This is a genomic window from Phytopseudomonas daroniae (assembly GCF_004327275.1).
GTDB lineage: Bacteria > Pseudomonadota > Gammaproteobacteria > Pseudomonadales > Pseudomonadaceae > Aquipseudomonas > Aquipseudomonas daroniae.
This window is the reverse complement of sequence record NZ_QJUJ01000001.1, coordinates 165,598-278,566: the sequence shown is the minus strand read 5'-3', so window position 1 is coordinate 278,566 and position 112,969 is coordinate 165,598. Positions and strand designations below refer to the sequence as shown.

Below are 112,969 nucleotides of genomic sequence, written 5' to 3'. Positions count from 1 at the left end.
AGCAGCATTTCCCGTGGGCAGATCGTGGCGATTCACGACGACGAGGCGCGGCGCATGCCTGGCGTCGTCGAGGTGCTGCACCACGGTAATTTCCCCCGCCTGCACCGCACCCCCAGCGGGGCCGTGAACCTGATCAAGAATATCCTCACTGCCAGCAAGGTGGACGAGCACCGTCTGCCCTTCGAGGATGATCGCGTCTACTACCCGGGACAGTTCGTTGCCCTGGTAGTGGCCGAAAGCTTCGAGCAGGCGAGGGCGGCCGCGTACCGGGTTCGCGTCGATTATCGGCAGGAAGAGTCGATCAACAGCCTGCAGGATGCGCTGCGCACCCGCGGTGCGCGTTCCGGTAATGGCGGCCATGAGCGTGGCGAGCCCGAGGCGGCGTATCAGCAGGCCGCGCACCGCATCGACGTGACCTACACCACGCCGGTGGAAACCCACAATCCCATGGAAATGCATGCCACCACCGCCCATTGGCGTGACGGTCGTTTGTACGTCTACGAAAGTAGCCAGGGCGTGGTCAATCATCGCAACGTGCTGGCCAATGTCTTCGACCTGTCCGCGGATCAGGTCGAAGTGCTCGCGCCCTATATCGGCTCCGGTTTCGGCGCCAAACTCTGGCCCTGGCCGCACTCGATTGCCGCCTGTGCCGCTGCCAAGGTCACCAGGCGCCCGGTGCAACTGGTGGTGCCAAGGGAGCAGATGTTCACCACCGTTGGCCATCGTCCGGAAACCCGCCAGCGTTTGCGCCTGGCCACCGATGGCGAGGGCAAGCTGCTGTCCATCCGCCACGAGTCCTACAACAGCACGTCGACCCTGGACAATTACACCGAGAATTGCGGTGGGGTCACCAAGAGTCTGTATTCCTGCCCGAACGTGCTGGTCAGCAACCAGGTCAGCCTGCTCAATCGTGGCACGCCGACGTCCATGCGCGCGCCCGGCGCGGCACCGGGGTTGTTCGCCCTGGAATCGGCAATCGACGAAATCGCCCTGGCCAGCGGGGTGGATCCTCTGGTGTTCCGGCAGATGAACCTCGCCACGAAAGACGAAAGCATGGATCTGCCGTGGTCCAGCAACCATTTGCCTGAAGCGATAGAAAAGGCCGCCGAGCGCTTCGGCTGGTATCGGCGCAACCCGGCCGTGGGTGCCATGCGTGACGGCGACGAACTGATCGGTTACGGCGTGGGTGCCTGCAACTGGGAGGCCTTCCAGGTGGCGACCGACGCCCGCGTGATTCTGCGTGCCGATGGTCGCGCGCTGGTGCAATGCGGCCTGCAGGATATCGGCACCGGCACCTATACCATCATCGCGCAGACGGTCAGCGAACTGACTGGCCTGCCCATGGAGCGCATCGAGGTGCAACTGGGTAACTCGTCGTTCCCGCCCGGCGCCTTGTCCGGCGGTTCCTGGGTGACCGCCAGCCTGATGCCCGCCGTCGCAGGGGCGACCCGGCAGGCGCTGGAGAAATTACGCGAGTACGCGGTGATGGATAACGGCCCATTCGCCGGCCAGGATCCGCGGAGCCTTGAACTGGGCGAAAGCGGACAACTGAGCAAAGACGGTGTGCGTGCCAGCTTCGCCGATGTGCTGACTCGTCAGCGCCTGTCACGGGCCGAAGCGACCTACCACAGCGGCGCATCGGATAACGACAAGTACTCCTTCCGCTCGTTTGGCGTGCATTTCGTCGAGGTGCGCTGGGATCCGGGCATCTCCCGCCTGCGGGTTTCGCGGGTGGTCAGCGCCATCGACGTCGGCAAGGTGGTCAACCCGCTGGCGGCGCGCAATCAGGTCGAGGGCGCGATCGTCATGGGCATCGGCATGGCGCTGTTCGAGGCGGCCGAGTACGACCCGCGCAATGGCTTGCCGGCGAACAACAATTTCGCCGAGTACGTGGTGCCCGTTCACGGCGATCAGCCGGACATCGACGTGCTGCTGCTCGACTATCCCGACTACCAGCTCGGTGAGTTCGGCGCACGGGGCATTGGTGAGATCGGCGTGACGGGGCTGGCGGCCGCCGTCGCCAACGCCGTTTACCATGCCACGGGTCAGCGCGTGCGCAGCCTGCCCATCACCAAGGAAAAACTGATGGCCGTTCGATAGGCCTGTGATCATGCGGCGTCTGCCTGCTCGGTAGCCTCCGTTGCCTGGGTTGATGTGGCGAGGTGGTTTTGATGAAGCAACTTGACCTGCAGGTCGTTCAGCAGGCTCGTGTATGGCTGGAAGAGGGACGACCGGTCTGGTTGTGCACCGTGCTGTCGACATTCGGCTCGGCACCGCGGGCGCCTGGCGCGATGCTGGTGGCGCTGCCCACGGGGGCGTTCTGTGGGTCGCTGTCCGGCGGCTGCGTGGAGGAGGATTTTCTCGAGCGGGTGGCGACGGGGTCGTTTGCCGAGCGCAATCAGGTGGTGCGTTATGGCGCGGGCGGTCTGGCGCCTACCCGGGCGTTGCCCTGTGGCGGTGTGCTGGATGTATTGATCGAATACATCCCGCCAGGCGATGGCGCCGAAGAGATGTTGCGCCAGGTCGAGCATGCCCTCGGTGGTGGCGAACTGTTGATCCGTGACGTGCCGCTTGGCAATGGCGCCAGTGAATGCCGTCCAGGCAGCATGGGCGACGCGAAGATCCAGCGTGGTGATGAGCGTGTGTCGATCAGGGTTGGCGCCGTGCTGCGGGTGATTCTGGCGGGCTGGTCGCCTGTCGCCGAGTTCTGTGCCGGCTTCGCGACGTCGCTCGGTTACGAGGTGATCCTTTGCGATCCGCGCCCCGAGGTCATCGCCGAGGTGACGGTGCCAGGCGTACAGGTTCTCGAGTTGCTGCCGGCGCGTTTCATCGCCGAACAGGGCGCCCATCGCGCCACCGCGATTCTTGCTCTGACCCATGATCCGCGCATGGACGACCTGACGCTTATCGAGGCCGTGCGTACCGAGGCTTTCTATATCGGTGCAATGGGCTCGCAGCGTACCAGCGGCAAACGCCTGGAGCGGCTGGCGCGTTTAGGCGGCTTGAAGCGAGATGAGATGGCGCAGATTCATGCGCCGATCGGCTTGCAACTGGGCAGCAAGTCGCCGGCGGAAATCGCCCTGGCAACCATGGCCGATGTGCTGAGGGTCGCCAACGGCATCGACCGAGGCGAGGTGTAGCCGTGGTGCCGAACAGCCTTGTGGTTATCGTGCTGGCCGCCGGGTGCGGCTCGCGCTTTCGCGCCTCGGGCGGCACCACGAGCAAGCTGCAGGCCGATCTGCACGGCAAGCCGATTCTCGAGCATGTGCTGGCGGCGGTCGAACGCTCCGGACTCGGTGTGCATGTGGTGCACAGCGCCCGCGGTGACGGCATGGCCGACTCGATTGCCGAAGGTGTACGCGCAACGGCAAGCGCTTCAGGCTGGCTGGTGCTGCCGGGCGATCTGCCGTTGGTGACGGCCCAGAGCATTCGCAGTGTGGCGGCGGCCTTGGTGGACAATCTGGTAGTGGTGCCGGTCTCGGGCGGTGAAAAAGGCCACCCGGTCGGGTTCGGACGTGAATGCTTCGATGAGCTGGTCGCACTCAGCGGCGAGGCGGGCGGTGCGTCGATCGTGCGGCGGTATCGCGCCGAGGGTCGCGTTCTGCAGCTCGAAGTCAATGATCCCGGCATCCTGACGGATATCGATACGCTCGAGGATCTGCAGCGGGTGCGCGGTCTGCTCGAAGCCTCCGTTCAGTTCAGGGGCTCTGGCGAGCAGGTGTGAGCTAGTGTAGCGTCACACATCAAATGTCGTATCCGAGCGATTGGGCTGAGTGGTCGCTCAAAGGCGGTAGCGGACGTAGGGTGGATGACGCTCTTTTCATCCACCATTGCGATCACAGAGCGGTGGACGGGTCGGGCCGCGTAGGTGAAGCGTTGTCCACCCTACGACAGGCCGCTTGCGCCACATGGCTGCCATCCCACATTACGATACCCCGTTCGCCGCCTCGGGCACATCGACCACCCTGGCCGACATATGACCGTTGTCGCGACACCAGGGTGATAAGCGCAAAAGAAGCGACGACCTGATGGTCGTCGCTTGTGCATTGTCCACGGCAATCCGTTCAGGCAATCGCCGTGGCCGCCTCGGCTCTCCTTACAGAATGCTGAGCGGGTATTCGACGAAGGCACGGATCTCGTTGAGATCGGGGCCTACCGCATTGCTGGAGCGGTAGATGGAGTTGCGAAGCCGCAGGGAAAGATCTTTGGCCGCACCGTTCTGCACGGTGTAGCTGACCTGATTGAACAGCTCGCGCTCCTTGCCTTCCTTGTCCGCACCCGTGTCGATGTTATCGCCGCGCACATAGGCGAACTTGTAGCGCAGGCCTGGTACTCCGTAGCCGGAGAAGTCCAGCTCGTAGCTGGCTTGCCAGGAGCGCTCGTCTTTCAGGTTGAAGTCCGAGTAGTAGGAGTTGGCGAGGTAAACGCTGCTGCCGCCGTCGCCGTAGTCGTAGGCATAACCGGCGTCGCCGGTATTTCGCTGGTGGGCGATGATGAAGGCGTGGTAGCCGACGCTGTATTTCGCCACCAGGCTCCAGATGTTGTTGCGGTCATTACGCCCGTCGCCGCCAAAATCCAGAGCGGCGACGGAGTTGTTGTCGTAGTCGGTTCGGTACAGGTTGAAGTCGAAGTTGAGTGCCTGGCTTTCGCTCAGCGTCGCGGTGTAATTGAGGTTCGCATAGTACTTCTCGTAAACGTCTTCCACGTCCGAGTGATACAGCGCGGCGCTCAGGTTGTCGGTGAAGGCGTAGCTGCCGCCCACCACGTCGATTTTCTTCAGGCGGTTGGCGTCGCGTGCCGGGTCGCCCATCGGGCTGTCCGCCGTGAAGCGGCCCACGTTCAACTCGAGGCCTTGCACTTCGTTACTGGTAACCAGTGTACCGGTGAACGATTGCGGGAGCAGGCGGCTGTCGTCATGGGCGAGCACGGGTAGCGACGGGAACTGGTTGCCGTATCTGACCACTGTGTTGGAAAAACGGAGCTTGACCGCCGCACCTGCCTGGGACAGATCGTCGACCGGACGGCCGTCGCTGTCGGTATCGAAGAAGGCGCTGTAATTGCGGCCCCGACCGCTATCGAGCTTGACCCCCAGCAACCCGAAGGCATCGACACCCACGCCGACGGTGCCTTGGGTAAAGCCGGACTCGAAGGTGGTGATGAAGCCTTGGCCCCACACCTTGGCGTCGGCGGCGTTGTTCTTGAAGTCACGGTTGAAGTACGCATTGCGCAGCAGGAGTTTCAGGCTGCTGTCTGCAATGAATCCGTTGGACTCGGATTGCTCACTGGCATGTGCCAGTGGAATGCCTGCCGCTAAGCAGGCACAGGCGAGTGCGAGTTTCTTGTGCTTGAACATGGATGCTCCTAGTCAGTTGGCAGGTGTTGAATTGTTGATTCACCAGTTCCAGAACCTAATTATTATTTGCCTCGATATACCAAGACAGTGCGATAGTTATCATCGCGCTGGCGCACGGGCCAACCACAGGAGTCGATTATTACTATCGATGCAAATGATGCTTCGACGTGGCAGGTTATCTATACCATTCGGGGTGATGAACTCATGGTCATTGGCTTTCGAGAGAAGCCGGTGGTCTCTCCAGTTCATCATCCTTTGGTTTCCGCCTCTATATGAGGCGGTTTTTTTTGGCTGTAGGAAAGTTGATGAAGTTCAGGCGTGAATTTTGCTTCGTGCCGTTTTTAGCGGAATGAGCGATATATCCTGTGTGTACTCATGTCCGTGCGCGCTCTTTCAATTGCCGACGTTTTTATTGATGACTTCTGCTCATGGGTGTATGCGGAAGTTGGACTTTATTTAGGCGTTTTTTATCTTTATAGATTGTCTGTTTACTTGGCGGCATGCGTAAGTGCTGTCGATGTTCCTGTCGCAAAGTCTTACAGGAAAAAGCGCCAGCCTGGTGCTTGCCGGCATCACCGATCCGGCCGCCAGCCGTTTCGGTCAACCGCTGCCTGATATTGCGGCGGCACTGACCGGTGTGCCTCAGGAGGCGGTGGTGATCCTGCTCAGCCATCGGCCGTTGGCGGCTTCGGGCAATGCCATAGCCGGTGCCGACCTGCAGTTGTCCGGCCACACCCATGGTGGTCAGGTGTGGGGCATGCACTGGGTCACCCAGGCGTTCAACGAGGGCTATGTGTCCGGTGAATATGCGGTAGGCGACATGCGCCTGTACGTGAGCAATGGTGCGGGGCTGTGGAGCGGCTTTCCGCTGCGGTTGGGCAAACCCTCGGAGATCACCCGAATCACTCTGCGCGCGGTTGAAGGGTAGGCGATCCGGGTGAAGAGCGAAGCGTCGGGAATGGCGGTTCGCTCGGATCTTTCACTGCCCCGAGGAGGCTTGTGCCGGGGCCGCGTACTGCTCGTCCGAGACCTTTTCCATCCAGTCAGCGACCTTGCCGTCCAGCTGTTCGGCAATGGCGATATGGCTCATGGCCGTGGTTGCTGTCGCGCCATGCCAGTGTTTGACTCCCGGCGCGATCCACACCGTATCGCCTGGGCGGATTTCCCGCCGCGGGCCATTCCAGTTCTGCACATAGCCCACGCCACTGACCACGATCAGCGTCTGCCCGAGCGGGTGGCTGTGCCACGCGGTGCGTGCACCAGGCTCGAAGGTGACGGTTCCGCCACTGACCCGTGCAGCACCGCTGCCCTTGAAGGGCGCATCCAGGCGCACGTTGCCGGTGAAGTATTCGGCAGGCACCTGTACGGATGGCTGCTCGCCGGCCCGTTCGATACGGATATCCGTGGTGTCTTCCGCTTGCGCGGTGAAGCTGTTCAGTGACAGGGCTGCGGCAGCCGTTACAAGTGCTTTGGCACGACACACGTTCATGTTCGCTTCTCCTGAGTGGGTGAGTCGGCGTCAGCCGCTGATCTTGGCGTCTTCGAGCCAGCGGTTTACCCGCTCCATGGTGCGGCGTTCCTGATCGGCTTCCAGGGTGAAGCCTTCAAGCACCCGGGCTCCTTTCGCATGGCTGACGAGAACCGATCTGCTGTCGCCCAGGCCATAGCCGCCATGGGTGACGAACGGGATCAGGGTTTTGCCCGAGAGATCGTGGGCGGACAGAAAGGAACGGATCACTGGCGGTGTGCTGCCGCCGCAGATCGGAAAGCCGAGCAGCAATGTGTCGTACGGAGCGAGATCCACCGCACCGGAGGCAAGCGCTGGCCGGTAGCCGGCGTCTCGTTCCTTGCGGGCTTGCTCGACGGTTTGCAGGTAATCATCGGGGTAGGGCACGGCCGGCTGGATTTCCAGCAGATCGGTATCCAGTGCACGCTGGATCAGGCCCGCGATCACACGGGTATTGCCGGTGCGCGAGAAGTACGCCACCAGCAGGCGTGAACCCTGCCGCTGCACGTCAGTGCCTTGTGCGCCCGCATTGGAAGCACCGAGAAATGGCGCACTGGCGAGTGCCGCGATCAACGCACGGCGCAAGGGGTCGTGAGTATTGCTCATGTGGCCGAGACTTCCAGGCCGCTGTTGCCGAGTTGGCGTTTTTGCATTTGCACTTCTCCCGTTTTCCTCGACTGGCTGCCCTGTGTATCGAGCACAGCCGGATTAGAATGAGTCTGACTACACCTTAATCAGGGGAGGGGGCAGAGCACTAGGCAGCAAAGCCGGCATAGCGCTATGAACAATATTCATGAATGACCAGGATGCTTTCATGAGTTTGGCTCACAGCCTCATGCGTGATCCTGAGCAGGCCGTCCCATGACATCCCGTGTATCTCTGGCTTTCACACGGCTCTGTGCCAAGTGGCTGTTCGGTTATCTGTGGGAGCGTGAAGCTGAGGCTCAGCGCTCGTAGCGCAGCGCGTCGATGACCACGCCGAGGGCGCGGGAGTATTGGCGACGGTTCGGGTAGTACAGGTGGTAGCCGGCAAACGGCTCGCACCAGTCTTCCAGCACGCGCAGCAGGGTGCCGTCTGCCAACTGTTCCTGCACCATATCGTCGGGCAGGAAAGCCAGCCCGCAGCCGGCCAGCGCCGCACGCAGCACCGGGCCGCTGCTGTTGAACGTCCACTGGCCCTCTACGCGAGCCTTCATCTCCTGGCCGTCCTTCTCGAAATCCCATTGCAGCAAACCGCCATAGGTCGGCAGGCGCAGGTTGATGCAACAGTGCCGGGCCAGGTCGGCCGGAGTGATCGGCACTTCGTAGCGAGTGAAGTAATCCGGCGAAGCGACCACCGCCATACGCAGGGTCGGGCCGATCGGCACGGCGATCATGTCCTTGGCGACCTGATCGCCGAGGCGCACACCAGCGTCGTAGCGCTGCGCCACGATATCGGTGAGGGCGTAGTCGACGGTGATCTCGACCTTGATATCGGGGTAGTCGCAAAGAACCTTGTGCAGCTTGGGCCAGAGGATATTGTTGGCGGCATGCTCGGAGGTGGTAATGCGCAGCGTGCCAACCGGCTTGTCGCGAAACTCGCTGACGGCGCTCATCTCCGCCTCGATTTCCTCAAGGCGCGGCGCCACCGTGGCGTACAGTCGTTCCCCCGCTTCGGTCAGCGCCAGGCTGCGTGTCGTACGGGTCAGCAGGCGCACGCCAAGGCGTGCCTCCAGGCCGCGGATGGAGTGGCTGAGGGCCGACTGCGAAACCCCGAGCTGCGCTGCGCCGCGGGTAAAACTGCCTTCCCGCGCAATGACGACGAAAGCCTGCAGGTCGTTGAAGTTTTCTCTGGGCATCTGCGATTCGGGCTCGGTAAGCGGGCGTTGAGCGCAGCATCATAAGCACGCTGCGAGCGTCTCGTTTAACGGTAATTTTCTCTTTTGATTTCAGCCGCAGTATCAGGCAAGCAGCGCTGCTGGCACGGGCCTTCCAGGGCTGGCGAAGCGCCTATGAATGGGCTGCTGTGCTCGAGCGCACGACCAGTTCGAAAGGCAGGATCAGGTGATGCTCGGAAATGCTTTTGCCATCGAGCAGCGCCAGCAACATGGCGACCGCATGCTGCCCGAAGGCTTCGGCCGGTTGTGCGATGGTGGTCAGTGGTGGATCGCAAAAGGCAGCGAAGGAGATATCGTCGAAGCCGGCGACCGAAATGTCCTCGGGAACCCGCAGACCGGCCTGGCGGATGCACTGGATGCTGCCCATGGCCATCTCGTCGTTCTCGCAGAAGATCGCCGTCGGACGGGCTTCGTTGCGCAGCAGGTACGCCGCTGCGGCATGCCCGGACTGGCAGGTGTAATCACCATCCTGCAGCAGTGCCGGGTCGAGTTCGAGACCCGCTGCGTCGAGGGCTTCCCGGTAACCGGCGAAACGCTCGCGGGTCAGCGGGCTGTCCGGTGGCCCCTGGATCAGCCCGATACGGCGGTGACCGAGTGCTAGCAGGTGCTCGGTCATGGTACGGGCGGCGCCGCGGTTGTCCAGGCTGACCGTGGGCCAGGGGGCGTTGTCGACGATCTCGCAGATGTTCACCAGCGGCGGATGATCCTCGCGTGCGAACGGGTCGAAGGCGCGCAGTTGAATGACCCCGTCGGCCTGCTTGGCATCCACCAGTTCGGCGAACTGCCGTTCAGTGTCCGGGTTGCCAAGGGTGTTGCACAGCAAGACCCGATAATCGAACGCGCTGGCCGCTTCCTGGATGCCGCGGATGACCTGAGCGAAGAAGGTATTGGCGATATCCGGTACCAGCACCACCAGATTGCGGGTGCGCTGGGAGCGAAACTGGATGGCCATCAGGTTGGGTTTGTAGCCAGCCTGCTCGACGGCCTCGAGCACCTTTTCACGGGTTTCCGGCGAGACCTGGGCGGGGCTTTTCAGGGTGCGGGAAACCGTGGCGACAGAGACGCCGGCCAGTGCGGCCACCTTGCGGATATTTGTCATGCAACCTCTGTTTTCTGGCCGTTGCTGGGCTCCGATTTGCCGCTAGGTTACCGCAACCCGACCGTCGTGGCGCGCTTGACCTGTGTAGCAGCTAGGTCTATATATCTTTCAATGTAACCGGTTACATTGAAGTAAAGTACCAATAAAAAGAGCGTAAAACGGAGTTGTTCAATGCCTGCTTCAAGCGTAAGGCTGGGAATGATCGGCGGCGGTTCTGGCGCGTTCATCGGCAAGGTGCACCGTCAGGCCGCTGCGTTGGCGGGTGGCATCGAACTGGTGGCCGGAGCCTTCAGCCGCGATCCGGCCAACAATGCCGAAACGGGTCGCGAGGCTGGTTTGCAAACGCAGCGTGTATATGCCAGTTGGCAGGCGCTGCTGGACGGCGAAGCCCGTCTCGATCCAGGCATGCGCATCAACCTGCTGGCGATCGTCACGCCCAACCATCTGCATGCCCCCATCGCCGCCGCCGCCATTCGTGCCGGTATCCATGTATTTTGCGAAAAGCCCGCCGCGCTGAGCAGCACAGAGACCCACGACCTGGCGCATCTTCTGGTGCAGAGCGATGTCCTGTATGGCCTAGCCCACACCTACCAGGGTTACCCGATGATCTGGCAGGCCCGGCATATGGTGCAGGCCGGCGAGATAGGCCGCGTGCGCAAGCTCTATGTCGAATATCCCCAGGGCTGGCTGAGCGATGATCTGGCCGGTCAGGGCAACAAGCAGGCGGCCTGGCGTGGCGATCCGCAATTGGCGGGGCAGGGCGGCTGCATCGGCGATATCGGCACCCATGCCTTCAGCCTGGCCGAGTTCGTCAGTGGGCAGCGTATCGAGTGCATCTGCGCGCACCTCGGCACCCATGTGCCTGGCCGCACGCTGGACGACGATTGCGCCATGCTGTTTCTGACCGAGCAGGACGCCAGCGGTGTGCTGCTCGCCAGCCAGGTCTGCGCGGGCGAAGAGAACGCCCTGAAGATTCGCATCTACGGCGACAAGGGCGGTCTGGAGTGGCGCCAGGAAGAGCCCAACAGCCTGATCCATCGCTCGCTCGATCAACCGATGCGCGTGCTGCGTGCCGGCGCCAACCACAGTTGGCTGTGCGCTGAAGCACTGCATCGAATTCGTCTGCCAGCGGGCCATCCGGAGGGTTATCTGGAGGCCATGGCCAATCTCTACAGCGACTTCGCCCAAGCGATTGGCGGTTCCAGCGGTGCCGCTGCCGCACTACCCGGTATCGAGACCGGCAAACGTGGCATGGCCTTTATCGAGGCGGCGCTGGCTAGCCACGCTAGTGAGGCGAAATGGACGGCATTGTCACCGACTGAAGGAGCACGCTGATGACTTCCGTGACCCAGGGCATCCGCGGCCCAGGCATTTTTCTCGCGCAGTTCCTGTCCGCCGAGGCCCCGTTCGACAACCTGGCGAATCTCGCTCGCTGGGCGGCTTCGCTCGGATACAAGGGCATCCAGTTGCCGACCCTGGGGCCGCATTGCCTGGATCTGCAGCGCGCTGCCGAGAGCCAGACCTACTGCGACGAACTCAAGGGTATCTGTGCCGAGGCGGGCGTCGAGATCAGCGAACTGTCCACTCACCTGCAGGGCCAGTTGGTGGCCGTGCATCCGGCGTTCGACGATCTGTTCGATGACTTCTCCCCGGTGCAACTGAGGGGCCGCCCGCACGAGCGTACCGACTGGGCCGTCGCTCAATTGAAGCTGGCGGCTCAGGCCAGCCAGCGACTGGGTTTGTCAGCCCACGCGACTTTCTCCGGCGCGCTGCTGTGGCCATATCTCTACCCCTGGCCGCAGCGGCCGGCTGGATTGGTGGAAGAGGGGTTCGCTGAGCTCGCACGGCGCTGGCTGCCGATCCTGCAGGCCTTCGACAAGGCGGGTGTCGACCTCTGCTACGAGCTGCACCCCAGTGAGGATCTGCACGATGGCGCCACCTTCGAGCGCTTTCTGGCGGCCGTCGACAATCACCCGCGCGCGCACATCCTCTACGACCCCAGCCACATGCTGTTGCAGCAGATGGACTACCTGGGTTTCATCGACCGCTACCACGAGCGCATCCGCATGTTTCACGTCAAGGATGCGGAGTTCCGCCCCGATGCCCGCTCCGGTGTGTATGGCGGTTATCAGTCCTGGGTGGATCGCCCCGGTCGTTTCCGTTCGCTGGGCGATGGCCAGATCGACTTCAAGGCGATCTTCAGCAAGCTCACTCAATATGGCTATCAGGGTTGGGCAGTGCTGGAGTGGGAATGCTGCCTGAAGGACTCGGCCCAGGGCGCTGCCGAAGGCGCGGATTTCATCGAGCGCCACCTGATCACTCGCGCCGAACGCGCATTCGACGACTTCGCCGGGGTCGCGACCAGCGCCTCGCGCAACCGGAGGTTACTCGGCCTGGAGTAGCACCCTTAACGCTGTCTCGTGAACAACAAGAAGGATAAGAACATGAGCACTTTGAATGTCAGGTTGAGTTTCATGATGTTTCTCCAGTTCTTCATCTGGGGAGGCTGGTTCGTCACGCTGGGCACTTTCCTCGGACGAACCCTGGAGGCCAGCGGCGGGCAGATCGGCATGGCCTACGCGACCCAGTCCTGGGGAGCGATTCTGGCGCCCTTCGTGGTCGGTCTGATCGCCGATCGCTTCTTCAACGCCGAACGTCTTCTGGCGGTGTTGCACCTGGGCGGCGCCGTGCTGCTGTACCTGCTGTACCGGGCCGAAGATTTCGCCACCTTCTATCCGCTGGTGCTGTGCTACATGGTGGTGTACATGCCGACCCTGGGGCTTGTGAATGCGGTGGCGTTTCGGCAGTTGAGTGATCCGGCACAGCAGTTCTCCAAGGTGCGTGTGTGGGGCACCATCGGTTGGATCGTCGCGGGGCTGGTAATCAGTTTCGTATTCGCCTGGGACGCCCAGCAGGCCATCGCCGACGGCGCGCTGCGCAACACCTTCCTGCTCTGCGCCGGTGCCTCGCTGCTGCTCGGGCTTTACAGCTTCAGCCTGCCGGCCACGCCACCAGTGCCTGGCCAGCAGACCGGCATCAAGCGCCTGCTGGGTCTGGATGCCTTGCAGATGCTCAAGGATCGCGGCTTCGCCACCTTCTTTCTGGCATCGATCCTGATCTGCATTCCGTTGGCCTTCTACTACCAGAACGCCAACCTGTTTCTCACCGAAATCGGCGTTGCCAACCCGACCGGCATGATGACCCTCGGCCAGGTTTCCGAAGTGCTGTTCATGCTGTTGTTGCCGCTGTTCATCCAGCGCTTCGGGATCAAGGCGACGCTGCTGGTGGGCATGGCGGCATGGGCGCTGCGCTATGTGCTGTTCGCCTACGGCAACAGCGGCGAGCTGGTGGCATTCCTGGTCGCCGGTATCGTCCTGCATGGCGTGTGCTACGACTTCTTCTTCGTCTCCGGGCAGATCTACACCGACGGCAAGGCCGGCGAGAGCACCAAGAGTTCGGCCCAGGGCCTGATCACCCTGGCCACCTATGGTGTCGGCATGCTGATCGGTTTCTGGGTGGCCGGCATGGTGTCCGATCACTACTCCAGCCAGGGTGCCCACGACTGGCGCAGCATCTGGTTGTTCCCGGCGGTGTTCTCGGTTGCCGTGCTGCTGGCGTTCCTGCTGACCTTCCGCGAGCGTGCCGCGATCAAGCCGGTTGACGCTTCACGGACTCGTTGACGGTAAGCGCCGCGGATGGTGCAAGCCATCTGCGGTGCGGATCATCCCTCGCAGCGGACCTCTGGCTGTTTGAGCAACATGCTCAGTTGCTGCGGGGGATGATGGATCAAGCCGTTTGGCGTTTCGCAGACGCGCTGGATGAAGTTGTCGGTGAACAGCAGTTTGCCGTGCACGAAATGCTCGTTGGGGCGCAGGTTGGGGTTGTCGATGCGCGTACCGAGACGCGCGGCCAGCCATTTTCCGGCCTCGTAGTGGCTGATCCAGCGCTTCGCTGACAGGCTTGCTAGGGTTTCCGGCTGCGCCTCGCGACCGATGACGATCACCGGTACGTCGCTGACTTCCGGCACCAGATCATTGTGTCCCCAATGGCCACCTTCTCCCAGACGCTGGCCGTGATCGCCAGTGATGATCAGGTAGCGCTCGCCTTCCAGGCGGTCGAAGTCGGCGATGACTTCGGCCAGTAGGCTGTCGAGGTAATGCACCGAATTGTCATAGGCATTGCTCTGACCGTTCGGGCCCTGATCCGTCCAAGGTGCTGGCTTCGCCTCGTGACGATAGTTCTGTGCATAGGGAAGGTGGGCGGTACGCAGGTTGAGCACCACGAAGTTGCGTTCACCCCATCGTTGCCCGTCGAGGACGTCCAACAGGGCACGATCCTGCTGTTTCAGGAAACGTACTGGATGGTCTTCACGGGTGATCGACACGTCCAGATAACGGCTACCCAGGTTGGCCAGCAGCTTGGATTCCTGGGACGAAATCCAGTGGGTGCGAAAGCCCGCCTGCTTGGCGAAGCGGAACAGGTTGATGTCGCCGGTGCGCAGCATCGAGTCCTGGCCCGGCTCACGAATCGGGTTGATCAGGTAAGGCAGGCTGACATCGGTAGCCACCCCCGCGGCGATGCCGGGGCGTACGAAGGCACTGGGGTGATCGCGCAGGTAGCTGGCCAGTTGCGGCGTGGTGTCGCGGCTGTAGCCGAACACGCCGAGGCGATCACTGCGCAGCGAATCGGCTACCACCAGCCAGACGTGTCGCGCTTCGCTGAGGCTGGGGCTGAGCCCGTATGGCGAGAAGGGAGCAAGTGGCAGTTCGACCTCCGGCTCGAAAGCCAGACGTACGGCCCAGGCGGAGAATACGTTGAGGTTGTTGTGCAGTGCGCTGCGGCTGGGGCTGGCGGCGAACGAGTCGAGATTGCGATAGGTGGCGCGATAGGGTTTCGAGAGCAGCACCATGGCGATCAACACCAGTGCCCAGCGACTCTCCGGCAGTTCGATCCTGCTCGGCAGGCGCAGGTGCAGGGCGAGCAGCAGGGCATAGGGAATAGCCACGCAGGGCAGAACCGGCCAATGCTGAGCGAGGCTGTGCGTCGCCGTTTCGCGAACCTCGCCAGGGTCGTTGAGCAGCGACTGGATATCGATGGCGGTCAGCGGCTCGCCGAAGAAGCTGATATTGGCCAGCTGTATCAGTTGCATCGCCGCGAACAGCCCCAGGATGCTCGCGCTGAGCCAGCGCAGGTTGCACAGCCACAGCCCCGCACTGAACAGCCAGAGCACGGCGACATAGCCGAATTCCAGTTCGGCGCGGTTGTTGGGGGTGAATAACTGCTGCAGGAAATCATCGGCGAGCAGCAACAGGCAACTGAGGGTGGCCAGGGCCACGAGCGACAACCAGGAGCGCAACGCCCCAGAGCGATGACGGGCACGAACGGGCAGCATGGGTTTTCCTGAGTATCAGCGGTCTTCGGAATGTGCGCGGCGCTTGCCGGTGATCATCGACAGCGGCAGGTTTTCGCGCAGGTGAACACTTTCGATGAGCGCGGCGGCTATATGGATGACCACCAGAGCAGCCAGGCCATCAGCAATCCAGCCATGCAGTGTGAGCGGCCAGTCGACGCCCCACAGTGCATCCACTTCCTGCATCAGGAAGCCGCTGATACCGAGCATGGCGATGGCCGCCATCATCAGCAGCATGACCAGGGCGCCCAGTGGCGAATGGCCGAGGCGGCGATAGGCACGGCCTTTCAGCACCTGGCTGAGATGCTTGGTCAGGCCCGCGCGAGTCGGCCAGAAATCCTGCCAGCGCGCGCTGCGCGTGCCGACGAACCCCCATACCAGCCTAACTGCCAGCCAGGCGCAGGCGTAGTAGCCGAGCCAGGTATGCCAGTCGTCACCTTCCTCGGTGAGGAAATAGTTGGCGACGAAGACCCCGGCTACCGACACATGGAACAGCCGGATCAGCGGATCCCAGAGTCGTATCGTCGCCGCGGGCATCAGTCTTCGATCTCGGTCTTGATGGCCTTGCCGGATACCGGGTCGTGGTAGATCTCGACCTTGCGCTTGTCCTTGTCGAAGCCGTAGATCTCGTAGCAGTTGCCTTTGGTGACCTTGAACTTGCTGATCTGGTAACCCTGCTCCTTCAACTGAGTCTGGAATTTCTCTGGATCCTGCCAGGTCGGGCGGTCGGCGGTGGTGCATTCGGTGCTGGCCAGGGCCAGCGGGCTGCCGAGCAGCAGCGCCAGAAGGACGAAATAACGCATGGTGGGACTCTCCTGTGAGGGGGAGACTCACCTTGCGACGCGAAGCTTAGGAAAGTCTTAATGGGCAAATCTCGGTAACATCTGTCCGTGCAAATCGGGCCGTAGGCGGCGCATCATGGCGGCCACCATTTCTGACGAGGTGCGTCGCGTGCGTGTCCTGCTGGTTGAAGATGATCGCGCCCTAGCGCGCGGAATTCGCGTCGCCATGCGCGGCGAAGGGTATACGCTGGACTGGCTGGAGGACGGTGTCGAAGCCGCCCATGCCTTGCGTAGCGAGCAGTTCGACCTGGTGCTGCTCGACCTCGGCCTGCCGCGCCTGGATGGCATGACGCTGCTGCGCCAGTTGCGCGCGCGCAGCGAGAATGCCGTACCGGTTCTGGTGCTCACCGCCCGCGATGTCATGGAGGATCGCATCCTCGGGCTGGATGCCGGCGCCGACGACTACCTGGTCAAGCCGTTCGATCCCGAGGAGTTGAAGGCACGCATCCGCGCCTTGCTGCGCCGCAGCCAGGGCCGGGCTCAGCCGGTGCTGGAGTTCGCTGGCGTGAGCCTCGACCCGGCCACCCAGGAAGTGCGCTACCAGGGCAGCAGCGTGCCGATGACGCCCATGGAATATCAGCTGTTGCATCAGTTGCTGATCCGCCCCGGTGTGGTGGTCACCCGCGAGCGGCTCGGCAATGCCCTCTATGGTTGGCAGGAAAGCGGGCCGGGCAACACCCTGGAAGTGCTGATTCACAACTTGCGCCGCAAATTGTCCAGCGACCTCATCCGCACGGTACGCGGGGTCGGTTACCTGGTGGAGCGAACGCCATGATTTCCATCCGCACGCGCATCCTCGCGCCGACCATCGCCCTGGTACTCGCCGGCAGCCTGGCGCTGGTTCTGCTCGCCCTGCGTGACAGTCATCGGCAGACCGAAGCGGTCTACGATGCGCAACTGGTACAGGCGGCTCGGCTGTTGCAGGGGCTGCTGCAGCAGCCGGATGGGCAGCAGATCGACTGGTCGTTCGTCAGGCAGGCACTGGACGGCGCTATGGATCGTTCCGCCGAGGGTATCTTCTCGCATCCCTACGAAATCAACCTGGCCTTTCAAGTGTGGGCCGAGGACGGCACTCTGCTGGTGCGTTCCGAAGAAGCCCCGCCGCTGGCGTCGCCGCCCGCGCCCGGCATTCATGAATTTTTTCTCGATGATCAGGAGTGGTGCGGCGTGCTGCTGGAAGACGCCGGTCAGGGCCTGCGTATCTGGGTCGGCGAGCGTGAAGATCTGCGCCAGGATCTGATTCAGCAGATTCTCCAGCACACCCTGATGCCGACCCTGGTCTGCCTGCCGCTACTGGCGGCATTCATCTGGCTGCTGCTGGGTTGGGGATTACGACCCCTGCAGCGCCTGGCCCAGCAACTGCGTGAACGCCCCGAACACAGCCTCGCCCCCCTGCCAGCCGGCCCTCTGCCGCCAGAGCTGGAGCCGATGCGCCTGGCTCTGGATGACGTATTGAGCCAGCTGCGCGCGCTGCTCGAACGTGAACGCCGCTTCATCGCCGATGCCGCCCATGAGCTGCGCACGCCGCTGGCAATCCTTGATATCCACGTGCGCAACGCGTTGCAGGCCGGCAGTGTGCAGGAACGTGACGAAGCCCTGTCATTCCTGCAGCAGGGCGTGCATCGCGCCACCCGCATCGCCAGCCAACTGCTGACCATGGCACGCTTGGAAACCCCCTCGCAAAGCCTGCAACCGCTCGATCTGACTACCGTGGTGCGCGAGGAGCTGGCGGATCTGGCGCCGCTGGCACTGAACCGTCGCATCGATCTGGCGCTGGAGGCCGACGAGGCTGTGGTGATTCAGGGTGACCGCGGTTTGATCGTCATCCTGTTGCAGAACCTGGTCAGCAACGCGCTGACCTTCTCGTCACCCGGCAGCGAGGTGAGCGTGCGCGTTTGCCGTGAAGACGAAGGTGTGCGTCTGCAGGTCGTCGATCAGGGGCCGGGTATCGAGGAAGCCCGGTTACCGCGCCTGGGCGAACGTTTCCACAGTGCGGGCAATCCTCAGGGGGCAGGATTGGGGCTGGCCATTGTCGGGATGATCGCCCGGCACCTGGGCGGCTCCATCGGCTTCAGTAACGCGAGTCCCAAGGGCTTCCGCGCCGTGGTCAGTTTTCCCTACTCGGCGCTTTGATCATGCCTCGTGTATCGGGGGTACCGATCATCGCACGGTACTTTGGCCAAAGGCCCCTGGCTGATGCATTAGACTGATCATGGGCGGTAACCTGGGTACCGACGCAGGGCGTGGGGCTGGTTCAGCGATACACGTGACCAATTCGATCGCTACAACTGCAGCCCGCCGCTGGCTTTGTGCAGTTTGCGCAGGTGCTCGCCGAGCAGCTTCAGGTTGGCCTCGTTGGCTTCCAGTTCGGCCAGGCGCTGAGGTTCCAGCAGGCGGCGCACTTCTTCGTCGAGGTCGGCACTGAGCAGGCTGAGTTGTTGCTGGCGGTTGCGGGTTTCGCTTTCCAGGCGCTGCCATTCGCCCTGTTGCGGCAGGCCGTAGCCGCCTTCGAGCAGTTCGGCGGGGCGGCTGAGGAAGCCGGTGCCGGCGAGGATCTGTTCCAGCGCGTCGCCGGCCTTGTCCAGGTTCGGATCCTTGGCGGCGCGGCCGGTCAGGTAACGCTGCTTGAGTTCGTCCTGTGACAGCAGCAACTGACGGCGCATCGCCGCCTGCTCGAGCAGCAGCATGGCGGCGCTGGCGCGCAGATCGGCCTGCTCGAACCATTGGCGGCGTTCACTGGACGGCTGCTCCAGCCAGTCTTCGACCTGTTGTTGACGGATCGGCAGACGTTGCTGCAGCACCTTGAACATGGCCTGGTAGCGGTCACGGAAAGAATCGAACCGGTAGCCCAGGCGCAGCGCTTCACGGGAATCGTCGAGCATGCTGCTATCGGCCAGGCCGCGGGCCTCGAGCACTTCCAGCAGGCCGATGGGGGTGATGCTGTCGAGATCCTGCAGGCGCGCAAGGTCGGTGCCGCTGCGCAGCAGCTTGAGGGTTTCCACCGCACAGTTGTTGGAGACGAAGAAGTAGTCGCCGTCGTAACTCCAGTGCTGTTCCACGGCGCGGGCAACCAGTTGCTCGAGGCGTTCGCGGGGCAGCGTCAGCGGCACCGAGGCCAGGCTGCGCAGCTCGACCTTGGTGTATTCCTCGATCACCTGGGCCAGGGGCAGCACGAACAGTCGCGACGGGTAGGCACCGGTGAGGCCGTCCCAGCTCGACAGCTGGACGTCACCGACGAAGGCCCGGTAGGACAGTACCAGATGCTGGTCGAGATCCAGCCGGCAATCCGGCCCCCGTGGACGGCCCGGTGCGCAGATCACCAGTCGCAGCATGCTGTGGCCCCAGCGGCTTGCCATGTTCTGGTTGGCTTCGGCGAGCAGGTAGTCGACTTCATAAACGCGCTCGGGGTCGAGATTGGCCAGTGCCTGCTTGTCGAAATCGCGTCCCGCATTGAGGTAGGCGTAGCCTGTGCCGCAGGGAGCGCCATTCGCCGGCGACCAGCCGAAATGTTCGCTGAAGAAGCGCGCCAGGGAAGGACGGCGGCAGGCATATTCGGGATCGAGGAGAAAGTACTCCATATTCACCGCGACGAATTCGCGGGGGTTGCTCAGTTCATAGCTGTCCGGGCTGCGCGCTACCTGGCCGTTGTGCTGGTCGCGTTGGCCGCGGGTGCCGACGCGCTGTGGCCAACCGGCCAGATCGAGCAGGCGTGGATCGTCGCTGAGGGTGAAGCGGCGCTCGGTCTGGCCGCGGCATTCGGCAGGCAGGCCGACCGCGCCCAGGTTGCTGTTCTGGCGCTGGCAGCGGCGCAGCAGGAGGCGCTGTTCGCTGCCCCAGTAAGTGCCACGATCATAGAGGTGTGCCACTTCATGGAGCACGGTTGCCAGCAACTCGCGGCGCACGGTGCCATGGGGGCGCCCGTTGACGGTATGCGCTGCACTGCCGTCGGTAAGACCGGACAACAGGCCGGCATTCAGTTCGACACCGCTGAGGCGGCCAGCACGTCCATAGATCTGTTCGGGCAGTGGTACCCAACGCACGGTGACGGTTCGATCCAGCGCTTCACGCAACTGTGGAGGCATGGCCTCCAGGGCTTCGTCGAGCAGCGCCTGGCTGGCCTGGCGCTCGGCGCTGTTCAACAGGCTTTCATCCAGCGTCAGCTTGAGCTGGGCGTTACTGGTCGTGCTGACCAGCAAGGTCAGCAGCAGAAACCAGCCGCGGGGGGGCATCACAGAGCGAGAATGGCTTCGGCCAGCACCTGATCGGAGGCGTTCTGCGCTTCGGGAAGCTGGCTGCGCAGGGCGCCGAAGGCGGCTTCCAACTGGGCACCGCGGATATCGCCCTGGCTGGCGACGAAGCTGGCGGCGTCGTCACGGGCCTCGATCACCACTTTCATGTCGCGGATCGACGTGGTGGTGTCCGAGGTGAAGTTGATGGTGCGGTCGAGGGCGCGGACGATGATGTTGCTGGTGGCCACCAGGGTCTGGGCCTGAACGGCGCCGGCGAACAGGGCAAGGGATGCCACGGCGGCGAACAACGGACGCTTCATGAACGGTCTCCGAATGGGATTGGAATGGCTGGTTGGACGAGGAACACCCGCCGCAGTTCCGGCAATGACAGGTGTTTAAAGCGCCAGGATGGCCTGTGCCAACTGTCCATCATCGGCTTGCAGCGTCGGCAGGCGGCCGCGGATGTGTTGCAGTGCGGCTTCCAGGTGCGCGCCACGCAGCGTGCCCTGACTGGCGACGAAGCTGGCAGCGTCATCCTTGGCGGCCAGTACGACCTTGTTGTCGACTACCGAGGAAGTCGCATCGGATGTGCCTTCGATACTGGCTGCAAGCGCATTGACCAGGGTGTCTGTGGTCACCAGAAAGCTGCTGGCAGAGGCGCCAGCGGCCAGACTGAACAGGCTGAAGAACGCAAGGGTACGGGCGATTGGCATGGTCTGGACTCTACGGCTCTGAAAACCAGCATTCTAACCGCTCTGCGGAGGGCGGAAGAAAAAGACCTGCACAGTTTGTGTAAAGGTGTGTGCGGCCTGCGAGTTGCTCAAATAATGGCAGGCCCAGAACGACAAAACCCCGCTGGCGCTGCATGCCGACGGGGTTTTGCGGGAGAAGCTCAATGGTCGCTATTAGCGCCAGAACGGTTTGCTCAGTTCGGCGTAACGCTGGCTTTCGCTGATACCGGCATCTGCCAGCAGGCGAGTGTCGAGACGCGCCAACTGGCGGCGGCTGACGATGCGACGCTGCCACAGGAGCAGAGTAGCGAGGAGATTCAGTGGCAGGCTGGCTGCAGATTTGGACGAGTTGTCGGCAAGCAGATCGGAACTGAGGGTACGTTCCATGGTGTGCATCCTTCCGCTTTTGGCGGGGTTGGTAAGTTCTGGAGCCTATTTTCGTCCTCGCGTGGGGTTAGCAGTAGTCACAGCTGAAGTAAATAAGCTGCATACTAGATAGGTTGCTTTGTAACTGTTTCGCTTATTTAGAATGTAACTGTACCGGTGTTTGTGGATTTGCCGTGACTTACGACGTTAGGCAGTGTTTTTACCTGTAAATCTGTTTATTTTAAGTGATTAGCAACAGGTACAGTTTCAATTGTTTGACTTCGTTGCTTAGCTCATTATTTTTATTTTTGCCGTGTCGAGCGGGGAATGCTCAGGGCTGTGCTTGTTGGCAGAGCCTGTGCAAGGAATTGCGGTTCGGCAGAAAAAAGAGGCGAGGGGTGTTCCCTCGCCTCTTTCTCGTCAACCGATCACTCGACGCTTACTCGACCGCCTTGAGCATCTCTTCGATGACCTTCTTGGCGTCACCGAACACCATCATGGTCTTGTCCAGATAGAACAGTTCGTTGTCCAGGCCGGCATAGCCGCTGGCCATCGAGCGCTTGTTGACGATGATGGTCTTGGCCTTGAAGGCTTCGAGAATCGGCATGCCGGCGATGGGTGATTTGGGGTCGTTCTTCGCCGCCGGGTTGACCACATCGTTGGCGCCGAGCACGAGTACCACGTCGGCCTGGCCGAATTCGGCGTTGATGTCTTCCATTTCGAACACCTGGTCGTACGGCACTTCGGCTTCGGCCAGCAATACGTTCATGTGCCCTGGCATGCGTCCAGCCACCGGATGGATGGCGTATTTGACGGTCACGCCCTTGTGCGCCAGCTTCTCGGTCAGTTCCTTCAACGCATGCTGCGCGCGAGCCACGGCCAGGCCGTAGCCGGGAACGATGATCACGCTGTCGGCATTGCCAAGCAGGAAGGCGGCATCGTCGGCCGAGCCGGACTTGACCGGCCGTTGTTCGCCGCTGCACGCGGCAGGGCCGGCATCCGTGGCGCCGCCGAAGCCGCCGAGAATGACGTTGAAGAACGAGCGGTTCATCGCCTTGCACATGATGTAGGAAAGGATCGCGCCACTCGAACCGACCAGACTGCCTGCGATGATCAGCATCGAGTTGTTCAGCGAGAAGCCGATACCAGCCGCTGCCCAGCCCGAGTAGCTGTTGAGCATCGACACCACCACCGGCATGTCGGCCCCGCCAATGGGGATGATGATCAGCACACCGATGATGAAGGCCAGGGCCACCAGCGCGGCGAACGCGGTCAGGTTGCCGGTGAAGGTGAACATCAGGCCCAGGCCGACGATCGCCAGGCCGACCGCCAGGTTGATCAGGTGTTGGCCGGCGAACTGTACCGGCGCGCCCTGGAACAGGCGAAACTTCCGCCCAAATACGAGCCGGCCAGACAGTTTTCCGAAGGCGATCACCGAGCCGGAGAAGGTGATGGCGCCAATCGCCGCGCCGAGGAACAGTTCCAGGCGATTGCCGTGGGGGATCGGGTCGCTGATCGTCGCGACGATGCCCAGTGACTGCGGCTCGACCACGGCGGCGATGGCGATGAACACCGCGGCCAGGCCGATCATGCTGTGCATGAAGGCGACCAGTTCCGGCATCTTGGTCATCTCCACGCGCTTGGCCATGATCGAGCCAGCGGTACCGCCGACCAGCAGGCCGACGATCACGTAACCGATGCCCTGCACGGCCAGTTCGCTACCGAGTTTGTAGATCAGACCGAGGGTGGTCAGTACGGCGATGCTCATGCCGATCATGCCGAAAGCATTGCCGCGCCGCGACGTGGTTGGGTGGGACAGGCCCTTGAGCGCCTGGATGAAGCACACCGAGGCCACGAGATAGAGGAGGGTGATCAGGTTCATGCTCATCTCAGTGGCTCTCTTCCTTGGTGACAGCCACCTGGGCTTTCGGGGCTTTTTTCTTGAACATTTCCAGCATGCGGCGGGTGACCAGGAAGCCACCGAAGACGTTGACCGCCGCCAGGGCCACGGCCAGGGTGCCCATGGTCTTGCCCAGCGGTGTGACGGTCAGCGCGGCGGCGAGCATGGCGCCGACGATGACGATGGCGGAAATCGCATTGGTCACCGCCATCAGTGGGGTGTGCAGAGCCGGGGTGACGTTCCACACCACGTGGTAGCCGACATAGATGGCCAGCACGAAGATGATCAGGTTGTAGATGCCGTCGGAAATCAGATCCATCGGGGTGATCCTTTTGGTAGTGATTGGCCCTCTCCATAAAGAGAGAGGGAGGCCATCATTTGTTGATGCGTTTGACCTCGCCGTCTTTGCACATCAGGCAGGCGGCGACGATGTCGTCTTCCAGATTGAGGTGGAAGGCGCCGTTCTCGTCGATCACCAGCTTGAGAAAATCGAGCAGGTTGCGCGCATACAGGGCCGAGGCATCGGCGGCTACCAGCGCCGGCAGATTGCCGTGGCCGACCAGGGTCACGCCGTGCTTGACCACGACCTTGTCCAGTTCGGTCAGCGGGCAGTTGCCGCCCTGGATCGCAGCCAGGTCGATGACTACGGAGCCAGGCTTCATCTCGGCGACGGTGGCCTCGTGCAGCAGCGTCGGTGCCTTGCGACCGGGAATCAGTGCGGTGGTGATGACGATGTCGGCCTGTTTGGCGCGCTCATGCACGGCTTTGGCCTGGCGCTCCATCCATGAAGCGGGCATGGGGCGCGCGTAACCACCGACGCCTTCCGCACATTCGCGTTCTTCATCGGTCTCGAACGGCACGTCGACGAACTTGGCGCCGAGGGACTCGATCTGCTCCTTCACTGCCGGGCGCACGTCGGACGCCTCGATCACCGCGCCCAGGCGCTTGGCCGTGGCGATGGCCTGCAGGCCGGCGACGCCGGCACCGAGGATCAGTACGCGGGCGGCTTTCACCGTGCCGGCAGCGGTCATCAGCATCGGCATGAAGCGCGGGTAATGGTTGGCTGCCAGCATCACCGCCTTGTAGCCGGCGATGTTGGCCTGGGACGACAGCACGTCCAGGCTCTGGGCGCGCGAGGTGCGCGGCGCGGCCTCCAGGGCGAAGGCGGTGATACCACGAGCGTTCATGCGCTCTATGGTTTCGACGCTGAATGGGTTGAGCATGCCAACCAGCACCGTGCCGGGCTGCATAAGTGCCAGCTCGGCGTCGTCTGGCGCCACCACCTTGAGCACCAGCACGGCGCCGAATGTGGCGCCGACATCGCCAATGGTGGCGCCCGCAGCTTCATAAGCGCTGTCCGGAATACTGGCGTCGATGCCGGCACCGCTTTGAACGGTGACCTGATGGCCTTGGCCAATCAGCTTCTTGATGGTTTCCGGCGTCGCGGCAACCCGCGTCTCGCCTGCCTGGGTTTCGAGGGGAACACCAATGTGCACGCTTGCATCTCCTGCGATCGTTGCAGATTCACCCGAGGGTGGCGGAGGTACGTTATCGACTAAAGTCGATATCCCGGCATTCTGCAAAGGAAGCGGATCAGTAAGCAATATTCATGGAGCGTTTATTTCGCATGACTACAAGTTATTGGAGATATTGTTATTTTTCATGCGGAATTATCTAGATAAATAAGCGAATTTTGGCGTTAAAATTCGATAAATCGCACCGATCATGAATAAATGTCTGTGAATATGATAGCTTGCTATCGAGAGGCCTGCGGCGCCTTGTCGCACTGTTCAATATCGTTTACAGGTCGTTGAACAGCTGTTTGGTAGGGTTTTTGGTGCTTTTGTAGCGATATTTATTTATCGCTACAGATTGTTGGAGTGGGATTTTGTCGGCACTTTGGCGCCAAGGTAAGGATGGAGGCAGGTCGATAGCTACTTATGAGGCGTGCAGCTGAATGGCACGCCTGCGTTTTTGATCACTCGACCCGTACCCAGGTGAGCGAGAAAATACCGGGAGAAACCGCGTGGCCGCTCAGCCGGTGCGCCAGGTGATTTCCTGCACACCGTCGGCGCTGATGCGCAGCCACTGGTCGGCCTGCTCATCGCTTTCCTCTTCCTCCCAACTGCCAGGTGCACAGCGGACTTCCACGTTCAGTGCGGCATAGGCGGCCTTGGCGCAGGCCAGGTCGTCTTCCCAGGGCGTGGTATCGCTCTCCAGGTAAAGGCTGTGCCATTTGCCAACGGCCTTGGGCAGCCAGGTCACCGGGGTATCGCCGGCGCGGCACTGAAAGGTCTGGCCTTTCTGCTGCCAGCCGGAGCAGGGGCCCAGGGCCTGAGTCAGCCAGGCGGCGATGGCCTGGTGATCGGCATCCTTCAGGTATATCTCGATATCCGGTTGGCGCATGTTCATCCTCATCTGGTCGGGGCGCTCAAGACGCATCACGCTCGATCCAATCGTAGCGGATGGCGACGGTCACTTCGAAGCTTTCGGCGATCACCGCAGCGCGGCGTTCGGCACTGGCGCGCCAGCCATGGGGCGTCATCGCCAGCAGGTCGGCGCGTGCTTGCGGTGTGTCGAGCAACAGCGGGAAACTCAGGGTTTCGCTGTGCGCCAGACGCATGCCTGGCGGGATCAGCTCAAGGTGTTTCTGGTCGTCGTAGTCGCGCACGTCGTCGTAGAGCTTCTGGCGCAGCTCCATCAGGTGGTCACGGGTCGGCCCCATGCGCAGCAGGCCGCCGCCGGGGGCAAGCAGGCGCCTGGCCTCCTGCCAGTCCAGCGGGCTGAACACGCTGGCCAGCAATTGACAGCTGGCGTCCGCCAGGGGCACACGGGCCATGCTGGCGATCAACCAGCTGAGTTGCGGGGCACGCTTGCAGGCGCGTTTCACCGCTTCGCGGGAAATATCCAGGGCGTAACCATCGGCATCCGGCAGCGCCTCGGCGATCTGTGCGGTGTAATAACCCTCGCCGCAACCGATATCCAGCCAGCGCTGCGGCCTGTAGCCAGCCGCCAGTTCCGCCAACCGGGCAGCCAGGGGCGCGTAGTGGCCGCCATCGAGAAAGCGCCGACGCGCCTCGACCATGGCGGCGTTGTCGCCAGGGTCACGGCTGTTCTTGTGCTGCACCGGCAGCAGGTTGAGGTAGCCCTGACGTGCGCGGTCGAAACGGTGGTTGGCCGGGCAGGCGACGCCATTGTCGACGGCCTGCAGCGGCGCCTGGCAGATCGGGCAACTGAGCATCAGGCGAGCAGCTTGACCAGGGTCTGGTAGTAGATCTCGGTGAGTACCTCGAGATCGCTGGCCAGCACACGTTCATTGACCTGGTGGATGGTCGCGTTGACCGGGCCGAGCTCGACCACCTGAGTACCGAGGGTGGCGATGAAGCGACCATCGGAGGTGCCGCCGCTGGTGCTTGGCGTGGTTTCGCGGCCGGTGACGGCACGGATGCTGGCGCTGACCGCATCGAGCAGGGCGCCCGGCTCGGTGAGGAACGGCAGACCCGACAGCGCCCACTCGATGTGATAGTCCAGGCCGTGCTTGTCGAAGATGGCGTTGACCCGCTGCTGCAGGCCTTCGACCGTCGATTCGGTGGAGAAGCGGAAGTTGAACACCGCTTTCAGCTCGCCAGGAATCACGTTGGTCGCACCGGTACCGGCGTTCAGGTTGGAGACCTGGAAGCTGGTCGGCGGGAAGAACGCATTGCCGTCGTCCCAGTGTTCGGCGGCCAGTTCGGCGAGGGCTGGGGCGGCCAGGTGAATCGGGTTCTTCGCCAGGTGCGGGTAGGCCACGTGGCCCTGAATGCCGCGCACGGTCAGGGTCGCGCCAAGCGAGCCGCGGCGACCGTTCTTCACCACGTCGCCGACCAGCGACGTGCTAGACGGTTCGCCGACGATGCACCAGTCCAGTCGCTCGTTACGCGCGGCCAGGCGTTCGACCACGGCCTTGGTGCCGTGGTGGGCCGGGCCTTCTTCGTCGCTGGTGATCAGAAAGGTGATGCGTCCCTTGTGGTTCGGGTATTCGGCGACGAAACGCTCCACGGCGATGATCATCGACGCCAGGCTGCCTTTCATATCGGCGGCACCGCGACCGCAGAGCATGCCCTGTTCGTCGATCAAGGCTTCGAACGGGCCGTGCTGCCAGGCCTGCACCGGGCCGGTGGGCACCACGTCGGTATGACCGGCGAAGCACAGCACCGGGCCTTCCTGATCGCCATGGCTGGCCCAGAAGTTGTCCACGTCCTCGATACGCATCGCTTCGATGGCGAAACCCAGAGCCGCGAGCCGGCGCATCATCAGTTCCTGACAGCCTTCATCCAGTGGCGTGACGGATGGTCGGCGGATCAGGTCGCAGGCGAGCTCGAGGGTGGGGGACAGGGCCGTCATGGGAACTCCGGTAAAGCGTTTCGGGGCGGGAAAGGGCCGACATCTTAAAGCAAAACGGCGGCCAGTTGGCCGCCGTGGTTGCGCAGCAGGCGGGGATCAGGCGTTCTCCGTTTCGATCTGCACCACCGGAATTTCCAGCGGCTTGGGCTGCGACGACAGCAGCGCCATGATCAGCGAGGCGAGGTACGGCAGCGATTGCACCAGCAGCATGATCACCCAGAACTTCACGTCGTAGCTGGGCAGGCCCTGAACGATGCCGATACCCAGGGCACTGCCCCACAGCAGGAGCATGATGAAGACTTCTTCGCGGGCTTCGGCCAGAGCCACCATCAGGCCGTGGCTGGAACGCATCTTCGGGGTGCGGAAGAACGGGATGCTCTTGGTGAAGGCGCCGTACAGCACCGCCTTGGCGATGGTGTGCGACAACGCCAGCCCGGCGACCGCCGCGCAGAACGCATCCTTCAGGTTGACCCCCACCGCCCGTTGATACAGGAAGATGATCTTGCCGACCTTGAACAGGAACAGCGTCAGCGGCGGGATCGCGAAGATCAGCAGCGGCGGGTCGACCCGTTGCGGCACGATGATCATCGCCGCCGACCAGAGCAGGGCGCCCGCGGTGAAGAAGATATTCAGGCCATCGGCTACCCACGGCAGCCAACCGGCGATGAAGTGATAACGCTGGCCGCGCTTGAGTTCGCTGCCCTGGCCGGCAAGCAGCTCGCGAGTGTGGCCCTTCATGATCTGAATGGCGCCGTAGGCCCAGCGGAAGCGTTGTTTCTTGTAATCGATAAAGGTGTCCGGCATCAGCCCCTTACCGAAGCTGTCATGGGCGTAGGCGGCCGAATAGCCCTTCTCGAACACGCGCAGACCCAGCTCGGCGTCTTCGCAGATGGTCCAGTCGGCCCACTTCAGTTCGTCCATCACGGTACGGCGGATCATGGTCATGGTGCCGTGCTGGATGATCGCGTTGCGGTCATTGCGGGTCACCATGCCGATATGGAAGAAGCCCTTGTACTCGGCGTAGCAGAGCCTCTTGAAGGTGCTTTCCTCACCGTCGCGATAGTCCTGGGGCGATTGCACCACGGCGATCGACGGGTCGGCGAAGTGCGGCACCATGTGCTTGAGCCAGTTGCGGTCAACGCAGTAGTCGGAGTCGATTACTGCCACCACTTCGGCATCCGCTGCGGTATGCGGCAGGATGTAATTCAGCGCGCCACCCTTGAAACCATGCAGCGGTGCCACGTGGAAGAAACGGAAACGCGGGCCGAGTTCTTCGCAGTAGTCGCGCACCGGCTCCCACACCGCGGGATCCTTGGTGTTGTTGTCGATGATCAGGACTTCGAAGTCCGGATAGTCGAGATTGGCCAGGGCGTCCAGGGTCTGTTTGACCATCTCCGGCGGCTCGTTGTAGCACGGTACGTGTATCGACACCTTGGGCCGGTAGTCGCTATCGCCAATCACTGGCGTGAACGGGCGCCGCCGTTGCGTCCACACCGTTTCGGCCAGTTCATGGGCCTCGGTGAGCAGTACGATGAATACGCCGATGGCGCCAACGCCGAGCAATACGCCGACCAGCATGCTGAACCAGGTGCTGTACTGCTGGCTGTAGTCGTAGCCGATCCACACCAGGGCCGAGCCGCCCGCGAAGGCGACGAAGGTCAGGAAGGTGCGGCCGCGTTGGCGCAAGGCACTGCCGTCGATCAGCATCAGCGCCAGGGACAGCAGCGCCATGACCACCGAGGCGACCGCCAGCAAGCGCCATTGCGGGATGGCCACGACCGGGCCTTCGAAATTGAATTTCGCCTGGCGATCGAGGTCGTACACGCCCCAGTAGGCACCCACCGAACCTTCGTCACCTGATTTCCACGGCTGGTCGAAGGCTTCGATGACGAAGTAGTTGTACCCCTGGGCGTTCAGCGTGGTGACCAGCGTACGCAGGTAGATGGCCTGATCCGCCTGAGTCGCCTCGGCGCCACCGCGTACGCGGCCGTTGCTGGGCCAGCCGACTTCGGAGAGCAGCAGCGGTTTTTTCGGGAACAGCTTTTTCAGGTCGCGGGCACGGTCGAGGGTGAATTGGGTGGAATCCTTCATCGGAATGAATTCCCAGTACGGCAGTACGTGAGCCGCGATCAGATCCGCATGATCGGCCAGCTCCGGGTATTCCTGCCAGATGTGCCATTGTTCGGACGTGGTGACCGGCACCTTGACCGCCGAGCGCACCCGATCCATGTAGCCGATCAACTGCTTGGTGGTGACCTCTCGGCGGAACAGCGCCTCGTTACCGACCACCACGCGCACCACGCTGCGCGAATCGTTGGCTAGCTGGATGGCCTTGGCGACTTCGCGCTCGTTGCGCTCCTCGTCGGTGCCGATCCACACACCGAGGGTCACGCGCAGGCCGAACTCTTCGGCGAGCAGCGGAATCTTGTCCAGGGCGCCGTCTACCGAATAGGTGCGGATGCTGTCGGTCTGCTGCGACAGTAACTCGAGATCCTCGCGCATTTCCTCGTCACTGGGATAGACGCCCGTTTGCGGGCTCTGCCCCTGACGGAACGGCGAGAAGGAATAACCGGAGACCTGCTCGGGCCAGTCCGGGGCCGTGACCGGACGGTTGTAAAGCGCCCAGATGCCGGTGAACAAGGCGGCGATAGCCAGGAAAACAATCAGATTGAGGCCGAACTTGCGCGAAAGCATGCTGTGTCAGGTTCCGAGAGTTGGAACGGGGAGAGGGCCGGCGAACGCCGGTTGGCGCGCATGCTACTCCGTCGTTGAAGGACTGTATAGCACGGCTCGGAACGCCTGTTTGAGCATGCGCAGCGTCGTTTTTACGCGCGCTGAACGCTTGTACGGAAAGCCGGCCCGATGGTGCTTGGGATGATCGACCAGGCTTCCTATAATGTGCGCCCACCAAGAGGAGCCCGCATGTCGTTCGATGAGCAACGTTTCGCCGGAATCGCCCGGTTGTATGGCCGTGAAGGCGCGCAGCGGCTGGCGGCTGCCCACGTGGCAGTGGTCGGTATCGGCGGTGTCGGCTCCTGGGTGGCCGAGGCGCTGGCGCGCTCCGGGGTGGGCGAGATTTCCCTGTTCGATCTGGACGACGTCTGTGTCAGCAACACCAACCGCCAGGCCCATGCCCTGCAAGGCCAGGTCGGTCGCGCCAAGGTCGAAGTAATGGGCGAACGGCTGCGGGCGATCAACCCGGCCTGCGTGGTGCATGAGGTGGCTGACTTCGTGACCCGCGATACCATGGCCGACTACATCACCGTCGAGCTCGACGCGGTGGTCGACTGCATCGATAGCGTGGCGGCCAAGGCGGCGCTGATCTCCTGGTGCAAGCGGCGCAAGATCGCCATCATCACCACTGGCGGTGCGGGTGGGCAGATCGATCCGAGTCAGGTGCAGGTGGGGGATCTGAACAAGACCTTCAACGACCCGCTGGCTGCCAAAGTGCGCTCCACACTGCGCCGCGATTATGGGTTCTCCCGTACACCGGGGCGCAACTACAGCGTGCCCTGCGTGTTCTCCACCGAGCAGCTGCGTTACCCGACGCCCGATGGCAGCGTGTGCCAGAGCAAGGCTTTCGTGGGCGAAGGGGTGAAACTCGATTGTGCCGGCGGCTTCGGCGCGGTGATGATGGTCACCGCGACCTTCGGCATGGTCGCCGCCGCGCGTATCGTCGACAAGCTGGTGGCGGGTGCGCGGCGACCGGCAGAGCGCGAGCCAGGGTAATGTGGGTGCCGCACGCTCGTTGCTGACGTTCGTATCAGGTGCGCCGCACCCTGTTTCGTCGCCACCATAACCCTATGCCGGTAATGCCCAGAAGCGTGAGTGCCAGCCCACCAGCGGCCATGACAGCCTCCAGCCATGTGCCTCCCAGCGCACCCGTGTGAAGCGGATAGATCACCGCGACAGCCCGTGCGCCGGGGTCGAGTTCGTTCCAGCGATGGATGGCAAGTACCTCTCCAGACCATGGGTGCAGCCAGACTGATGTCAGCCCGTTGGGCGCAGTGACCTGCCCAGCCCGGTAATCTGGTATTCCACACGCGGCGGTACCTCGGCATATACCGTGCGTTGAACGAGCTTGCGGCGTTCGAACAGGCGCAGTGGCCGGGTCAGTTCTTGTTGCGTGAGGTCAGGTCTGTTCGGTCAGCCGACGCATCTGCTGCACGACGGCATTGAGACCATTGCTGCGTGACGGCGAAAGCTGGCGCGACAGGCCCAACTGCTCAAACCAGCCGGCGACATCCACGCTTGTCAGTGTCTGTGCATCCAGGCCATCAATGCGTACCAGCAGCAGAGCGAGCAGGCCGCGTAGCAGGCGTGCATCGCTGGATGCACGAAATACCCAGCGCCCGCCCAGTTGTTCGCCGACCAGCCAGACCTGGCTTTCGCAGCCGTTCACGCGATTCGCTTCGCTGCGCTCGGCTTCGTCGAGTGGCTCCAGGCGCTCGCCCCACTGCATCAGCAGTCGCGCTCGCTGTTCCCAGCCGGAGCAGGCAGCGAACGCATCGAGTGCTTCGCGGGCGCCGTCGGGGAGGTTCATCGCAGCAGCTCCAGGGCGTTGTCCAGTGCAGCGAAGAAACGCTGCAGGTCGCTTTCGTCGTTGTAGAGCCCCAGCGACACGCGAATGGCGCCGTTCACGCCCAGTCGTTGCAGCAACGGCATCGCGCAATGATGGCCGACCCGTACGGCGATGCCTTGCTCGGTGAGCAGGTGGGCGAGGTCGCCGCTGTGTATGCCGTCGATGGTAAAGCAGGCCAGTGCTGTTTGCGGTTCGCCGAGCAGGCGCACATCCTCGTAGCGTTGCAGGCCGGCCAGCAACATCTGGTGCAACGCGGCTTCGTGGGCGCTGACGGCATCGGCGTCGAGACTGTCGAGATAATCCAGGGTCGCGCCAAGGGCGATCACACCGGACACCGGTGGCGTGCCAGCCTCCAGACCAAGGGGGGCATGGCGGAAAGTGGCGGCGTGATAATTCGCCTGTTGCACCATTTCCCCACCGAACTGCCAGTGTTGCAGGCACTGCAGCGCACTACGCCGACCGTAGAGCAGGCCAACGCCATCCGGGCCATACAGCTTGTGGCTGGAGCAGACGTAGAAGTCGCAGCCCAGCGCCTGCATGTCCTGGCGACCATGCACGATGGCCTGGGCGCCATCCACGACCGTCAGTGCGCCCTGGTCGCGCGCCAGTTGTATCAGCGACTCCAGTGGCTGCCAGCGTCCCAATACATTGGACAGTTGGCTGACCGCGAGCAGCCGGGTTCTTGCGCCAATAAGCGTGGTGGCCTGTGGCAGGTCGATATCGCCGGCAGTCGTCAGCGGCAGTACCACCAGCCTGAGGGCCTTGCGCGCGGCCAGTTGCTGCCAGGGCAGCAGATTGGCGTGGTGTTCGGCGGAGCTGATGACGATTTCGTCGCCCGCGCTGAACAGGTGCTCCAGCCCATAGGCGAGCAGGTTCAGGGATTCGGTGGCGCCACGGGTGAAGACGATTTCTTCGGCGCTGGCGGCGTTCAGCCAGCGAGCCGCCTTGTCGCGGGTGTCTTCGAAGGCACGGGTGGCGCGTTCGCCGGGCAGATGCTGGGCACGGTGCACATTGGCTGCGCCGCCCGCGTAGTAGGCCAGCAGGGCATCCAGTACCGCTTGCGGTTTTTGCGCCGTGGCGGCGCTGTCGAGGTAGGTCTGGCTTTCGCTATCGAGAGCCAGCATGCCGGGAAAATCGGCGCGCCAAGGGGAAGTGAGAGCCATGAGCTTCAAGCTGCAAGCTGCAAGTCAGGGCTGCGGCTTGCAGCTTGTGGCTTGCAGCTTGGCGTTGCCTCTTAGTTATGAGCGTGCAGAGCTTCGTTCAGCTCGATGGCCGACTTGTTGGTCTTGCACTCTACCGCGCCGCTCTGCGAGTTGCGACGGAACAGCAGATCAGCCTGACCCGCCAGGTCACGACCCTTGACCACCTTGACCAGGTTGTTCTGGTCATCGAACAGGGCGATCTTGGTACCAGCGGTCACGTACAGGCCGGCTTCGACGATGTTGCGGTCGCCCAGCGGAATGCCGATGCCGGCGTTGGCGCCGATCAGGCAGCCTTCGCCCACGGAGATGACGATGTTGCCACCACCGGACAGGGTGCCCATGGTCGAACAGCCGCCGCCCAGATCCGAACCCTTGCCAACGAATACGCCCGCCGAGACGCGGCCTTCGATCATGCCCGGGCCAGCGGTGCCGGCGTTGAAGTTGACGAAACCTTCATGCATCACGGTGGTGCCTTCACCGATGTAGGCGCCCAGGCGGATACGTGCGCTGTCAGCGATACGTACGCCGGTCGGTACCACGTAGTCGGTCATTTTCGGGAACTTGTCCACCGAGAAGACTTCCAGCAGGTCGCCTTTCAGGCGTGCTTCCAGCTGGCGTTCGGTCAGTTCGGCCAAATCGACAGCGCCCTGGCTGGTCCAGGCGACGTTGGGCAGCAGCGGGAAGATGCCGGTCAGGTTCAGGCCGTGGGGCTTGACCAGACGATGCGACAGCAGGTGCAGCTTGAGGTAGGCCTCTGGGGTGCTGGTCAGGGTGGCGTCTTCGGCCAGCAGGGTGACGACCAGTGGCTTGGCGCTTTCCGCCAGACGGGTGAGCAGGGCGCTTTGAACGGCATCGATACCTTTCAGAGCACTGGCCAGCTCACCCGCTTGCTGGTTGGTGATTGCAATGGCCTGATTGCCGCCGCTGTAACCGAGCTTCTCGGCGACCTTGGCTACCAGTTCGGCGTTCGGGTTGAGCAGGGGCTGTGCGTAGAACACTTCCAGCCAGGTGCTTTGACGATTTTGAGTGCCGACCCCGAAGGCCAGGCTGAACAGCGTATTGGACATGGATTTTTCCTTGCAGCGAATTCGATTGAGGTGACGGTATCAGGCCAGTTCGGCGGCATAGCGCTCGGGTTTGAAGCCGACCAGCGTACGTGCGCCCAGATCCAGTACGGGACGCTTGATCATCGACGGTTGGGCCAGCATCAGTTCGATGGCTTTGGCCTGATCGAGATCGCTTTTCCGGGCGTCGTCGAGCTTGCGGAATGTGGTGCCGGCACGATTGAGGATGATTTCCCAGCCGTGCTCGTCACACCATTTCTGCAGGTTGCCGCGGTCGATACCGTCGGCCTTGTAATCGTGAAAGCGGTAAGCGATACCCTGCTCGTCGAGCCAGGTACGGGCCTTCTTCATGGTGTCGCAGGCCTTGATCCCATAAAGGACATTACTCATTGATTTTCCTCGGAAGGATTCCACTCGTCGAATCCTCCTCAATACCTTGTTAATACCGAGCGGTGGATTATGCCACGTCGACTCGGCTTGCGGCGCTGCTGTTGGGGGCGATCAAGTGATCGCGCCATGCAGGTGCAGAGTTGCATGCACTGTTTCGCAAGCAGGCTACGGGTTCCGCATGACATGCTCATAGCACCGGTTCGTCACATTAGCGGATTCCTACAATGACAAGCAGCCGTTGAGGCGCAGAGATGTCTTGCCGGGCTGCATATAGGGTGGCAGCTTGTACTCGGTCGCTTCTGCGGCAAGGCTTACGCCCTATTTACTGGGAGTGACAGATGAAAGGATTCTCCGGCCTGAGCGATCAAGCTCGCAGGTTGTGGGCAAAAAGTGGTGAGGGCTTCGGTCATGGTGTGCTGGCTCACCTTCTGGATGTCGCGGCGGTTGCCGGGCGCATGCTGGCCCATGAGCCAGGCAGTAGCCTCGATTGGGCAGCGCAGGCGCTGGGCGTTGAGCGAATGCATGTGGCGCGCTGGGTGGCCTGCCTGGTTGGTTTGCATGATTTTGGCAAAGCTATTCCCGGCTTTCAGGACAAGTGGTTCGAAGGGTGACAGGCTGATGAGGCGCTGGGCTTGCCGTTCCCGCCGCGTTCGCTGAGTGTCGCCGATCATGCCTGCGCCAGTGCAGCGCTGCTGTGGGAGCATCTGCCGCATCAGGACATTAGTCATCTGTTGTGGATACGGCACGCTTTGCAGGCCATCAGTGCTCATCATGGTTACAACTTCAACCAGACAGAGTTCAATCGCGCCATACCGTCGTTCGAGCCGCCAGCCTGGAGCGAGGCGCGTAAGGAAATCTTTGCCGCCTACTGGGCGGTGCCCGAGCCGTCAGGCACTCCGCAGCTCGAAGCCCTGTCGCAACCGGCGGTGCAGTGGCTGGCCGGGGAGCGGTGTGAGTCGCTGACCGAACATTATGCCGATGCGGGTGCGCGCGCCGACCGAGGGTCGCAAGCAATTGGCTGGAGGCCGCCGGGTAGAGGCAATCGCGTTCCGCCGTGTACCCGCTCAAGTTCTCGGAGGTGCTGCCGACACTCTGGGTAGGGGTACACTGTCGTGAGAGGAGGGAAGTGCGATGGAGAACGCTGGAATGTCCACCACGCTGTTGGCGTGGCAAGCCAAGGTCGCGTCCGCTGGGCAGGCGGCACAGCAGGGGCAATCGCCTCTGGTTCGCCACGACGCGCCGGCACCCGAGGCTTCGGTGATCTACCATCTGAGCTCGGAAGACCCTGTCGATCGCGGCGATTTCGACGTGTATCAGAAGACGGGACGTCCCGCGTCCAACTATGCGACCCGCGCCGAACCGGTCGTATTGGCCGAACTCGGAGCCGTCCAAACTTCCTTGGCATCAGCCTACACGGACTTTCAGAAGGCACTGGCTGCGACTGACCCTGACCTTGCCGAGAAGAGCTTTGGTTTCAGTGTCGGTCAGGATGGTCGTCTGGTTGCCGTCAATGCGGGTTCATTGAGTCAAGATCAGATCCAGCGCCTGGAAACGGCGCTGAATGCTTCTTCTAGGCTTGTGAAAGCCGCCAACAGCTTTGCAAGGCTGAGCATGGAGTTCGTGGCCGCCAGCGCGGTATATGAGTACGGCAAGTTCCATCTGGATCTGGACAACTACGCCAGTACGATCGACCTTGGCCGGGTACTTGGCGTTGGCGCTCAGTCCGGACAGGATCGTTTCAACGGTCAGTGGGACATCCAGTTGTGGCGCAACGGTGAGAAGCGCTACGACGGTTGGGAAAAGCTCGTGGATGGGCAGTGGGTCGATGCACCCGAGTATCAGCCCCAGTCCGTCGTTGCTTACAGATGAAGGCAGTGCCGGCTTGATGCCGGCACTGCGGGTGTCCTGAGGCTCAGGAGGGGGTGCTGCTGATCAGCGATTAGCTGCATAGGTGGCCGAACGTGACGTAGTGTTCCCCGCGCCAGCGGGGACGAATCGATAGTAAGTCTCCAGATAGTGCGACCCTGGCTCGTCAGCCATATCTCTCTATGCTTGGTGCGTTAGAATGCATCGCTACCTACAAGTCATGCGGTCATGTTCGTAAAGGATTCCTTCCGTCATGCAGCTTCTCTACACCATTCTGATCATGTTGCTGGTGGTCAGTGGCACCCGTATCAGCGCCCAGTTCATTCCCTTGCCGCTACCGATCCTGCAGATTCTGATCGGTGCGCTCTTGGCGATTCCGGTGCTGGGGCTGCATGTGCGGCTCGACCCCGAGCTGTTCCTCCTGTTGTTCATCCCGCCACTGCTGTTCGTCGATGGCTGGCGCATGCCCAAGGGGCAGTTTCGCAAGTTGCGTACGCCGATCCTGTTTCTCGCCTTCGCCCTGGTGTTCTTCACCATTCTCGGTGCTGGTTATTTCATTCATTGGTTGCTGCCCCAGGTGCCGTTGGCAGCCTGCTTCGCGCTGGCGGCGGTGCTGTCGCCGACCGATGCGGTGGCGGTTTCGGCCATCGCCCATGGGCGCCTGCCCAGCACGCTGAACAATCTGCTGCAGGGCGAGGCACTGATGAACGATGCCTCGGGCCTGGTGGCCTTCAAGTTCGCCGTGGCGGCGACGCTGACGGGTGTGTTTTCCCTCGGCGATGCCAGTGTGCAGTTCGTCCTGGTGGCCATCGGCGGGCTGCTGATCGGCATGGCACTGAGTTATCTGTTGGGCCACTTGCGGGCCTGGATGATCGCCCGTGGCTGGGAAGAACCGGCGCCCCATGTACTGCTGATGCTGTTGCTGCCTTTCGCTGCTTACGTGGCGGCCGAACACCTGGGGTTGTCGGGCATTCTCTCGGCGGTGGCGGCGGGGATGATGCAGAGCCGCCTCGACCTGCTGCCGCGGCAGACCACTACGCGACTGCTCAACCGCGGCGTGTGGGCCATGCTGGAGTTCACCTTCAATGGCCTGATATTTCTGCTGCTGGGCCTGCAGCTACCGGATATCCTCAAGGCCGCCGTCGGCGATCACGCCGATTCCTGGCAATTCCTGCTGCCGGCGCTGGGTTATGTGCTGGCGGTGTACGTCGTGTTGATGACGCTGCGCTTCGTGTGGGTCTACAGCTACTGGCGAACGTCCGGAATGTTGCGCCGCTGGCGGGGTAAGCCGACGCGTTTCGCCGGGCAATCCCGTCTTGCTCTGACTGCGGTGCTGACGCTCGGTGGCGTGCGCGGCGCAGTGACCCTCGCCGGTGTAATGTCGCTGCCGCTGCTGCTCAACAATGGTCAGGATTTTCCCGAGCGCGATCTGCTGATCCTTATCGCCGCCGGAGTGATTCTGCTATCGCTGCTGATTGCCAGTGTCGCCTTGCCGAGGATTCTGCCGCTGTTGCCTCAGGACAACGTGGCGCGTCAGGAAAGCGAACTCAATCGTCACCGCGCGCAGGTGCTGCAGGCCGCCATTCTCAGCCTGGAAGCCGACGACGAAAAGGCGGCGAATGCCGAAGGCGTGATCGCCATTGCCGAGATCAGGGCCAAGCTGATGAGCGAATACCGCGACCTGCTCGAACGCACCCGCACGCGCGGTGCGGAAGAGTCGCGCGAGTATCAGCGCCAGGCCGACCAGCTGGAATACCGCATGCGACTCCAGGCGCTGCGCACTCAGCGCCTGGAGCTGTACCGGATGCGCAAGGAGAACCAATTGGACGATGACATGCTGGCGGAAATCCTCCGCGACCTGGACAACGCCGAGGCGCGCCTGCTCAAGGGCTGATCGCTCGTTTCCTGCTAGAGCGCATAGTGCTTCAGCTCACGGGCGATCACCAGGCGCTGGATCTCGCTGCTACCTTCATAGATCTGGGTAATGCGTGCATCCCGGTAATAGCGCTGCACCGGGAAGTCCTCAAGATAACCGTAACCGCCGTGAACCTGCAGTGCCTTGGAACAAACACGCTCGGCCATTTCCGAGGCGAACAGTTTGGCCTGGGAGGCTTCCGACAGGCACGGCTGGCCAGCACTGCGCAGGCGTGCGGCGTGCAGGGTCAGCAGGCGTGCGGCGTTGATCTGGGTGTGCATGTCGGCGAGCAGATTGGCGATGCTCTGATGCTCGCCGATGGGCTTGTCGAACTGCACCCGCTCGCGGGAGTAGAGCAGGGCCGCTTCGAAGGCGGCACGGGCGATGCCGACGGCCTGGGCGGCAATGCCGATGCGTCCGCCTTCGAGGTTGGAGAGGGCTATGCCCAGGCCTTTGCCGCGCTCGCCGAGCAGGTTCTGCGCAGGGATGCTGCAGTCTTCCAGGGTGATGGCACAGGTATCCGAAGCGCGAATACCCATCTTGTGTTCGCTGCGTTCGATGCGGAAACCGGGGGTATTGGTCGGTACCAGAAAGGCGGAGATGCCCTGTTTTCCAAACGCGGCATCGGTGACGGCGAAGACGATGGCCAGGCCGGCGCGTCGGCCATTGCTGACGAACTGCTTGGCGCCATTGAGTACCCAGCGGTCGTCGTGCAGCTCGGCGCGGGTGCGCAGGTTATGGGCTTCGGAGCCGGCCTGTGGCTCGGTCAGGCAGAAACAGCCGATCACTTCACCGCTGGCCAGGCGCGGCAGCCAATCGTTCTTCTGTGCATCACTGCCATAGTTGAGCAGGGGGCCACAGCCCACCGAGTTGTGCACGCTCATCAGGGTGCCGGTGGCGGCATCGGCGGCGGAGACTTCCTCCACGGCCAGGGCATAGGCCACATAGTCGAGGTAACTGCCGCCCCAGGTGTCCGGTACTATCATCCCCAGCAGGCCCATGTCGCCCATCTGGGCGACTACCGCATCATCGATCCAGCAGGCCTTTTCCCATTCCTGAGCGTGCGGAGCGATGGCACGCCGGGCGAACTGCCGGGTGCAGTCGCGGATCATGCGTTGTTCTTCGTCTAGTTCGATGTCGTGCATAGCGACCTCTCTGTTGTCATTGGCCCGAGCCGGATCACGGCAGGTGGGCAGGTGCGGCTACCACGGATCGCGTGGCAGGCTGACTACAGAGTCGCCCAGGAACGGGCTAATCGCAAACGCAAGAACGCGCGCGGTGACGGTCGTCACCGCGCTGGAGGGGATCAGTTCTGCTGGCGCAACTGCTCGAGCAGGTTGCTGTCCGGATACCCATCGGCCGGCCAGCCCAGGTGCAGCTGGAAGGCGCGAATCGCCTTGCGCGTGTTGGCGCCGATGATGCCATCCGCGTGGCCGGAGTCGAAGCCTCGGGCGCTCAAGCGCTCCTGCAGTTCGACGCGTTCGCTGCGGCCCAACTGCCGATCACCTTCCGGCCAGGTGCCTTGAATGCCATTGCCACCACGCAGGCTGTCGGACAGCAGGCCTATCGCCAGCGCATAGGACGTGGAGTTGTTGTAGCGCAGGATGCTGCGGAAGTTGCCGAGCAGCAGGAAGGCCGGCCCGCGATGCCCGGCGGGCAGCAGCAGGGTAGCGCTGGCATCGTCACGCGGGGTTCTCAGCGGCTGGCCTACGGGGTGAATGCCAAGGGCGCGCCATTCGCTCAGGCTACGGCGCACCTCCGGGTCGGCCAGGGCGTAATCGAAGCCTTGCGGTAGCTGCACTTCGAAACCCCAGGGCTGGCGTAGTTGCCAGTTGGAGCCTTGTAGGTAGTGGGCCGCCGAGGCCAGCGCGTCGGCAGAGGATGTCCACACGTCGCGCTTGCCATCGCCGTCGAAGTCCACGGCGTGTTCGTTATAGGTGGTGGGCATGAACTGGGTCTGGCCCATGGCGCCGGCCCAGGAACCGACCAGGCTTTCCGGAGCGATATCACCGTGCTGGAGAATCTGCAGGACGGCCAGCAACTGGCTGCGCCAGAAAGCCTGGCGACGACCTTCGTAGGCCAGGGTCGCCAGGGAGCGCACCACGTTGTGGCTGCCGATGTTGCTGCCGAAGTTGCTTTCCAGGCCCCAGATGGCGACCAGCGTTTCCGCGTCGACGCCATAGCGCTGTTCGATCTGGTTGAGCATGGCGCGGTTCTGCGTCAGCAGGATGCGGCCACGGGCGACGCGGCTGGGGGAAACGGCCCCTTTCAGGTATTCCCATACCGGGCGGCTGAACTCTGGCTGGCTGCTGTCGGCCTTGACCACATCGGGGTTCGGGACGACGCCCGCGAAAGCGCGGTCGAACAGGGTCGGGCTGATACCGGCGGCCATCGCGTCGCTGCGCAGCAGGTCACGCCATTGTTCGAAGCTCAGTTGCTCCTGAACGGGTTGGGTGAACGCGGTATTGATCGAGGTATTGCTCTGCGGGGTGCTCGGGGCCGCCAGGGGCTGGGCAGGGGCATCGGCACAGGCCGTGAGCAGGAGCAGGAAGCTGGCCGCAGCTGTGGCTGGCAGGCCGCGAATGAACAGGTTGGGCATGGTCATCTCAACACGTTTTGCAGGCGAACACCTTAGCACGGATGAGCAGGAATGCGGGCTGGGCGAGGTTTTCAAGCCACCATAAATGAAGAAGCCTCCCAGTTTTGCTGGGAGGCTTGGCGACGGTAGCTGCCTTTTCCTTTGCCGGGACGTTCCTGGCGTGAGCGGAACAGTGGCTGGGCGACGATGGATTTGGCCTTGTTCGGGCGTGCTTTCTTGCTCATGGCATGTCCTCGATCAGTGCTCGCGCCGGTGCGAGCGGTAGAAATCATGCGCCGCTCGGGTGGCGATGTCCACATTTGATGCAGGCTTAGGAACCGAGCTTCAGGCGCTGGCCGGCCATCATCAACACCAGGCGCGACAGGCTGGCCCAGGGATCGCCGGCTGCCTGGCCTTTGACCTGGGCATCGATCTGCTGGGCATCCATCAACAACGCATTCCAGCGCGCCGACGAGTGGCGCTGCAGAGCTTTGCTGACCAGCGGACGGCGCTTGTCCCAGACGGGTGGCCGCGCCGAGGCGAAGGCCTTGTCCAGCGGTACGCCCTGGCTGAACTGGTAGGAAAGATTGGCCAGTTGGCGCAGCTCGCGAGCCAGCATGACCACGATGAACAGCGACTCCTGACCCTCGCCGCGCAAACCATCGAGCATGCGCAAGGCATGGGCGGCTTCGCCGTTGAGGATGGCGTCGATCAGACCGAAAACGTCATAACGGGCGCTGTCGGCAACCGCCGCCTGCACCGTGCCGGCATCGATCTGCTGGCCGTCGGCGAGTAGCTTGAGCTTCTCGATCTCCTGGGCGGCGGCCAGCAGGTTGCCTTCTACCCGGGCGGCGATCAGATCCACCGCGTCGGCGGTGGCGTTCATGCCGCCCTGTGCCAGGCGCTGGCGAATCCACTGCGGCAGCTGATTGGCGTCCACCGGCCAGATTTGCACGAACTGGCAATGCGGGCCGTCGATCAGGGCCTTGGCCCACTTGGTTTTCTGCGCGCTGCCGTCGAGTTTGGGCAGGCTGATCAGTAACAAGGTGTCTTCCGGCGGTCGGCCGAGGTATTCGATGATCGCTGCAGCACCTTTGTCGCCGGGCTTGCCGTTTGGAATACGCAGCTCGATGACACGTTTCTCGGCGAACAGCGACATGCTGGCGCCGGCTTCATAAAGCATGCCCCAGTCGAAGTTGGCTTCGGCGTGAAACACCTCGCGCTCGCTGAAGCCTTGGGTGCGGCTGGCGTTGCGAATGGCGTCGGCGGCTTCCTGGCACAGCAGCGCTTCGTCGCCGCAGACCACGTAGACGGGAGCCAGGGATCCCTGAAGATGTTTGCCGAGTTGGGCGGGGGCGAGTTTCATGAGTTTCTAACCTGAGGGCCGAAGGAGCGACCCCATCCGTCTTAGAGCCTGTTCACGATTTTTCGACGAGCCTTCACGTGCAGTGGCAGCAAAGTGGCGGAAGCAGCCTGTCGTAGGGTGGACGACGCTTCACCCGTCCACCGCTCTGCAATCGCAATGGTGGATGAAAAGAGCGTCATCCACCCTACGGGGTGAGCGTCCGCTTCCGCCTTATTGCCGTCGATCCATAGGGATACGGGTTCTCTTTGCCAAGTACACCAAGATCGTGAACCGGTTCTTATTGAACCGGCAGTTCGATGGGGGACTGCTGCGGCTGGGCGGCTTCACGCTGACGTGCGGCCTCCAGGGCGTCTGCTTCTGCCTTGGCCTTGGCTTCGGCGGTTTGTTGCAGGGCGTCGAGTTGATCCGGGGTGATCTGCTGCAGGCGCTGGGCCAGTTGCTGCACCAGGTCGCGGCGCATTTCCGTACGCAACTGAGCCGACTCCTGATCATTGCTGATCAGGTTGTTGGAGTCCTGCACGTAGTAGCTCTGCACTTCCAGTTGGTTGCTCATCAGCAGCAGGTCTTTGCTGCCGCGGATTTCGTAATCCAGGGTCAGGGTACGCTCGTATTCAACGCTGCGAGCAGAGCTGGTGTAGCTGGCGGAGCGCTGTTTTTCCTGCTCGTTGGCCAGGTACAGCTTGTAGGCGGCGCCCGGGAATACGCGCACGCCGTTGTTTTCCAGTACTTCACGAACGTCACGTACGGTTTCGCCGTAGCTGTCGCGGGCGCTGACCTCGAGTTCGTCGAGGGCGAACTGCACGTCACCGGTGCCGCGCAGCTGGAAGCCACATGCGCCGAGCAGGCCTGCCAGGCCGATTACCAACAGATTGCGCTTGATCATCTCGTTATCCCCTTGTCCTGCCGGCTCCGCTGGCCGGCATGGGCAGGCACGGGTGCCTGCGTTACCGATACGTTGACCCGGTGTCGGCAGCACGCCGACACCTCACTTGTCGCCTCAGTTGGCGACGATGTTGACCAGCTTGCCAGGCACCACGATGACCTTGCGGATCGTCAGCCCTTCGGTGAAGCGTTGTACGTTTTCGTTGCTGCGGGCAGCCGCTTCGACCGCTTCGCGGCTGGCGTCGGCCGGCACGTCGATCTGACCGCGCAGCTTGCCGTTGACCTGAATCACCAGTTGCAGGCTGTCCTGCACCAGGGCCGATTCGTCCACGACGGGCCAGGCGGCGTCGATGATCGCTTCCTCGTGACCCAGTTCCTGCCACAGCTCATGGCTGATATGCGGGGTGATCGGGGCGAGCAGCAGGGCGACGGTTTCCAGACCTTCCTGGAGCAGGGCGCGCTGTTGATCGTTGTCCTGAGGGGCCTTTTCCAGCACGTTCATCAGGGCCATCACCTGGGCGATGGCGGTGTTGAACTTGTGGTGCTGGCCGACATCCTGAGTGGCCTGCTTGATCGCCAGGTGGATGGCGCGGCGAACACCCTTGCCGGCGTCGTCCAGTTTGGCGATATCCAGCACCCCCGGCAGGCCCTGGCTGACGTGGCCGTGGGCCAGACGCCAGACGCGGCGCAGGAAGCGGCTGGCGCCTTCGACGCCGGAGTCCGACCACTCCAGGCTCATGTCAGGCGGCGAAGCGAACATCATGAACAGGCGGCAGGTGTCAGCGCCGTACTGATCGATCATGGTCTGCGGGTCGATGCCGTTTTTCTTCGACTTCGACATCTTCTCGGTACCGCCGATTTCGACTGGCAGGCCGTCGCTGGTCAGCGTGGCGGCGATGACCTTGGCCTTGGCGTCGCGCTCCAGGGTTACGTCGGCAGGGTTGATCCAGGTCTTCTTGCCGTTGGCTTCCATGCGGAAGTAGGTCTCGGCGTTGACCATGCCCTGGGTCAGCAGATTCTTGAACGGCTCGTTGGAGGTCACCAGACCTTCGTCGCGCATCAGCTTGTGGAAGAAGCGCGCGTAGAGCAGGTGCAGAATCGCGTGTTCGATACCACCGATATATTGATCCACCGGCAGCCAGTGGTTGGCCGCGTTTGGCTCGACAAGGCCGCCCTCGTAATGCGGGGAGGCGTAGCGGGCGTAATACCAGGACGATTCGACGAACGTGTCCATGGTGTCGGTTTCACGTTTGGCTGGCGCGCCACACTTCGGACAACTGCAAGCGTAGAACTCCGGCATGCGTGCCAGGGGCGAGCCGGCGCCATCGGGCACCACGTCTTCGGGCAGTACCACCGGCAGTTGATCTTCCGGCACCGGCACGTCACCGCAGCTATCGCAGTGGATGATCGGGATCGGGCAGCCCCAGTAGCGTTGGCGGCTGATGCCCCAGTCGCGCAGGCGGAACTGGGTGCGCGAGGCGCCGAGTTTCTTCTTCAGCAGAGCGACTTCGATGGCGTCGAACGCGCCGGCGAAATCCAGGCCGTCGAATTCGCCGGAGTTGATCAGTTGGCCATGTTCGTTGTATGCGGCCTGCCAGGGTGCAGGCGTTTCGTCGCCGGCACTGGTGCGAACCACGGCCTTGATCGGCAACCCGTACTTGGTGGCGAACTCGAAGTCGCGCTCGTCGTGGGCGGGTACGGCCATGACCGCGCCATCGCCGTAGTGCATCAGCACGTAGTTGGCGACCCACACCGGCAGCTTCTCGCCGGTCAGCGGGTGCTCGACGAACAGCGGCGTCGGCATGCCGTGTTTTTCCTGGGTGGCAACGTCGGCCTCGGCCACGCTGCCGCTCTTGCATTCATCGATGAAGGCTTGCAACTCGGCATTGCCCTGCGCTGCGAGGGTAGCCAGAGGATGCTCGGCGGCCACCGCGACATAGGTCGCGCCCATCAGAGTGTCGGGGCGGGTGGTGAACACTTTCAGAGTGCCGGCTTCGCCGATCGATGTCTGATCGTAGGGGAACTGCACTTCCATGCCGCGGGATTTGCCGATCCAGTTGCGCTGCATGGTCTTGACCTGTTCCGGCCAGCCATCCAGTTCATCCAGGCTGCTCAAGAGCTCATCCGCGTAGGCGGTGATCTTGAAGTAGTACATGGGGATCTCGCGCTTCTCGATCAGCGCGCCCGAGCGCCAGCCGCGACCGTCGATGACCTGCTCGTTGGCCAGTACGGTCTGGTCGACCGGATCCCAGTTCACGGTGCCGTTCTTGCGGTAGATCACGCCTTTTTCGAACAGGCGGGTGAACAGCCACTGCTCCCAGCGGTAGTAGTCCGGCTTGCAGGTGGTGATTTCACGCGACCAGTCGATGGCCAGGCCCAGGCTCTTGAGCTGGGTCTTCATGTAGTCGATGTTTTCGTACGTCCACTTGGCCGGTGCGACGTTGTTGTCGATGGCAGCGTTTTCCGCCGGCATGCCGAAGGCGTCCCAGCCCAACGGCTGCAGCACGTTCTTGCCCAGCATGCGCTGGTAACGGGAAATCACGTCACCGATGGTGTAGTTGCGCACGTGCCCCATGTGTAGCTTGCCGCTCGGGTAGGGGAACATCGACAGGCAATAGAACGTGTCCTTGCCGGGCTGTTCGCTGACTACAAAGGAGTTCTGCGAATCCCAGTGGGATTGCGCGGCGGCTTCGATTTCGCGTGGCTGATACTGTTCGTGCATGGCTACTTGCGCTAGGGAAAGGGGCTTTCGGGAAACGCCGTAGCATACATGACCCCCCTTGACGGAGGGAAACGCTGATTGCTCTGCCGGGCGTGGGCGTCGCCGTTTGTCGCGGTACCCGGCTCGTCCCGGGCTGAGCGCTAAGCTCATTTGTAGGGCGTCCTACCCGGAGGTGTGCGATGGAGCATTTAGCAAGTATCGATGACGAGACGGATCCCTACGGGCGTTTACTGCGCCGGCTGACTTGCGCCCTTGATGAAGCCAGCAGCCTTGCGCGTCTGTCCGACGAGCCTCCCGGTGAAATGGAGGTGCGCGGTTTGTCCGCTGCCGAGCTGGCATTGATCGCGGCCTATCTGGCCAACGATCACGATTGGCTGAAGGGCTGGCATGCCACGGCTGCGCAGCAGTATTGGTCAGGTGTGGTGCCTTCGGAGCCTGTGCAGCCACCGTTCGAACGCCATTCGATCCTCTCTGCTGGGCAGTGGTGGCACTCATCTGCTTCGGTTCTTCCCGAAATATGACGTGCGGGGCAGCGCGGAGAGATGGCGAGCAGGTTTGGTCTTCTAACTCAAAAGCGGCTCGGCTTGTGCTGCAGCCGCAACAGACCCTAGGCTTCGACCCTTTCCCGGAGGTGCTCGATGCCGCTTCGCTACATGCTCAAGCAATTCTTCATGCCGCCCGGCATTCTTCTGCTTCTGCTGGTGCTTGCCTGGTTCCTGCGGCGGCGCTTTCCGCGGCTGGCGGCAGGCTGTTTCGCGATTGGACTAGGTGGCCTGTGGTTGATGAGCCTGCCGGTGGCGGTGGAATGGATGGCGCGGCTGATCGAACGTGAGCCGGCACTGGCCCAGGAACAATGGGCCGAGTTGGCTCAGCGTGCTGATGTCATCATCGTCCTGGGCGGCGGGCGGGATTCCGCAGATCCGGCCTGGGGCGGTGACCAACCCAGTGCGATGGCGCTGGAACGTACCCGCTATGCGGCGCGTCTGGCCAAGGCTTCCGGCCTGCCGGTACTGACCACGGGCGGACTGCATTTCGGTCGGCCGCCGAGTGAGGCGGCGCTGATGGCCGAGGTGATGAGCGAGGACATGGGTGTCGAGGTGCGCTGGCAGGAAGAACGCAGCCGCACCACTTGGGAAAACGCAGTGGAAACCGCTGCCATGCTGCAGCCTGAAGGCATTCGCCGCGTGGTGCTGGTGACCCAGGCCTGGCACATGCCTCGCTCGCGCTGGAGTTTCGAGCAGGCCGGCTTCGAGGTGGTGGCGGCTCCGGTGGGCTTTATCGGTGTACCCAACGAACGTCCGTTAGGCGGCTGGCTGCCGGAGGGCAAAGCCTTCTGGCAGAGCACCTTGCTGCTCAATGAAGTGATTGGCGCACTGGCGTATCCGCTGGCGTATGGGCGTTAAGCCGATATTGGCGCAGATAAGGCGTAAGCAGACGTAGGGTGGACAACGCTCTTTTTGTCCACCATTGCGATTGTAGAGCGGTGGACGGGTGAAGCGTCGTCCACCCTACGAGAGGCCGCTTACGCCTTCTGGCCGCCGTTCAGCCGTTACGCCACGCCCTTGCGGCGTCGGGCCAAGGCCCAGCCCAGCAGCAGGGTGCACAGGATGATCAGCGGCCAGGAGCGCCACTGCAGGAACGGTGTCAGGTGCTGCATCGGCTGCACTTCCCCGTAGAGCGTGCCCTGTTCGAACTGCGGCAGGCGTTCGGTGATCTGGCCGAATGGGTCGATCAGCACGGTCACGCCGTTGTTGGTGGCACGGATCATCCAGCGGCCGGCTTCCAGGGCGCGCATCTGCGCCATCTGCAGGTGCTGCAGCGGGCCGATCGAGGTGCCGAACCAGGTGTCGTTGCTCACCGTCAGCAGCAGGGCGCTCTGCGCGGCGAGATTGGCGGCGAATTCCGGGTAGACCACTTCGTAGCAGATGAAGGTGGCAATCCGGTGCCCCTTGGCCTCCAGCAGCGGCTGATCATGCTCGCCGCGAGCGAAGTCGGACATCGGCAGGTCGAAGAAGGCGATCAGGCCGCGCAACACTTCCTGCAGGGGCACGTATTCACCGAAGGGCACCAGCCGTTGCTTGAGATAATCGCCGCTGCCCTGGCCGACCACGCTGACACCATTGTAGTAACGCAGCTCGCCGCGTTCGTTGGGCTGACGAATCGGCACGCCGGTGATCAGTGCGCTCTGGCGGTCGCTGGCGAAGCGATCCATCACGCTGAGGTAGCCGCTGGCCTGTTCCTTGAGCACCGGCACCGCGGTTTCCGGCCAGATCAGCAAGTCCGTCGGTTTGCTGCTGAAACTCATGTCGCGGTACAGCGCCAGTTGCGCGTTGAGCTGCGCCGGATCCCACTTGAGGTTCTGCTCCACGTTACCCTGAATCGCGGCGACGCTCAGTGGCTCGCCAGCGGGTGCCGTCCAGGCATGGCCTTTGAGCAGCGCACCGGCAAGCCAGGGCGCGATCAGCACCACGAGGGCTATGCCCAGTTGTGGCTTGTGTCGGTACAGGCGTGGCAGGTTGGCCAGCAGCGCGGCGCTCAGCGCCAGGGAGAAAGACAGCAGCCAGACTCCGCCCACGGGTGCCAGGCCGGCCAACGGGCCGTCAAGCTGGCTGTAGCCGGCGTAGAGCCAGGGAAACCCGGTGAGGAACCAGCCACGAAACGCTTCCTGGGCGACCCATAGAGCGGCGAATGCCAGAGCGTCGCTTGCCGGAGCTGCATCACGACGTAGAAATAGCGTCCACAGCCAGGCCGTCAGTGCGAAGAACAGGCCGAGTCCGGCGACGAAACCCAGGGTCAGAAACGCAGCCAGGGGCGGCGAAGCGGCGCCGTAATCGTGAATGCTCACGTACACCCAGCTGGTGCCAGAGGCGAACAGGCCGAAGCCGTACCACCAGCCGCGCCACGCTGCCTGGCGTGCTGTCAGGTCGCACAGGCCGCGGTAGAGCAGGGCGATCGACAGCAGCGCCAGCGGCCAGATGCCGTACGGTGCCAGGGCCAGGGTGGTCAGCGCGCCTGCCAGGAGGGCGATCAGGTTGCCGGGCCAGCCGGGGCGGAACAGTCGATTCATCAGGATGCTCGCGAGAGAGGAGGAGGCAGGCGCCCCACCAACGGCAGGGCGCTACAACACGTCAGCGGGCCAGTGGCGTCAGGCGCAGCAGGTGCACGCGGCGGCTGTCGGCGTTCAGCACGCGGAAACGGAACTCGCCGATCACCGTCACTTCGTTGCGCTTGGGCAGGTGGCCGAAGGCGCTCATCACCAGGCCGCCAACGGTGTCGAACTCGTCGTCGGAGAAGTCGGTGGTGAAGGCTTCGTTGAAGTGGTCGATGGGGGTCAGCGCCTTGACCAGGAAGTCGCCGCTGGGCAGCGGTTTGACGTAGCTGTCTTCCTCGACGTCGTGCTCGTCCTCGATGTCGCCGACGATCTGTTCGAGCACGTCTTCGATGGTCACCAGGCCGGCAACGCCGCCGTACTCGTCGATCACCACGGCCATGTGGTTGTGGTTGGCGCGGAACTCGCGCAGCAGCACGTTGAGGCGCTTGGACTCGGGCACGAAGGTGGCCGGGCGCAGCATGTCGCGGATGTTGAAGTCGGGTTGGTCGCCCAGCAGCAGCGGCAGCAGATCCTTGGCCAGGAGGATGCCGAGCACGTCATCGAGGGTCTCGCCGATCACTGGGTAGCGCGAGTGCGCCGCGTCGATGATCACCGGAAGGAATTCTTTCGGGGACTGGGTGGCCTTGATGGTGACCACCTGGGAGCGCGGCACCATGATGTCGCGAACCTGCAGGTCGGCGACCTGGATGGCGCCTTCGACGATGGCCAGGGCCTCGCTGTCGAGCAGTTTGTTCTGATGCGCATCGCGCAGGACTTCCAGCAGTTCCTGGCGGTTCTTCGGCTCATGAGCAAAAGCCTGGGTCAGCTTGTTCAGCCAGGACTTTTGCTCGTTGCTCGATCGGTCTTCGCTCATGGGGTTTTACTCGGGATCCTTGCTTCTATTCGTCGCCGGCATACGGGTCGGGATGACCCAGCTCGGCGAGCAATAATCGTTCCAGCGCTTCCATCTCCTCGGCTTCCTCATCATCGATGTGGTCGTAGCCGAGCAGGTGCAGGCAGCCGTGTATCACCAGATGCGCCCAGTGCGCCTCCAGTGTCTTGCCCTGTTCGATGGCTTCGCGCTCGACCACCGGTACGCAGATCACCAGGTCGCCAAGCAACGGGATATCCAGCAAATCATCAGGTACGTCAGCGGGAAAGGACAATACGTTGGTGGCGTAGTCCTTGTGTCGCCAGGTGTGGTTGAGTTCGCGGCCTTCGGCCTCGTCGACCAGGCGGATGGTCAGTTCCGAGTCTGCCGTGCGCTGACGCAGGGCCAGCTCACACCAGGCTTGAAAGGCGCCTGTCGCAGGCAGGTGGTCGCCAGTGCTGGCGACCTGCAGATCCAGCTCGATCATTTGTCGGCCCTGGCACCCGGGTCGTTGTCCGCCGGCCGGCGGTCGAAGGGCTGACGTTCGGCATCGAAGCGCTCGTAGGCCTCGACGATCCGCTGCACCAGCGGGTGGCGCACCACGTCCTTGGGCTTGAAGTGGGTGAAGCTGATGCCCGGTACGCCCTTGAGCACCTCGATCACATGAGTCAGGCCGCTCTTGGTGCCGCGCGGCAGGTCGACCTGAGTGATGTCGCCAGTGATCACCGCGGTGGAGCCAAAACCGATCCGGGTCAGGAACATCTTCATCTGCTCCATCGTGGTGTTCTGGCTCTCGTCGAGAATGATGAAGCTGTTGTTCAGGGTGCGGCCGCGCATGTAGGCCAGCGGTGCGACCTCGATCACCTGCTTCTCTATCAGCTTGGCGACCTGCTCGAAACCGAGCATTTCGTAGAGTGCGTCGTACAGCGGGCGCAGGTAGGGGTCGATCTTCTGCGACAGGTCGCCGGGCAGGAAACCGAGCTTCTCGCCAGCCTCGACTGCCGGACGCACCAGCAGGATGCGACGGATCTGCTCGCGCTCCAGGGCATCGACGGCGCAGGCCACGGCCAGGTAGGTCTTGCCGGTACCGGCCGGGCCGATGCCGAAGTTGATGTCGTGGTCGAGGATCGCCTTGACATAGAGCTGCTGGTTGGCGCCTCGCGGACGGATCATGCCCTTGCGGGTGCGCAGGGCGATGTTGCTATGGGCGCTGGGGTTGTTCAGTTCCTCGATACCCGACTCCTGCAGGAACAGGTGCACCATATCCGGCGACAGCTCGGTGTTGTCGGCTTCGCGATACAGGCGGCGCAGCAGGTTTTCGGCAGAGGTGGTCTGTTCTGGCTCGCCGAGCAGTTCGAACTGGTTACCGCGGTTGCGGATCTCGATACCCAGGCGTGATTCGATCAGGCGCAGATGTTCGTCGAATTGCCCACTGAGGTTGGCGAAGCGCTTGGCTTCAAAGGGTTCGAGGGTGAAGCGATGAGGTTCTATGGAAGTATTCAAAGTCGTATTTTGGCCGCCAGTCGGCTGAGTTGAAGGCAGAGAATAGCGCTAGCCGTCGCTGGGGGAAAGCGCAGCCGATGACCGCGCTGCGCTTGCTCTGGAGTGACCCTCGCTTCGCGGAAGGTTCAGTGGCGTTCGATCAGGGTGCCGCGCAAGGAATGCGGCATCGCTTCGTCGATGTGCACGTCGACGAACTGGCCGATCAGTCGTGGGTTGTCACACGGGAAGTTGACGTAGCGATTGTTCTCGGTGCGGCCCTGCAGCTTGCCCGGATCCTTTTTCGAGAAGTCGCTGACCAGGATGCGCTGCACGCTGCCAACCATGCGCCGGCTGTTTTCGAAGCCCTGCTGGTTGAGGCGGTTCTGCAGGATCTGCAGGCGCTGCTTCTTCACGTCGTCCGGGGTGTCGTCGACCAGGTCGGCCGCCGGGGTACCTGGGCGCGAGCTGTAGACGAAGGAGTAGGAGAAGTCGAAGCCGACGTCCTGCACCAGCTTCATGGTCTGCTCGAAGTCTTTCTCGGTTTCGCCGGGGAAGCCGATGATGAAGTCCGAACTGATGACGATGTCCGGCACTGCGGCCTTGAGCTTGCGGATGCGCGACTTGTATTCCAGTGCGGTGTGGTTGCGCTTCATCGCTGCGAGAATGCGGTCGGAGCCCGATTGCACCGGCAGATGGAGGAATTTCACCAGCTCCGGAATCTCGGCGTGGGCGCGGATCAGCGCATCGGAGAATTCCAGCGGGTGGCTGGTGGTGTAGCGGATACGGTCGATGCCATCGATGGCGGCCACCAGGTACAGCAGCTCGGCGAAATCGGCGATGCCGCCCTCACGGGTCGCACCGCGATAGCCGTTGACGTTCTGGCCAAGCAGGGTCACTTCACGCACGCCGTTTTCGGCCAGGTGGATGATCTCGCCCAGCACGTCGTCCAGCGGTCGGCTGACTTCTTCGCCGCGGGTGTAGGGCACCACGCAGAAGGTGCAGTACTTGCTGCAGCCTTCCATCACCGAGACGAAGGCGCTGGGGCCGTCGACCCGTGGCTCGGGCAGGCGGTCGAACTTCTCGATCTCGGGGAAGGAGATATCCACCTGGGCGATCTTGGTGCTGCGTGCGGCGTCGATCATCTCCGGCAGACGATGCAGGGTCTGCGGGCCGAACACCACGTCGACGTACGGGGCGCGGTCGCGAATTGCCGCGCCTTCCTGGCTGGCCACGCAGCCGCCGACACCGATCACCAGATCCGGGTTCTCCAGCTTCAGCTCACGCCAGCGGCCGAGTTGGGAGAATACTTTGTCTTGGGCTTTTTCGCGGATAGAGCAGGTATTGAGCAGGATGACGTCGGCGTCTTCCGGGCGATCGGTCACCTCCAGGGCCTGATGCTCGCCCAGCAGGTCGACCATGCGCGAGCTGTCGTACTCGTTCATCTGGCAACCGTGGGTTTCGATATAGAGCTTCTTGGTCATGGCGCTGCCTGGAATGATTGAAAAGTAGCGAAAGAAATTTTTAACGTCGCGTCAGCGACGGCCCGAAGGATGGCCGTTGATGGCTGGCCATAAAAATGACCGCGTATTATAGGGGGCTTGGCCGACCGAGGCCACAAGCTATGGACGGAGGGGCGACGCCGTAGCGGATAGCCGTGCTAAGATTCGCCCCCTTTTTTGTTATCTGCCAGCCAATCGTTACCCATGAGCAAGCGTGAACCGATCTACAAGGTGATTTTCCTCAACCAGGGCCAGGTGTACGAGATGTACGCCAAACAGATCTTCCAGAGCGATCTGTGGGGCTTTCTGGAAATAGAGGAATTCGTCTTTGGCGAACGCACCCAGGTCGTCGTCGACCCCAGCGAGGAAAAGCTCAAGGCTCAGTTCGATGGCGTGGTGCGCAGCTTCGTCCCCATGCATTCGATCGTGCGCATCGACGAGGTCGAGCGTCTGGGCACGCCGAAGATCAGCGAGGCCAAGGGCGGTGGCAACATCATGCCGTTCCCCATGCCGATGCCGGACAAGTGAGCGGCAAGCCTCAAGCTGCAAGCTGAGCGCTGTTGCCAAGGGCTAAAGTGATCGCCTTGCTGGATGGTTGTAGAGCCTGTAGAGAAGAATCACGGATGCTTTGCCTTGAAGCTTCTATTTCAGCGGTGCGAAGGGGGAGAGGCCGTCGGCGGCCTGCAGTTCCTGCAGGTAGTTGCGGAAGATCTGTCCCAGCACCTGGGTGGCCACTTCCAGCTCCGCTCTTGGCATTTGCAGTGACACTTCGTCAGCGCTGTCCATGGCCTCGTCCGAACCGTTGACCGCCGCCATCTTCAGCACGATATAGGCCTGCACGTTATTGGCGGCCACACCCTCGCCACGAAAGAACATCATGCCCAGGTGATATTGCGCTTGCGGGTGGCCCTGCAGCGATGCGCGCTCGAACCAGCTCAGTGCCTGAGGGAGATCGCGTTCGGTGGCTCTACCTTCGTAATAGAACTCGCCAAGCTCGTACTGCGCCTGGGAATTGCCGCCTTCGGCGCTTTGCTGGCAGGCCTGCAATGCATCGGGCAGGTCTTCAGGGGCGACGTTCAGCGAGCAACTGCCGGTCGCCGGGATCAGCAATGAGTTTCCGTCCGCCAGTGCAAGCAAGGGCAGCAGGAGCAACAGGCAGCCCAGAGACAGGGTGCGGCCGGTGCGCTTCATGAAGATCCGAATACCTCGAGGTGCTGACAGGGTGGATTCCTGGCGGAACAAATGCGTCCGCCATCACATTATGAAATAAGCCGCACCGTTCTTACAAAGTGTTTACCGGCTTTTCTGCCCCATTGTGGCGCGGCCGCGTCGCTGCTATCTGCAAATTACGCCCGATAGGGCTCAAATCGGCAGCTGACATACCCTATAGACGATCAATCGTGGTACTACAGGTTCCCCATTATGCGCGGCAATAAGCGCCTGCCGCGCATAATTGGCCGATTCTTACGCCTGCTTGAGGATGGCGAAAGCGCGCTCGGCGGCGTCCAGGGTCAGCTTCAGCTCGGCCTCGCCATGGGCGATGGAGGTGAAACCCGCCTCGAACGCACTCGGCGCCAGGTACACGCCGCCTTCCAGCATCAGGTGGAAGAAGCGCTTGAAGCGCTCGGCATCGCTGGCCATCACGTCGTCGAAGGTAACGATGTCGTCGGCGCCGCTGAAATACAGCCCGAACATGCCACCCGCCTGGGTGGTGACGAACGGGATGCCGGCAGCATCGGCGCGCTCTTGCAGCCCCTGCAGCAGCTTGCTGGTGTAGTCGCTCAGTTCGGCATGGAAGCCCGGGCGGCTGATCAGCTTCAGGGTGGTCAGGCCGGCAGCCATGGCCAGCGGGTTACCGGACAGCGTACCGGCCTGGTAGACCGGGCCGAGCGGAGCGATACATTCCATGATCGCGCGCTTGCCGCCAAAGCAGCCGACCGGCATGCCGCCACCGATGATCTTGCCGAAGGTCGACAGATCCGGCGTCACGCCGTAATGCGCCTGGGCGCCGCCGAGGGAAACGCGGAAACCGGTCATCACTTCGTCGAAGATCAGCACCACGCCGTGCTGGTCGCAGAGGCTGCGCAGGCCTTCGAGGAAGCCAGGTGCTGGCGGTACGCAGTTCATGTTGCCGGCGACCGGTTCGACGATGATGCAGGCGACCTCGCTGCCGACCTTGCCGAGCATCTCGGCGACTGCGTTGATATCGTTGAACGGCAGGGTCAGGGTGTGTTTGGCGAAGGCCGCCGGCACACCTGCGGAGTTCGGCACGCCCTGGGTCAGGGCGCCGGAACCGGCCTTGACCAGCAGGCTGTCGGAATGACCGTGGTAGCAGCCTTCGAATTTGATGATGCTGTCGCGGCCGGTGTAGCCACGGGCCAGGCGGATGGCGCTCATGGTCGCCTCGGTGCCAGAGCTGACCATGCGCACCATTTCCATGGATGGCACCAGCGCGCAGACCAGATCGGCCATCTCGGTTTCCATGACGGTCGGGGCGCCGTAGGACAGGCCGTGGTCGAGCTGGCGGCGTACCGCGTCGATCACCTCGGGGTGGCTGTGGCCGAGGATCATCGGGCCCCAGGAACCGACATAGTCGACATAGCGCTTGTCGTCCTCGTCCGTCACGTAGGCGCCGATGGCGTGCTTGAAGAACAGCGGCGTGCCGCCCACGCTCTTGAAGGCGCGCACCGGCGAGTTGACGCCGCCAGGAATGTGTTTCTGGGCGTTGGCGAAGAGGATTTCGGAGCGGGACATGATGGGCTCTCTCTTAAAAATTAAATCAGACCTATTCGAACAGAGCGCTGAAGGCGCGAGCACGGCGTTCGACTTCGGCAGCGGAATCGGCGGCGAACAGGGCGTGGATCACGGCGATCATGCTGGCGCCTGTTTCGATCAAGGGTGCGGCGTTGTGCAGGTCGATGCCACCGATGGCGACGATCGGCAACTGCACGCGTGCTTTGGCGGTCGCCAGCAGCTCGGGCGTGGCCGCTGGCGCGCCGGGTTTGGTATGGGAATTGAAGAAACGACCGAAGGCCACGTAGCTGGCACCTTCCCGGGCGGCCTGTTCGGCCAGCTCCAGGCGTGCGTGGCAGGTGCCGCCGATGATCGCCTTGCGCCCTAGCAGGGTGCGGGCCACGGCCAGCGAGCCATCTTCCTGGCCCAGGTGCAGGCCGACGCCCAGGCGTGCGGCGAGTTCGGCGTCGTCGTTGATGATCAACGCAGCGCCATAGCGTTCGCACAGGCTGCGCAACGCTTCGGCTTCGCGCAGACGACGAGCCTCATCGGTGGATTTGTCGCGGTATTGCAGCAGGCGCGCGCCACCGGCGAGGGCCGCTTCGACATAAGGCAGCAGTTTGCCGTCGGCGAGTAACTGGCTATCGGTGATGGCGTACAGGCCACGCAGTTTCATCGGACTTCCCTCAGGCGAAATCGAGGGGCAGGCGACGCGGTACGAACTGACCGCGACCCGGTTGTTCGGCATCGCGCAGGGTGCGCCAAGTGTAGTCCAGCGCGGTTTGTACCGCGCTGATCAGATCCTGTCCCAGGGCTATACGGCCGGCGAGGGTGCTGGCCAGGGTGCAGCCGGAGCCGTGATAGCTGCCGGGTAGCCGCGGGCAGGTAAAGGTGTGCTGGCTGCCATCGCGCAGGTACAGGCGGTTATGCACGACATCGCTTTCGTCGCCATGGCCGCCGGTGATCAGCAGGTGACGGATATGCGGCAGCAGCTTGTCCGCGCATTCATCCGGCGTGCCGTCTGGCAGTTCGGCGAGGATGCGCGCTTCCGGCAGGTTGGGCGTGGCGATGGTGGAAGCGGCGAACAGCCGCTCGCGCATGGCGAAACCGACTTCGTCCTTGCCCAGGGCGCCGCCACCACCAGCGCGCAGCACCGGGTCGCAGACCAGCGGCACGCCCGGCAGCTTGTCCATGATCATCAGAACCGTCTCGACCATTTCCACCGAACCGAGCATGCCCAGCTTGACCGCGGCCACCGGCATATCGGCGATCACCGCGTGGGCCTGGGCGAGTACCCAGTCGCGGTCGAGCACACGGAAGTCGCTGACGTCGACCGTGTCCTGCACAGTCAGCGCGGTGACTGTCGGGGCAGCGTGGCAACCCTGGGCCAGCAGCGCTTCGATATCGGCCTGCAGGCCGGCGCCACCGCTTGGGTCGTGGCCGGACAGGCACAGTACCACCGGGCGAGAAGGGGCGAGGCGGGCGGTGCTGCGCTCGTAATCAGGGAGGCCGAAATCGATCATCTGTGTCACGGGTTCCGGTTGACGGGTACGGCGGCAACCGCAGTACCTGGTTGATCGGGGCTCGCACCAGCGGGTGGCCGGCGGCATTTTCGTGGGGCGCGAGCTTAACATTTAATGCGCCACCATGAGCCTTGGATGACAGGTGTGAATGCCGCATATGGTTTCCGCCATTCGGCATCGCGGTTCGCTTTTCCGCTGCTGCCCATGCATCATTCAGCGCCCAGTCCGTCGCTGTTGCCGAACCATGAATCTGCGTTTCTATTTGATTGCCATGACCGCCCTGGCCGTGGTCACCGACAACCTGATCATTCCTTTCTATCCGCAGTATTTCGCCGAGCGTTTCGACAACCCGCCGCCCGAGCATGTCGGTCTTTATCTCGCGGCGATCAGCCTGACGGTGATGGCCGTCTTTCCTGTGTGGGCGCGGCTGGCCAAGCGTGTGCATCCGGTGCGCATCCTGATCGGCGCGCAGTTCATGGCCGGTGCCCTGACCGCGGCGCTGACCTTTATCGATTCGCTGCCGCTGTTCTGGGTGGTGTCGCTGGTGATGATCGTATTCAAGGGCAGCTATCTGCTCATGTACCCCTACGTGATGAGCCTGCAGCAACAGGACAGCCATACCCAGACCATCGGTACGCTGTCGGTGGTGGTGCATTTCGGCGCGATTCTCGGCGCAGCGGCGGGCGGACTGGTGTTGCAGGTGCTGGCCATCGGTGATGTGTTTCTGATCATGGCGGCGGGCGACTTCATCCAGATGGCCATCTGCATGCATCTGATCCGCGGTCATCTGCCGCGCAGTGGCGAGCCCGCCGAGGCAGCGACGGAGGGAGAGACTGTCGCTGCCACCGGTACACGCAGCCTGTTGGCGATCTATCGGCTTTGTGTGGTGATGCTGCTGTTCTATTTCGTCGCCTATGTCACCCGGCCGTTCTTCGCCGTGTACTGGCAGCAGGTGGCAACCTGGAACAGCGAACTGATGGCCGGCTTCGTCTATTCCCTGCCGGGCGCCGTGGCGGTATTCGCGCTGTGGTGGAGCAGGCGCTCGGCGGCCAAGGGGGCGACCCGTGATGGCATCTTCGCCGGCCTGCTGCTGGGCGCCGCGGCGACCTTCATCCAGGGCTTCGATAACCAGTGGTTGATTCTGCTTGGGCGGGTGTTGTTCGGCTGGGCGCTGTATCAGGTCACGGTGCGCCTGGATGCCCTGTTGTTCGAATTGAGTACGCCAGAGAACTACGGCGTGGACTTCAGCAAGATCAATATCTTCCAGTGCCTGGGCACCATGGGGGCTTCCTATGGCGCTGGTCTGCTGGTCAGCCACTACGGCCAGCACATGCCGTTCTGGGTCGGTGCGGTGGGTCTGGTGATCACCGCGGCAGTCTTCCCGCTGCTGATTCGCAAACCGTCGGAAATCGCCGTTGCGCGCGAATGATAATTTGATGCGTTCGCAAATGCCGTGGTTAAATCCGTGATCCGCTGCGCAGGCCTCAGGCTGGCGCAGCGCGACCGTCACGCATTTTCTTCGGGGCCGATTCACGATGTACCAGGCCAACAGCGACCTAGCGCAACTACTTGATGTCACCGCACGTACTCTGCCGGGCATTCCCGCGCGAGTGGGCGTCAGCGCTGATGACGAACTTGCCTGCGGCGCGGCCGGCAACCAGGCGCGAATCGCCGCCCTTTATGGATACCTGCAGTCGAGCTTTCCCGAGGCAGGGGCGCATTACTGGACGGTGCGCACCTGGACGCTGCTGATCTGGCAACCCATCTACCTGAGTCTGTTCGGTGTGCACCTCGCCGAGCGTGCGCCGTGCCTCGACGGCATGGGGCAGACCGTGTGCAATGGCATGGTCTATGGCTTCTGCCTGCCCGAACATTGCCCGCGCCGCGCAGCCCAAGATGGGCTTATCGATTTCGCCGCCGAGCAATTGCAGCAACTGGTCGAGCGCCAGTGGCAGGAGTTCGACGCGGTGGCCGGCATTCAGCGCAAGCTGGCTCGGCGCCTGCAGGCCGATTGCGTGTTGGGCGCGCTGCTGATGATCCAGCGACAACAGTCCCTGGCCAACGAGCGGCTGCAGCAACTGGAAGGGCGCTGGCTGGATGCGCTCGATCTGCGCGGCAACAGCTCGTTGATCGAAGTGCGCCTGGACGATGGCCGCGAGCGCCTGGCGCTGGGGCGCAAGGTCTGTTGCCAGCACTTTCGCCGCGCCGACGGCCAGCTCTGCAGCACCTGCCCGAAACTCAAGCAGGAAGAGCGGCTGACGCGCCTGCGCCAGGAGCTAAGCCTCGAATGCTGAAACTGAACGATATCCAGGTACGTCGCGACGGTCGCCTGACCCTGGCACTGGACGAACTGCAACTGGCAGGCGACCAATTCACCGTGATTCTCGGCCATAACGGCTCGGGCAAATCGACGCTGATGAACCTGATCGCCCGGCAGTTGCAGCCGGACACCGGTACTCTGCAGCTCGACGGCAAGCCACTGAGCAGTTTCAGCCAGCGCGAATTCGCCCGCCGCGTGGCGTTTCTACCCCAGCGCCTGCCGGATGTCGCCGGGCTCACCGTGCGCGAGCTGGTGCGCCTCGGACGCTTTCCCTGGCGTGGCTTGCTTGGCAGTTGGCAAGCCGAGGATCGGCAGATGATCGAACAGGCCATGGCGCAGACCGATGTCGAGCAGTACGCCGATCACCTGGCCGATACCCTCTCTGGGGGCGAGCGTCAGCGGGCCTGGATCGCCATGTTGCTGGCCCAGCAGTCGCCGCTGATCCTGCTCGATGAGCCGACCTCGGCGCTGGATCTGGCTCACCAGTACGAACTGATGACGCTGCTGCGCGAACTCAATCTGGCGACCGGCCGGGGTATCGTCGCCATCCTCCACGACATCAACCTCACCGCCCGCTATGCCGACCGCATCGTCGCGCTCAAGCAGGGACGGGTGTTCTTCGACGGCACGCCGGACGAACTGCTGCACAGCCCACTGCTCAGCGGGCTCTACGACATCGATATCGAACTGATCGAGCAGCCTGGCAGCGCCCGCAAGATCGCCGTGGTGGCCTGAAGATGGGTTTCAGCGAAGCGCGTCAGGGCGCGGTCGCCAGCGAGTTCGGTGGGCAAGTGCTGCGCTATGGCCTGACCTTCGGCCTGCTGCTGGTGCTGATGGTTGTGCACCTGCAACTGAGCACCGCGCTACCCCTGGCTCAGCAGTGGGCGGTACTCGGCGGTGCCGTGCAGGAGGATTTCGATGCCCTGCAATTCAATCTGTCGGCCCTGCCTCGGCTGGTCATCGCCTTGCTGGTCGGTGCGGCGCTGGGACTATCGGGCAGCGTGCTGCAGCAACTGACGCAGAACCGCCTGGTCTCGCCGATGACCATCGGAGCTTCGTCCGGTGCCTGGCTTGGGCTGGTCTGCGCGACCTTGCTGGTGCCGACGTTCGCCGCCAATCACGGGCACTGGGCGGCGCTGGCCGGTGCGCTGCTGTCGGTCGGCCTGGTGCTGGTGATCGCCGGGCGCAACGGCATCGCCGGCTTGCCGGTGGTACTGGCGGGCATGGCCATGAACCTGCTCCTCGGTGCTTTGGCCGCGGGCCTGGTACTGCTCAACAACCAGTACACCAGTGGGCTGTTCGTCTGGGGGGCTGGAGATCTTGCACAGATCGACTGGCACTGGGTCGGCTGGCTGTGGCCCAAGCTGTTGATCGGCCTGCTGGTCATTTTCCTCGCGCCGCGCCCGCTGACCCTGCTGCAACTGGGCAGCGACGGCGCCCAGGCTCGTGGCTTGAACCTGTGGCCGGTGATGCTGGCGCTGTTCATGGTATCGATCTGGATGACGGCCGTATCGATCACTGCGGTGGGCCTGATCGGCTTTATCGGCCTGTTGACGCCCAACCTGGCGCGCCTGTTCGGCGCCCGTCGCTCCCGGGATGAGTTGCTCTACAGCGTGTTGCTCGGTGCCGTGCTGCTGCTCGCCACCGATGCCCTGGCACTGCTGGCCAATCGCTGGACGGCGGATCTGGTACCCAGCGGCGCGGCGGCGGCACTGATCGGCGCGCCGGCGTTGTTATGGCTGTCGCGCCGCCAGTTGTCCGCCGATGACGCCCGCGGTCTGGAGTTGCCGGAAGGGCCGGAGCGGGTGCGCCGCCGCTATGGGCTTCTGGTGCTGGCGCTGACTATTGCTGTGGTACTGCTGAGCATCTGCCTGGGCCGCAGCAGCGTGGGCTGGCAGTTCGAGTGGCCATCGTCGCTGATCTGGGCGTTACGTTGGCCGCGAGTACTTACCGCTGCTGCGGCGGGCTGTGGCCTGGCCATCGCCGGGGTGCTGTTGCAGCGCCTGCTGCGCAATCCGCTGGCCAGCCCGGACATTCTCGGCCTCTCGGCGGGGGCGACCCTGGCGGTGATGCTGGCCCTGATGATTTTCGGTGGCTCGCTGCTGGGATTCACGGCGCCGATCGCCGCCTTTATCGGCAGTCTCGCGGTGCTCGCCGTGCTGTTGCTGCTGGGGCGTCGTCACCAGTATTCGCCGGCGCTGATGGCGCTGGTCGGTATTTCCCTCACTGCGCTGCTCAACGCGGCGTTGCAGTTTGGCCTGGCCAAGGGAACGGCCGATTCCTTCGCGTTGCTCGGCTGGCTGGCCGGCTCGACCTACCGGGTCTCGGCGGCGCAATCCTTGTGGTTGGCCATGGGCGTGCTATTACTGGGCGTGCTCAGCCTGCTGTGCCATCGCGCGCTCACACTGATCTCCATCGGTGATGGCGTGGCCCTGAGTCGCGGCCTGGATGTGCGTACGGCTCGCCTGGCACTGTTGGTGCTGGTGTCGCTACTCTGTGCACTGGTTACCAGCCTGATGGGGCCGGTGGCCTTTCTTGGCTTGCTGGCGCCGCACATGGCTGCGATTCTGGGGGCACGCCGGGTGGTGTCGCAGTTATTGCTGGCGGCGGCACTGGGCGGTTTGCTGATGTTGCTGGCGGACTGGTTCGGTCGCGTGCTGATCTTCCCGCTGCAATTGCCGGTCGGCATCGTCGCCTCGGTGGTGTGCGGCAGCTATTTCGTTTACCTGTTGGTCAAGAGGCGCCTGGCATGAAGGATCTGTTGCGCGCTGTCTCGTTGCTGTTATGCCTGGTTGCGGGCTTTGCCGGGGCGCAGCCGCGGGTGGTGGCGCTGAGCTGGGAAGCGGCCGAGCACCTGCTGAAACTGGATATCACCCCCATCGCCGTGGCCGATGCCGGGGATTACCGCACCTGGGTGGTACGCCCGCGCCTGCCGGACGAGGTGCCAAGTGCTGGCTCACGTACCGAGCCGAACCTGGAGCTGCTGGCGCAACTGAAGCCGGAGCTGATCGTCATTCCACCGCTGCTGGAAGACATTCGCGGCAAACTCGAGCGCATCGCGCCAGTGGCCGCCTACAGCAGCTTCAGCCAGCAGCACGACAATTACCTCGCCGCTCGCGACAACTACCTGGCCCTGGCCCAGCGCTTCGGTCGCGAGGAGCAGGCACTGCGCGAGTTGGCGGCGATGCAGGCACGGGTCGATGAGCTGCACCGGCGCCTGGTCGAGCATTTCCGCGGATCTTTGCCCAAGGTCGCGGTGATTCGCTTTTCCTCGCCCACGGCAGTGTTCATCAACGGCGCCAACTCCATGGCCGACCACGCCATGCAGTTGCTGCACCTGCAGCCGGCCTATCCGCTGCCACGCAGCCCCTGGGGCATCGTGCAATCGCCAGTGACCACCCTGGGGCGCATCGACGAGGGCGTGATCCTGCATATCGAGCCTTTCGCCCAGCAGGATCAACTGTTCAACACGCCGCTCTGGCAAGCCATGCCGTTCGTGCGCGAAGGGCGCTTCGCTGCCATGCGTTCGACCTGGACTTATGGCGGAGTGTTTTCCATCGAATACCTGGCCGAGGCGATCACCGAGGCTCTACTGCGCCTGCCGGCACAATGACCGGCCTCGACGTTTCCTTACCGTAGTACTTGCGATGACTGGCTGACAGACCCTAGAGTTGCCGGCATTCCTATTTCGAGCCGTGCAAGTCAGTGTCATCGTGAGGGTGTGGGGCCTTCCGATATTGCTCTGTATGGCCATTTGCGGGGCTGCATGCGTTTTTTCCTGATCATTCTTCTGGCGATTTGCCCGGTATTGGCGAGTGCTGCGGGGCCGGCCGTGTTCGACGAGAACACCCGATCCTTGCCGCTTGGCCAGCTGATGTCCGTGTTCGAGGACGTACGGGGCGACAAGACCATTGACGACGTCACCTCCAGAGCCCTGCAAGGCAGCTTCCGCGCCCATGACAAACCGGTATTGAACGCTGGCTATTCCCGCTCGGCCTTCTGGTTGCGGGTCGACCTGCAGTACCTGCCTCAGGATTCCATCGCCCACGGCCTCCATCATCACTGGCTGCTGGAACTGGCCTATCCGCCGCTGGATCATCTGGAACTCTACGAGGCGGATTCCGATGGCCACTTTCGTCTGACCCAACGCACCGGCGATGCGCTGCCGTTCTCCAGTCGGGAAATTCGCCAGAACAATTACCTGTTCTCCCTCGATTTCGAGCCGGATCAGGTGCGCCGGGTTTACCTGCGTATTGAAAGCCAGGGGTCGATCCAGGCGCCGTTGACCCTCTGGTCGCCCACAGCCTACCTGGAAAAGCAGCCGGCGCGCATCTACGTGCTGGGCATCATCTACGGCGTGTTGCTGGTGATGCTGATCTACAACCTGTTCATCTTCATCAGCGTTCGCGATACCAGTTACCTCTATTACATCTTGTATATCGCTTCGTTCGGCCTCTATCAGGTGTCGGTCAATGGTGCCGGTATCGAGTTCTTCTGGCCCGACAACCCCTGGTGGGCGAACGTTGCCACGCCATTCCTGATCGGCGCCACGGCGCTGTTCGGTTGCCAGTTCGCGCGCAGTTTCCTGCAGACCAGCGAGCACAGCCCCTGGGTCGACCGCTGCCTGTTGCTGCTGATGCTCTGGGGCACGGCGGTGATGGTGCTGGCGTTGACCGTCAGCTACGCCGTATCGCTGCGCCTGGCCACCGTTCTGGCGCTGGTGTTCACCCTGGTGGTGTCCATCGCCGGCGTGCTGGCCTGGCTGCGCGGCATGCGGGTGGCGCGCTACTTCATCATCGCCTGGGCGGCCTTTCTGATCGGTGGCGTGGTCAACACGCTGATGGTGCTCGGCTACCTGCCCAACGTGTTCCTGACCATGTACGCCAGTCAGATCGGCAGCGCGATCGAGGTCGCGTTGCTATCGCTGGCGCTGGCCGACCGTATCAACGGGATGAAGGAGGAGCGTGCACGCATCCTGCAGAGTGCCGCTGCCAAGCTGGAGGCGCTGAACCACGAACTGGCCGACAGCAACCGCCTCAAGGACGACTTCCTGGCCACTGTGACCCACGAACTGCGCACGCCGATGAACGGCGTCATCGGCTCCCTGGAGCTGATGCAGACTCTGCGCCTGGAGCCGGAGGTCGAGCAATACCAGAAGACCGCGACGCGCTCGGCGCGGGACATGATGCAGATGGTCAACGACATCCTCGCGCTCACCGAACTGCAATCCGGCAGGCTCTACCCGCGGCGAGAGACCTTCAGCCTGCGCGGCCTGCTCGATGGTGTGTGCGCCAACTACGAAGGCCGTGCGCGAGACAAGGGCCTGGCTTTCACGCTCGATCTGGACGAGCGCCTGCCCGATACCGTGGAAGGCGATGCGGTAAAACTGGCGCAAGGGCTGGGCTACCTGCTGGATAACGCCATCAAGTTCACTGCCGCTGGAAAGGTTTGCCTGCGCGTGCGCGGTGGTGAGCCGACGCTCGAGGCCCTGCCGCTGAGCTTCGAGGTGATCGATGCAGGCATCGGTCTGGCGGATGCCCGCGAAGCTGACCTGTACCTCCGCTTCCATCAGCTCGACAACTCGATGACTCGACAATACGGCGGTCTCGGCATCGGCCTGAGCATCTGCCGGCAACTGGTCGATCTGCTGGGCGGCAGCCTGGCGTATGAGCCCAATCGTGCCGGCGCGGGCGGCAGCATCTTTCGCCTGAGTCTGACGCTGGCCTTGCCGGTGCAGAAGGGCGCGAGCGAGCCGGTGGTGCGCCGCGCCAATGGCAGCCCCGTGCGCGTGCCGGAGCAATGCACCGTGCTGGTGGTCGAGGACAATGCCATCAACCAACTGGTGATCCGCGGCATGCTGCTCAAGCTCGGTTACCGGGTACGCACTGCGGACAATGGCAGCGAAGCCCTGGAGTGCCTGCAGCGCGAGTCGGTCGACGCGCTGCTGCTCGATTGCCAGATGCCGGTGATGGATGGTTTCGCCACCTGTCGAGCGCTGCGCCTGTTGCCCGGCTGTGCCGAGCTGCCGGTGCTGGCGATCACGGCCCACAGCCAGTCCGGCGACCGCGAGCGCTGCCTGGCCGCCGGGATGAGCGACTACCTGGCCAAGCCGGTGAAGTTCGACGAGCTGCGGGTACTGTTGCATGACTGGGTGCTGTGCCGGACAGCTTGAGTATGGCCAGGTCGCGGCCGGCATTGGCACAAATCCGGCTTTAAGAGCCTGTGGGCTTCTGCTTCACTGGAATGAGCCACCCCGCGACCGCCGCGCTCGGTCGTTTCCAGGTTCGCTCACCTTCCGCCCGTGCGCCGTCGGCGCCGAGGAGCACGCAGCATGATGCCCAGCCAGTATGCCGAAACCCATGAGGTGTTCAACCAGCCGTTGCCGTTGGAGGGCAGTAACCTGTACCGCATCGACCTGCCCCTGCAGGAGTGGGCAGGCCGCTTCGACGGCGCCTGGGGCGTATCGCGGATGGACGCCTATGGTGCGCTGGCCGGCGGCGAACTGATGACCGCCGGCTTTCTTGCCAACCAGAACGAGCCCGTGTTCAAGAGCCATGATCGCTACGGGCATCGCATCGACGTCGTCGAGTTCCACCCGGCCTACCATCGGTTGATGGAGGCGGCGATCACCCATGGCATTCCCTCCATGCCCTGGGTCGCTCCGCGCCGCGGTGCCCAGGTGGTTCGTGCGGCCATGAGCTACCTGCACAGCCAGGCCGAAGCCGGCAGCGGATGCCCGTTGACCATGACCTTCGCCAGTGTGCCGGCGCTGCGGATGCAGCCGGATATCGCCGAACGCTGGCTGCCGAAGATCCTTTCCTGCGAATACGATCCGCGCAACCTGCCCTTCGAACAGAAGGCCGGCGCCACCATTGGCATGGCCATGACCGAGAAGCAGGGGGGCAGCGACGTGCGGGCCAACACCACGCGAGCCCATGCGTTGGGTGCAACTGGGCCGGGCGGCGCCTATGAGCTGGTCGGGCACAAGTGGTTCTGCTCGGCACCGATGTGCGATGGCTTTCTCACCCTGGCCTATACCGACAAGGGCCTCAGTTGCTTTTTGCTACCGCGCCACCGGCCGGATGATACCCGCAACCCGTTCTACATCCAGCGCCTGAAGGACAAACTGGGCAACCGCTCCAACGCTTCCGCCGAGGTGGAGTACCGGGGCGCCCTCGCGTGGATGATCGGCGAGGAAGGGCGCGGCGTGCCGACCATCATCGAAATGGTCGCCATGACCCGCTTCGACTGCATGATCGGCTCCAGTGCGCTGATGCGCCAGGCCCTCAGCCAGGCCCTGCACCATTGCGCGCAGCGGCAGGTCGGCGGACGAGCGCTGAGCGACCTGCCGCTGATGCAGAACGTGCTGGCCGATCTGGCCCTGGAAAGCGAGGCGGCGCTGGCGCTGACCCTGCGTATGGGGCGCGCCCTGGATCGGCCGGATGACCCGCACGAGCGAGCCTTCGCCCGCCTGGTCACCGCCGTGGGCAAGTACTGGATATGCAAGCGCGCACCGGCAATGATCAACGAGGCGGCGGAATGCCTGGGCGGTGCCGGCTACGTGGAGGACAGCATCCTGCCGCGGCTGTATCGCGAGGCGCCGGTCAACTCGACCTGGGAAGGCTCGGGCAACGTGCAGTGCCTGGATGTGCTGCGCGCCTTGTCGAAGGAGGCGGGGATGCTCGATGCGCTGTTGATGCAGCTAGGCGACGGCCACGGCGACGCCCGTCTCAAGGCGCACATCGCCGGCCTGCAGAGGGATCTGCGTGACAGCGACGATATTCATTATCGCGCCCGGCAGATCACCGAAGACATCGCTCTGGCCCTGCAGGCCGGCCTGCTCCTCGAGGCGGGTAACGAGGTGGTCGCCGATGCCTTCATCGCCAGCCGCATCGCCGGCCGAGGCAGGGTATACGGTGGCTTGCCGCGGGGCGTCGATGTCGCGGCGCTGCTGGCCAGGAGCATGCCGGCACTCGGCTGAGGCCGCGTGCCGCCAGCCTGCGTCCTTGGCGTCAGCCGCGCTGGATGAACCGGCGGATACGCCGTGCGGCCTCCACGCACTCCTCCAGCGGTGCGACCAGGGCCATGCGCACACGGCCGCTGCCTGGGTTGAAACCATCCACTTCCCGCGACAGATAGGAGCCCGGCACCACGGTGACATGTTCCTGGGCGAACAGCGCGCGGGTGAACTCGGCATCGTCGCCCGGCGTCCTGGCCCATAGATAGAAGCCGCCATCCGGACGTTGCACATCGAGTACGTCCTGCAGGATTTCCAGCACGGCATCGAACTTCTCGCGGTACAGATCGCGGTTGGCGCGCACATGATCCTCGTCCTGCCAGGCAGCGATGCTGGCCAGCTGGGTTTGTACCGGCATGGCGCAACCATGGTAGGTGCGGTACAGCAGGAAGGCCTTGAGGATTTCCGCGTCGCCCGCCACGAACCCCGAACGCAGGCCCGGCAGATTCGAGCGCTTGGACAGGCTGTGGAACACCACGCAACGTTTGAAATCGTTGCGGCCCAGTTCGGCGCAAGCGGTCAGCAGGCCGGCTGGCGGATTCTGTTCGTCGAAGTACAGTTCGCTGTAGCACTCGTCGGCGGCAATGACGAAGTCGTACTGATCCGCCAGGGCGATCAGCTTTTTCAGCGTTTCCAGCGGAATCAGCGCGCCAGTCGGGTTGCCCGGCGAACAGAGGAAGAGGATCTGGCAGCGCTGCCATACTTCTGGCGCTACGGCGTCGAAATCCGGGTTGAAGCCATGTTCGACCAGGCACGGCAGGTAATGTGGCCGGGTGCCGGCGAGCAGGGCTGCGCCTTCGTAGATCTGATAGAAGGGATTGGGGCTGACCACCAGGCCGTCGACGTCACGCTGGGCGACGGTCTGGGTGAAGGCGAACAGCGCCTCGCGGGTGCCGTTCACCGGCAGCACATGCCGTGCCGCATCGAGCCAGCCGGTCGGTACCTTGAAGCGGCGTTCGCACCAGTGGGCGATGGCTTCGCGCAGCGCCGGGATGCCCAGCGTGGTTGGGTAGACCGCCAGTTGTTCGAGGTTGTCGGTCAGCGCCTGGGCGACGAACGCCGGCGAGCGGTGTTTGGGCTCGCCGATGGACAGGGCGATGGGCGAGCGGTCGGCTGCGGGCTGTACACCGGCGAGCAGGGCGCGGAGTTTCTCGAACGGGTAGGGCTGCAACTGGGCGAGGGCGTGGTTCATGATGATCCGACGTGTCCTTTGTAGGGCGGCGACAAAGCTGCCGACACTAGCACGCGGGGCGGCTTCAGGAAAATTCCCTTTCGCCCGTCCGATAGGCGTCATTTTGGGGCGCCATGCTGATGCCCGGTTCTAAAGGCTGGCTACTTCGAGCCGATAGCCTGACTGCAACCCGTTATCAGCCATTCTTTAGCGAGACCCCTCTATGCGCACCCTCAAGTTCAGCCACAAGATCATGCTGGCTGCGTCCCTGGTGGTCATTGCAGCTTTTGCGTCGTTCGCGTTGTACAACGACTACCTGCAACGCACCTCGATTCGCGACAACCTGGCGCACTATCTCCACGACGTCGGTCAGGTATCCACCGGCAACATCCAGCATTGGCTCAATGGGCGCATGCAGTTGCTGGATAACCTCGCCGAATCGGTTCAGGACGACAGCGCGCCCGATCCGCTGGCCAGAAACCTGCAGCACCGCAGCATCGCCTCCGCCTTTCTGTACGCCTACTTCGGTCAGGCCGATGGCACCTATACCCAGTTTCCTCCTAGCGAATTACCCGCAGGTTATGACCCGCGTCAGCGGCCCTGGTACAAGAGCGCGGCGGGCAGCAGCGGGCCGGGTCTGACCGAGCCCTACCTGGCGGCCGATCCACGTGATGGCCTGCTGATCACCATCACCCGTCCCGTCAATGCCGGCGGTAGCCTGCAGGGCGTGGTGGGCGGCGACCTCAAGTTGCAGACGGTCGACGACATCCTCAACTCCTTCGATCTGGGCGGTATGGGCTATGCCTTCCTGGTCGACGACAAGGGCACGGTGCTGGTGCACCCGGACAAGAGCCTGGTGCTCAAGAAACTGCCGGATCTGTTCCCCAGTGGTGCGCCGCGTCTGGAGTCCGGTTTGCAGGGCGTCTCGGCCGTCGATGGCAGTGCGCGTATCGTCACTTTCCTACCGGTGCAGGGGCTGGCCGGCGTGCATTGGTATGTCGGCCTGTCCGTCGACGAAGGCAAGGCGTTCGCTGCTCTGCGTGAATTCCGCATCTCGGCGCTGATGTCCACGATCATCGGCGTTATCGCGATCCTGCTGTTGCTCGGGGCGCTGATCCGCATCCTGCTGCGCCCGCTGCACGTGATGAGCCACGCCATGGGGGGCATCGCCGAGGGAGAGGGCGACCTGACCCAGCGTCTGAAAATCGATTCCGGCGACGAGTTCGGCGAGTTGGCGGGTGCCTTCAACCGCTTCGTCGAGCGTATCCACGAATCGATCCGCGAAGTGGCCTCGGCAACCCGTGAAGTTCACGCCCGCGTGAGTACCGTGGTCGAGGCGTCCAATGCCTCCATGGGTAACTCCAACGAACAGGCCGCGCGTACCGACAGCGTTGCCGCGGCGATCAACCAGCTTGGTGCTGCCGCCCAGGAAATCGCCCGCAACGCCGCCGATGCGTCGGTGCAGGCCAGCGATGCCCGCCGTGATGCCGAAGAAGGGCAGAGCATGGTCGAGCGCACGCTGGGCTCCATGGGCGATCTGTCGGACAAGATTCAGGCCTCCGGCAGCCATATCGAGGTGCTCAGCCAGAAGAGCAACGACATTGGCCAGATTCTCGATGTGATCAAGGGCATTTCCGAGCAGACCAACCTGCTGGCGCTCAACGCCGCCATCGAAGCGGCCCGTGCCGGAGAGGCGGGGCGTGGCTTCGCCGTGGTCGCGGATGAAGTGCGCAACCTGGCGCAACGCACGCAGAGCTCGGCGCAGGAAATCCAGCAGATGATCGAGCAGTTGCAGGCCGGTGCTCGCGACGCCGTAGCGACCATGGGCGAAAGCCGACGGTTCAGCGACGACAGCGTGCGCATCGGCGGGCAGGCCGGCGAGAACCTGCGTGGCGTGACCCGCCGCATCGGCGAGATCGACGGCATGAACCAGTCCGTGGCCACCGCCACCGAGGAGCAGACCTCGGTGATCGAGAGCCTGAACATGGACATCACCGAGATCAACACCCTGAACCAGGACGGTGTGCGCAACCTGCAGTCCAGTCTCAGCGCCTGTACCGAGCTGGATCAGCAGGTCGGCCGGCTCAAGCAACTGGTGGACAGTTTCAGAATCTGAGGGAGCTGAAGCGGGCGCGGGCCTCGTTGCGAGGCCCGCGCTGTTGACCGTTTAGATGCTGATTTGCAGCGGACTTGGGCTACTCGTCGCCGACAGCTTGGTGATGATGGTCTGCTGCAGGCGTGCGCACAGCTCCGGGTCGGACAGCGGCTGGTTGTTGGCATCGGTGACGAAGAATACGTCCTCCACCCGTTCGCCCAGGGTGGCGATCTTGGCGTTCTGCAGCGACAGGTCGAAGTCGAGGAAGATCCGCCCGATCTTGGCCAGCAGGCCGGGGCGATCCGGTGCCGTCAGTTCCAATACGGTCACCGGTCGCTGCGCATCGTTATGGATGGTTACCTGCGGCGCGAAGGAGAAGTGCTTGAGCTGGCGTGGTACCCGGCGCTGGATGATGTTGGGGTACTCGTCAGGGTGTTTCAGCGTATCGACCAGGCTCTGGCGGATTTGCTTGATGCGTTGCGGGTTATCGCCGATGGAGCCACCTTCTACCTCCAGCACGATGTAGGTGTCGAGGGTGAACTGGCTGGTCGAAGTGAGAATCCGCGCATCGTGAATGTTCAGGTTGAGCTGCGTCATGGCAGCCACCGTCACGGCGAAGAAATCGTGCTGATCCGGCGCGTAGATGAAAATCTGCGTGCCGCCCTCGTACTCGCGCTGGGTGGTTTCCTTGATCAGTACCAGCGGGCCGCCGTCGTCCGGGTGCTGAAGGATCGCATCGGTGTGCCAGGCCACATCGCCGGCGGTATGGCGCAGGAAGTAGTCATCGCCTAGCTGCGCCCATAGCTGCTCGACTTCATCGGAGTCGGTGCCGCTGCGTACCAGGGTATCCAGCGCCGCGCTCTGGGTCAGGCGAATCTGCTCTTCGCGCTCCACCGGGTTTTCCAGGCCGCGGAGCAGGGCCCGCTTGGTTTCCGTGTAGAGCTGGCGCATCAGGCTGGCGCGCCAGGAGTTCCACAGGCTCGGGTTGGTAGCGTTGATGTCGGCCACGGTGAGCACGTAGAGATAGTCCAGGTGGGTCTGGTCGCCGACGAACGCGGCGAAGTCGTGGATCACCTGCGGGTCGGACAGATCCTTGCGCTGGGCCGTGGTCGACATCGCCAGGTGGTTCTGTACCAGCCAGACGATCAGCCCGGTGTCCCAGGCCGGCAGATGATGGCGCTGGCCGAAGGCTTCGGCATCGATGGCGCCGAGCTCGGAGTGGTCACCGCCACGGCCCTTGCCGATATCGTGATAGAGACCGGCCAGGTAGATCAGCTCGGGCTTTGGCAGCTTGTCGATCAGTTTGCTGGCCAGGGGGAACTTCTCCGCCAGCTCCGGCCACTTGAACTTGCGCAGGTGCTTGATCAGGTTGAGCGTGTGGGCATCGACCGTGTAGATGTGGAACAGGTCGTGCTGCATCTGCCCGACGATATGGCCGAACTCCGGCAGGTAGCGACCGAGGATGCCGTAGCGGTTCATGCGGCGCAGGTTGCGGTGGATGCCCTGTTCGCACTTGAACAGCTCGATGAACAGGCTGGTGTTGCGAATGTCCTTGCGGAAATCGTCGTCGATCAGGTGACGGTGATCGCGCAGCAGGCGGATGGTGTCGGCGCATACGCCCTTCAGATCCGGGTGCTGGGCCATCAGCACGAAGATCTCGATGATGGCGAACGGCGTGCGCTTGAACACGTTCGGGTGGGTCACCTCGATGTAGCCGTCGCGAACCTGGAAACGGCTGTTCAGCGGCGTCGCCGGGCCACTGTCACCGGCACGCAGGATCTCTTCCTCGAAGTGCTGGTTGATCAGGTCGCTCAGCTCGGCGATGCCCATCACCACGCGGTAGTACTTCTGCATGAAGCGCTCGATGGTGCGCTTGGTGTCGCCTTCGTTGTAGCCGAGCAGCTCGGCCACCTTGCTCTGGTGGTCGAACAGCAGCCGGTCTTCGGCGCGCCCGGCCAGCATGTGCAGGGCGTAGCGCACCTTCCAGAGAAACTCCTGGGAGGAGGCCAGCAGGGTGTATTCGCTTTCCAGCAGAAAACCCTGGCCAACCATCGCATGCAGGTTGAGGGTGCCGAAGTGGCGGCGTGCGACCCAGAGAATGGTCTGGATGTCGCGCAGCCCGCCAGGCGAGCCCTTGACGTTGGGCTCCAGGTTGTACTCGGTGTCGTTGTACTTGGCGTGCCGGCTTTTCTGTTCCTGGCGCTTGGCCAGGAAGAATTCCTGGCTCGGCCACATGTGCGCGCTGGCGGTCACTTCCTGCATGCGCCCACGCAGATGTTCGGGGCCGGCAATGGTACGGCTTTCCATCAGGTTGGTGATGACCGTCAGGTCGGCGCGAGCCTCTTCGGCGCATTCGGCGACCGAACGCACGCTCTGGCCGACTTCCAGGCCGATGTCCCAGAGCAGGGTGAGGAAGCCTTCGATCGCTTCGCGGAAGGTTTCCTGATCGTCGCTGCCGAGCAGAACCAGCAGGTCGATGTCCGAATAGGGGTGCAGTTCGCCACGGCCATAACCGCCCACCGCCAGCAGGGCGATTTCGGCATCCTCGCTCCAGGAAAAACGATTCCAGGCTTCCAGCAGGATCTGGTCGGTGAACCAGGCACGATCTTCGACCAGGCGGCGCATGTCGCGGCCGCTACGAAAGCGCGCATCGAGCACTTCGTGGGCGCGACGAATGGCTTTCTTGAAGGCGCCGATGGGGCTGGACTTGAGCGCCAGTTCCGCCTGGAACTGGCCGCGATCGAACAACTCGGAGTCTACCTGCGGCATGTAGCGGCCTTCCTTCTATAAGGCGAGGTTCGAGATCAGGCGGAAACCCGCGCGATGGTGTCATCGCCACGCAGGGTGAAAATCTCGTAACCGTCGGCGGTGACCAGCAGGGTGTGCTCCCACTGCGCGGACAGCTTGCGATCCTTGGTGATCGCGGTCCAGCCGTCACCCAGTACGCGGGTTTCCGCGCGGCCCTGGTTGATCATCGGCTCGATGGTGAAGGTCATGCCTTCCTTGAGCTCCATTCCGGTACCGGCACGGCCGTAATGCAGCACCTGCGGGTCTTCGTGAAACACCGAACCGATGCCGTGACCGCAGAACTCGCGTACCACCGAGAAACCATGCTTCTCGGCATGCTTCTGGATCACTTCACCGATGTCGCCCAGGCGGGCACCCGGACGTACCACTTCGATGCCCTTGTACAGGCATTCCTGGGTGATGCGCGACAGGCGCTCGGCCCACTCCGGAACCTTGCCGACGTGGAACATGCGACTGGTGTCGCCGTAGTAGCCGTCCTTGATCACGGTGACGTCGATGTTCATCACATCACCTTCCTTGAGCGGCTTGTCGTTGGGAATGCCGTGGCACACCACATGGTTGAGCGAGGTGCATATGGATTTGGGGAAACCAGGGCGGCCCGGTGCGGCGCCGTAATTGAGCGGCGCGGGAATGGCCTTCTGCACGTTGACGATGTGGTCATGGCAGAGGGTGTTCAGCTCGTCCGTGGTGACGCCTGGTTTGACATGCTCGGCGATCATCTCCAGCACTTCGGCGGCCAGGCGGCCGGCGATGCGCATTTTCTCGATTTCATCGGGCGTCTTGAGGGTGACGGTCATGGTGATCTCGGTATCTCTGTAAAGTGCGCCATTTTAAGCCGCAAGCCACAAGCTGCAAGCCGCAAGTTAAGAGCAGGGCGCCTATCTTGAGTTTGACTCGCCTGCTCAGGTCGCCAACCATACGGCTTGTGGCTTGCCGCTTGTAGCTTATGACTGCTACTTGTGGTATAAAACGCGCCGCTTTACGGGGCAGCCCCCCGAAAGCTTAACCCCACACACGTGTCGACACGATTTCCTGGGTGCCCGCAAGGGTTGGAAATTGGGACGCGTGGAGGCCTAACCCGACTTATCAAGGAACTATCATGTCCCAAGTCAATATGCGCGATATGCTGAAGGCCGGTGTGCACTTCGGTCACCAGACCCGTTACTGGAACCCGAAAATGGGCAAGTACATTTTCGGTGCGCGTAACAAGATTCACATCATCAACCTTGAAAAGACCCTGCCGATGTTCAACGACGCGCTGTCGTTCGTTGAAAAGCTGGCTGCTGGCAAGAACAAGATCCTGTTCGTCGGCACCAAGCGTTCCGCTGGCAAGATCGTTCGCGAAGAAGCTGCTCGTTGCAACTCGCCGTTCGTCGATCACCGCTGGTTGGGCGGCATGCTCACCAACTACAAGACCATCCGTGCCTCGATCAAGCGTCTGCGTGATCTGGAAGTGCAGTCCCAGGACGGCACCTTCACCAAGCTGACCAAGAAAGAAGCGCTGATGCGCACCCGTGATCTGGAAAAACTGGATCGCAGCCTGGGTGGTATCAAGGACATGGGCGGCCTGCCGGACGCACTGTTCGTCATCGACGTTGATCACGAGCGCATCGCGATCACCGAAGCCAACAAGCTGGGCATCCCGGTCATCGGCGTTGTCGATACCAACAGCAGCCCAGAAGGCGTTGACTACATCATCCCGGGTAACGACGACGCCATCCGCGCCATCCAGCTGTACATGGGTGCCATGGCCGACGCCGTGATCCGTGGTCGCAGCAACGTTGGCGGCGCTACCGAAGCGTTCGTCGAAGAAGCGCCGGCTGCCGAAGCTGCCGAAGGCTGAGCGGTAACGCAGAGCACCTAGTGTTATGCGCTGCGCAAAAAGGGGGCTAGGCCCCCTTTTTGCCACTCACAGATTTGATCGCCCGTATGACGGGCGATGGTTGAAGACCTACCAAGAGGATTTTCAAAATGGCAGAGATCACTGCAGCCCTGGTTAAAGAACTGCGCGAGCGTACTGGCCAAGGCATGATGGAATGCAAGAAGGCCCTGGTTGCCGCCGGTGGCGACATCGAGAAAGCCATCGACGACATGCGCGCCTCGGGTGCCATCAAGGCCGCCAAGAAAGCGGGCAACATCGCCGCTGAAGGCGCTATCGCCGCTCGCGTCGAAGGTGGCCGTGGCCTGATCATCGAAGTCAACTCGCAGACCGACTTCCTGGCTCTGCAGGACGACTTCAAGGGCTTCGTGAAAGAAAGCCTGGATGAAGCCTTCACTCAGAACCTGACCGAAGTCGCTCCGCTGATCGCTTCCCGCGAATCCGCGCGTGAGGCCTTGGTTGCCAAGTGCGGCGAGAACGTCAACATCCGTCGTTTGACCGCAGTCGCCGGCGAAACCGTTGGTGCTTACCTGCACGGCCACCGTATCGGTGTTCTGGTCGTCCTGAAAGGCGGTAACGACGAGCTGGCCAAGCACGTTGCCATGCACGTTGCTGCTTCCAACCCGGCCGTTGTTTCGCCGGATCAGGTCTCCGAAGAGCTGGTTGCCAAGGAAAAAGAAATCTTCCTGCAGCTGAATGCCGAGAAAATCGCTGGCAAGCCGGAAAACATCGTCGAGAACATGATCAAGGGCCGCATCAACAAGTTCCTGGCCGAAGCCAGCCTGGTTGAGCAAGCCTTCATCATGGATCCGGAAGTCAAGGTTGGTGAGCTGGTGAAGAAAGCCGGTGCTGAAATCGTTTCCTTCGTACGTTACGAAGTGGGCGAGGGCATCGAGAAGGCCGAGACCGACTTCGCTGCCGAAGTCGCTGCCCAGGTTGCTGCCAGCAAGCAGTAACAGGCACCTCAGCTAGCGCCCCAGAAGAGGCTGCCCGCTCACGCGCGCGGCCTCTTTTACAAATGGGATTTTTTTCAAGGCGGCGGTTGGTGCCTAGGGCACCAACGGTCGTGAGCGCTGTCGAAGCGCTCGATATGGGCGAGCCACAGGGTTCGCACGCTTTCTTACGCCGCAGGAGAGACTGGTAATGGCTCAGCAGGTGAGTGGTCGTCAACCGCGCTACAAGCGCATTCTGCTCAAACTCAGCGGCGAGGCCCTGATGGGGTCGGAAGATTTCGGCATCGATCCCAAGGTACTGGATCGCATGGCGCTGGAAGTCGGCCAGTTGGTCGGTATCGGCGTACAGGTCGGCCTGGTGATCGGTGGCGGCAACCTGTTCCGCGGCGCAGCGCTGAGCGCCGCCGGCATGGATCGGGTCACCGGTGATCATATGGGTATGCTGGCCACGGTGATGAATGCCCTGGCCATGCGCGACGCCCTGGAGCGCTCGAATATTCCCGCGCTGGTCATGTCGGCCATCTCGATGGTCGGGGTCACCGATCACTATGATCGTCGCAAGGCCATGCGCCATCTGAAAACCGGTGAGGTGGTGATTTTCGCCGCTGGCACTGGCAACCCTTTCTTCACCACCGACTCGGCCGCCTGCCTGCGGGCAATCGAGATCGACGCCGATGTGGTGCTGAAGGCAACCAAGGTGGATGGTGTGTACACTGCCGATCCATTCAAGGATCCGCATGCGGAAAAATTCGATCGCCTCACCTATGACGAGGTATTGGATCGCAAGTTGGGCGTGATGGATCTGACGGCCATCTGCCTGTGCCGTGACCACAGCATGCCGCTGCGTGTTTTCAATATGAACAAGCCGGGTGCCCTGCTCAATGTCGTGGTGGGTGGCGCCGAAGGTACTTTGGTCGAGGAAAGTAAGTAATGATCAACGAAATCAAGAAAGACGCTCAGGTGCGCATGCAGAAGAGCCTGGAATCGCTTGCCCACGCATTCAGCCGCATCCGTACCGGTCAGGCTCACCCGAGCATCCTCGGTGGGGTGATGGTGCCTTACTACGGCGTTGATACGCCTTTGAATCAGGTTGCCAGCGTAACCGTAAAAGACTCGCGTACCCTGCAGGTCGTGGCGTTCGAGCGCAGCATGCTGTCTGCCGTGGACAAAGCGATTCAGAGCTCCGGTCTGGGCTTCAATCCGACCAACCTCGGCGAACTGCTGCTGATTTCCATGCCGGCGCTGACCGAAGAAACCCGCAAGGGCTTCACCAAGCAGGCGCGTGACGCTGCAGAAGACGGCCGTGTGGCCGTGCGCAATATCCGTCGTGATGCCCTGAGCCAGCTCAAGGATCTGGTCAAGGAAAAGGAAATCAGCGAAGACGAAGAGCGTCGCGCCGCTGACGACATCCAGAAGCTGACCGACAAGTTTGTGGGCGAGATCGAAGTTGCCGTCAAGCAGAAAGAAGCGGATCTGATGGCCGTCTGACGGCCAGGAAGTCGCCATGGACAATTCCAAAGTCGGTGCCGTGATGGCCGTTCCACGGCATGTGGCGATCATTATGGATGGTAATAACCGCTGGGCGCGCAAGCGCCTGCTGCCCGGTGTGGCCGGGCACAAGGCGGGCGTCGATGCGGTGCGTGCGGTGATCGAGGTGTGCGCTGAATCCGGGGTCGAGGTGTTGACTCTGTTCGCGTTCTCCAGTGAGAACTGGCAGCGGCCTGCCGAAGAGGTCGGAGCTCTGATGGAGTTGTTCCTCAGTGCCTTGCGGCGGGAAACCCGCAAGCTCGACGAGAACGGTATCAGCCTGCGCATCATCGGTGATCGTTCGCGCTTTCATCCTGAGCTGCAGGCCGCCATGCGAGAGGCCGAGGCCAAGACGTCGGGCGCCGCTGGCGAAAAACGCTTCATCCTGCAAATCGCCGCGAACTACGGTGGTCAATGGGATATCGCCCAGGCTGCCCAGCGCCTTGCGCGGGAAGTTCAGGGCGGGCATCTGCAACCTGAAGACATCACCCCAGGCCTGCTGCAAAGCTGTCTGGTCACGGGCGAGTTGCCGTTGCCCGATCTGTGCATCCGCACGGGTGGTGAGCACCGGGTCAGCAATTTCCTGCTCTGGCAGATGGCCTATAGTGAGCTGTACTTCTCCGACCTGCTATGGCCGGACTTCAAACACGACGCCATGCGCGCAGCGCTGGCGGATTTCGCCAAGCGTCAGCGACGCTTTGGCAAAACCAGTGAACAAGTCGAAGCCGAGGCCCGCGCCTGATGCTCAAGCAACGAATCATTACGGCGCTGATCCTGTTGCCGATCGCCCTGGCGGGGTTCTTCCTGCTCGAAGGTGGCGCATTCGCGCTGTTCATCGCCGCGGTGGTGGTGCTCGGTGCCTGGGAATGGGCGCGCCTGGCCGGTTTCGCCACTCAGCCGCTGCGTATCGCCTACGCGGCGCTGGTGGCGCTGCTGTTGTACCTGTTGCACGGTTTGCCGACGCTGGCGCCCTGGGTATTGGCTGTGGGCGTGCTGTGGTGGGCGTTCGCGACCTTTCTGGTGCTCAATTATCCGGATAGCAACCGTTACTGGGGCGGCCCGCCTGGCCGCTTGCTGATTGGCCTGTTGATTCTCTTGCCGGCCTGGCAAGGTCTGGTGGTGCTGAAGCAGTGGCAACTGGCCAATTGGCTGATTCTGGCGGTCATGGCGTTGGTCTGGGTGGCGGATATCGGGGCCTATTTCTCCGGTAAGCGTTTCGGCAAGCGCAAGCTGGCTCCGCAGGTCAGCCCTGGCAAGAGCTGGGAAGGTTTGATCGGTGGTTTGTTGCTCAGTTTGCTGCTGACCGTCGTGGTCGGTGTCTACCGCGACTGGTCGTTTGCTACGTTCTTGCTGGCGCTGCCGGCGGCTGCATTGGTGGTGCTGATTTCAGTAGTCGGTGATCTGACCGAGAGCATGTTCAAGCGCCAGTCCGGTATCAAGGACAGCAGTAACCTGTTGCCTGGGCATGGCGGCGTGCTCGATCGTATCGACAGCCTGACGGCGGCCGTGCCGGTATTTGCCGTACTGCTGTTGCTCGCCGGCTGGGGCACGCTGTGACTCAGGTGCAACTCATTACCGTTCTTGGTGCGACGGGTTCCATCGGTCTCAGTACGCTCGACGTCATTGCTCGGCATCCCTCGCGGTATCAGGTGTTTGCCCTGACCGCGTTCAGCCGCGTGGCTGAGCTGGAGGCGCTATGCCTGATTCATCGTCCAGGTTTCGCCGTCGTTGCGGATGCGCAGGCGGCGAACGACCTGCAGGCTCGTCTGCGCCTGGCTGGCCTCGATACTCGCGTGCTGTTTGGCGAAGCAGGATTGTGTGAGGTCTCCGCGCATGCCGAGGTAGACGCCGTGATGGCGGCCATCGTGGGTGCGGCGGGGCTCAAGCCGACCCTGGCTGCGGTGGAGGCAGGCAAGAAGGTCTTGCTGGCCAACAAGGAAGCGCTGGTGATGTCGGGCGCGCTGTTCATGCGTGCGGTGCGTCAGAGCGGCGCTGTGCTGCTGCCTATCGACAGCGAGCACAACGCGATTTTCCAGTGCCTCCCTCAGGATTACGCTCGTGGCCTGCAGCCGGTCGGCGTGCGGCGTATTCTGCTGACTGCATCTGGCGGGCCGTTCCGGGAAACCTCGGCCGAGGCGTTGCATGCGGTCACGCCCGAGCAGGCCTGTGCTCATCCCAATTGGTCGATGGGACGCAAGATTTCCGTCGACTCGGCCAGCATGATGAATAAAGGGCTGGAGCTGATCGAGGCCTGCTGGCTGTTCGACGCGCGCCCCAGGCAGGTCGAGGTGGTGATCCATCCGCAGAGCGTCATTCATTCTCTGGTCGATTACGTCGATGGTTCGGTGCTCGCACAGTTGGGCAACCCCGACATGCGTACGCCCATCGCCCACGCCCTGGCCTGGCCGCAGCGCATCGATTCCGGCGTTGCGCCGCTGGATCTGCTCGCGGTGGCACGGCTGGACTTTCAAGCCCCCGACGATACCCGCTTCCCTTGCCTGCGCCTGGCGCGGCAGGCGGCAGAGGCGGGCGGCAGTGCGCCAGCCATGCTCAATGCGGCGAATGAAGTAGCGGTGGCGGCATTTCTCGAACGGCGGATTCGCTTTACCGATATCGCGCGTATCATTGACGGCGTTCTTGAAGCCGAGCCGGCTGTTGCGGTGGAGTGCCTCGACGCTGTGCTCGAGGCCGACCGCCGTGCGCGGGAATTGGCTGGGCAGTGGTTGAATCGTGGAGAGGTGGCATGAGCGCGCTGTATATGATCGTTGGCACCCTGATTGCGCTCGGGGTGCTGGTGACTTTTCATGAGTACGGTCATTTCTGGGTTGCCCGACGCTGTGGCGTCAAGGTGCTGCGTTTTTCGGTGGGCTTCGGTACGCCGCTGGTGCGCTGGCATGATCGCCAGGGTACGGAGTTCGTGATCGCCGCGATCCCGCTCGGTGGCTACGTGAAGATGCTCGATGAGCGCGAAGGCGACGTGCCGCCGGCGCTGGCCGAGCAGTCGTTCAATCGCAAGACCGTCGGGCAGCGCATCGCCATCGTGGCGGCAGGTCCGGCGGCCAACTTCGCACTGGCGCTGGTATTCTTCTGGCTGGTCGCCATGCTCGGCAGCCAGCAGGTGCGCCCGGTCATCGGCGCGGTCGAGGCTGGCAGCCTGGCCCAGGTCGCCGGTCTGCAGGTTGGCGAAGAGATCGTGTCGGTCAACGGCAAGGCGACTTCTGGCTGGTCGGCGGTGAATCTGCAACTGGTGCGCCGTCTCGGCGAAAGCGGCGAGCTGGAAATTGCCACGCGTCATACGGATGGCGGCGCTGACACGCTGCATCGCATCGATCTGGATAACTGGCTGCGCGGCGCCAATGAGCCGGATCCGATCGCTTCGCTGGGCATTCGTCCGTGGCGCCCGAGCCTTGAACCGGTGCTGGCCGAGTTCGATCCGCAGGGGCCTGCGCAAGCTGCCGGCCTGCGTGTGGGCGACCGCCTGCTAGCGCTCGATGAACAGCCTCTGGTCGACTGGCAGGATCTGGTCGATCGTGTTCGTGGGTTGCCGGGGCAATCGGTATCGATTTCGCTGGAGCGCGATGGGCAGCGTCTGGACGTGCCCGTCACTCTGGCTTCTCGCGGTGAGGGTGGGGCGGCCAGTGGTTATCTGGGCGCCGGTGTCGCTGCTGCCCAATGGCCGGCGGAAATGCTTCGCGAGGTCAGCTACGGCCCGCTGGAGGCCATCGGCGAAGGGGCGTCACGTACCTGGACAATGAGCGTTCTGACCCTCGATTCACTGAAGAAAATGCTGTTCGGCGAGCTCTCGGTAAAAAACTTGAGCGGGCCGATAACCATTGCTAAAGTGGCGGGCGCTTCGGCCGAGTCAGGCCTCGGGGACTTCTTGAATTTCCTCGCCTACCTGAGTATCAGTCTGGGCGTTCTCAATTTGCTGCCTATTCCGGTTCTGGATGGCGGGCATCTGCTTTATTACCTGGTCGAGTGGGTACGGGGTCGTCCGCTCTCCGAACGGGTGCAGGGTTGGGGGATGCAGATTGGCATCAGCCTGGTGATCGGGGTGATGCTGCTGGCTCTGGTCAATGACCTGGGGCGCCTGTGACCTCTGCTGAATTACATATCTTTCGTCTCGAACGACTGATTTCTTATCGTTAGTTGGAATAAGAAAGGACTTCATGAAACGTCTGCTGCTACCTGCGGTTCTTGCCGCATTGATGATCGCCGAAGTTCACGCCGAGTCCTTCACCATCTCCGATATTCGCGTAAACGGCCTGCAACGCGTCTCCGCGGGCAGCCTGTTTGGCGCGCTGCCATTGAACGTGGGCGAGTCGGCCGACGACCGCACGCTGGTCGAAGCGACCCGCGAACTGTTCAAAACCGGTTTCTTCCAGGACATCCAGCTGGGTCGCGATGGCAACGTGCTGGTCATCACCGTGGTCGAGCGTCCGTCGATTTCCAGTATCGAGATCGAAGGCAACAAGGCCATCAGCAGCGATGACCTGCTCAAGGGTCTGAACCAGTCCGGTCTGTCCGAAGGCGAAATTTTCCAACGTGCCACCCTCGAAGGCGTACGGAACGAACTGCAGCGCCAGTATGTGGCCCAGGGGCGATATTCTGCCGAGATCGATGCCGAAGTGATCCCGCAGCCGCGTAACCGTGTCGCGCTGAAGATCAATATCAACGAAGGCACCGTCGCGGCCATCCAGCACATCAACGTGGTGGGCAACAATGTCTTCTCCGATGAGGATCTCAACGATCTGTTCGAGCTGAAGACCACCAACTGGCTGTCGTTCTTCCGCAACGATGACAAGTACGCCCGTGAAAAACTCTCCGGTGACCTGGAGCGACTGCGTTCCTACTATCTGGATCGCGGCTACATCAACATGGACATCACCTCCACTCAGGTGTCCATCACGCCGGACAAGAAGCACGTCTACATCACCGTCAACATCGATGAAGGCGAGAAGTACACTGTCCGCGACGTGAAGCTTTCCGGCGATCTCAAGGTGCCGGAAGAAGAAGTCCGTGCCCTGCTGCTGGTCAAGGAAGGTCAAGTGTTCTCGCGCAAGGTCATGACCACCACCAGCGAGCTGATCACCCGCCGCCTGGGTAACGAGGGTTACACCTTCGCCAACGTCAACGGCGTGCCCGAGCCGCATGATGATGACAACTCGGTATCGATCACTTTCGTCGTCGATCCGGGCAAGCGTGCCTACGTCAATCGCATCAACTTCCGTGGCAACACCAAGACCGAAGACGAAGTGCTGCGCCGCGAAATGCGCCAGATGGAAGGCGGCTGGGCTTCGACCTACCTGATCGACCAGTCCAAGGTGCGTCTGGAGCGTCTGGGCTTCTTCAAGGAAGTCAACGTCGAGACCCCGCAAGTACCGGGTACCGATGACCAGATCGACGTCAACTACAGCGTCGAGGAGCAGGCTTCCGGTTCCATCACCGCCAGCGTCGGTTTTGCGCAGAACGCCGGTCTGATCCTGGGTGGTTCGATCACTCAGAACAACTTCCTGGGTAGTGGTAATCGCGTCAGCCTTGGCCTGACCCGGAGTGAATACCAGACCCGCTATAACTTCAGTTTCACCGACCCTTACTGGACCGAGGACGGTGTGAGTCTGGGCTATAACGCCTTCTACCGCACCACCGACTACGATGAGCTCGATGTCGATGTATCCAGTTACTCGGTCGACAGCCTGGGTGCCGGTATCAATATCGGTTATCCGATCAGCGAGACCTCTCGCCTGAGCTACGGCCTGACCGTGCAGCAGGATGAAATCAACACCGGTCGCTATACCGTCGACGAGATCTTCGACTTCACCGAGCAGGAAGGCGAGAAGTACCTGAACTTCAAAGCGTCCGTCGGCTGGTCCGAATCCACCCTGAACCGTGGCGTGCTGGCCAACCGCGGTCATTCGCAGAGTCTGGTGTTCGAGACCACCGTGCCGGGCAGCGACCTGTCGTTCTACAAACTCGACTACCGTGGCCAGGTGTTCAAGCCGCTAACCGATACCTACACCATGCGTTTCCATACGCAGTTGGGTTATGGCGGGGCCTTCGGCTCCACCAATAAGTTGCCGTTCTACGAGAACTACTATGCCGGTGGTTTCAACTCGGTGCGCGGTTTTGAAGACAGCAGCCTTGGCCCGCGCAGTACTCCAAGTGACGGTACCAAGCCAGGCACTATCCGCGACCCGGATCAGGATCCGCTGCCGTTCGGTGGTAACGTGCTGATCCAGGGCGGTGCCGAGTTGTTGTTCCCGTTGCCGTTCGTCAAGGATCAACGTTCGCTGCGTACCGCTCTGTTCTGGGATGTGGGTAATGTGTTCGATACCGACTGCAATTCCAACCAGAAGCGACGTGGCGATAGCTGCGACATCGATTTCGGCAATCTGGCCAGCTCGGTTGGCGTGGGGGTCACCTGGATCACGGCCCTCGGTCCGTTGAGCTTCAGCCTGGCGATGCCGGTGAAGAAACCGGACGACGCCGATACTCAGGTATTCCAGTTCTCCCTCGGCCAGACGTTCTAAGCGTCTGCTCATGAATCACGAAGACAGTTTTTCTGCAGGAGTTGCACCGTGCGTAAGTTGACTCAACTGGTTCTGTTAAGCGCCGCTCTGCTGGCCACCCCGGCATTCGCGGAAATGAAGGTTGCGGTACTCAATTATCAGATGGCCTTGCTCGAATCCGACGCTGCCAAGCGTTATGCCGTGGATGCCGAAAAGAAATTCGGCCCGCAGTTGAACAAGCTCAAGGCCCTGGAAAGTGATGCCCAGCGCATTCAGGATCGCGTCGTCAAGGACGGCGACAAGATGCAGACTGCCGAACGCGAGCGTCTCGAACTGGACTTCAAACAGAAGGCCCGTGACTTCCAGTTCCAGTCCAAGGAGCTGAACGAAGCCAAGGCTGCCGCTGACCGCGATATGCTCAAGAAGCTCAAACCCAACCTGGACAAGGCTGTTGAGGAGGTCATCAAGGCCGGCAATTTCGACCTGGTGCTGGAGCGTGGCGCAGTGATCGATGTCAAACCGCAGTTCGACATCACTCGCCAGGTCATCGAGCGCATGAACCAGATGCGTTGATGATGTCCATACCTGTATTCACCCTTGGCCAGTTGGCCGAGCGGTTGGGTGCCACTGTGCGTGGCGCCGCGGATCAGACGGTCGACGGGCTGGCAACCTTACAGGATGCCGGCCCGTCTCAGCTGACGTTCCTGGCGAACGCTCAGTACCGTAAGCACCTGAGTCGCTGTCAGGCCGCTGCCGTGTTGCTGACTGCCGCTGATGCCGAAGGTTTTACCGGCAATGCCTTGATCGTCGCCAATCCCTACCTGGCCTACGCTTCGCTGTCCCACCTGTTCGATCGCAAGCCCAGGGCGGCGGCGGGTATTCATCCCACCGCGCTGGTGGCCGACGATGCCCAGGTCGATCCAACTGCCGCTATCGGGCCCTATGTGGTGATCGAGAGCGGTGCGAAGATCGGTGCAGGCGTATCGCTGGGCGCTCATTGCGTAGTCGGCGCGCGCTCCGAGATCGCTGAGGGCGGCTGGTTGGCACCGCGGGTTACGTTGTACCACGACGTGCGTATCGGTAAGCGAGTCGTCATTCAGTCGGGCGCGGTGATCGGCGGCGAGGGCTTCGGCTTCGCCAACGAGAAGGGCGTCTGGCAAAAGATCGCCCAGATCGGCGGTGTGAGCATCGGCGACGACGTCGAGATCGGGGCCAACACCACCCTCGATCGTGGCGCGCTGTCCGACACCCGCATCGGCAACGGCGTGAAGCTGGATAACCAGATCATGATCGCGCACAACGTGCAGGTCGGTGACAACACGGCGATGGCTGCCTGCGTCGGTATTTCCGGCAGTACCTCGATCGGCAAGAACTGCATGATCGCTGGCGGCGTTGGCATGGTCGGGCACATCGATGTGTGCGACGGCGTATTCGTGACAGGCATGACCATGGTCACGCGCTCGATCACCGAGCCGGGTGCCTACTCATCGGGTACCGCCATGCAACCTGCGGGCGAGTGGAAGAAAAGCGTGGCGCGTATCCGCCAGCTGGACGACATGGCACGGCGTGTGAAGCAGTTGGAAAAACAGCTGAATGCCGTGACCTCGAGCGGGAATGCCTCATCTGATGCCTGAGTCTGCTGATGGCTGGCTCTCTTCTTTTTATTACGGGCTTCTCTGGAAATGATGGACATCAACGAAATTCGCGAATACTTGCCGCACCGTTACCCGTTTCTGCTGGTGGATCGGGTTACGGATCTGGATCTTGAAGGCAAGAGCGTTCGTGCCTATAAGAATGTCAGCGTCAATGAGCCATTCTTCAATGGCCATTTCCCCGAGCACCCGATCATGCCTGGTGTCCTCATCATCGAGGCCATGGCGCAAGCCGCCGGCATTCTGGGTTTCAAGATGATGGACGTGAAGCCTGCCGACGGCACGCTCTACTACTTTGTCGGCTCCGATAAACTACGCTTCCGTCAGCCGGTAGTACCTGGCGACCAACTGATCCTCGAGGCCAAGTTCCTCAGCAGCAAGCGCAGCATCTGGAAGTTCGAATGCAAGGCCACGGTCGATGGCAAGGAAGTATGCTCGGCCGAAATCATCTGTGCGGAACGCAAGTTATGAGTTTGATTGACCCTCGCGCCATCATCGATCCCAGCGCCAAGCTGGCAGACGACGTCGTCGTCGGCCCTTGGTCGATTATTGGGCCCGACGTAGAAATTGGCGAGGGCTGCGTGCTGGGTCCCAATGTGATCATCAAGGGGCCTACCCGTATCGGGAAGCACAACCGGATCTATCAGTTCGCCTCGCTTGGCGAGGACACTCCGGATCGCAAGTACAAGGGCGAGCCTACGCGTCTGGTCATCGGTGATCACAACATCATCCGTGAAGGCGTGACCATGCATCGTGGTACCGTTCAGGATCGTGACGAAACCACGATCGGTGACCACAACCTGATCATGGCCTATGCCCATATCGGTCATGACAGTGTCGTCGGCAACAACTGCATTCTGGTCAACAACGTGGCGCTGGCCGGGCACGTACACATCGGCGATTGGGCGATCCTTTCCGGCTATACCCTGGTTCATCAGTTCTGCCACATCGGTGCGCATGCCTTCGCTGGCATGGGCGCGGCGATCGGCAAGGACGTTCCGGCTTATGTCACCGTATCCGGCAACCCCGCCGAGGCGCGCAGCATGAACTTCGAAGGCTTGCGCCGTCGTGGGTTCAGCTCCGAGGCGATGCAGGCGCTGCGTCGTGCCTACAAAATCGTCTACCGCCAGGGTTTCACCATCGAAGAAGCGCTGGTGGAACTGGAAGACGTGGCAACGCAATTCTCCGAAGTAGCGGTTTTCCGTGACTCCATCCTGACCTCCAGCCGCGGCATCACCCGCTGACCCATGGCTGAAGTATTGCGTGTCGCGCTGGTCGCCGGCGAGGCATCCGGCGATATTCTTGGCGCAGGCCTGATGCAGGCGCTGAAAATCCAGCACCCCAATGTCGAGTTCATCGGCGTCGGCGGCCCGCGCATGCAGGCCGAGGGGCTGGTCAGCGATTTTCCCATGGAGCGCCTGGCGGTCATGGGCCTGGTCGAGGTGCTCGGCCGTTTGCCTGAACTGCTGTCACGCCGTCGTCGCCTGGTCGCCAGCCTGATCGAACGCAAACCCGATGTGTTCATCGGCATCGACGCGCCTGACTTCACCCTCGGTGTCGAACTCAAGCTACGCCGTGCCGGTATTCGCACCGTGCATTACGTCAGCCCCTCGGTCTGGGCCTGGCGGCAGAAGCGCGTGCTGAAAATTCGCGATGCCTGCGACCTGATGCTCACTCTGTTTCCGTTCGAGGCGCAGTTCTACGAGGCGCACCAGGTGCCCGTGTGCTTTGTCGGGCATCCGCTGGCTGATGCCATTCCGCTGCAGGCGGATCGCCCTGCTGCCCGAGAGATGCTGGGACTGCCCGTCGATGCTCCCGTGGTGGCTCTGCTACCGGGTAGCCGCGGTGGTGAAGTGTCGCGCCTCGGCAGCCTGTTCCTCGATGCCGCCGAGCGACTGCGCGCACTGCGCCCTGGCGTGCGTTTCGTATTGCCCTGTGCCAGCCCGGAGCGTCGCCAACAGCTCGAGCAGATGCTCGGTGGCCGTGACCTGCCGCTGTTGCTGCTCGATGGTCGCTCCCACGACGCCCTGGCTGCTTGCGATGCGGTGCTGATCGCGTCCGGCACCGCCACGCTCGAGGCGCTGCTGTACAAGCGGCCGATGGTGGTGGCCTATCGTGTGGCACCCATGACCTTCAGCATCCTCAAGCGTCTGGTGAAAAGCCCTTATATCTCGCTGCCCAACCTGCTCGCGCAGCGGCTCCTGGTGCCCGAGCTGATTCAGGATGCCGCCACTGCCGACGCGCTGGCCCAGACTGTGGCACCGCTGCTGGTCGATGGCGTGGTGCAGACCGAAGGCTTCGATGCCATTCACCGTACCCTGCGACGTGGTGCCTCCGAGCGCGCCGCTGTCGCAGTGCTCGATTTGCTGGGGCGTCGCTGATGCAATTGGGTCTGGATTTCTCGACAGTCGAAGAACTGGTCGCCGGTGTCGACGAAGTTGGCCGCGGCCCCTTGTGCGGTGCGGTGGTTACTGCCGCGGTGATTCTCGATCCGGCGCGGCCGATCCTTGGCCTCAACGATTCCAAGAAACTCAGTGAGGCGCGCCGCGAGAAGCTGTTCGATGAAATCCGCGAAAAGGCCCTGGCCTGGTGCATTGCCCGCGCCGAAGTGGAGGAGATCGACCAACTGAATATTCTGCATGCCACCATGCTGGCCATGCAGCGCGCCGTCGAAGGCCTGAGTGTTACACCGAAGCTGGCGCTGATCGATGGCAATCGCTGCCCGAAGCTGTCCGTACCCAGCGCCGCTGTTGTGCAGGGTGACGGTCGCGTGCCGGCCATCGCTGCTGCGTCGATCCTCGCCAAGGTCAGCCGGGATCGCGAAATGCGTGAGCTCGATGCCCTCTATCCGGGTTACGGTATCGCCCTGCACAAGGGGTACCCGACGCCCGTGCACCTGGAGGCTCTGCTTCGCCTGGGCCCGACTCCGATCCACCGGCGCTCCTTCGCGCCGGTACGCCGCCTGCTGGAAGCCGCAACCGGTAACTGAGCGCACTCAGCCCACTGCCCCTGCTTCCAGTTACGGTACAATCCGCGTTTTGTCGCTTTTCCTGCAGGGCTTTTTCATGGCTGTTTCGTTCGTTCATCTTCGCCTGCACACCGAGTATTCCCTGGTCGACGGTCTGGTTCGCGTCAAACCCCTGGTCAAGGCCGTGGCCGGTTCGGGCATGCCTGCCGTGGCCGTCACCGACATGAGCAACATGTGCTCGCTGGTGAAGTTCTACAAAGCCGCCATGGGTGCAGGCATCAAGCCGATTTGCGGCGCCGATATCTGGCTCGCCAGCGCCTACGAAGATGGCCCGTTGACCCGTATGACCCTGCTGGCGATGAACCCCAAGGGTTATCGCAACCTTACCGAGCTGGTTTCCCGCGGCTGGAGTGAAGGGCAGAGCAATGACCTGGTGATCATCCAGCGCGACTGGGTGAAGGCTGCCAGCGAGGGCTTGATCGCGCTGTCCGGTGCCAAGGAGGGTGAGATCGGTCATGCCCTGCTCGATGGCGAACAGGCCAAGGCCGAAGCGCTGCTGCAGGAATGGCAGGCGGTGTTCCCAGGGCGCTTCTACCTGGAAGTACAGCGCACCAGTCGCGTCAATGATGAAGAGCATGTACACACTGCTGTGGCTCTGGCGGACAAGCTTGGTGCGCCTCTGGTCGCGACCAACGATGTGCGTTTTCTCAAACAGGGCGATTTCGAAGCCCACGAAACTCGCGTATGCATCGGTGAAAGCCGCATCCTCGACGACCCACGTCGACCGCGCATCTATTCCGACCAGCAGTACCTGAAGTCGCCGGAAGAAATGGCCGAGCTGTTCAGCGATCTGCCCGATGCGCTGGAAAACACCGTCGAGATCGCCAAGCGCTGCAATATCGAAGTGCTGCTGGGCAAGTACTTCCTGCCGGATTTCCCGGTTCCGGAAGGCATGACCATCGACGAGTATTTCCGCAAGGTGTCGTTCGATGGCCTGGAGGAACGCCTGGAAGTCCTGTTGCCCAAGGACACGCCGGACTACGACGCGAAGAAGCAGGTCTATATCGACCGGCTGAATTTCGAACTGGATATCATCATCCAGATGGGTTTCCCCGGTTACTTCCTGATCGTTATGGACTTCATCCAGTGGGCCAAGAGCAATGGCGTGCCCGTCGGCCCGGGCCGTGGTTCGGGTGCCGGCTCGCTGGTGGCCTACGTGCAGAAGATCACCGACCTGGATCCACTGGCCTACGATCTGCTGTTCGAACGCTTCCTCAACCCAGAACGTGTATCCATGCCCGACTTCGACGTCGACTTCTGCATGGATGGCCGTGACCGGGTCATCGACTACGTGGCCGAGAAGTACGGCCGTAATGCGGTGAGCCAGATCATCACCTTCGGCTCGATGGCGGCCAAGGCGGTGGTACGCGACGTGGCTCGGGTGCAGGGCAAGTCCTACGGCCTGGCCGATCGCCTGTCGAAGATGATTCCGTTCGAAGTCGGCATGACCCTGGAAAAGGCCTTCGAGATGGAGGAGCCGCTGCGCGACTTCCTCAAGAACGACGAAGAGGCCGCCGAAATCTGGGACATGTCCCTCAAGCTCGAGGGCATCGTCCGCGGTACCGGCAAGCACGCCGGGGGCGTGGTGATCGCGCCGACCAAGCTTACCGACTTTTCGCCGATCGCCTGTGATGAAGAGGGCGCCGGCCTGGTGACCCAGTTCGACAAGGATGACGTCGAGCAGGCTGGCCTGGTGAAGTTCGACTTCCTCGGCCTGCGTACGTTGACCATCATCAAATGGGCGCTGGAGACCATCCATCGCGATCAGCGTGCTGCCGGTGAGCCGGAAGAGAAACTGATCAACATCGATTTCATCCCGCTGGACGACAAGCCGACCTATCAGATGCTGCAGAAAGCGGAGACCACCGCGGTCTTCCAGCTCGAATCGCGTGGCATGAAGGAGCTGATCAAGAAGCTCAAACCCGACTGCCTGGAAGACATGATCGCACTGGTGGCGCTGTTCCGTCCCGGTCCGCTGCAGTCCGGCATGGTGGACGACTTCATCAACCGTAAGCACGGCCGTGCCGAGCTGTCGTACCCGCACCCTGATTACCAGTACGCGGGCCTGGAACCCGTGCTCAAGCCGACCTACGGGATCATCCTCTACCAGGAACAGGTGATGCAGATCGCCCAGGTCATGGGCGGTTATACCCTCGGTCAGGCGGACATGCTGCGCCGCGCCATGGGTAAGAAGAAGCCCGAGGAAATGGCCAAGCAGCGCGGCGGTTTCATCGAGGGTTGCGCCAACAACGGCATCGATGCCGAGCTGGCGGGCAACATCTTCGACCTGGTGGAAAAATTCGCCGGTTACGGTTTCAACAAGTCTCACTCGGCGGCCTACGGCCTGGTTTCCTATCAGACGGCCTGGCTGAAGGCGCATTACCCGGCACCGTTCATGGCAGCGGTACTGTCGGCGGACATGCACAACACCGACAAGGTGGTGATCCTCATCGAGGAATGCCGCAGCATGAAGCTGCGCATCGACCCGCCAGACGTGAATGCCTCCGAGTTCAAGTTCACCGTCAGTCATGACGCGAATAATGTCCCGCGGATTCTCTATGGTCTGGGTGCGGTCAAGGGCGTTGGCGAGGGCCCGGTGGAGGCCATCGTCGAAGCGCGTCAGGGCGGCCCGTTCAAGGATCTGTTCGATTTCTGCTCGCGTGTCGACCTCAAACGCATCAACAAGCGCACCATGGACGCGTTGGTTCGCAGCGGTGCACTGGATCGCCTGGGCCCGCATTTTTACGACGAGCTCAAGGCCTATCAGGCCAATATCGACCGCAACCGTGCGGTGCTGCTGTCGGCGATGGAGGAGGCCGTGCAGGCCGCCGAGCAGACTGCGCGCAGCCATGACAGCGGGCATATGGATCTGTTCGGCGGCGTGTTCGCCAGCCCTGAGGCGGACGTTTACGCCAACCATCACCGCGCCAAGGAGCTATCGCTCAAGGAGCGCCTCAAGGGCGAGAAGGACACCCTGGGCCTGTACCTGACCGGCCATCCGATCGACGAGTACGAGAGCGAGGTACGGCGTTTCGCCCGCCAACGCATCGTCGACCTCAAGCCGGCACGTGATACCCAGACAGTCGCGGGCCTGATCGTCAACCTGCGGGTGATGAAGAACAAGAAGGGCGACAAGATGGGCTTCATCACCCTGGACGATCGTTCCGGGCGTATCGAAGCCTCGCTGTTCGCCGAGGCCTTCTCCAGCAACCAGGCGCTGCTGCAGAGCGACGCGCTGGTGGTGGTGGAAGGGGAGGTGAGCAACGACGATTTCTCCGGCGGCATGCGCCTGCGCGCCAAACGGGTGATGAGCCTGGAAGAGGCGCGTACCGGCCTGGCCGAGAGCTTGCGCGTGCGCGTGCAGGCCACCGCGCTGAAGGGCGATCGTCTACGCTGGCTGGGCGAGCTGTGCCAACGCCACCGTGGTGCCTGCCCGATCACCCTGGATTACACCGGCGCAGATGCGCGAGCCTTGCTGCAGTTTGGCGAGGACTGGAGAATCGACCCGGCCGACAGCTTGATTCAAGCTTTGCGTGACCAGTTCGGACGAGAAAACGTCTTCCTGCAATACCGCTAGAATTGCGGCGCTGAAATGCGGGGCCAAACAGTCTGTAAAGGCTCCGCACGACGCCCGTGACACTGCATGATCGCCGCTGGCGCGACCGAATCCCTGGGGTTTGGCTGCCGAGCGAATGCCAAAGTGCGTTTGCTGGCATATTCGCTGCCGGAAGTGCCTTGCAAGTGTCGACCTGAATGCGCCTGTTCCTATAAGGTAGGCGCCAAATGGATACACGCTCCCCGGCCCTGTGGCCGTCGACGCATGACGGATGCCTATGAACCCGAATTATCTCGATTTCGAACAGCCGATTGCCGACCTGCAAGCCAAGATCGAAGAGCTTCGCCTGGTTGGTAACGACAACTCCCTGAACATCGGCGACGAAATCGCCCGCCTGCAGGACAAGAGCAGTACGCTGACCGAGAGCATCTTCGGCAATCTGACCAGTTGGCAGATCGCCAGGCTTGCCCGTCACCCGCAGCGGCCCTATACCCTGGACTACCTGCAGCACATCTTCACCGAGTTCGATGAACTGCACGGCGACCGTCATTTCTCCGATGACGCCGCCATCGTCGGTGGCGTGGCGCGTCTGAATGGCCAGCCGGCCATGGTCATCGGTCACCAGAAGGGCCGAGAAGTCCGTGAAAAGGTACGCCGCAACTTCGGCATGCCGCGTCCGGAAGGCTACCGCAAGGCTTGCCGTCTGATGGAAATGGCCGAACGCTTCAAGATGCCGATCCTGACCTTCATCGACACGCCGGGCGCCTATCCGGGCATCGATGCCGAAGAGCGTGGTCAGAGCGAGGCCATCGCCTGGAACCTGCGCGTCATGGCGCGCCTGAAGACGCCAATTATCGCCACCGTGATCGGTGAAGGCGGCTCTGGCGGTGCACTGGCCATTGGCGTGTGCGACAGTCTGAACATGCTGCAGTACTCCACTTACGCGGTGATCTCGCCGGAAGGCTGCGCGTCGATCCTGTGGAAAACCGCCGAGAAGGCGCCGGATGCCGCCGAAGCCATGGGCATCACCGCCGAGCGTCTGAAAGGTCTGGGCATCGTCGACAAGGTGATCGCCGAGCCGCTGGGCGGCGCACACCGTGATCCGGCCGCCGCCGCCGAGTCGATCCGTCAGACTCTGAGCGCTCAGCTCGACGACCTGCGCGAGCTCGACACCGACGCCCTGCTGGCACGTCGTTACGAGCGCCTGATGAGCTACGGTATTGCCTGAGCCGCAAGGCGGATGGCCGCCCCCTACAAGCGGCAAGCTGCAAGTGGGACGATCTCGCTTGGAGCTTGTAGCTTGTAGCTTGTAGCTGTGCTCATGTCCCTCGAATCCCATCTGCTCGCACGCCTTGCCGTGTGGCGTGAGGCACCTGCCTGGCGGGTGGCTTTCTCCGGTGGTCTGGATTCCAGCGTGTTGCTGCATCTGCTGGTGCAGGCTTCCCGGTACAACGCGCTACCGCCAATCTCCGCTATTCATGTTCATCACGGCCTGCAGGCCGCCGCTGACGCGTGGCCCGCACATTGCCAGCGTCTGTGCGATGAGCTGGGTGTGTCGCTGAGCATTCAGCATGTGCAAGTCGAGCCAGGTGCCAGCCTGGAACGAGCCGCCCGCGAGGCGCGCTATGGGGCGTTCGCTGCGGCTCTGAATGCTGGTGAGGTGTTGCTGCTCGCCCAGCATCAGGATGATCAGGCTGAAACCGTCCTCTATCGGCTGTTGCGTGGCGCTGGAGTGCAAGGACTTGCTGCCATGGCTGATAGCCGCCCGCTCGCTGATGGGCATGCTGTCCGGCCTCTGCTGGGCGTGCCGCGCAGCGTGCTGGAGGCTTATGCCGCAGCCCACGGACTGCTCTGGGTGGACGACCCATCGAATACCGACACGGGTCTTGCCCGCAATTTTCTACGCCAGGAGATTCTGCCGCGTTTGCAACGGCATTGGCCGAAGGCTGCCCAGGTGCTGGCGCGTGCGGCGGAGCATCAGGCCGAGGCGCAGGGGTTACTGCAGGCGTTGGCCGAGCTCGATATGCAGCACGCACGCGGACGGCTGAATCCCGATTGGCTGGATATTCCCTGTCTCGATTTACAAGCGCTGCGCCAACTGTCCGATGCCCGTCAGCGCAATCTGCTCCGGTACTGGCTGGTGGACTTCACTCGCTTACCCGATAGCCGCCACTGGCAGGGATGGCACGATCTGCGTGATGCCGCAGCCGACGCCAGCCCGATCTGGCGTCTGGAGCGTGGAGAGCTCCGTCGCCATGGTGGCAGCCTGTTGTGGCTCGATGCTCGGTGGCGCGCACCCTGGTCGGGACAGCTGCAACCCTGGTCGCAGGTGGAACAGCCGCTTTTGTTACCTGGCAATGGCCGGGTCTGGCTAGAAGGTGTCGTGCCGGCAGGGCAGTTGAGCATCGGCTATCGCCAGGGCGGCGAGATTCTCGATGTGCCTGGGCGTGGTCGGCGCGATCTGAAGCGTCTCTTGCAGGAAGCGGGCGTGCCCGAGTTTATCCGTGGGCGTATCCCGTTGCTGCTGTGCGACGGGCGGCTTGTCGCCGTCGCCAACCTGCTCGCCAGCTCTGGTTGTGGCAAGCTTCACTGGCACCCGCCCGAGCCTGAGTCGCGCCAGAGTGTGCACGGTAACCATCGCCCGTGAGGGCTGGCTGGTGATCGAATCCCACAGGGCGCATCTCCCTTGCTAAAGGTTTTTGGCCGGAAAGTCGCTGTTTCATTTCAGCAGGTTTTGCCGCGCTTTGGGCTTCGTGTTCTTCCCCCGTCAGGACGTTTCCGGTAGACTGCCCTCCCGTCTCTATTCAGGTATTTGCTGCTTCTTCCGGAAGCGGTGAATGTTTGCTATTTGCAGCATGGTTCGCCATGTTTGCTAAGGTGAACCAAGGCCTTCTCTGCTCCCCGGCGGCTTGACCGCCAATGCTGACTTCTTAGGGTTTTTCATGACGCGCTTCATTTTCGTCACGGGTGGTGTTGTTTCTTCATTGGGGAAAGGCATCGCCTCGGCATCCTTGGCGGCCATCCTGGAGGCGCGGGGCCTGAAGGTCACGATGCTCAAACTGGATCCCTACATCAACGTCGATCCGGGCACCATGAGCCCGTTTCAGCACGGTGAAGTGTTCGTCACTCACGACGGTGCCGAGACCGATCTCGACCTGGGCCATTATGAGCGCTTTATCCGCACCACGATGACCCAGAACAACAACTTCACCACCGGCCGCGTCTACGAAGACGTGCTGCGCAAAGAGCGCCGTGGTGATTACCTGGGCGCGACCATTCAGGTCATCCCGCACATTACCGACGAGATCAAGCGCCGCATCATCAAGGGTGCGGGCGATGCTGACGTCGCCATGGTCGAAATCGGCGGTACCGTGGGCGACATCGAGTCGCAACCGTTCCTCGAGGCTATCCGCCAGCTGCGTTTCGAAGTGGGCGCCAAACGCGCCATGCTGATGCACCTGACCCTGGTGCCGTACATCGCCACCGCCGGCGAAACCAAGACCAAGCCGACTCAGCACTCGGTCAAGGAACTGCGTTCCATCGGCCTGCAACCGGATGTGCTGGTGTGCCGTTCCGATCACCCGATCGACCTGTCGTCGCGCCGCAAGATCGCGCAGTTCACCAACGTCGAAGAGCGTGCGGTGATTGCCCTGGAAGACGCCGACACCATTTACAAGATTCCCGGTATCCTGCATTCGCAGGGCCTGGATGACTTTGTCGTCGAGCGTTTCGCCCTGGAATGCCGTGGCGCCGATCTGTCGGAATGGGATCGCGTGGTCGATGCCAAGCTGAACCCGGAAAAAGAAGTCAACATCGCCATGGTCGGCAAGTACATGGAGCTGCTGGATGCCTACAAGTCGCTGATCGAAGCGATGAGCCATGCCGGTATCAGCAACCGTACCAAGGTCAACCTGCGCTATATCGATTCCGAAGACATCGAGAATCAGGGTACCGACCTGCTGCAGGGCGTCGATGCCATTCTGGTTCCAGGTGGCTTCGGTCTGCGTGGCGTGGAAGGCAAGATCAAGACCGTCCAGTACGCTCGCGAGAACAAGATTCCCTACCTGGGCATCTGCCTCGGTATGCAGGTCGCGGTCATCGAGTTCGCTCGTAACGTGCTGGGCTGGAGCGACGCCAACTCCACCGAATTCGATATCGCCAGCCAGCATCCGGTGGTCGGTCTGATCACCGAGTGGCAGGACGCGACCGGTGCTACCGAACAGCGCACCGAAGCTTCCGATCTCGGCGGCACCATGCGTTTGGGCGCCCAGGATTGCCAACTGCTGGCCGGCTCCAAGGTGCATGCCTGCTATGGCAAGGATGTGATCGTCGAGCGTCACCGCCACCGCTACGAAGTGAACAACAATCTGCTGCCGCAACTGCTCGAGGCCGGTCTCAAGGTTACCGGCCGCTCCGGCGACGGCGCTCTGGTTGAAGTGGTGGAAAGCCCGGATCACCCGTGGTTCGTCGCGTGCCAGTTCCACCCCGAATTCACCTCCACGCCGCGTGACGGCCACCCGCTGTTCAGTGGCTTCGTCAACGCAGCACTGGCGCACCAAGCGAAGAAGGCCTGACCCATGGCTCAGAAGACCATCCGTGTTGGCGCGATCGAGGTCGCCAACGACAAGCCGTTCGTGCTGTTTGGCGGTATCAACGTACTGGAGTCCCGCGACCTCGCCCTGCGTGCCTGCGAGGAATACGTGCGGGTTACCGACAAGCTCGGTATCCCCTATGTGTTCAAGGCGAGCTTCGATAAAGCCAACCGTTCGTCGGTGACTTCCTTCCGCGGCCCAGGTCTGGAAGAAGGCATGAAGATCTTCGAAGAAGTGAAGAAGACCTTCGGTGTGCCGGTGATCACCGATGTGCATGAACCCCACCAGGCGCAGCCGGTGGCGGACGTCTGCGACATCATCCAGTTGCCGGCCTTCCTCTCTCGGCAGACGGATCTTGTGGTGGCCATGGCCAAGACCGGTGCGGTGATCAATATCAAGAAGGCGCAGTTCCTCGCGCCTCAGGAAATGAAACATATTCTCGCCAAGTGTGTCGAAGCCGGGAACGATCAGCTCATTCTCTGTGAGCGCGGCTCCTCCTTCGGGTACAACAACCTGGTGGTGGACATGCTGGGCTTCGGCATCATGAAGGCCTTCGAGTACCCGGTGTTCTTCGACGTCACCCACGCCCTGCAGATGCCGGGCGGCCGCTCGGATTCCGCTGGCGGGCGCCGCGCTCAGGTCACGGAACTGGCCAAGGCCGGTATGAGCCAGGGCCTGGCGGGGCTGTTCCTCGAGGCTCATCCGGATCCGGAAAATGCCAAGTGCGATGGCCCTTGTGCCTTGCGTCTGGACAAGCTCGAGCCGTTCCTGGCACAGCTCAAGCAACTGGATGATCTGATCAAGAGTCAGGATCCGATCGAAACCGCCTGATTGGCGTTTCCGTGGTTCGCTTATCTGTTTCACCGCCCGGCCTTTTGGCCGGGTTTGTCATGTCAGCCCGGTCTGCCGTTGATCGTGTCCGGCGCTGGCAGCCGAATGCAGCAGTGCGTTTTCGACAATTTCTGGAGAGCTTACAATAATGGCAAAGATCGTCGACATCAAGGGTCGTGAGGTTCTCGACTCCCGTGGCAACCCCACCGTGGAAGCGGATGTAATCCTCGACAATGGCATCGTCGGCAGCGCTTGTGCGCCATCCGGTGCCTCCACCGGTTCGCGCGAAGCGCTGGAGCTGCGTGATGGCGACAAGAGCCGTTACCTGGGCAAGGGTGTTCTCAAGGCCGTGGCCAATATCAACGGCCCGATCCGCGATGCGCTGCTGGGCAAGGATCCGCTCGACCAGAAAGCTCTGGACAAGAGCATGATCGATCTGGACGGCACCGAGAACAAAGCCACCCTGGGCGCCAACGCCATCCTCGCCGTTTCTCTGGCTGCCGCCAAGGCCGCTGCACAGGATCAGGATCTGCCGCTGTACGCACACATCTCCAACCTCAATGGCACCCCGGGCCAGTACTCCATGCCGGTACCGATGATGAACATCATCAACGGCGGTGAGCATGCCGACAACAACGTCGACATCCAGGAATTCATGGTGCAGCCGGTTGGTGCGAAAAACTTCGCTGACGGCCTGCGCATCGGTGCGGAAATCTTTCATCACCTCAAAGCCGTGCTGAAAGCCCGTGGCCTGAGCACTGCAGTCGGTGACGAGGGTGGTTTCGCGCCGAATCTGGCTTCCAACGAAGACGCGCTGTCGGCCATCGCCGAAGCTGTCGCCAATGCCGGTTACAAGCTGGGCACCGACGTGACCCTGGCGCTGGACTGCGCGGCCAGCGAATTCTACGAAGACGGCAAGTACAACCTGTCTGGCGAAGGCAAGTCGTTCGACGCCGAAGGTTTCGCCGAATACCTGAAAGGCCTGACCGAGCGCTTCCCGATCATTTCCATCGAAGACGGTCTGGACGAGTCCGACTGGGCTGGCTGGAAGATCCTCACCGACAAGATCGGCGCCAAGGTGCAACTGGTTGGCGACGACCTGTTCGTGACCAACACCAAGATCCTCAAGGAAGGCATCGACAAGGGCATCGGTAACTCGATCCTGATCAAGTTCAACCAGATCGGCACCCTGACCGAAACCCTGGAAGCCATTCAGATGGCCAAGGCCGCTGGTTACACCGCGGTCATCTCGCACCGCAGTGGCGAGACCGAAGACAGCACCATCGCCGATCTGGCGGTCGGTACTGCCGCTGGTCAGATCAAGACCGGTTCGCTGTGCCGTTCCGACCGCGTATCCAAGTACAACCAGTTGCTGCGTATCGAAGAGCAACTGGGCGCCAAGGCGCCGTACCGTGGTCGCGGCGAGTTCCGCGGCTAAGGTAGGTTCGCACGGCGAGGTGGCCAACACCTCGCCACGCGGGCTCTGTCGAGAGCTGCCGAGTCGCCTTCACGGTCTTGTTGGATGCCGATGACGCAGGGAGAATCGACAGATGTCCGCAGCAGCGACCCTTTCTTATCCGAGTGCCTCACCTGCCATGCGTAGTTCCTACTGGCTGTTTTTCGTTCTGGTTCTGGTGCTTGCAGGGCTGCAATATCGCCTGTGGGTAGGCGAGGGCAGTCTGGCGCAGGTTAGCGATCTGCAGCAGCAGATCGCCGATCAGGAAGGCGAGAACGAGCGCCTGCTCGAGCGCAACCGTATCCTCGAAGCGGAAGTCATGGAGCTGAAAAAGGGCATGGAAACCGTCGAGGAGCGTGCCCGCCATGAACTGGGCATGGTCAAGGACGGCGAAACCCTCTACCAGTTGGCCGAATGAACACACCTGACCTGCCGTCCTTCTGGGCGGTGATTCCGGCCGCCGGCATCGGTAGCCGCATGCATGCCGACAGGCCCAAGCAATACCTGCAACTGGCCGGCAAAAGCATTCTCGAACATACCCTCAATTGTTTTCTCGATCATCCGTGCCTACGCGGCGTGGTGATCAGCCTGGCCGAGGACGATCCGTTCTGGCCAACCCTGAGTTGCGCCCACGATTCACGCATTCACATTGCCGCAGGCGGTGCAGAGCGTGCCGGCTCGGTACTCAACGCTTTGCTGCGCCTGGGCGAGCTCGGTGCTGCTGAACAGGATTGGGTGCTGGTGCATGACGCTGCACGCCCTAATCTGGCGCAGAGCGATCTCGATCTGCTGTTGGCCGAGCTGGCTGATGACGCTGTAGGCGGGCTGCTCGCCGTTCCTGCTCGGGATACGCTCAAGCGTGTCGGCAGCGATGGGCGTGTGCGCGAAACCATCGATCGCTCGGTGATCTGGCAGGCCTATACGCCGCAGATGTTCCGCCTCGGTGCGCTGCACCGCGCGCTGGCCGAAGCGTTGGTGTCGGATGTCGCGGTGACCGATGAAGCCTCGGCCATCGAATGGGCTGGTCAGTCGCCGCGCCTCGTGGAAGGCCGGGCGGATAACCTCAAGGTCACCCGCCCGGAAGACCTGCACTACCTGGAGCGCCTGTGGCGTGGCCGGAATTGATGTCGCAATAATATGATCGTATAGGAGCTGCGGGGGCGCCTAGCCTTGCGGGCGAATGGTGCAGTTCGTAGGGGGGACGACGCTTCACCTACGCGATCCGATCCGTCCACCACTCCGCGATCGCAATGGTGGGTGAAAAAACATCACCCACCCTACGCGCTTCAGCAGCCAGCAGATTGCTGTGTTGATGCAGGGCAGCCCGCTGCCGCTCTCAGTGAATCCACTTCTTGGCATTCTTGCCAAGGTTGCGATCGAGCACACTGGTGAGCTTGTTCATGGCACCGTCGATGGCCTGCTGCATTTCACTGGCATCGAAGGAAACCGACATGGGGTCGCGCCCTTTCATGCGCGCTTCTACCTTGCAACGCTTGTCCTGTGGGCCGCTCTTCAGCGCGTTTTCGTCCGAGAGATGAATTTCCACGCGTGTGAGGTGCTCCTCATAGCGCTGTAATTTGTCCCGGACTCGACCTCGGATATCTGTCTTGAACGCCATCGAGGTGTCGACATGCTTTCCGCTGTTGACCATGACCTGCATAACCATTTCCTCATGCTGGTGGGTTCGCAACGGCCCGAACAAGGGCCTCATGATTTACGACGAGCTGATGGCGACAGAGGTTCGCTGGCGGTTGTGACAGCATATGAGCGGCTGGATGCTCAGGTGTATTCAGCACGCTGGCTCAGCCCGTCCCGTAACGCATCGATCAATTGCCTGACCTTGGGCGACAGATGCCGCTGTTGCGGGTAGAGCGCCCACACAGCGGTATTCGGTGGTTGATGGTTGTCGAGCAGGGACACCAGGGCACCGCTGCGCAAGTGTTCGAGCACGTAATAGTCGGGCAACTGACACAGACCAAGCCCGCCCAGCGCAGCGTCCAGCACGGCCTGACCACTGTTGCAGCGCCAGTTGCCCTGAATCCGCTGTGAGGCCTCACGGCCATCCAGCTGGAATGTCCAGACATCGCTGCTGCCGACCAGGCAGTTGTGGCGAGCCAGCTCCGACAGGCTGTGCGGTCGTCCGTAGCGCTGCAGGTAATCGGGGGATGCACAGAGGTACATGCGCCGGGGCGCCAGGCGCGTCGCCAGCATCCGCGAGTCTTGCAGGCGGCCGAGGCGAATCGCGATGTCGAAACCGTCCTGCAGCAGATCCAGAGTGCGATTGCTCAGCTCGATATCCACGGAAAGCCGTGGATGACGGGCCGCGAATGCAGTGACCAGCGGCACGATGAAGCGCTCGCCGTAGGCCACCGCACAGGTCATGCGCAGCAACCCCTTGGGCTCGCTGCCGAGATCGCCAATCGCGTTGAGCGCTTCTTCGCGCGCGTCCTGCAGGCGTTGGCAATGCTGCAGAAATGTCTGCCCCGCTTCGGTCAGCGCCACCTTGCGCGTGGTGCGATAGAACAGCCGCGTATGCAGGCGTTCTTCCAGCCGGGCGATCTGCCGGCTCACCTGGGATGAAGAAAGGCCCAGGTGCTCGGCAGCGGCGGTGAACTGACCGCATTCGGCGACGGCTACGAATTCGTCCAAGCCTTCCCAGCGATTCATGCATTCCCCTTGTCAGGTCGGTAAGCGTCTCATTATCCCTGAATAGCAATAATGTTTTGCGTTCTGCCTGATTATCTCTACTGGCAGCTCAACTACACTCCCTGACCATCGCCTTCCCCTCTGGAGAATCAAGTCATGATCAAGTCGCGCGCCGCCGTGGCCTTTGCGCCCAACGAACCATTGAAGATCGTCGAAGTGGATGTCGAGCCGCCCAAGGCTGGCGAAGTACTGGTACGCATCGTCGCCACCGGTGTTTGCCATACCGATGCCTACACCCTCTCCGGTGCTGACTCTGAAGGTGTGTTCCCGTCGATTCTCGGTCACGAAGGTGGCGGTATCGTCGAAGCCATCGGCGAGGGCGTGACCTCGGTGGCCGTGGGCGATCACGTGATCCCGCTGTATACCGCCGAATGCCGCCAGTGCAAATTCTGCCTGTCCGGCAAGACCAATCTGTGCAGTTCGGTGCGTGCCACCCAGGGCAAGGGCCTGATGCCCGACGGCACCTCGCGCTTCAGCTACAACGGCGAGCCGATCTACCACTACATGGGCTGCTCGACGTTCTCCGAGTACACCGTGTTGCCGGAAGTATCCCTGGCGGTGATCCCCAAGGAAGCACCACTGGAAAAGGTTTGCCTGCTCGGTTGCGGCGTGACCACCGGTATCGGCGCCGTGCTCAACACCGCCAAGGTGGAAGAGGGTGCCAGCGTGGCGATCTTCGGCCTGGGCGGTATCGGCCTGGCGGCGATCATCGGTGCGAAGATGGCCAAGGCCTCGCGCATCATTGCCATCGACATCAATCCGGCCAAGTTCGACGTGGCCCGTGAGCTGGGCGCGACCGACTTCGTCAACCCGAAGGACTACGACAAGCCGATCCAGGACGTGATCGTCGAGCTGACCGATGGCGGCGTGGATTACAGCTTCGAATGCGTCGGCAATGTGCAACTGATGCGTGCGGCGCTGGAATGTGCACACAAAGGTTGGGGCGAATCGGTGATCATCGGTGTGGCCGGTGCCGGCCAGGAAATCAGTACCCGCCCGTTCCAGCTGGTGACCGGTCGTGTCTGGCGCGGTTCGGCCTTCGGCGGCGTCAAGGGCCGTACCGAGCTGCCGAGCTATGTGGAGAAGTCGCAGAGCGGCGAGATCCCGCTGGACACCTTCATCACCCACACCATGGGCCTGGAGCGGATCAACGAAGCCTTCGACCTGATGCATGAAGGCAAGAGCATCCGTACCGTCATCCATTATTGATAGCTGCAAGCGACAAGCTACAAGTGACCTGCGCTGCTTGGCGCTTGAGGCTTGCAGCTTGAAGCTGCCCGGAGGGCCCCATGGAAATCGTTTCCAGCAACAAGAGCTTTGGCGGCTGGCACAAGCGCTATCGCCACCGCTCCACGTCGCTCAACTGCGACATGGTGTTCGCCGTCTACCTGCCGCCGCAGGCCGAGCAGGGCGTCAAGCTGCCGGTGCTGTACTGGCTCAGCGGCCTGACCTGTACCGATGAGAATTTCATGCAGAAGGCCGGTGCCCAGCGCCTGGCGGCCGAGCTTGGCCTGATCATCGTAGCGCCGGACACCAGTCCTCGTGGCGGAGGTGTGCCGGATGATGCCAATGGCGCCTACGACTTCGGCCTGGGCGCCGGCTTCTACATCAATGCTACCCAGGAACCCTGGGCACGCCATTACCGCATGTACGACTACGTGGTGCAGGAGCTGCCGGCGCTGATCGAGGCCAACTTCCCGGTATCGGACAAGCGCGGCATCGCCGGGCATTCCATGGGCGGCCATGGCGCGCTGATCTGCGCCCTGAAGAACCCTGGGCGCTATCAGTCGGTCTCGGCCTTTTCGCCGATCACCAATCCGCTGAGTTGCCCGTGGGGTGAAAAGGCGTTTTCAAACTACCTGGGCGAGGATCGTTCGCGCTGGCGCGAGTGGGATGCCAGCGTGCTGATCGCCGAAGCGGCAGAGAAACTGCCGATCCTGGTCGACCAGGGCGATCGCGACGATTTCCTGGAAGACCAGCTCAAACCCAATGTGCTGGAAGCGGCGGCCAAGGCGGCGAATCACCCGCTGACGCTGCGACTGCAGCCGGGCTATGACCATAGCTACTACTTCATTGCCAGCTTTATCGAGGATCACCTGCGCCATCATGCCGAGGCGCTGACTCGCTGAATAAAAAATGGTAGGGAGCCATTTTTAACGTCGCTTGCGACGGCCCGAAGGGTGGCCGCCAGGGATGGCAGGCCAATAAGAAAGGGCGCTGCAGACTCAGTCTGCAGCGCCCTTTTTCTGCTACGTGTCACTCGCCAAGGCTGGATCTCAGCATCCAGGCGTTCTGCTCGTGCACACCGATGCGCGCGACCAGCATGTCATGGGTAAACAGATCACCCGCCTCTTCCGCCAGCTCGGCAAACTCGCTTATGCGCCGGGCAACAGCCTCGTTATCCTTGACCAGCTCCTTGATCATCTGCGGGGTCGGCTTATGGGGCGCCTCGTTATCGATCACGGTGAGCGCACGAAAGGTTTCTGCGCCCGTCGGTGCCAGTTTCCCCAGCGCCCGGATACGCTCGGCGAGCTCGTCGGCCGCCTGGTGCAGCTCGTTGTACTGGGCGTCGGTCAGCTTGTGCAGGCCGTAGAAGTTGGCGCCTTGCACGTTCCAGTGCACGCCGAGGGTTTTCACATACAGGGTGTAGCTGTCCGCCACCGCCTTGGTCAGTGCTTCGGCGACCTTCTCACGAGCAGTGCTATCGACGCTCGTGTTGATGGCAAGGCCATCGCCCTTGAGCTTTTGCTGCGTTGCTTTCGACTTGGGTTTTGCTGCTGTCGGTTTGCGTGCTACGGCCATGATGGTCTCCATGGGTGATAGAAATGTTCTGCTACCTCTTGTCGACTATCGATAGGGCTAGAACATTCCAACATTTTCACCGGGGAGGTTTTTGCTCGGATGGCGGTCGGGAATGGTCGGGCTGAAAAGGTGGAAAACGCTTCGCGGTTTTCCACCCCGCATTCTTTGCAATCAGAAGCTCCAGCGAGTGCTCAACATGACGTTGCGTGGGTCGCCCGAGTAGGCGGAATTATAGAAGCCGATGTTGGTGTAATACTTCTTGTCGAACAGGTTATAGACGTTGAGCGTAGCCGAGAGGTTTTCGCTGATCTGGTAACGGGCCATTACATCCACCAGCCAGTACGGATCCTGGGAGAATTTTTCCCGGATACCCTTGCCGCGGTTGTTCAATACCTGCCATCCCTCGCTTTGCCAGCGTGCGCCCCCTCCGACAGTGAAACGATCCAGCGGCCCCCTGAGTTTGTAGCTGGTATAGAGCGTGAGCTGATCCTGAGGCTCCCAGGTCGATACCTTGTCACCGTCCTCATCGCGAATGATCTTGTGGGTATAGCCAGCCTGGATTTGCCAGCCAGCTGCCAGTTCTCCTGAGACTTCGGCTTCGTAGCCTTTGGTTTTTGCCTTGAATGCAATGTAAGGATCTTCGTTCAGCGAAAGGTCGGCATCGAGGTCGGACTCGGGGCGGTTGTCCTGGTGAACCTCGAAGTAGGCCAGGCTGGCGTTAAGACGACCGTCGAGGAACTCGCCCTTGATGCCTACTTCGTAATTCTGTCCTTCATCGGGTTCCAGCAGTTTGTTCTGGCTGTCGCGGTAGTAGGTTTGCGGCATGAAGATGTCGGTGTAGCTGGCGTAGAGTGAATAGTTCGAGTTGAGGTCATAGACCAGGCCCGCATAGGGAACCAGGCGGCCGGTTTCGACGCTCTTGTCCGTGCCGCTCAGGCGATAGTCCGCCAGGCGTGTACCGAGCAGCAGCGAAAGCTGGTCGCTCAGGCTGAAGCGGCTTGCCAGGTAGGCTGCGGTCTGCCGGGTTACCTGGTCATTACGCTGGGCAATCGGGCCCCAGTCCGGTTCGGGCACATCGCCGTCGAAATCGTAGAAGTCGATATCGTTGTCGTAATAGGTGACGTTCCAGTAGTCCTTGCCGAGCCAGTGGGATCTGGAGGTCGATGCACCCACGACCAGTTCGTGCTCACGCCCTAATAGGCTGAACGGCCCGCTGGCGTAACCATCCAGAGAATTACTGGTGGTTTCCCCGGTGTATTTATTGGCATAAAGCGCTGCGCGACCGGTGCTCGCATTGGGGGGCGACTGCATCGAGCCGAGCGGTGCGTCATAGCCGTTGACCTGATGGTTGTATTGCAGCTTGCCGACCCAGTCATTATCGAAGCTGTGCTCCAGCGTGGCGAATAGGCTGTGGTTGTACTGCTGCCAACTGCTCCACTTGGCGCCGTTATTGTAGGAGCGCGGCAATTCGATGCGTTCGCCACGAGAGTCGAACAATGGACGGCTGCCAGACCAGCCTGAGCCTTTGGGGTCATTGTTCTGATAGTCGGCTCCGACACTAAGGAGTGTTTGAGGGCTGAGATCGAATTCGAGAATGCCGTAATAGACACTGGTTTTGCGCTGGTAGTGATCCATGAAGGAGTGCTTGTCCTGGTAAGCCACTACAGCGCGGCCACGCACATTACCGCTGTCAGTCAACGGGCCGGTCAGGTCGATCTGTGAGCGATAGTTATCCCAGCTACCAGCGGCCAGATCCACGTGGCCTTTGAACTCGTGTCCAGGTTTTTTCCGAACCAGGTTGATGACCCCGCCCGGACTTCCTGCCCCGGATAGCAATCCCGGAGAACCTTTTAGTATTTCGACCCTGTCGAAGATGGCCATATCACTGAGCGTATGCCCCGCCGAATAGGCCGAGTTGCGTAATGTGGGGATGCCGTCGTATTGGAAGTTATCGATGGAAAAACCACGGGAATAGTAGTTGGTGCGTTCGCTGTCATAGGTTGAAACCGTGATGCCGGGTGTATGGCGCATCACATCATCAATACCAGTGAGAGCAAAGTCGTCGATATGCTGGCGCGTGATGACGGAGATGGACTGCGGTGTTTCCCTTGGAGTCAGCACCAGACGAGTGGCAGTGGCGATGGTGCCCGGCGTATAGGAGCCGGAGCCTTCGGTGATGGTGCCAAGCTGGTTGCTGACGATGCTGGTTGCCCCCAGCTCCAGAGCGCCTGTCTGCTCGCTCGTGGGCAGTAGTGAGTAGCGTCCGTCATTTTCGCGTATTACCCGTAGGCCAGTGCCCGACAGCAGTCGTTGCAAACCCTCTTCGACGCCAAAGCGTCCATTCAAACCAGGGCTTTCCTTGCCCTGGGTCAGGCTTGCATCGAAAGACAGCACCACGCGGGCTTCGGCGGCGAAATGGGTCAGGCTTTGGCCAAGATCGCCACGCGGCAATTGATACTGGCGGATCTCACTCTGCTCGGCCTGCACTGAAAAGGAGGCCAACGGCATGAGCAGAGCCGTGCAGAACAATACGTGGCGGACACTGTTGCTGAGCAGGGATGGCGTGAATGCCATGGGGCTGCAGGCGGACTTCATATCGCATTCTCTTTTATGGTTGGCAGAAGGGCGGCGTTACGCCGTTCTCCATAAGTCGAGCGAGAACGAGAATAAATATCACCTGTACTGAAAATAGTTTCGATCAGGCCGGGCGGACTGTTACCCAATAGCGGGTGCGTTGTTCGATACGAACAGGTAGAGCGCTGGCAATGGCCCGCAGGGTCTGCTCGCTGTCGTCGAGACGGAAGGTACCGCTGATGCGCAGGCTGGCGATGGCCGGATCGCAGCGCAGCCAGCCATGTCGGTAACGGCTCAGTTCGGCGAGGAAGGCATCCAGGCGTTGATCGTTGGCAACCAGCAACCCTTTGCTCCAGGCGCTTTGCGTGGCGTCCAGTGGTTGGGCGGGACGCACACCGAAGCTGGTGAACCCGCTGTGCTGGCCGGGCTCCAATAGCGCTGGCTGCCCCTGGGATGGGGTGATGCGTACCTGATGTTCGTACACGGCCACTTCACTGCGCCCGTCTTCCAGGCGTACCGAGAAACGAGTGCCCAATGCCTGAATCTGGCCATGGGGCGTTTGTACGTAGAAAGGGCGCTTTTGTGGGTCGGCAGCGGTGGTGATCATCACCTCGCCCTGGCGCAGGCGTATCAGCCGCTGCCGGGCGTCGTAACGCACATCGACAGCGCTGTCGGTGTTGAGCAGCAACTGGCCGCCATCGGCCAGGGCCACGGGCAGGCGTTCGCCCACGGTGCTGCGGTAGTCGGCGAGCCAGGGGCCGTCATTGGCCTGGCGGTAACCTGTCCAGCCGACGGCACTGCCGCCCAGCAGCAGGGCAAAACCCTTGAGCACGCTGCGCCTGCTGTCATGTCGGGCCTGGCCTGCGAGGTCGAGGGTGCGCCCGGTCAGGTCGCTTGGAACGCGTTGCAGGCGCTGCTGCAGGCGTTCGGCCTGTTGCCAGGCCCAGTGATTGACCGGCGCTGCATGCAGCCAGGCTTGCCAGGCCGCGTGGTCGGCAGGCGCCGCCGTTTCGCATTGCAGGCGGGTGTACCAGTGGGCGGCCTGTTCCAGCGCGGCACGTTGCTGGGCGTCGATCATGCTCATGACAACTCGGCTTGCAGGCTATGCAGCATGCAGTGCTGCAGCGCCTTGGCGATATAGCGGTTGACCGTGACGAGCGACACGTCGAGTTGCCGGGCGATTTCCTTGTAGGGCAGGCCATCGAGTTGCGAGAGCAGGAAGGCCTTGCGCACTTTGGGGCCGAGGCCGGCGAGCATGGCATCCAGCTCGCAGAGGGTTTCCAGCAGGATGGCGCGGGTTTCCGGGGAAATATCCTCGGTTTCCGGTTGCTCGGATAGTACCTGCAACCAGGCGCGCTCCAGGCGTGCGCGACGGAAGTGATCGATCATCAGGCGGCGGGCGATGGTGGCCAGGTAACCCTTGGGTTCGCGCACGGCGTCCAATCGAGCGGCGGCATTGTCGGCACTGAGCACGCGGACGAATACATCCTGTACCAGATCGGCGGCCAGGTCGCGGCAATCCACTCGTGGCCGCAGCCAGCCGCGCAGCCAGCGATGGTGCTCCTGGTAGATCCGGCCGACCTGTTGCTGGAGAGCGGGATCGAGGCTGGACATGGCGGTTCTCGGAAAAGCATAGATAGGAATGCGATTCATTCTATTGATGCCGTCGCCACCGGGCAAGCCGCAACGGCATGCGCCTTTCGGGTAGAATCGGCCTTTTTGCGAGGGCACCAGCTCATGCGGATTGGCCATGGTTACGATGTGCACCGTTTTGGCGAAGGGGATTTCATCACCCTGGGCGGTGTGCGTATTGCCCACAGGTTCGGATTGATCGCCCACTCCGATGGTGACGTGGTACTGCATGCGTTGGCCGATGCGCTGCTGGGTGCGGTAGCGCTTGGCGATATCGGCAAGCATTTCCCGGACACCGACCCGAACTTCAAGGGTGCCGACAGCCGTGTACTGCTGCGCCATGTGCTGGGGCTGGTACAGGCCAAGGGCTGGAAGGTCGGCAACGTCGACGCCACTATCGAGGCCCAGGCGCCGAAGATGGCGCCGCATATCGAGGCCATGCGCAGCCTGATCGCCGAGGATCTGCAGGTCGAACTGGATCAGGTCAACGTCAAGGCCACCACCACGGAAAAACTGGGTTTCGTCGGCCGTGAGGAAGGTATCGCCGTGCACGCGGTCGCCTTGCTGGTCAGCGCATGACTGAACTGGAATTGCTCGGCCCGCGCGCCCATGGCGAACCCTGTGGTCAGGCCGTGCTCAAGGCCACGGCCGAGGATTTTCAAGTTGACGAAGTGCTGGATATCGAGCTGTCCGGTGCTGGTGAGCACCTGTGGCTGTGGGTCGAAAAGCGTGGCCTGAATACCGAGGATGCCGCGCGTCGCCTGGCGCGTGCCGCGGGTGTGCCCGTGCGGATGATCAGTTATGCGGGTTTGAAGGATCGCCAGGCGCTGACTCGCCAGTGGTTCAGCGTCCATCTGCCTGGCAAGAGCGATCCTGATCTCGGCGCGGTTCAGGATGAAACCCTGACCATCCTCAAGCAGGTGCGCCACTCGCGCAAGTTGCAGCGCGGTGCCCATGCGGCCAACGGCTTCACCCTGCGTCTGACCCGGTTGCAGGCCGATCACACCAGGCTGGACGAGCGGCTGCAGCGCATCGTGGCCCAGGGCATTCCCAATTACTACGGCGCTCAGCGTTTCGGCTTCGAAGGGGGCAACGTCGCCCACGCCCGGCATTTTGCCGAGCGCAAGGAACTGCCCGAGAAGCGTAATGTGCGTTCGCGGGTGTTGTCCGCCGCGCGCAGCTTCATTTTCAATCGAGTGCTGGCCGAGCGTGTCGCCGCCGGTACCTGGAACCAGGCCTTGCCCGGCGACCTGCTGGCGTTCACCGACAGCCGCAGTTTCTTCGCCGCCGGCGAAGCCGAATGCCAGGATCCACGGCTGGCTCAGCTGGATTTGCACCCAACCGGGCCGCTGTGGGGCGAGGGCAAGTCTCCGGCAGGTGAAGCCACTCAAGTACTGGAACAGGGCATTGCCGATGCCGAGGAGCAGTTGGCTGCATGGTTGGCAGAAGCGGGCATGGCGCACGAACGGCGTATCCTGCGCCTCCCCATTAGCGGTTTGACGTGGCATTATCCCGAGCCTGACATTCTGCAACTGGAATTCGTCCTGCCGGCTGGATGTTTCGCCACCGCACTGGTGCGCGAAATCGTCGACCTTTTGCCTGCAGGGCAGACGGACAACCCATGCGTATTCTGATTTCAAACGATGACGGCGTGGCCGCACCGGGCCTCGCCGCGTTGCACGCTGCGCTGGCCGATTACGCCGACTGCACGGTGATCGCACCCGATGGTGATCGGAGCGGCGCCAGCAGTTCGCTGACCCTCGACCGCCCGCTGCACCCGTGTACCCTGGCCAACGGTTACATCAGCCTCAATGGCACGCCGACCGATTGCGTGCACCTGGGACTCAATGGCCTGTTGAGCGAAGCCGCCGATCTGGTGGTGGCAGGTATCAACCTGGGTGCCAACCTGGGCGATGACGTGCTGTATTCCGGTACTGTGGCCGCCGCCCTCGAAGGCCGTTTTCTGGCTCGTCCGGCGTTCGCGTTCTCGCTGCTTTCGCGTTCGGCCGAGCACCTGCCGACCGCTGCCTATTTTGCCCGCAAGCTGGTGGAGGCTCACGAGCATCTCGACCTGCCGCCGCGCACCATCTTGAACGTCAATGTGCCTAATCTGCCGCTCGAGCATATCCGTGGCGTGCAGTTGACCCGGCTCGGCCATCGCGCTCGTGCGGCTGCGCCGGTGAAAATGGTCAACCCGCGCGGCAAGGAAGGTTACTGGATCGCCGCAGCCGGCGATGTCGAGGATGGCGCTCAGGGCACCGACTTCCATGCCGTGATGCAGGGTTATGTATCGGTTACACCGTTGCAGCTCGACCGTACCTATCAGGATGGCCTGAACCGCCTTGAACCTTGGCTGGAGGGGCTGCTGACATGAATCGGGAGCACGACCGCCACGGGATTGGCATGACCTCTCAGCGTACCCGCGAACGCCTGATCCAGCGCCTCTACGACGAGGGGCTGTCCAACGCCCAGGTACTCGAGGTGATTCGCCGCACGCCGCGTCACCTGTTCGTCGATGAAGCCCTGGCCCACCGAGCCTATGAAGACACGGCCTTGCCGATCGGCCATAACCAGACCATCTCGCAGCCTTACATGGTCGCGCGAATGAGCGAGTTGCTGCTCGCCGCCGGGCCGCTGGACAAGGTACTGGAGATCGGTACCGGCTCGGGTTACCAGACCGCGATCCTGGCTCAACTGGTCGAACGGGTGTTCACCGTCGAGCGTATCCAGGGATTGCAGGAACGGGCGAAAGAACGCCTGGTCAAACTGAGTCTGCGCAACGTGGTATTTCGCTGGGGGGATGGTTGGGAAGGCTGGCCGGCGCTGGCACCCTACAATGGGATTATCGTGACCGCGGCCGCATCCGAAGTGCCTCAGGCATTGCTTGATCAATTGGCTCTGGGCGGGCGCCTGGTGATTCCTGTCGGTACAGGCGACGTTCAGCAACTGTTATTGATCATTCGCGAGGAACAGGGTTTCTCTCGGCACATACTCGACGCAGTACGGTTCGTGCCCCTGCTTAACGGCCCTTTGGCCTGATTTGATTCACCCGAACGGAAGGATGCATGAAGAAAACCTTGTTGCTGTATACCAAAGGGATGGCCATGGGCGCCGTCGATGTGGTGCCCGGTTTTTCCGGCGGCACCGTTGCCCTGATCACCGGTATATACGACAAGCTTCTCGCCTCGTTCGCTGCCATGCCCAAAGCACTGATGCTGGTCGTTCGCGGGCGTATCAAGCAGGCCTGGCAGGCTTGTAACGCCAGTTTCCTGCTGGTCGTGCTACTTGGCATCCTCAGCAGTATCTTCACCTTGGCACGCGCCATCAGCTATCTGATGAACGAGCACCCGGTTCTGCTGTGGGCGTTCTTCTTTGGTCTGGTGCTGGTGTCCGTTTAC

At 62.3% G+C, this 112,969-nt stretch carries 104 protein-coding genes (2 of these 104 running past the window's edge); 54 read left to right on the top strand and 50 right to left on the bottom strand.

The window, feature by feature from the left end; genetic code table 11:
* The 3 genes from DNK10_RS01380 to DNK10_RS01370 form a co-directional block, all read left to right on the top strand.
* Positions 1-2,100: the 3' portion of a xanthine dehydrogenase family protein molybdopterin-binding subunit gene (locus DNK10_RS01380; RefSeq protein WP_131190339.1), read on the top strand. The gene continues 123 nt to the left of window position 1, outside the view; the window shows 2,100 of its 2,223 coding nt (coding positions 124-2,223); the start codon falls outside the window, past its left edge; the stop codon is at positions 2,098-2,100.
* A gap of 71 nt (positions 2,101-2,171) precedes the next feature.
* Positions 2,172-3,140 (top strand): XdhC family protein, encoded by a 969-nt coding sequence (locus DNK10_RS01375; RefSeq protein WP_131190338.1) that lies wholly within the window; start codon positions 2,172-2,174, stop codon positions 3,138-3,140.
* 5 nt (positions 3,141-3,145) lie between these two features.
* Entirely contained in the window at positions 3,146-3,724 is a 579-nt protein-coding gene (locus tag DNK10_RS01370; RefSeq protein WP_131190337.1) for a nucleotidyltransferase family protein, read from the top strand.
* 372 nt (positions 3,725-4,096) lie between these two features.
* On the opposite strand, the gene DNK10_RS01365 is transcribed toward DNK10_RS01370, so the two are convergent.
* Complete coding sequence (locus DNK10_RS01365; RefSeq protein WP_131190336.1) at positions 4,097-5,353, bottom strand: OprD family porin; 1,257 nt, start codon at positions 5,351-5,353, stop codon at positions 4,097-4,099.
* A 517-nt stretch (positions 5,354-5,870) separates the two neighbouring features.
* Here DNK10_RS01365 and DNK10_RS01360 point away from each other — a divergent pair.
* On the top strand, positions 5,871-6,281 hold the full coding sequence (locus DNK10_RS01360; RefSeq protein ID WP_208738772.1) for a metallophosphoesterase: 411 nt from the start codon (positions 5,871-5,873) through the stop codon (positions 6,279-6,281).
* 51 nt (positions 6,282-6,332) lie between these two features.
* On the opposite strand, the gene DNK10_RS01355 is transcribed toward DNK10_RS01360, so the two are convergent.
* The 4 genes from DNK10_RS01355 to DNK10_RS01340 all read right to left on the bottom strand — a co-directional run bounded on the left by DNK10_RS01355 (position 6,333) and on the right by DNK10_RS01340 (position 9,836).
* Entirely contained in the window at positions 6,333-6,842 is a 510-nt protein-coding gene (locus tag DNK10_RS01355) for a (R)-mandelonitrile lyase (RefSeq protein ID WP_131190335.1), read from the bottom strand.
* A 30-nt stretch (positions 6,843-6,872) separates the two neighbouring features.
* Positions 6,873-7,466 (bottom strand): flavodoxin, encoded by a 594-nt coding sequence (locus tag DNK10_RS01350; RefSeq protein WP_131190334.1) that lies wholly within the window; start codon positions 7,464-7,466, stop codon positions 6,873-6,875.
* Between the two features lie 338 nt (positions 7,467-7,804).
* The gene (locus DNK10_RS01345; protein WP_131190333.1) at positions 7,805-8,698 is read right to left on the bottom strand and encodes a LysR family transcriptional regulator; all 894 of its coding nucleotides are present in this window, start codon (positions 8,696-8,698) and stop codon (positions 7,805-7,807) included.
* Positions 8,699-8,849: 151 nt separating this feature from the next.
* Positions 8,850-9,836, bottom strand: a complete 987-nt coding sequence (locus DNK10_RS01340; RefSeq protein WP_131190332.1) for a LacI family DNA-binding transcriptional regulator — start codon at positions 9,834-9,836, stop codon at positions 8,850-8,852.
* Positions 9,837-10,007: 171 nt separating this feature from the next.
* On the opposite strand from DNK10_RS01340, the gene DNK10_RS01335 reads away from it, so the two are divergent.
* From DNK10_RS01335 to DNK10_RS01325, 3 genes are read left to right on the top strand one after another with little or no spacing between them, the layout of a single operon-like run.
* The gene (locus DNK10_RS01335; RefSeq protein ID WP_131190331.1) at positions 10,008-11,171 is read left to right on the top strand and encodes a Gfo/Idh/MocA family protein; all 1,164 of its coding nucleotides are present in this window, start codon (positions 10,008-10,010) and stop codon (positions 11,169-11,171) included.
* Positions 11,171-12,238, top strand: a complete 1,068-nt coding sequence (locus DNK10_RS01330; protein WP_131190330.1) for a sugar phosphate isomerase/epimerase family protein — start codon at positions 11,171-11,173, stop codon at positions 12,236-12,238. Before DNK10_RS01335 ends, DNK10_RS01330 begins: the two co-directional genes overlap by 1 nt.
* A gap of 42 nt (positions 12,239-12,280) precedes the next feature.
* Positions 12,281-13,516 (top strand): nucleoside permease, encoded by a 1,236-nt coding sequence (locus tag DNK10_RS01325; RefSeq protein WP_131190329.1) that lies wholly within the window; start codon positions 12,281-12,283, stop codon positions 13,514-13,516.
* A gap of 41 nt (positions 13,517-13,557) precedes the next feature.
* Here the strand turns inward: DNK10_RS01325 and DNK10_RS01320 are convergent, their stop codons facing one another.
* The 3 genes from DNK10_RS01320 to DNK10_RS01310 are packed head-to-tail and all read right to left on the bottom strand — an operon-like array spanning position 13,558 to position 16,049.
* The gene (locus DNK10_RS01320) at positions 13,558-15,228 is read right to left on the bottom strand and encodes a phosphoethanolamine transferase (protein ID WP_131190328.1); all 1,671 of its coding nucleotides are present in this window, start codon (positions 15,226-15,228) and stop codon (positions 13,558-13,560) included.
* A gap of 15 nt (positions 15,229-15,243) precedes the next feature.
* Positions 15,244-15,783, bottom strand: coding sequence for a cytochrome b/b6 domain-containing protein (locus DNK10_RS01315; RefSeq protein ID WP_131178928.1), 540 nt, complete (start codon positions 15,781-15,783; stop codon positions 15,244-15,246).
* Positions 15,783-16,049 (bottom strand): PepSY domain-containing protein, encoded by a 267-nt coding sequence (locus DNK10_RS01310; protein WP_131178929.1) that lies wholly within the window; start codon positions 16,047-16,049, stop codon positions 15,783-15,785. Before DNK10_RS01310 ends, DNK10_RS01315 begins: the two co-directional genes overlap by 1 nt.
* Positions 16,050-16,197: 148 nt before the next feature.
* Here DNK10_RS01310 and DNK10_RS01305 point away from each other — a divergent pair, with 148 nt between their 5' ends.
* Positions 16,198-16,863 (top strand): response regulator, encoded by a 666-nt coding sequence (locus DNK10_RS01305; protein ID WP_131190785.1) that lies wholly within the window; start codon positions 16,198-16,200, stop codon positions 16,861-16,863.
* Positions 16,860-18,221, top strand: coding sequence for an ATP-binding protein (locus tag DNK10_RS01300; RefSeq protein WP_131178930.1), 1,362 nt, complete (start codon positions 16,860-16,862; stop codon positions 18,219-18,221). Before DNK10_RS01305 ends, DNK10_RS01300 begins: the two co-directional genes overlap by 4 nt.
* Positions 18,222-18,370: 149 nt before the next feature.
* Here DNK10_RS01300 and DNK10_RS01295 read toward each other — a convergent pair whose 3' ends face one another.
* The 11 genes from DNK10_RS01295 to DNK10_RS01245 form a co-directional block, all read right to left on the bottom strand.
* Positions 18,371-20,317, bottom strand: a complete 1,947-nt coding sequence (locus DNK10_RS01295; RefSeq protein WP_131190327.1) for a DUF7844 domain-containing protein — start codon at positions 20,315-20,317, stop codon at positions 18,371-18,373.
* On the bottom strand, positions 20,317-20,637 hold the full coding sequence (locus DNK10_RS01290; RefSeq protein WP_278248822.1) for a DUF2388 domain-containing protein: 321 nt from the start codon (positions 20,635-20,637) through the stop codon (positions 20,317-20,319). The genes DNK10_RS01295 and DNK10_RS01290 overlap by 1 nt, the downstream gene beginning before the upstream one ends.
* Before the next feature lie 75 nt (positions 20,638-20,712).
* Positions 20,713-21,030, bottom strand: a complete 318-nt coding sequence (locus tag DNK10_RS01285; protein WP_042555128.1) for a DUF2388 domain-containing protein — start codon at positions 21,028-21,030, stop codon at positions 20,713-20,715.
* Between the two features lie 192 nt (positions 21,031-21,222).
* The gene (locus DNK10_RS01280; RefSeq protein WP_131178933.1) at positions 21,223-21,435 is read right to left on the bottom strand and encodes a DUF1127 domain-containing protein; all 213 of its coding nucleotides are present in this window, start codon (positions 21,433-21,435) and stop codon (positions 21,223-21,225) included.
* A 418-nt stretch (positions 21,436-21,853) separates the two neighbouring features.
* Complete coding sequence (locus tag DNK10_RS01275; RefSeq protein ID WP_131190326.1) at positions 21,854-23,302, bottom strand: NAD(P)(+) transhydrogenase (Re/Si-specific) subunit beta; 1,449 nt, start codon at positions 23,300-23,302, stop codon at positions 21,854-21,856.
* Position 23,303: 1 nt separating this feature from the next.
* A complete protein-coding gene (locus DNK10_RS01270; protein WP_131190325.1) occupies positions 23,304-23,633 on the bottom strand; it encodes an NAD(P) transhydrogenase subunit alpha part 2 in 330 nt (109 codons plus the stop codon).
* A gap of 55 nt (positions 23,634-23,688) precedes the next feature.
* On the bottom strand, positions 23,689-24,810 hold the full coding sequence (locus DNK10_RS01265; protein ID WP_131190324.1) for a Re/Si-specific NAD(P)(+) transhydrogenase subunit alpha: 1,122 nt from the start codon (positions 24,808-24,810) through the stop codon (positions 23,689-23,691).
* Between the two features lie 538 nt (positions 24,811-25,348).
* On the bottom strand, positions 25,349-25,720 hold the full coding sequence (locus DNK10_RS01260) for a hypothetical protein (RefSeq protein ID WP_131178937.1): 372 nt from the start codon (positions 25,718-25,720) through the stop codon (positions 25,349-25,351).
* A 25-nt stretch (positions 25,721-25,745) separates the two neighbouring features.
* On the bottom strand, positions 25,746-26,555 hold the full coding sequence (locus DNK10_RS01255) for a putative RNA methyltransferase (RefSeq protein ID WP_131190323.1): 810 nt from the start codon (positions 26,553-26,555) through the stop codon (positions 25,746-25,748).
* On the bottom strand, positions 26,555-27,697 hold the full coding sequence (gene dapE / locus DNK10_RS01250; protein ID WP_131190322.1) for a succinyl-diaminopimelate desuccinylase: 1,143 nt from the start codon (positions 27,695-27,697) through the stop codon (positions 26,555-26,557). The genes DNK10_RS01255 and dapE overlap by 1 nt, the downstream gene beginning before the upstream one ends.
* Before the next feature lie 96 nt (positions 27,698-27,793).
* Positions 27,794-30,391, bottom strand: coding sequence for a glycosyltransferase (locus DNK10_RS01245; RefSeq protein ID WP_131178940.1), 2,598 nt, complete (start codon positions 30,389-30,391; stop codon positions 27,794-27,796).
* 228 nt (positions 30,392-30,619) lie between these two features.
* Between DNK10_RS01245 and tcdA the strand changes: the two genes are divergently transcribed.
* On the top strand, positions 30,620-31,426 hold the full coding sequence (gene tcdA / locus DNK10_RS01240) for a tRNA cyclic N6-threonylcarbamoyladenosine(37) synthase TcdA (protein WP_131190321.1): 807 nt from the start codon (positions 30,620-30,622) through the stop codon (positions 31,424-31,426).
* 34 nt (positions 31,427-31,460) lie between these two features.
* On the opposite strand, the gene DNK10_RS26380 is transcribed toward tcdA, so the two are convergent.
* The 7 genes from DNK10_RS26380 to DNK10_RS26375 form a co-directional block, all read right to left on the bottom strand.
* Positions 31,461-31,733 (bottom strand): PepSY domain-containing protein, encoded by a 273-nt coding sequence (locus DNK10_RS26380; protein ID WP_369073642.1) that lies wholly within the window; start codon positions 31,731-31,733, stop codon positions 31,461-31,463.
* Positions 31,688-31,795, bottom strand: coding sequence for a winged helix-turn-helix transcriptional regulator (locus DNK10_RS25970; RefSeq protein WP_244216201.1), 108 nt, complete (start codon positions 31,793-31,795; stop codon positions 31,688-31,690). The genes DNK10_RS26380 and DNK10_RS25970 overlap by 46 nt, the downstream gene beginning before the upstream one ends.
* A gap of 34 nt (positions 31,796-31,829) precedes the next feature.
* Positions 31,830-32,240, bottom strand: a complete 411-nt coding sequence (locus tag DNK10_RS01225; protein ID WP_131178942.1) for a SufE family protein — start codon at positions 32,238-32,240, stop codon at positions 31,830-31,832.
* Positions 32,237-33,442 (bottom strand): aminotransferase class V-fold PLP-dependent enzyme, encoded by a 1,206-nt coding sequence (locus DNK10_RS01220; protein ID WP_131190320.1) that lies wholly within the window; start codon positions 33,440-33,442, stop codon positions 32,237-32,239. Before DNK10_RS01220 ends, DNK10_RS01225 begins: the two co-directional genes overlap by 4 nt.
* Positions 33,443-33,513: 71 nt before the next feature.
* Positions 33,514-34,548, bottom strand: a complete 1,035-nt coding sequence (dapD, locus tag DNK10_RS01215; protein WP_131190319.1) for a 2,3,4,5-tetrahydropyridine-2,6-dicarboxylate N-succinyltransferase — start codon at positions 34,546-34,548, stop codon at positions 33,514-33,516.
* A gap of 39 nt (positions 34,549-34,587) precedes the next feature.
* The gene (locus DNK10_RS01210; RefSeq protein WP_131190318.1) at positions 34,588-34,935 is read right to left on the bottom strand and encodes an ArsC family reductase; all 348 of its coding nucleotides are present in this window, start codon (positions 34,933-34,935) and stop codon (positions 34,588-34,590) included.
* Between the two features lie 311 nt (positions 34,936-35,246).
* Positions 35,247-35,708 (bottom strand): hypothetical protein, encoded by a 462-nt coding sequence (locus tag DNK10_RS26375; protein WP_425273844.1) that lies wholly within the window; start codon positions 35,706-35,708, stop codon positions 35,247-35,249.
* Between DNK10_RS26375 and DNK10_RS26370 the strand changes: the two genes are divergently transcribed.
* The 3 genes from DNK10_RS26370 to DNK10_RS01195 all read left to right on the top strand — a co-directional run bounded on the left by DNK10_RS26370 (position 35,589) and on the right by DNK10_RS01195 (position 38,695).
* Positions 35,589-36,035, top strand: a complete 447-nt coding sequence (locus DNK10_RS26370) for an HD domain-containing protein (protein WP_425273843.1) — start codon at positions 35,589-35,591, stop codon at positions 36,033-36,035. The genes DNK10_RS26375 and DNK10_RS26370 overlap by 120 nt on opposite strands.
* A 46-nt stretch (positions 36,036-36,081) precedes the next feature.
* The gene (locus DNK10_RS01200; RefSeq protein ID WP_131190317.1) at positions 36,082-36,804 is read left to right on the top strand and encodes a hypothetical protein; all 723 of its coding nucleotides are present in this window, start codon (positions 36,082-36,084) and stop codon (positions 36,802-36,804) included.
* A 250-nt stretch (positions 36,805-37,054) separates the two neighbouring features.
* Positions 37,055-38,695 (top strand): Na+/H+ antiporter, encoded by a 1,641-nt coding sequence (locus DNK10_RS01195; RefSeq protein WP_131190316.1) that lies wholly within the window; start codon positions 37,055-37,057, stop codon positions 38,693-38,695.
* A gap of 14 nt (positions 38,696-38,709) precedes the next feature.
* On the opposite strand, the gene DNK10_RS01190 is transcribed toward DNK10_RS01195, so the two are convergent.
* The 6 genes from DNK10_RS01190 to leuS form a co-directional block, all read right to left on the bottom strand.
* A complete protein-coding gene (locus DNK10_RS01190; protein ID WP_131190315.1) occupies positions 38,710-39,861 on the bottom strand; it encodes an acyl-CoA dehydrogenase family protein in 1,152 nt (383 codons plus the stop codon).
* A 161-nt stretch (positions 39,862-40,022) separates the two neighbouring features.
* Complete coding sequence (locus tag DNK10_RS01185) at positions 40,023-41,315, bottom strand: lytic murein transglycosylase (RefSeq protein ID WP_131178950.1); 1,293 nt, start codon at positions 41,313-41,315, stop codon at positions 40,023-40,025.
* Positions 41,316-41,386: 71 nt separating this feature from the next.
* Positions 41,387-41,539 carry an alternative ribosome rescue factor ArfA gene (gene arfA, locus DNK10_RS01180; RefSeq protein WP_131178951.1) on the bottom strand — a complete coding sequence of 51 codons (153 nt, stop codon included), beginning with the start codon at positions 41,537-41,539 and terminating at the stop codon, positions 41,387-41,389.
* Between the two features lie 86 nt (positions 41,540-41,625).
* Positions 41,626-42,660, bottom strand: coding sequence for a DNA polymerase III subunit delta (holA, locus tag DNK10_RS01175; RefSeq protein WP_131190314.1), 1,035 nt, complete (start codon positions 42,658-42,660; stop codon positions 41,626-41,628).
* A 277-nt stretch (positions 42,661-42,937) separates the two neighbouring features.
* Positions 42,938-43,543, bottom strand: coding sequence for an LPS-assembly lipoprotein LptE (locus DNK10_RS01170; RefSeq protein WP_131190313.1), 606 nt, complete (start codon positions 43,541-43,543; stop codon positions 42,938-42,940).
* A 114-nt stretch (positions 43,544-43,657) separates the two neighbouring features.
* Positions 43,658-46,264, bottom strand: coding sequence for a leucine--tRNA ligase (gene leuS, locus DNK10_RS01165; RefSeq protein WP_131190312.1), 2,607 nt, complete (start codon positions 46,262-46,264; stop codon positions 43,658-43,660).
* Positions 46,265-46,443: 179 nt separating this feature from the next.
* Here leuS and DNK10_RS01160 point away from each other — a divergent pair, with 179 nt between their 5' ends.
* On the top strand, positions 46,444-46,785 hold the full coding sequence (locus tag DNK10_RS01160; RefSeq protein ID WP_131178955.1) for a hypothetical protein: 342 nt from the start codon (positions 46,444-46,446) through the stop codon (positions 46,783-46,785).
* Between the two features lie 117 nt (positions 46,786-46,902).
* Entirely contained in the window at positions 46,903-47,667 is a 765-nt protein-coding gene (locus DNK10_RS01155; RefSeq protein WP_131190311.1) for a YdcF family protein, read from the top strand.
* 146 nt (positions 47,668-47,813) lie between these two features.
* Here DNK10_RS01155 and lnt read toward each other — a convergent pair whose 3' ends face one another.
* From lnt to miaB, 5 genes are all read right to left on the bottom strand, one after another.
* Entirely contained in the window at positions 47,814-49,331 is a 1,518-nt protein-coding gene (gene lnt / locus DNK10_RS01150; protein ID WP_131190310.1) for an apolipoprotein N-acyltransferase, read from the bottom strand.
* Positions 49,332-49,392: 61 nt separating this feature from the next.
* Positions 49,393-50,229, bottom strand: coding sequence for an HlyC/CorC family transporter (locus DNK10_RS01145; RefSeq protein ID WP_131180879.1), 837 nt, complete (start codon positions 50,227-50,229; stop codon positions 49,393-49,395).
* Between the two features lie 25 nt (positions 50,230-50,254).
* The gene (ybeY, locus tag DNK10_RS01140) at positions 50,255-50,713 is read right to left on the bottom strand and encodes an rRNA maturation RNase YbeY (RefSeq protein WP_131180878.1); all 459 of its coding nucleotides are present in this window, start codon (positions 50,711-50,713) and stop codon (positions 50,255-50,257) included.
* Positions 50,710-51,729, bottom strand: coding sequence for a PhoH family protein (locus DNK10_RS01135; protein ID WP_131190309.1), 1,020 nt, complete (start codon positions 51,727-51,729; stop codon positions 50,710-50,712). Before DNK10_RS01135 ends, ybeY begins: the two co-directional genes overlap by 4 nt.
* A gap of 125 nt (positions 51,730-51,854) precedes the next feature.
* Positions 51,855-53,189, bottom strand: a complete 1,335-nt coding sequence (miaB, locus tag DNK10_RS01130) for a tRNA (N6-isopentenyl adenosine(37)-C2)-methylthiotransferase MiaB (RefSeq protein WP_131190308.1) — start codon at positions 53,187-53,189, stop codon at positions 51,855-51,857.
* A gap of 222 nt (positions 53,190-53,411) precedes the next feature.
* Between miaB and DNK10_RS01125 the strand changes: the two genes are divergently transcribed.
* Positions 53,412-53,735, top strand: coding sequence for a DUF1820 family protein (locus DNK10_RS01125; protein WP_070882209.1), 324 nt, complete (start codon positions 53,412-53,414; stop codon positions 53,733-53,735).
* Between the two features lie 114 nt (positions 53,736-53,849).
* On the opposite strand, the gene DNK10_RS01120 is transcribed toward DNK10_RS01125, so the two are convergent.
* The 4 genes from DNK10_RS01120 to DNK10_RS01105 form a co-directional block, all read right to left on the bottom strand.
* The gene (locus DNK10_RS01120; RefSeq protein WP_131190307.1) at positions 53,850-54,398 is read right to left on the bottom strand and encodes a tetratricopeptide repeat protein; all 549 of its coding nucleotides are present in this window, start codon (positions 54,396-54,398) and stop codon (positions 53,850-53,852) included.
* A 273-nt stretch (positions 54,399-54,671) separates the two neighbouring features.
* Positions 54,672-55,961, bottom strand: coding sequence for a glutamate-1-semialdehyde 2,1-aminomutase (gene hemL / locus DNK10_RS01115; RefSeq protein WP_131190306.1), 1,290 nt, complete (start codon positions 55,959-55,961; stop codon positions 54,672-54,674).
* A gap of 31 nt (positions 55,962-55,992) precedes the next feature.
* A complete protein-coding gene (gene thiE / locus DNK10_RS01110) occupies positions 55,993-56,616 on the bottom strand; it encodes a thiamine phosphate synthase (RefSeq protein ID WP_131190305.1) in 624 nt (207 codons plus the stop codon).
* 10 nt (positions 56,617-56,626) lie between these two features.
* Positions 56,627-57,463, bottom strand: a complete 837-nt coding sequence (locus DNK10_RS01105; RefSeq protein ID WP_131190783.1) for a bifunctional hydroxymethylpyrimidine kinase/phosphomethylpyrimidine kinase — start codon at positions 57,461-57,463, stop codon at positions 56,627-56,629.
* Between the two features lie 244 nt (positions 57,464-57,707).
* On the opposite strand from DNK10_RS01105, the gene DNK10_RS01100 reads away from it, so the two are divergent.
* The 7 genes from DNK10_RS01100 to DNK10_RS01070 all read left to right on the top strand — a co-directional run bounded on the left by DNK10_RS01100 (position 57,708) and on the right by DNK10_RS01070 (position 67,764).
* Entirely contained in the window at positions 57,708-58,892 is a 1,185-nt protein-coding gene (locus tag DNK10_RS01100) for an MFS transporter (protein ID WP_131190304.1), read from the top strand.
* Positions 58,893-58,998: 106 nt separating this feature from the next.
* Positions 58,999-59,757 carry a siderophore ferric iron reductase gene (locus DNK10_RS01095; protein WP_131190303.1) on the top strand — a complete coding sequence of 253 codons (759 nt, stop codon included), beginning with the start codon at positions 58,999-59,001 and terminating at the stop codon, positions 59,755-59,757.
* Positions 59,751-60,518, top strand: coding sequence for an ABC transporter ATP-binding protein (locus DNK10_RS01090; protein WP_131180869.1), 768 nt, complete (start codon positions 59,751-59,753; stop codon positions 60,516-60,518). Before DNK10_RS01095 ends, DNK10_RS01090 begins: the two co-directional genes overlap by 7 nt.
* A gap of 2 nt (positions 60,519-60,520) precedes the next feature.
* Positions 60,521-62,536, top strand: coding sequence for a Fe(3+)-hydroxamate ABC transporter permease FhuB (fhuB, locus tag DNK10_RS01085; RefSeq protein WP_131190302.1), 2,016 nt, complete (start codon positions 60,521-60,523; stop codon positions 62,534-62,536).
* A complete protein-coding gene (locus tag DNK10_RS01080; protein ID WP_131190301.1) occupies positions 62,533-63,396 on the top strand; it encodes an ABC transporter substrate-binding protein in 864 nt (287 codons plus the stop codon). Before fhuB ends, DNK10_RS01080 begins: the two co-directional genes overlap by 4 nt.
* A 153-nt stretch (positions 63,397-63,549) precedes the next feature.
* Positions 63,550-65,955 (top strand): hybrid sensor histidine kinase/response regulator, encoded by a 2,406-nt coding sequence (locus tag DNK10_RS01075; protein ID WP_131180866.1) that lies wholly within the window; start codon positions 63,550-63,552, stop codon positions 65,953-65,955.
* A 159-nt stretch (positions 65,956-66,114) separates the two neighbouring features.
* Positions 66,115-67,764: an acyl-CoA dehydrogenase family protein gene (locus DNK10_RS01070; protein ID WP_131190300.1), complete on the top strand. Its 1,650-nt coding sequence runs from the start codon at positions 66,115-66,117 to the stop codon at positions 67,762-67,764.
* A gap of 31 nt (positions 67,765-67,795) precedes the next feature.
* Here DNK10_RS01070 and dapC read toward each other — a convergent pair whose 3' ends face one another.
* Positions 67,796-68,992, bottom strand: a complete 1,197-nt coding sequence (gene dapC, locus DNK10_RS01065; protein ID WP_131190299.1) for a succinyldiaminopimelate transaminase — start codon at positions 68,990-68,992, stop codon at positions 67,796-67,798.
* A 202-nt stretch (positions 68,993-69,194) separates the two neighbouring features.
* On the opposite strand from dapC, the gene DNK10_RS01060 reads away from it, so the two are divergent.
* On the top strand, positions 69,195-71,087 hold the full coding sequence (locus DNK10_RS01060) for a methyl-accepting chemotaxis protein (protein ID WP_131180863.1): 1,893 nt from the start codon (positions 69,195-69,197) through the stop codon (positions 71,085-71,087).
* Positions 71,088-71,138: 51 nt separating this feature from the next.
* Here the strand turns inward: DNK10_RS01060 and DNK10_RS01055 are convergent, their stop codons facing one another.
* Both DNK10_RS01055 and map read right to left on the bottom strand, forming a co-directional pair.
* Entirely contained in the window at positions 71,139-73,835 is a 2,697-nt protein-coding gene (locus tag DNK10_RS01055; RefSeq protein WP_131190298.1) for a [protein-PII] uridylyltransferase, read from the bottom strand.
* 35 nt (positions 73,836-73,870) lie between these two features.
* The gene (gene map / locus DNK10_RS01050) at positions 73,871-74,671 is read right to left on the bottom strand and encodes a type I methionyl aminopeptidase (protein WP_131180861.1); all 801 of its coding nucleotides are present in this window, start codon (positions 74,669-74,671) and stop codon (positions 73,871-73,873) included.
* 302 nt (positions 74,672-74,973) lie between these two features.
* Between map and rpsB the strand changes: the two genes are divergently transcribed.
* The 23 genes from rpsB to ispD all read left to right on the top strand — a co-directional run bounded on the left by rpsB (position 74,974) and on the right by ispD (position 100,982).
* Positions 74,974-75,717, top strand: coding sequence for a 30S ribosomal protein S2 (gene rpsB, locus DNK10_RS01045; RefSeq protein ID WP_131180860.1), 744 nt, complete (start codon positions 74,974-74,976; stop codon positions 75,715-75,717).
* 128 nt (positions 75,718-75,845) lie between these two features.
* Positions 75,846-76,709 (top strand): translation elongation factor Ts, encoded by an 864-nt coding sequence (gene tsf, locus DNK10_RS01040; RefSeq protein ID WP_131180859.1) that lies wholly within the window; start codon positions 75,846-75,848, stop codon positions 76,707-76,709.
* A 187-nt stretch (positions 76,710-76,896) separates the two neighbouring features.
* Positions 76,897-77,637: a UMP kinase gene (gene pyrH / locus DNK10_RS01035; protein WP_131180858.1), complete on the top strand. Its 741-nt coding sequence runs from the start codon at positions 76,897-76,899 to the stop codon at positions 77,635-77,637.
* On the top strand, positions 77,637-78,194 hold the full coding sequence (frr, locus tag DNK10_RS01030; protein ID WP_131180857.1) for a ribosome recycling factor: 558 nt from the start codon (positions 77,637-77,639) through the stop codon (positions 78,192-78,194). The genes pyrH and frr overlap by 1 nt, the downstream gene beginning before the upstream one ends.
* Positions 78,195-78,210: 16 nt before the next feature.
* Positions 78,211-78,975 carry a polyprenyl diphosphate synthase gene (gene uppS, locus DNK10_RS01025; RefSeq protein ID WP_131180856.1) on the top strand — a complete coding sequence of 255 codons (765 nt, stop codon included), beginning with the start codon at positions 78,211-78,213 and terminating at the stop codon, positions 78,973-78,975.
* Complete coding sequence (locus DNK10_RS01020) at positions 78,975-79,790, top strand: phosphatidate cytidylyltransferase (protein WP_131190297.1); 816 nt, start codon at positions 78,975-78,977, stop codon at positions 79,788-79,790. Before uppS ends, DNK10_RS01020 begins: the two co-directional genes overlap by 1 nt.
* The gene (ispC, locus tag DNK10_RS01015; RefSeq protein WP_131190296.1) at positions 79,787-80,980 is read left to right on the top strand and encodes a 1-deoxy-D-xylulose-5-phosphate reductoisomerase; all 1,194 of its coding nucleotides are present in this window, start codon (positions 79,787-79,789) and stop codon (positions 80,978-80,980) included. Before DNK10_RS01020 ends, ispC begins: the two co-directional genes overlap by 4 nt.
* Positions 80,977-82,329, top strand: coding sequence for an RIP metalloprotease RseP (gene rseP, locus DNK10_RS01010; protein ID WP_131180853.1), 1,353 nt, complete (start codon positions 80,977-80,979; stop codon positions 82,327-82,329). The genes ispC and rseP overlap by 4 nt, the downstream gene beginning before the upstream one ends.
* A gap of 73 nt (positions 82,330-82,402) precedes the next feature.
* Positions 82,403-84,763 carry an outer membrane protein assembly factor BamA gene (gene bamA, locus DNK10_RS01005; protein WP_131180852.1) on the top strand — a complete coding sequence of 787 codons (2,361 nt, stop codon included), beginning with the start codon at positions 82,403-82,405 and terminating at the stop codon, positions 84,761-84,763.
* A gap of 48 nt (positions 84,764-84,811) precedes the next feature.
* On the top strand, positions 84,812-85,315 hold the full coding sequence (locus DNK10_RS01000) for an OmpH/Skp family outer membrane protein (RefSeq protein ID WP_131180851.1): 504 nt from the start codon (positions 84,812-84,814) through the stop codon (positions 85,313-85,315).
* Positions 85,315-86,376 (top strand): UDP-3-O-(3-hydroxymyristoyl)glucosamine N-acyltransferase, encoded by a 1,062-nt coding sequence (lpxD, locus tag DNK10_RS00995; protein WP_131190295.1) that lies wholly within the window; start codon positions 85,315-85,317, stop codon positions 86,374-86,376. The genes DNK10_RS01000 and lpxD overlap by 1 nt, the downstream gene beginning before the upstream one ends.
* Before the next feature lie 48 nt (positions 86,377-86,424).
* On the top strand, positions 86,425-86,865 hold the full coding sequence (fabZ, locus tag DNK10_RS00990; RefSeq protein ID WP_042555181.1) for a 3-hydroxyacyl-ACP dehydratase FabZ: 441 nt from the start codon (positions 86,425-86,427) through the stop codon (positions 86,863-86,865).
* Positions 86,862-87,638 carry an acyl-ACP--UDP-N-acetylglucosamine O-acyltransferase gene (lpxA, locus tag DNK10_RS00985; RefSeq protein WP_131180849.1) on the top strand — a complete coding sequence of 259 codons (777 nt, stop codon included), beginning with the start codon at positions 86,862-86,864 and terminating at the stop codon, positions 87,636-87,638. Before fabZ ends, lpxA begins: the two co-directional genes overlap by 4 nt.
* A 3-nt stretch (positions 87,639-87,641) precedes the next feature.
* Positions 87,642-88,775 (top strand): lipid-A-disaccharide synthase, encoded by a 1,134-nt coding sequence (gene lpxB / locus DNK10_RS00980; RefSeq protein WP_131190294.1) that lies wholly within the window; start codon positions 87,642-87,644, stop codon positions 88,773-88,775.
* Positions 88,775-89,383 (top strand): ribonuclease HII, encoded by a 609-nt coding sequence (gene rnhB, locus DNK10_RS00975; protein ID WP_131180847.1) that lies wholly within the window; start codon positions 88,775-88,777, stop codon positions 89,381-89,383. The genes lpxB and rnhB overlap by 1 nt, the downstream gene beginning before the upstream one ends.
* Before the next feature lie 76 nt (positions 89,384-89,459).
* Positions 89,460-92,999: a DNA polymerase III subunit alpha gene (gene dnaE / locus DNK10_RS00970; RefSeq protein WP_131190293.1), complete on the top strand. Its 3,540-nt coding sequence runs from the start codon at positions 89,460-89,462 to the stop codon at positions 92,997-92,999.
* A 256-nt stretch (positions 93,000-93,255) separates the two neighbouring features.
* Positions 93,256-94,206, top strand: a complete 951-nt coding sequence (locus tag DNK10_RS00965) for an acetyl-CoA carboxylase carboxyltransferase subunit alpha (RefSeq protein ID WP_131190292.1) — start codon at positions 93,256-93,258, stop codon at positions 94,204-94,206.
* Between the two features lie 93 nt (positions 94,207-94,299).
* Positions 94,300-95,625, top strand: a complete 1,326-nt coding sequence (gene tilS / locus DNK10_RS00960; RefSeq protein ID WP_131190291.1) for a tRNA lysidine(34) synthetase TilS — start codon at positions 94,300-94,302, stop codon at positions 95,623-95,625.
* A 295-nt stretch (positions 95,626-95,920) separates the two neighbouring features.
* Positions 95,921-97,552, top strand: coding sequence for a CTP synthase (locus DNK10_RS00955; RefSeq protein ID WP_131180843.1), 1,632 nt, complete (start codon positions 95,921-95,923; stop codon positions 97,550-97,552).
* Positions 97,553-97,555: 3 nt separating this feature from the next.
* Entirely contained in the window at positions 97,556-98,401 is an 846-nt protein-coding gene (gene kdsA, locus DNK10_RS00950) for a 3-deoxy-8-phosphooctulonate synthase (protein WP_131180842.1), read from the top strand.
* 148 nt (positions 98,402-98,549) lie between these two features.
* A complete protein-coding gene (gene eno, locus DNK10_RS00945) occupies positions 98,550-99,839 on the top strand; it encodes a phosphopyruvate hydratase (RefSeq protein WP_131190290.1) in 1,290 nt (429 codons plus the stop codon).
* Between the two features lie 157 nt (positions 99,840-99,996).
* A complete protein-coding gene (ftsB, locus tag DNK10_RS00940; RefSeq protein WP_131180840.1) occupies positions 99,997-100,275 on the top strand; it encodes a cell division protein FtsB in 279 nt (92 codons plus the stop codon).
* On the top strand, positions 100,272-100,982 hold the full coding sequence (gene ispD, locus DNK10_RS00935) for a 2-C-methyl-D-erythritol 4-phosphate cytidylyltransferase (RefSeq protein ID WP_131180839.1): 711 nt from the start codon (positions 100,272-100,274) through the stop codon (positions 100,980-100,982). Before ftsB ends, ispD begins: the two co-directional genes overlap by 4 nt.
* 211 nt (positions 100,983-101,193) lie before the next feature.
* Here the strand turns inward: ispD and DNK10_RS00930 are convergent, their stop codons facing one another.
* Both DNK10_RS00930 and DNK10_RS00925 read right to left on the bottom strand, forming a co-directional pair.
* A complete protein-coding gene (locus tag DNK10_RS00930; protein WP_131180838.1) occupies positions 101,194-101,517 on the bottom strand; it encodes an HPF/RaiA family ribosome-associated protein in 324 nt (107 codons plus the stop codon).
* 119 nt (positions 101,518-101,636) lie between these two features.
* A complete protein-coding gene (locus DNK10_RS00925) occupies positions 101,637-102,524 on the bottom strand; it encodes a LysR substrate-binding domain-containing protein (protein WP_131190289.1) in 888 nt (295 codons plus the stop codon).
* A 135-nt stretch (positions 102,525-102,659) separates the two neighbouring features.
* On the opposite strand from DNK10_RS00925, the gene DNK10_RS00920 reads away from it, so the two are divergent.
* A complete protein-coding gene (locus DNK10_RS00920) occupies positions 102,660-103,772 on the top strand; it encodes an S-(hydroxymethyl)glutathione dehydrogenase/class III alcohol dehydrogenase (protein ID WP_131180836.1) in 1,113 nt (370 codons plus the stop codon).
* Between the two features lie 80 nt (positions 103,773-103,852).
* Positions 103,853-104,692, top strand: a complete 840-nt coding sequence (gene fghA, locus DNK10_RS00915; RefSeq protein WP_131190288.1) for an S-formylglutathione hydrolase — start codon at positions 103,853-103,855, stop codon at positions 104,690-104,692.
* 127 nt (positions 104,693-104,819) lie between these two features.
* Here the strand turns inward: fghA and DNK10_RS00910 are convergent, their stop codons facing one another.
* The 4 genes from DNK10_RS00910 to DNK10_RS00895 all read right to left on the bottom strand — a co-directional run bounded on the left by DNK10_RS00910 (position 104,820) and on the right by DNK10_RS00895 (position 109,553).
* On the bottom strand, positions 104,820-105,365 hold the full coding sequence (locus DNK10_RS00910) for a Dps family protein (RefSeq protein WP_131180834.1): 546 nt from the start codon (positions 105,363-105,365) through the stop codon (positions 104,820-104,822).
* Between the two features lie 171 nt (positions 105,366-105,536).
* The gene (locus DNK10_RS00905; RefSeq protein ID WP_279635808.1) at positions 105,537-107,960 is read right to left on the bottom strand and encodes a TonB-dependent siderophore receptor; all 2,424 of its coding nucleotides are present in this window, start codon (positions 107,958-107,960) and stop codon (positions 105,537-105,539) included.
* A 103-nt stretch (positions 107,961-108,063) separates the two neighbouring features.
* Positions 108,064-109,023, bottom strand: coding sequence for a FecR domain-containing protein (locus DNK10_RS00900; protein ID WP_131190287.1), 960 nt, complete (start codon positions 109,021-109,023; stop codon positions 108,064-108,066).
* Positions 109,020-109,553 (bottom strand): sigma-70 family RNA polymerase sigma factor, encoded by a 534-nt coding sequence (locus DNK10_RS00895; protein WP_131190286.1) that lies wholly within the window; start codon positions 109,551-109,553, stop codon positions 109,020-109,022. Before DNK10_RS00895 ends, DNK10_RS00900 begins: the two co-directional genes overlap by 4 nt.
* 123 nt (positions 109,554-109,676) lie before the next feature.
* Here DNK10_RS00895 and ispF point away from each other — a divergent pair, with 123 nt between their 5' ends.
* The 5 genes in view from ispF to DNK10_RS00870 are tightly spaced (at most 26 nt apart) and all read left to right on the top strand, a layout consistent with a single transcriptional unit that may run on beyond the window.
* The gene (gene ispF / locus DNK10_RS00890; protein ID WP_131190285.1) at positions 109,677-110,150 is read left to right on the top strand and encodes a 2-C-methyl-D-erythritol 2,4-cyclodiphosphate synthase; all 474 of its coding nucleotides are present in this window, start codon (positions 109,677-109,679) and stop codon (positions 110,148-110,150) included.
* Positions 110,147-111,205, top strand: a complete 1,059-nt coding sequence (truD, locus tag DNK10_RS00885; protein WP_131190284.1) for a tRNA pseudouridine(13) synthase TruD — start codon at positions 110,147-110,149, stop codon at positions 111,203-111,205. Before ispF ends, truD begins: the two co-directional genes overlap by 4 nt.
* The gene (gene surE, locus DNK10_RS00880; protein ID WP_131190283.1) at positions 111,193-111,945 is read left to right on the top strand and encodes a 5'/3'-nucleotidase SurE; all 753 of its coding nucleotides are present in this window, start codon (positions 111,193-111,195) and stop codon (positions 111,943-111,945) included. Before truD ends, surE begins: the two co-directional genes overlap by 13 nt.
* Entirely contained in the window at positions 111,942-112,610 is a 669-nt protein-coding gene (locus tag DNK10_RS00875; RefSeq protein WP_131180829.1) for a protein-L-isoaspartate(D-aspartate) O-methyltransferase, read from the top strand. Before surE ends, DNK10_RS00875 begins: the two co-directional genes overlap by 4 nt.
* Before the next feature lie 26 nt (positions 112,611-112,636).
* A protein-coding gene (locus tag DNK10_RS00870; protein WP_131190282.1) for a polyprenyl-phosphate transporter crosses the window boundary here: on the top strand, positions 112,637-112,969 show its 5' end (the start). Its footprint extends 597 nt past the window's final position; the window shows 333 of its 930 coding nt (coding positions 1-333); its start codon is at positions 112,637-112,639; the stop codon falls past the right edge of the window.

Coding starts and splice junctions, on each gene's coding strand:
- DNK10_RS01365 (WP_131190336.1), bottom strand. CDS start 5,353: ATGTTCAAGCACAAGAAACTCGCACTCGCCTGTGCCTGCTTAGCGGCA.
- DNK10_RS01270 (WP_131190325.1), bottom strand. CDS start 23,633: ATGGATCTGATTTCCGACGGCATCTACAACCTGATCATCTTCGTGCTG.
- DNK10_RS01195 (WP_131190316.1), top strand. CDS start 37,055: ATGCAGCTTCTCTACACCATTCTGATCATGTTGCTGGTGGTCAGTGGC.
- DNK10_RS01190 (WP_131190315.1), bottom strand. CDS start 39,861: ATGCACGACATCGAACTAGACGAAGAACAACGCATGATCCGCGACTGC.
- DNK10_RS01185 (WP_131178950.1), bottom strand. CDS start 41,315: ATGCCCAACCTGTTCATTCGCGGCCTGCCAGCCACAGCTGCGGCCAGC.
- DNK10_RS01060 (WP_131180863.1), top strand. CDS start 69,195: ATGCGCACCCTCAAGTTCAGCCACAAGATCATGCTGGCTGCGTCCCTG.
- DNK10_RS01245 (WP_131178940.1), bottom strand. CDS start 30,391: ATGCTTTCGCGCAAGTTCGGCCTCAATCTGATTGTTTTCCTGGCTATC.
- DNK10_RS00910 (WP_131180834.1), bottom strand. CDS start 105,365: ATGGCCGTAGCACGCAAACCGACAGCAGCAAAACCCAAGTCGAAAGCA.
- DNK10_RS01090 (WP_131180869.1), top strand. CDS start 59,751: ATGCTGAAACTGAACGATATCCAGGTACGTCGCGACGGTCGCCTGACC.
- DNK10_RS26375 (WP_425273844.1), bottom strand. CDS start 35,708: ATGATGAGCACTGATGGCCTGCAAAGCGTGCCGTATCCACAACAGATG.
- eno (WP_131190290.1), top strand. CDS start 98,550: ATGGCAAAGATCGTCGACATCAAGGGTCGTGAGGTTCTCGACTCCCGT.
- DNK10_RS01105 (WP_131190783.1), bottom strand. CDS start 57,463: ATGATCGATTTCGGCCTCCCTGATTACGAGCGCAGCACCGCCCGCCTC.
- fhuB (WP_131190302.1), top strand. CDS start 60,521: ATGGGTTTCAGCGAAGCGCGTCAGGGCGCGGTCGCCAGCGAGTTCGGT.
- lpxB (WP_131190294.1), top strand. CDS start 87,642: ATGGCTGAAGTATTGCGTGTCGCGCTGGTCGCCGGCGAGGCATCCGGC.
- DNK10_RS01300 (WP_131178930.1), top strand. CDS start 16,860: ATGATTTCCATCCGCACGCGCATCCTCGCGCCGACCATCGCCCTGGTA.
- miaB (WP_131190308.1), bottom strand. CDS start 53,189: ATGACCAAGAAGCTCTATATCGAAACCCACGGTTGCCAGATGAACGAG.
- arfA (WP_131178951.1), bottom strand. CDS start 41,539: ATGAGCAAGAAAGCACGCCCGAACAAGGCCAAATCCATCGTCGCCCAG.
- DNK10_RS01360 (WP_208738772.1), top strand. CDS start 5,871: ATGTTCCTGTCGCAAAGTCTTACAGGAAAAAGCGCCAGCCTGGTGCTT.
- DNK10_RS01310 (WP_131178929.1), bottom strand. CDS start 16,049: ATGCGTTATTTCGTCCTTCTGGCGCTGCTGCTCGGCAGCCCGCTGGCC.
- DNK10_RS01155 (WP_131190311.1), top strand. CDS start 46,903: ATGCCGCTTCGCTACATGCTCAAGCAATTCTTCATGCCGCCCGGCATT.
- kdsA (WP_131180842.1), top strand. CDS start 97,556: ATGGCTCAGAAGACCATCCGTGTTGGCGCGATCGAGGTCGCCAACGAC.
- DNK10_RS01340 (WP_131190332.1), bottom strand. CDS start 9,836: ATGACAAATATCCGCAAGGTGGCCGCACTGGCCGGCGTCTCTGTCGCC.
- DNK10_RS01075 (WP_131180866.1), top strand. CDS start 63,550: ATGCGTTTTTTCCTGATCATTCTTCTGGCGATTTGCCCGGTATTGGCG.
- dapC (WP_131190299.1), bottom strand. CDS start 68,992: ATGAACCACGCCCTCGCCCAGTTGCAGCCCTACCCGTTCGAGAAACTC.
- DNK10_RS01095 (WP_131190303.1), top strand. CDS start 58,999: ATGTACCAGGCCAACAGCGACCTAGCGCAACTACTTGATGTCACCGCA.
- DNK10_RS01285 (WP_042555128.1), bottom strand. CDS start 21,030: ATGCCAATCGCCCGTACCCTTGCGTTCTTCAGCCTGTTCAGTCTGGCC.
- DNK10_RS01260 (WP_131178937.1), bottom strand. CDS start 25,720: ATGCGCCAACCGGATATCGAGATATACCTGAAGGATGCCGATCACCAG.
- DNK10_RS01100 (WP_131190304.1), top strand. CDS start 57,708: ATGAATCTGCGTTTCTATTTGATTGCCATGACCGCCCTGGCCGTGGTC.
- frr (WP_131180857.1), top strand. CDS start 77,637: ATGATCAACGAAATCAAGAAAGACGCTCAGGTGCGCATGCAGAAGAGC.
- DNK10_RS01220 (WP_131190320.1), bottom strand. CDS start 33,442: ATGGCTCTCACTTCCCCTTGGCGCGCCGATTTTCCCGGCATGCTGGCT.
- rnhB (WP_131180847.1), top strand. CDS start 88,775: ATGCAATTGGGTCTGGATTTCTCGACAGTCGAAGAACTGGTCGCCGGT.
- uppS (WP_131180856.1), top strand. CDS start 78,211: ATGGACAATTCCAAAGTCGGTGCCGTGATGGCCGTTCCACGGCATGTG.
- DNK10_RS01070 (WP_131190300.1), top strand. CDS start 66,115: ATGATGCCCAGCCAGTATGCCGAAACCCATGAGGTGTTCAACCAGCCG.
- DNK10_RS01330 (WP_131190330.1), top strand. CDS start 11,171: ATGACTTCCGTGACCCAGGGCATCCGCGGCCCAGGCATTTTTCTCGCG.
- rseP (WP_131180853.1), top strand. CDS start 80,977: ATGAGCGCGCTGTATATGATCGTTGGCACCCTGATTGCGCTCGGGGTG.
- DNK10_RS01210 (WP_131190318.1), bottom strand. CDS start 34,935: ATGAGTAATGTCCTTTATGGGATCAAGGCCTGCGACACCATGAAGAAG.
- fghA (WP_131190288.1), top strand. CDS start 103,853: ATGGAAATCGTTTCCAGCAACAAGAGCTTTGGCGGCTGGCACAAGCGC.
- dnaE (WP_131190293.1), top strand. CDS start 89,460: ATGGCTGTTTCGTTCGTTCATCTTCGCCTGCACACCGAGTATTCCCTG.
- DNK10_RS01055 (WP_131190298.1), bottom strand. CDS start 73,835: ATGCCGCAGGTAGACTCCGAGTTGTTCGATCGCGGCCAGTTCCAGGCG.
- DNK10_RS01225 (WP_131178942.1), bottom strand. CDS start 32,240: ATGAACCTCCCCGACGGCGCCCGCGAAGCACTCGATGCGTTCGCTGCC.
- map (WP_131180861.1), bottom strand. CDS start 74,671: ATGACCGTCACCCTCAAGACGCCCGATGAAATCGAGAAAATGCGCATC.
- DNK10_RS00955 (WP_131180843.1), top strand. CDS start 95,921: ATGACGCGCTTCATTTTCGTCACGGGTGGTGTTGTTTCTTCATTGGGG.
- DNK10_RS01315 (WP_131178928.1), bottom strand. CDS start 15,783: ATGCCCGCGGCGACGATACGACTCTGGGATCCGCTGATCCGGCTGTTC.
- DNK10_RS01295 (WP_131190327.1), bottom strand. CDS start 20,317: ATGCCCCCCCGCGGCTGGTTTCTGCTGCTGACCTTGCTGGTCAGCACG.
- pyrH (WP_131180858.1), top strand. CDS start 76,897: ATGGCTCAGCAGGTGAGTGGTCGTCAACCGCGCTACAAGCGCATTCTG.
- DNK10_RS00965 (WP_131190292.1), top strand. CDS start 93,256: ATGAACCCGAATTATCTCGATTTCGAACAGCCGATTGCCGACCTGCAA.
- DNK10_RS01280 (WP_131178933.1), bottom strand. CDS start 21,435: ATGGAACGTACCCTCAGTTCCGATCTGCTTGCCGACAACTCGTCCAAA.
- DNK10_RS01275 (WP_131190326.1), bottom strand. CDS start 23,302: ATGAGCATGAACCTGATCACCCTCCTCTATCTCGTGGCCTCGGTGTGC.
- DNK10_RS01080 (WP_131190301.1), top strand. CDS start 62,533: ATGAAGGATCTGTTGCGCGCTGTCTCGTTGCTGTTATGCCTGGTTGCG.
- lpxA (WP_131180849.1), top strand. CDS start 86,862: ATGAGTTTGATTGACCCTCGCGCCATCATCGATCCCAGCGCCAAGCTG.
- DNK10_RS01170 (WP_131190313.1), bottom strand. CDS start 43,543: ATGATCAAGCGCAATCTGTTGGTAATCGGCCTGGCAGGCCTGCTCGGC.
- tilS (WP_131190291.1), top strand. CDS start 94,300: ATGTCCCTCGAATCCCATCTGCTCGCACGCCTTGCCGTGTGGCGTGAG.
- ispF (WP_131190285.1), top strand. CDS start 109,677: ATGCGGATTGGCCATGGTTACGATGTGCACCGTTTTGGCGAAGGGGAT.
- ftsB (WP_131180840.1), top strand. CDS start 99,997: ATGCGTAGTTCCTACTGGCTGTTTTTCGTTCTGGTTCTGGTGCTTGCA.
- DNK10_RS00875 (WP_131180829.1), top strand. CDS start 111,942: ATGAATCGGGAGCACGACCGCCACGGGATTGGCATGACCTCTCAGCGT.
- DNK10_RS00895 (WP_131190286.1), bottom strand. CDS start 109,553: ATGTCCAGCCTCGATCCCGCTCTCCAGCAACAGGTCGGCCGGATCTAC.
- DNK10_RS01255 (WP_131190323.1), bottom strand. CDS start 26,555: ATGCTCAGTTGCCCGATCTGCCAGGCGCCGCTGCAGGCCGTCGACAAT.
- DNK10_RS01320 (WP_131190328.1), bottom strand. CDS start 15,228: ATGCTGCCCGTTCGTGCCCGTCATCGCTCTGGGGCGTTGCGCTCCTGG.
- rpsB (WP_131180860.1), top strand. CDS start 74,974: ATGTCCCAAGTCAATATGCGCGATATGCTGAAGGCCGGTGTGCACTTC.
- hemL (WP_131190306.1), bottom strand. CDS start 55,961: ATGTCCCGCTCCGAAATCCTCTTCGCCAACGCCCAGAAACACATTCCT.
- lpxD (WP_131190295.1), top strand. CDS start 85,315: ATGATGTCCATACCTGTATTCACCCTTGGCCAGTTGGCCGAGCGGTTG.
- holA (WP_131190314.1), bottom strand. CDS start 42,660: ATGAAACTCGCCCCCGCCCAACTCGGCAAACATCTTCAGGGATCCCTG.
- DNK10_RS00900 (WP_131190287.1), bottom strand. CDS start 109,023: ATGAGCATGATCGACGCCCAGCAACGTGCCGCGCTGGAACAGGCCGCC.
- DNK10_RS01290 (WP_278248822.1), bottom strand. CDS start 20,637: ATGAAGCGTCCGTTGTTCGCCGCCGTGGCATCCCTTGCCCTGTTCGCC.
- surE (WP_131190283.1), top strand. CDS start 111,193: ATGCGTATTCTGATTTCAAACGATGACGGCGTGGCCGCACCGGGCCTC.
- thiE (WP_131190305.1), bottom strand. CDS start 56,616: ATGAAACTGCGTGGCCTGTACGCCATCACCGATAGCCAGTTACTCGCC.
- ybeY (WP_131180878.1), bottom strand. CDS start 50,713: ATGATCGAGCTGGATCTGCAGGTCGCCAGCACTGGCGACCACCTGCCT.
- DNK10_RS01125 (WP_070882209.1), top strand. CDS start 53,412: ATGAGCAAGCGTGAACCGATCTACAAGGTGATTTTCCTCAACCAGGGC.
- DNK10_RS01345 (WP_131190333.1), bottom strand. CDS start 8,698: ATGCCCAGAGAAAACTTCAACGACCTGCAGGCTTTCGTCGTCATTGCG.
- bamA (WP_131180852.1), top strand. CDS start 82,403: ATGAAACGTCTGCTGCTACCTGCGGTTCTTGCCGCATTGATGATCGCC.
- DNK10_RS01375 (WP_131190338.1), top strand. CDS start 2,172: ATGAAGCAACTTGACCTGCAGGTCGTTCAGCAGGCTCGTGTATGGCTG.
- dapD (WP_131190319.1), bottom strand. CDS start 34,548: ATGTCCAATACGCTGTTCAGCCTGGCCTTCGGGGTCGGCACTCAAAAT.
- DNK10_RS01335 (WP_131190331.1), top strand. CDS start 10,008: ATGCCTGCTTCAAGCGTAAGGCTGGGAATGATCGGCGGCGGTTCTGGC.
- DNK10_RS00925 (WP_131190289.1), bottom strand. CDS start 102,524: ATGAATCGCTGGGAAGGCTTGGACGAATTCGTAGCCGTCGCCGAATGC.
- ispD (WP_131180839.1), top strand. CDS start 100,272: ATGAACACACCTGACCTGCCGTCCTTCTGGGCGGTGATTCCGGCCGCC.
- DNK10_RS01350 (WP_131190334.1), bottom strand. CDS start 7,466: ATGAGCAATACTCACGACCCCTTGCGCCGTGCGTTGATCGCGGCACTC.
- truD (WP_131190284.1), top strand. CDS start 110,147: ATGACTGAACTGGAATTGCTCGGCCCGCGCGCCCATGGCGAACCCTGT.
- tsf (WP_131180859.1), top strand. CDS start 75,846: ATGGCAGAGATCACTGCAGCCCTGGTTAAAGAACTGCGCGAGCGTACT.
- DNK10_RS00905 (WP_279635808.1), bottom strand. CDS start 107,960: ATGAAGTCCGCCTGCAGCCCCATGGCATTCACGCCATCCCTGCTCAGC.
- DNK10_RS01120 (WP_131190307.1), bottom strand. CDS start 54,398: ATGAAGCGCACCGGCCGCACCCTGTCTCTGGGCTGCCTGTTGCTCCTG.
- DNK10_RS01325 (WP_131190329.1), top strand. CDS start 12,281: ATGAGCACTTTGAATGTCAGGTTGAGTTTCATGATGTTTCTCCAGTTC.
- dapE (WP_131190322.1), bottom strand. CDS start 27,697: ATGACGGCCCTGTCCCCCACCCTCGAGCTCGCCTGCGACCTGATCCGC.
- tcdA (WP_131190321.1), top strand. CDS start 30,620: ATGTCGTTCGATGAGCAACGTTTCGCCGGAATCGCCCGGTTGTATGGC.
- lnt (WP_131190310.1), bottom strand. CDS start 49,331: ATGAATCGACTGTTCCGCCCCGGCTGGCCCGGCAACCTGATCGCCCTC.
- fabZ (WP_042555181.1), top strand. CDS start 86,425: ATGATGGACATCAACGAAATTCGCGAATACTTGCCGCACCGTTACCCG.
- DNK10_RS00920 (WP_131180836.1), top strand. CDS start 102,660: ATGATCAAGTCGCGCGCCGCCGTGGCCTTTGCGCCCAACGAACCATTG.
- DNK10_RS00930 (WP_131180838.1), bottom strand. CDS start 101,517: ATGCAGGTCATGGTCAACAGCGGAAAGCATGTCGACACCTCGATGGCG.
- DNK10_RS01020 (WP_131190297.1), top strand. CDS start 78,975: ATGCTCAAGCAACGAATCATTACGGCGCTGATCCTGTTGCCGATCGCC.
- leuS (WP_131190312.1), bottom strand. CDS start 46,264: ATGCACGAACAGTATCAGCCACGCGAAATCGAAGCCGCCGCGCAATCC.
- DNK10_RS01355 (WP_131190335.1), bottom strand. CDS start 6,842: ATGAACGTGTGTCGTGCCAAAGCACTTGTAACGGCTGCCGCAGCCCTG.
- DNK10_RS01160 (WP_131178955.1), top strand. CDS start 46,444: ATGGAGCATTTAGCAAGTATCGATGACGAGACGGATCCCTACGGGCGT.
- DNK10_RS01200 (WP_131190317.1), top strand. CDS start 36,082: ATGTCCACCACGCTGTTGGCGTGGCAAGCCAAGGTCGCGTCCGCTGGG.
- DNK10_RS01145 (WP_131180879.1), bottom strand. CDS start 50,229: ATGAGCGAAGACCGATCGAGCAACGAGCAAAAGTCCTGGCTGAACAAG.